General features: G+C 36.6%; 116 protein-coding genes and 1 other annotated feature (1 of these 117 running past the window's edge). Of the genes, 13 read left to right on the forward strand and 103 right to left on the reverse strand.

Going from position 1 to position 115343, the window contains the following annotated elements; all coding sequences use genetic code 11:
* Positions 1-113: 113 nt before the first annotated feature.
* The 11 genes from AMD00_RS07095 to AMD00_RS07145 all read right to left on the reverse strand — a co-directional run bounded on the left by AMD00_RS07095 (position 114) and on the right by AMD00_RS07145 (position 11728).
* Positions 114-1193 carry a toxic anion resistance protein gene (locus AMD00_RS07095; RefSeq protein WP_053416335.1) on the reverse strand — a complete coding sequence of 360 codons (1080 nt, stop codon included), beginning with the start codon at positions 1191-1193 and terminating at the stop codon, positions 114-116.
* Between the two features lie 22 nt (positions 1194-1215).
* Positions 1216-2838 (reverse strand): YceG family protein, encoded by a 1623-nt coding sequence (locus AMD00_RS07100; RefSeq protein WP_053416336.1) that lies wholly within the window; start codon positions 2836-2838, stop codon positions 1216-1218.
* 55 nt (positions 2839-2893) lie between these two features.
* Positions 2894-3706, reverse strand: coding sequence for an HAD family hydrolase (locus AMD00_RS07105; RefSeq protein ID WP_053416337.1), 813 nt, complete (start codon positions 3704-3706; stop codon positions 2894-2896).
* A 10-nt stretch (positions 3707-3716) separates the two neighbouring features.
* Positions 3717-4826, reverse strand: a complete 1110-nt coding sequence (locus AMD00_RS07110; protein ID WP_053416338.1) for a cysteine protease StiP family protein — start codon at positions 4824-4826, stop codon at positions 3717-3719.
* On the reverse strand, positions 4823-6202 hold the full coding sequence (locus AMD00_RS07115) for a phosphoribosyltransferase family protein (RefSeq protein WP_053416339.1): 1380 nt from the start codon (positions 6200-6202) through the stop codon (positions 4823-4825). Before AMD00_RS07115 ends, AMD00_RS07110 begins: the two co-directional genes overlap by 4 nt.
* Positions 6192-7358: an HpcH/HpaI aldolase/citrate lyase family protein gene (locus AMD00_RS07120; RefSeq protein ID WP_053416340.1), complete on the reverse strand. Its 1167-nt coding sequence runs from the start codon at positions 7356-7358 to the stop codon at positions 6192-6194. Before AMD00_RS07120 ends, AMD00_RS07115 begins: the two co-directional genes overlap by 11 nt.
* A 102-nt stretch (positions 7359-7460) precedes the next feature.
* Positions 7461-8213 carry a TerC family protein gene (locus tag AMD00_RS07125; RefSeq protein ID WP_053416341.1) on the reverse strand — a complete coding sequence of 251 codons (753 nt, stop codon included), beginning with the start codon at positions 8211-8213 and terminating at the stop codon, positions 7461-7463.
* A 50-nt stretch (positions 8214-8263) separates the two neighbouring features.
* The gene (locus AMD00_RS07130) at positions 8264-8839 is read right to left on the reverse strand and encodes a TerD family protein (RefSeq protein ID WP_053416342.1); all 576 of its coding nucleotides are present in this window, start codon (positions 8837-8839) and stop codon (positions 8264-8266) included.
* A 38-nt stretch (positions 8840-8877) separates the two neighbouring features.
* Entirely contained in the window at positions 8878-9462 is a 585-nt protein-coding gene (locus AMD00_RS07135) for a TerD family protein (RefSeq protein ID WP_053416343.1), read from the reverse strand.
* 32 nt (positions 9463-9494) lie between these two features.
* The gene (locus AMD00_RS07140) at positions 9495-10106 is read right to left on the reverse strand and encodes a TerD family protein (RefSeq protein ID WP_053416344.1); all 612 of its coding nucleotides are present in this window, start codon (positions 10104-10106) and stop codon (positions 9495-9497) included.
* Positions 10107-10492: 386 nt separating this feature from the next.
* Positions 10493-11728: a transglutaminase domain-containing protein gene (locus AMD00_RS07145; protein ID WP_157059196.1), complete on the reverse strand. Its 1236-nt coding sequence runs from the start codon at positions 11726-11728 to the stop codon at positions 10493-10495.
* 441 nt (positions 11729-12169) lie between these two features.
* Here AMD00_RS07145 and AMD00_RS07150 point away from each other — a divergent pair, with 441 nt between their 5' ends.
* The gene (locus tag AMD00_RS07150; RefSeq protein ID WP_053416346.1) at positions 12170-12952 is read left to right on the forward strand and encodes a TrmB family transcriptional regulator; all 783 of its coding nucleotides are present in this window, start codon (positions 12170-12172) and stop codon (positions 12950-12952) included.
* A gap of 43 nt (positions 12953-12995) precedes the next feature.
* Here the strand turns inward: AMD00_RS07150 and AMD00_RS07155 are convergent, their stop codons facing one another.
* On the reverse strand, positions 12996-13766 hold the full coding sequence (locus AMD00_RS07155; RefSeq protein ID WP_053416347.1) for a sulfite exporter TauE/SafE family protein: 771 nt from the start codon (positions 13764-13766) through the stop codon (positions 12996-12998).
* Positions 13767-13931: 165 nt separating this feature from the next.
* On the opposite strand from AMD00_RS07155, the gene AMD00_RS07160 reads away from it, so the two are divergent.
* Positions 13932-14147 (forward strand): DUF5316 family protein, encoded by a 216-nt coding sequence (locus AMD00_RS07160; protein WP_053416348.1) that lies wholly within the window; start codon positions 13932-13934, stop codon positions 14145-14147.
* Positions 14148-14182: 35 nt separating this feature from the next.
* Here AMD00_RS07160 and AMD00_RS07165 read toward each other — a convergent pair whose 3' ends face one another.
* Positions 14183-15085, reverse strand: coding sequence for a TetR/AcrR family transcriptional regulator (locus tag AMD00_RS07165; protein WP_053416349.1), 903 nt, complete (start codon positions 15083-15085; stop codon positions 14183-14185).
* A gap of 204 nt (positions 15086-15289) precedes the next feature.
* On the opposite strand from AMD00_RS07165, the gene AMD00_RS07170 reads away from it, so the two are divergent.
* Positions 15290-16810 carry a DHA2 family efflux MFS transporter permease subunit gene (locus AMD00_RS07170; RefSeq protein WP_053416350.1) on the forward strand — a complete coding sequence of 507 codons (1521 nt, stop codon included), beginning with the start codon at positions 15290-15292 and terminating at the stop codon, positions 16808-16810.
* A 348-nt stretch (positions 16811-17158) separates the two neighbouring features.
* Here the strand turns inward: AMD00_RS07170 and AMD00_RS07180 are convergent, their stop codons facing one another.
* Positions 17159-17536, reverse strand: coding sequence for a hypothetical protein (locus AMD00_RS07180; protein WP_053416352.1), 378 nt, complete (start codon positions 17534-17536; stop codon positions 17159-17161).
* A 158-nt stretch (positions 17537-17694) separates the two neighbouring features.
* Between AMD00_RS07180 and AMD00_RS07185 the strand changes: the two genes are divergently transcribed.
* Complete coding sequence (locus AMD00_RS07185) at positions 17695-17955, forward strand: excalibur calcium-binding domain-containing protein (protein ID WP_053416353.1); 261 nt, start codon at positions 17695-17697, stop codon at positions 17953-17955.
* 51 nt (positions 17956-18006) lie between these two features.
* On the opposite strand, the gene AMD00_RS07190 is transcribed toward AMD00_RS07185, so the two are convergent.
* From AMD00_RS07190 to AMD00_RS07200, 3 genes are read right to left on the reverse strand one after another with little or no spacing between them, the layout of a single operon-like run.
* A complete protein-coding gene (locus AMD00_RS07190; RefSeq protein ID WP_053416354.1) occupies positions 18007-18447 on the reverse strand; it encodes a Fur family transcriptional regulator in 441 nt (146 codons plus the stop codon).
* A gap of 21 nt (positions 18448-18468) precedes the next feature.
* The gene (locus tag AMD00_RS07195) at positions 18469-19311 is read right to left on the reverse strand and encodes a metal ABC transporter permease (RefSeq protein WP_053416355.1); all 843 of its coding nucleotides are present in this window, start codon (positions 19309-19311) and stop codon (positions 18469-18471) included.
* Positions 19308-20081 carry a metal ABC transporter ATP-binding protein gene (locus AMD00_RS07200; RefSeq protein WP_053416356.1) on the reverse strand — a complete coding sequence of 258 codons (774 nt, stop codon included), beginning with the start codon at positions 20079-20081 and terminating at the stop codon, positions 19308-19310. The genes AMD00_RS07195 and AMD00_RS07200 overlap by 4 nt, the downstream gene beginning before the upstream one ends.
* Positions 20082-20184: 103 nt before the next feature.
* On the opposite strand from AMD00_RS07200, the gene AMD00_RS07205 reads away from it, so the two are divergent.
* Complete coding sequence (locus AMD00_RS07205; protein ID WP_053416357.1) at positions 20185-20424, forward strand: hypothetical protein; 240 nt, start codon at positions 20185-20187, stop codon at positions 20422-20424.
* Positions 20425-20494: 70 nt separating this feature from the next.
* Here AMD00_RS07205 and AMD00_RS07210 read toward each other — a convergent pair whose 3' ends face one another.
* Positions 20495-21385, reverse strand: a complete 891-nt coding sequence (locus AMD00_RS07210) for a deoxyribonuclease IV (RefSeq protein ID WP_053416358.1) — start codon at positions 21383-21385, stop codon at positions 20495-20497.
* Between the two features lie 18 nt (positions 21386-21403).
* Positions 21404-22702: a DEAD/DEAH box helicase gene (locus AMD00_RS07215; RefSeq protein ID WP_053416359.1), complete on the reverse strand. Its 1299-nt coding sequence runs from the start codon at positions 22700-22702 to the stop codon at positions 21404-21406.
* Between the two features lie 176 nt (positions 22703-22878).
* On the opposite strand from AMD00_RS07215, the gene vrrA reads away from it, so the two are divergent.
* Both vrrA and AMD00_RS07225 read left to right on the forward strand, forming a co-directional pair.
* Positions 22879-23556 (forward strand): VrrA/YqfQ family protein, encoded by a 678-nt coding sequence (gene vrrA / locus AMD00_RS07220; RefSeq protein ID WP_053416360.1) that lies wholly within the window; start codon positions 22879-22881, stop codon positions 23554-23556.
* A gap of 77 nt (positions 23557-23633) precedes the next feature.
* Positions 23634-24614, forward strand: a complete 981-nt coding sequence (locus AMD00_RS07225; protein ID WP_053416361.1) for a 4-hydroxy-3-methylbut-2-enyl diphosphate reductase — start codon at positions 23634-23636, stop codon at positions 24612-24614.
* Positions 24615-25237: 623 nt separating this feature from the next.
* On the opposite strand, the gene AMD00_RS07235 is transcribed toward AMD00_RS07225, so the two are convergent.
* The 9 genes from AMD00_RS07235 to AMD00_RS07275 form a co-directional block, all read right to left on the reverse strand.
* Positions 25238-26359, reverse strand: a complete 1122-nt coding sequence (locus AMD00_RS07235) for a Nif3-like dinuclear metal center hexameric protein (protein ID WP_053416363.1) — start codon at positions 26357-26359, stop codon at positions 25238-25240.
* Entirely contained in the window at positions 26356-27054 is a 699-nt protein-coding gene (locus AMD00_RS07240; RefSeq protein WP_053416364.1) for a tRNA (adenine(22)-N(1))-methyltransferase, read from the reverse strand. The genes AMD00_RS07235 and AMD00_RS07240 overlap by 4 nt, the downstream gene beginning before the upstream one ends.
* A gap of 108 nt (positions 27055-27162) precedes the next feature.
* Positions 27163-27522 carry a cytochrome c550 gene (cccA, locus tag AMD00_RS07245; RefSeq protein ID WP_053416365.1) on the reverse strand — a complete coding sequence of 120 codons (360 nt, stop codon included), beginning with the start codon at positions 27520-27522 and terminating at the stop codon, positions 27163-27165.
* A 146-nt stretch (positions 27523-27668) separates the two neighbouring features.
* Positions 27669-28808 carry an acyl-CoA dehydrogenase family protein gene (locus tag AMD00_RS07250; protein WP_038186966.1) on the reverse strand — a complete coding sequence of 380 codons (1140 nt, stop codon included), beginning with the start codon at positions 28806-28808 and terminating at the stop codon, positions 27669-27671.
* A 101-nt stretch (positions 28809-28909) separates the two neighbouring features.
* On the reverse strand, positions 28910-29473 hold the full coding sequence (locus AMD00_RS07255; protein WP_053416366.1) for a hypothetical protein: 564 nt from the start codon (positions 29471-29473) through the stop codon (positions 28910-28912).
* A 91-nt stretch (positions 29474-29564) separates the two neighbouring features.
* On the reverse strand, positions 29565-30698 hold the full coding sequence (rpoD, locus tag AMD00_RS07260; protein ID WP_053416367.1) for an RNA polymerase sigma factor RpoD: 1134 nt from the start codon (positions 30696-30698) through the stop codon (positions 29565-29567).
* Positions 30699-30730: 32 nt separating this feature from the next.
* A complete protein-coding gene (dnaG, locus tag AMD00_RS07265; protein WP_053416368.1) occupies positions 30731-32548 on the reverse strand; it encodes a DNA primase in 1818 nt (605 codons plus the stop codon).
* Positions 32549-32774: 226 nt separating this feature from the next.
* A complete protein-coding gene (locus AMD00_RS07270; protein WP_053416369.1) occupies positions 32775-33590 on the reverse strand; it encodes a pyruvate, water dikinase regulatory protein in 816 nt (271 codons plus the stop codon).
* 13 nt (positions 33591-33603) lie between these two features.
* Positions 33604-34242, reverse strand: a complete 639-nt coding sequence (locus AMD00_RS07275) for a helix-turn-helix transcriptional regulator (RefSeq protein ID WP_053416370.1) — start codon at positions 34240-34242, stop codon at positions 33604-33606.
* Between the two features lie 325 nt (positions 34243-34567).
* Between AMD00_RS07275 and AMD00_RS07280 the strand changes: the two genes are divergently transcribed.
* On the forward strand, positions 34568-35950 hold the full coding sequence (locus tag AMD00_RS07280) for a glycine--tRNA ligase (protein WP_053416371.1): 1383 nt from the start codon (positions 34568-34570) through the stop codon (positions 35948-35950).
* A 313-nt stretch (positions 35951-36263) separates the two neighbouring features.
* Here AMD00_RS07280 and AMD00_RS07285 read toward each other — a convergent pair whose 3' ends face one another.
* From AMD00_RS07285 to AMD00_RS07315, 7 genes are read right to left on the reverse strand one after another with little or no spacing between them, the layout of a single operon-like run.
* Entirely contained in the window at positions 36264-37568 is a 1305-nt protein-coding gene (locus tag AMD00_RS07285; protein ID WP_053416372.1) for an MFS transporter, read from the reverse strand.
* Positions 37569-37585: 17 nt separating this feature from the next.
* Positions 37586-38770, reverse strand: a complete 1185-nt coding sequence (locus AMD00_RS07290; RefSeq protein ID WP_407701112.1) for an acetyl-CoA C-acetyltransferase — start codon at positions 38768-38770, stop codon at positions 37586-37588.
* A 27-nt stretch (positions 38771-38797) separates the two neighbouring features.
* A complete protein-coding gene (locus tag AMD00_RS07295) occupies positions 38798-39541 on the reverse strand; it encodes a 3-hydroxybutyrate dehydrogenase (protein ID WP_245639456.1) in 744 nt (247 codons plus the stop codon).
* Positions 39541-40503 carry a 3-hydroxyacyl-CoA dehydrogenase family protein gene (locus tag AMD00_RS07300; RefSeq protein WP_053416375.1) on the reverse strand — a complete coding sequence of 321 codons (963 nt, stop codon included), beginning with the start codon at positions 40501-40503 and terminating at the stop codon, positions 39541-39543. Before AMD00_RS07300 ends, AMD00_RS07295 begins: the two co-directional genes overlap by 1 nt.
* 17 nt (positions 40504-40520) lie before the next feature.
* Positions 40521-41828, reverse strand: a complete 1308-nt coding sequence (locus tag AMD00_RS07305; RefSeq protein WP_053416376.1) for a GntP family permease — start codon at positions 41826-41828, stop codon at positions 40521-40523.
* An 11-nt stretch (positions 41829-41839) separates the two neighbouring features.
* Complete coding sequence (locus tag AMD00_RS07310) at positions 41840-42487, reverse strand: CoA-transferase (protein ID WP_053416377.1); 648 nt, start codon at positions 42485-42487, stop codon at positions 41840-41842.
* On the reverse strand, positions 42474-43160 hold the full coding sequence (locus AMD00_RS07315) for a CoA transferase subunit A (protein ID WP_053416378.1): 687 nt from the start codon (positions 43158-43160) through the stop codon (positions 42474-42476). Before AMD00_RS07315 ends, AMD00_RS07310 begins: the two co-directional genes overlap by 14 nt.
* Before the next feature lie 122 nt (positions 43161-43282).
* On the opposite strand from AMD00_RS07315, the gene AMD00_RS07320 reads away from it, so the two are divergent.
* Positions 43283-43924, forward strand: a complete 642-nt coding sequence (locus tag AMD00_RS07320; protein ID WP_053416379.1) for a TetR/AcrR family transcriptional regulator — start codon at positions 43283-43285, stop codon at positions 43922-43924.
* Positions 43925-44068: 144 nt separating this feature from the next.
* Here the strand turns inward: AMD00_RS07320 and recO are convergent, their stop codons facing one another.
* The 39 genes from recO to gpr form a co-directional block, all read right to left on the reverse strand.
* Positions 44069-44887, reverse strand: coding sequence for a DNA repair protein RecO (gene recO / locus AMD00_RS07325; protein WP_053416380.1), 819 nt, complete (start codon positions 44885-44887; stop codon positions 44069-44071).
* A 19-nt stretch (positions 44888-44906) separates the two neighbouring features.
* Positions 44907-45818 carry a GTPase Era gene (era, locus tag AMD00_RS07330; protein ID WP_053416381.1) on the reverse strand — a complete coding sequence of 304 codons (912 nt, stop codon included), beginning with the start codon at positions 45816-45818 and terminating at the stop codon, positions 44907-44909.
* The gene (locus tag AMD00_RS07335; RefSeq protein ID WP_053416382.1) at positions 45805-46212 is read right to left on the reverse strand and encodes a cytidine deaminase; all 408 of its coding nucleotides are present in this window, start codon (positions 46210-46212) and stop codon (positions 45805-45807) included. Before AMD00_RS07335 ends, era begins: the two co-directional genes overlap by 14 nt.
* Before the next feature lie 19 nt (positions 46213-46231).
* Positions 46232-46585: a diacylglycerol kinase family protein gene (locus tag AMD00_RS07340; protein ID WP_053416383.1), complete on the reverse strand. Its 354-nt coding sequence runs from the start codon at positions 46583-46585 to the stop codon at positions 46232-46234.
* The gene (gene ybeY, locus AMD00_RS07345) at positions 46572-47060 is read right to left on the reverse strand and encodes an rRNA maturation RNase YbeY (RefSeq protein ID WP_053416384.1); all 489 of its coding nucleotides are present in this window, start codon (positions 47058-47060) and stop codon (positions 46572-46574) included. Before ybeY ends, AMD00_RS07340 begins: the two co-directional genes overlap by 14 nt.
* Positions 47061-47077: 17 nt before the next feature.
* Positions 47078-49207 carry an HD family phosphohydrolase gene (locus tag AMD00_RS07350; RefSeq protein WP_053416385.1) on the reverse strand — a complete coding sequence of 710 codons (2130 nt, stop codon included), beginning with the start codon at positions 49205-49207 and terminating at the stop codon, positions 47078-47080.
* 191 nt (positions 49208-49398) lie between these two features.
* Positions 49399-50355 (reverse strand): PhoH family protein, encoded by a 957-nt coding sequence (locus AMD00_RS07355; RefSeq protein WP_038187073.1) that lies wholly within the window; start codon positions 50353-50355, stop codon positions 49399-49401.
* 2 nt (positions 50356-50357) lie between these two features.
* On the reverse strand, positions 50358-51482 hold the full coding sequence (locus AMD00_RS07360) for a sporulation protein YqfD (RefSeq protein WP_053416386.1): 1125 nt from the start codon (positions 51480-51482) through the stop codon (positions 50358-50360).
* A gap of 1 nt (position 51483) precedes the next feature.
* Positions 51484-51726, reverse strand: a complete 243-nt coding sequence (locus AMD00_RS07365; protein ID WP_053416387.1) for a hypothetical protein — start codon at positions 51724-51726, stop codon at positions 51484-51486.
* 50 nt (positions 51727-51776) lie between these two features.
* Positions 51777-52256 carry a hypothetical protein gene (locus AMD00_RS07370; protein WP_053416388.1) on the reverse strand — a complete coding sequence of 160 codons (480 nt, stop codon included), beginning with the start codon at positions 52254-52256 and terminating at the stop codon, positions 51777-51779.
* Between the two features lie 34 nt (positions 52257-52290).
* On the reverse strand, positions 52291-53295 hold the full coding sequence (gene floA / locus AMD00_RS07375) for a flotillin-like protein FloA (RefSeq protein ID WP_053416389.1): 1005 nt from the start codon (positions 53293-53295) through the stop codon (positions 52291-52293).
* A gap of 20 nt (positions 53296-53315) precedes the next feature.
* Positions 53316-54629 (reverse strand): NfeD family protein, encoded by a 1314-nt coding sequence (locus AMD00_RS07380; protein ID WP_053416390.1) that lies wholly within the window; start codon positions 54627-54629, stop codon positions 53316-53318.
* 119 nt (positions 54630-54748) lie between these two features.
* Complete coding sequence (locus AMD00_RS07385; RefSeq protein WP_053416391.1) at positions 54749-56740, reverse strand: ABC1 kinase family protein; 1992 nt, start codon at positions 56738-56740, stop codon at positions 54749-54751.
* 130 nt (positions 56741-56870) lie between these two features.
* Positions 56871-58928, reverse strand: coding sequence for a bifunctional rhamnulose-1-phosphate aldolase/short-chain dehydrogenase (locus AMD00_RS07390; RefSeq protein WP_053416392.1), 2058 nt, complete (start codon positions 58926-58928; stop codon positions 56871-56873).
* Positions 58897-60579: a ribulokinase gene (locus tag AMD00_RS07395; protein ID WP_053416393.1), complete on the reverse strand. Its 1683-nt coding sequence runs from the start codon at positions 60577-60579 to the stop codon at positions 58897-58899. Before AMD00_RS07395 ends, AMD00_RS07390 begins: the two co-directional genes overlap by 32 nt.
* A gap of 14 nt (positions 60580-60593) precedes the next feature.
* A complete protein-coding gene (locus AMD00_RS07400; RefSeq protein WP_053416394.1) occupies positions 60594-62378 on the reverse strand; it encodes an L-fucose isomerase in 1785 nt (594 codons plus the stop codon).
* Between the two features lie 12 nt (positions 62379-62390).
* Positions 62391-63824: a rhamnulokinase gene (locus AMD00_RS07405; RefSeq protein WP_053416395.1), complete on the reverse strand. Its 1434-nt coding sequence runs from the start codon at positions 63822-63824 to the stop codon at positions 62391-62393.
* A gap of 12 nt (positions 63825-63836) precedes the next feature.
* Positions 63837-64481 carry a class II aldolase/adducin family protein gene (locus AMD00_RS07410; RefSeq protein ID WP_053416396.1) on the reverse strand — a complete coding sequence of 215 codons (645 nt, stop codon included), beginning with the start codon at positions 64479-64481 and terminating at the stop codon, positions 63837-63839.
* On the reverse strand, positions 64478-65452 hold the full coding sequence (locus AMD00_RS07415) for a Gfo/Idh/MocA family protein (protein ID WP_053416397.1): 975 nt from the start codon (positions 65450-65452) through the stop codon (positions 64478-64480). The genes AMD00_RS07410 and AMD00_RS07415 overlap by 4 nt, the downstream gene beginning before the upstream one ends.
* 92 nt (positions 65453-65544) lie before the next feature.
* On the reverse strand, positions 65545-66528 hold the full coding sequence (locus tag AMD00_RS07420; protein WP_053416398.1) for an ABC transporter substrate-binding protein: 984 nt from the start codon (positions 66526-66528) through the stop codon (positions 65545-65547).
* A 55-nt stretch (positions 66529-66583) separates the two neighbouring features.
* Complete coding sequence (locus AMD00_RS07425) at positions 66584-67582, reverse strand: ABC transporter permease (protein WP_053416399.1); 999 nt, start codon at positions 67580-67582, stop codon at positions 66584-66586.
* 11 nt (positions 67583-67593) lie between these two features.
* Positions 67594-69093, reverse strand: a complete 1500-nt coding sequence (locus tag AMD00_RS07430) for a sugar ABC transporter ATP-binding protein (protein ID WP_053416400.1) — start codon at positions 69091-69093, stop codon at positions 67594-67596.
* A 109-nt stretch (positions 69094-69202) separates the two neighbouring features.
* On the reverse strand, positions 69203-69964 hold the full coding sequence (locus AMD00_RS07435) for a DeoR/GlpR family DNA-binding transcription regulator (protein WP_053416401.1): 762 nt from the start codon (positions 69962-69964) through the stop codon (positions 69203-69205).
* 11 nt (positions 69965-69975) lie between these two features.
* Positions 69976-70404, reverse strand: coding sequence for an RbsD/FucU family protein (locus AMD00_RS07440; protein WP_053416402.1), 429 nt, complete (start codon positions 70402-70404; stop codon positions 69976-69978).
* A 443-nt stretch (positions 70405-70847) separates the two neighbouring features.
* Positions 70848-71021, reverse strand: a complete 174-nt coding sequence (rpsU, locus tag AMD00_RS07445; protein ID WP_004227078.1) for a 30S ribosomal protein S21 — start codon at positions 71019-71021, stop codon at positions 70848-70850.
* A 121-nt stretch (positions 71022-71142) separates the two neighbouring features.
* Complete coding sequence (gene deoC, locus AMD00_RS07450) at positions 71143-71811, reverse strand: deoxyribose-phosphate aldolase (RefSeq protein ID WP_038187143.1); 669 nt, start codon at positions 71809-71811, stop codon at positions 71143-71145.
* Positions 71812-72080: 269 nt separating this feature from the next.
* On the reverse strand, positions 72081-72884 hold the full coding sequence (locus AMD00_RS07455) for an SDR family NAD(P)-dependent oxidoreductase (RefSeq protein WP_053416403.1): 804 nt from the start codon (positions 72882-72884) through the stop codon (positions 72081-72083).
* Positions 72885-73177: 293 nt separating this feature from the next.
* Positions 73178-74515 (reverse strand): tRNA (N(6)-L-threonylcarbamoyladenosine(37)-C(2))-methylthiotransferase MtaB, encoded by a 1338-nt coding sequence (mtaB, locus tag AMD00_RS07460; protein ID WP_053416404.1) that lies wholly within the window; start codon positions 74513-74515, stop codon positions 73178-73180.
* Positions 74516-74530: 15 nt separating this feature from the next.
* The gene (locus AMD00_RS07465) at positions 74531-75268 is read right to left on the reverse strand and encodes a 16S rRNA (uracil(1498)-N(3))-methyltransferase (RefSeq protein WP_053416405.1); all 738 of its coding nucleotides are present in this window, start codon (positions 75266-75268) and stop codon (positions 74531-74533) included.
* 12 nt (positions 75269-75280) lie between these two features.
* Positions 75281-76225, reverse strand: a complete 945-nt coding sequence (prmA, locus tag AMD00_RS07470) for a 50S ribosomal protein L11 methyltransferase (RefSeq protein ID WP_053416406.1) — start codon at positions 76223-76225, stop codon at positions 75281-75283.
* A gap of 15 nt (positions 76226-76240) precedes the next feature.
* Positions 76241-77368 (reverse strand): molecular chaperone DnaJ, encoded by a 1128-nt coding sequence (dnaJ, locus tag AMD00_RS07475; RefSeq protein ID WP_053416407.1) that lies wholly within the window; start codon positions 77366-77368, stop codon positions 76241-76243.
* Positions 77369-77543: 175 nt separating this feature from the next.
* A complete protein-coding gene (gene dnaK / locus AMD00_RS07480; RefSeq protein ID WP_053416408.1) occupies positions 77544-79376 on the reverse strand; it encodes a molecular chaperone DnaK in 1833 nt (610 codons plus the stop codon).
* A 54-nt stretch (positions 79377-79430) separates the two neighbouring features.
* Positions 79431-80021 carry a nucleotide exchange factor GrpE gene (gene grpE, locus AMD00_RS07485; RefSeq protein WP_053416409.1) on the reverse strand — a complete coding sequence of 197 codons (591 nt, stop codon included), beginning with the start codon at positions 80019-80021 and terminating at the stop codon, positions 79431-79433.
* Between the two features lie 26 nt (positions 80022-80047).
* A complete protein-coding gene (hrcA, locus tag AMD00_RS07490; protein WP_053416410.1) occupies positions 80048-81073 on the reverse strand; it encodes a heat-inducible transcriptional repressor HrcA in 1026 nt (341 codons plus the stop codon).
* Between the two features lie 95 nt (positions 81074-81168).
* Positions 81169-82305, reverse strand: coding sequence for a radical SAM family heme chaperone HemW (hemW, locus tag AMD00_RS07495; protein WP_053416411.1), 1137 nt, complete (start codon positions 82303-82305; stop codon positions 81169-81171).
* A gap of 165 nt (positions 82306-82470) precedes the next feature.
* Complete coding sequence (locus tag AMD00_RS23185; protein WP_157059197.1) at positions 82471-82614, reverse strand: hypothetical protein; 144 nt, start codon at positions 82612-82614, stop codon at positions 82471-82473.
* 350 nt (positions 82615-82964) lie between these two features.
* Positions 82965-84800, reverse strand: a complete 1836-nt coding sequence (lepA, locus tag AMD00_RS07500; protein ID WP_053416412.1) for a translation elongation factor 4 — start codon at positions 84798-84800, stop codon at positions 82965-82967.
* A 62-nt stretch (positions 84801-84862) separates the two neighbouring features.
* Positions 84863-85687, reverse strand: a complete 825-nt coding sequence (spoIIP, locus tag AMD00_RS07505; protein ID WP_053416413.1) for a stage II sporulation protein P — start codon at positions 85685-85687, stop codon at positions 84863-84865.
* A 55-nt stretch (positions 85688-85742) separates the two neighbouring features.
* Positions 85743-86759: a GPR endopeptidase gene (gene gpr / locus AMD00_RS07510; protein WP_053416414.1), complete on the reverse strand. Its 1017-nt coding sequence runs from the start codon at positions 86757-86759 to the stop codon at positions 85743-85745.
* A 164-nt stretch (positions 86760-86923) separates the two neighbouring features.
* Here gpr and rpsT point away from each other — a divergent pair, with 164 nt between their 5' ends.
* Positions 86924-87172, forward strand: coding sequence for a 30S ribosomal protein S20 (rpsT, locus tag AMD00_RS07515; protein WP_038187177.1), 249 nt, complete (start codon positions 86924-86926; stop codon positions 87170-87172).
* Between the two features lie 794 nt (positions 87173-87966).
* Here rpsT and holA read toward each other — a convergent pair.
* Positions 87967-88977 (reverse strand): DNA polymerase III subunit delta, encoded by a 1011-nt coding sequence (gene holA / locus AMD00_RS07525; RefSeq protein WP_053416416.1) that lies wholly within the window; start codon positions 88975-88977, stop codon positions 87967-87969.
* Positions 88978-89140: 163 nt separating this feature from the next.
* Here holA and AMD00_RS22835 point away from each other — a divergent pair, with 163 nt between their 5' ends.
* Complete coding sequence (locus AMD00_RS22835) at positions 89141-89275, forward strand: YqzM family protein (protein ID WP_038187184.1); 135 nt, start codon at positions 89141-89143, stop codon at positions 89273-89275.
* Positions 89276-89296: 21 nt separating this feature from the next.
* On the opposite strand, the gene AMD00_RS07530 is transcribed toward AMD00_RS22835, so the two are convergent.
* The 12 genes from AMD00_RS07530 to AMD00_RS07585 all read right to left on the reverse strand — a co-directional run bounded on the left by AMD00_RS07530 (position 89297) and on the right by AMD00_RS07585 (position 98877).
* Positions 89297-91585: a DNA internalization-related competence protein ComEC/Rec2 gene (locus AMD00_RS07530; protein ID WP_245639457.1), complete on the reverse strand. Its 2289-nt coding sequence runs from the start codon at positions 91583-91585 to the stop codon at positions 89297-89299.
* 11 nt (positions 91586-91596) lie between these two features.
* Positions 91597-92178, reverse strand: coding sequence for a ComE operon protein 2 (locus AMD00_RS07535; protein WP_038187191.1), 582 nt, complete (start codon positions 92176-92178; stop codon positions 91597-91599).
* Positions 92179-92249: 71 nt separating this feature from the next.
* Positions 92250-92984, reverse strand: coding sequence for a helix-hairpin-helix domain-containing protein (locus AMD00_RS07540; RefSeq protein WP_245639458.1), 735 nt, complete (start codon positions 92982-92984; stop codon positions 92250-92252).
* 31 nt (positions 92985-93015) lie between these two features.
* Positions 93016-93753, reverse strand: coding sequence for a class I SAM-dependent DNA methyltransferase (locus AMD00_RS07545; RefSeq protein ID WP_053416418.1), 738 nt, complete (start codon positions 93751-93753; stop codon positions 93016-93018).
* A complete protein-coding gene (gene rsfS, locus AMD00_RS07550) occupies positions 93750-94094 on the reverse strand; it encodes a ribosome silencing factor (protein ID WP_053416419.1) in 345 nt (114 codons plus the stop codon). The genes AMD00_RS07545 and rsfS overlap by 4 nt, the downstream gene beginning before the upstream one ends.
* On the reverse strand, positions 94091-94669 hold the full coding sequence (gene yqeK / locus AMD00_RS07555; RefSeq protein ID WP_053416420.1) for a bis(5'-nucleosyl)-tetraphosphatase (symmetrical) YqeK: 579 nt from the start codon (positions 94667-94669) through the stop codon (positions 94091-94093). Before yqeK ends, rsfS begins: the two co-directional genes overlap by 4 nt.
* A complete protein-coding gene (locus tag AMD00_RS07560; protein WP_053416421.1) occupies positions 94656-95228 on the reverse strand; it encodes a nicotinate-nucleotide adenylyltransferase in 573 nt (190 codons plus the stop codon). The genes yqeK and AMD00_RS07560 overlap by 14 nt, the downstream gene beginning before the upstream one ends.
* A 12-nt stretch (positions 95229-95240) precedes the next feature.
* The gene (yhbY, locus tag AMD00_RS07565; protein ID WP_053416422.1) at positions 95241-95540 is read right to left on the reverse strand and encodes a ribosome assembly RNA-binding protein YhbY; all 300 of its coding nucleotides are present in this window, start codon (positions 95538-95540) and stop codon (positions 95241-95243) included.
* The gene (gene aroE / locus AMD00_RS07570; protein ID WP_053416423.1) at positions 95527-96372 is read right to left on the reverse strand and encodes a shikimate dehydrogenase; all 846 of its coding nucleotides are present in this window, start codon (positions 96370-96372) and stop codon (positions 95527-95529) included. Before aroE ends, yhbY begins: the two co-directional genes overlap by 14 nt.
* Positions 96373-96384: 12 nt before the next feature.
* Positions 96385-97488: a ribosome biogenesis GTPase YqeH gene (gene yqeH, locus AMD00_RS07575; protein WP_053416424.1), complete on the reverse strand. Its 1104-nt coding sequence runs from the start codon at positions 97486-97488 to the stop codon at positions 96385-96387.
* Positions 97489-97492: 4 nt separating this feature from the next.
* Positions 97493-98008 carry a YqeG family HAD IIIA-type phosphatase gene (locus tag AMD00_RS07580; RefSeq protein WP_053416425.1) on the reverse strand — a complete coding sequence of 172 codons (516 nt, stop codon included), beginning with the start codon at positions 98006-98008 and terminating at the stop codon, positions 97493-97495.
* Positions 98009-98094: 86 nt separating this feature from the next.
* Positions 98095-98877 (reverse strand): phosphatidylserine decarboxylase, encoded by a 783-nt coding sequence (locus AMD00_RS07585; RefSeq protein WP_053416811.1) that lies wholly within the window; start codon positions 98875-98877, stop codon positions 98095-98097.
* Between the two features lie 91 nt (positions 98878-98968).
* On the opposite strand from AMD00_RS07585, the gene pssA reads away from it, so the two are divergent.
* Complete coding sequence (pssA, locus tag AMD00_RS07590; RefSeq protein ID WP_193740525.1) at positions 98969-99508, forward strand: CDP-diacylglycerol--serine O-phosphatidyltransferase; 540 nt, start codon at positions 98969-98971, stop codon at positions 99506-99508.
* Between the two features lie 102 nt (positions 99509-99610).
* Positions 99611-100315, forward strand: coding sequence for an RNA polymerase sporulation sigma factor SigK (gene sigK / locus AMD00_RS07595; RefSeq protein ID WP_053416426.1), 705 nt, complete (start codon positions 99611-99613; stop codon positions 100313-100315).
* A 239-nt stretch (positions 100316-100554) separates the two neighbouring features.
* On the opposite strand, the gene mtnN is transcribed toward sigK, so the two are convergent.
* From mtnN to mnmA, 16 genes are all read right to left on the reverse strand, one after another.
* Positions 100555-101247, reverse strand: a complete 693-nt coding sequence (mtnN, locus tag AMD00_RS07600) for a 5'-methylthioadenosine/S-adenosylhomocysteine nucleosidase (RefSeq protein ID WP_053416427.1) — start codon at positions 101245-101247, stop codon at positions 100555-100557.
* Between the two features lie 104 nt (positions 101248-101351).
* Complete coding sequence (locus tag AMD00_RS07605) at positions 101352-102137, reverse strand: YrrS family protein (protein WP_053416428.1); 786 nt, start codon at positions 102135-102137, stop codon at positions 101352-101354.
* A gap of 108 nt (positions 102138-102245) precedes the next feature.
* Positions 102246-102722 carry a transcription elongation factor GreA gene (greA, locus tag AMD00_RS07610; RefSeq protein ID WP_053416429.1) on the reverse strand — a complete coding sequence of 159 codons (477 nt, stop codon included), beginning with the start codon at positions 102720-102722 and terminating at the stop codon, positions 102246-102248.
* Positions 102723-102832: 110 nt separating this feature from the next.
* Positions 102833-103471, reverse strand: a complete 639-nt coding sequence (gene udk, locus AMD00_RS07615) for a uridine kinase (RefSeq protein ID WP_053416430.1) — start codon at positions 103469-103471, stop codon at positions 102833-102835.
* Entirely contained in the window at positions 103471-104745 is a 1275-nt protein-coding gene (locus AMD00_RS07620) for a peptidase U32 family protein (RefSeq protein WP_053416431.1), read from the reverse strand. Before AMD00_RS07620 ends, udk begins: the two co-directional genes overlap by 1 nt.
* Positions 104746-104762: 17 nt before the next feature.
* A complete protein-coding gene (locus tag AMD00_RS07625) occupies positions 104763-105692 on the reverse strand; it encodes a peptidase U32 family protein (RefSeq protein ID WP_053416432.1) in 930 nt (309 codons plus the stop codon).
* Between the two features lie 6 nt (positions 105693-105698).
* Complete coding sequence (locus AMD00_RS07630) at positions 105699-106331, reverse strand: O-methyltransferase (protein WP_053416433.1); 633 nt, start codon at positions 106329-106331, stop codon at positions 105699-105701.
* A gap of 89 nt (positions 106332-106420) precedes the next feature.
* Positions 106421-107539, reverse strand: a complete 1119-nt coding sequence (mltG, locus tag AMD00_RS07635; protein ID WP_211258622.1) for an endolytic transglycosylase MltG — start codon at positions 107537-107539, stop codon at positions 106421-106423.
* Positions 107540-107627: 88 nt separating this feature from the next.
* Positions 107628-107921 carry a DUF1292 domain-containing protein gene (locus tag AMD00_RS07640; RefSeq protein WP_038187247.1) on the reverse strand — a complete coding sequence of 98 codons (294 nt, stop codon included), beginning with the start codon at positions 107919-107921 and terminating at the stop codon, positions 107628-107630.
* 28 nt (positions 107922-107949) lie between these two features.
* A complete protein-coding gene (locus AMD00_RS07645; protein WP_038187264.1) occupies positions 107950-108246 on the reverse strand; it encodes a DUF1292 domain-containing protein in 297 nt (98 codons plus the stop codon).
* A 12-nt stretch (positions 108247-108258) separates the two neighbouring features.
* Positions 108259-108678 (reverse strand): Holliday junction resolvase RuvX, encoded by a 420-nt coding sequence (gene ruvX / locus AMD00_RS07650; protein WP_053416434.1) that lies wholly within the window; start codon positions 108676-108678, stop codon positions 108259-108261.
* A 2-nt stretch (positions 108679-108680) separates the two neighbouring features.
* Positions 108681-108947, reverse strand: coding sequence for an IreB family regulatory phosphoprotein (locus AMD00_RS07655; protein WP_038187270.1), 267 nt, complete (start codon positions 108945-108947; stop codon positions 108681-108683).
* A 79-nt stretch (positions 108948-109026) separates the two neighbouring features.
* Positions 109027-111654: an alanine--tRNA ligase gene (gene alaS, locus AMD00_RS07660; RefSeq protein ID WP_053416435.1), complete on the reverse strand. Its 2628-nt coding sequence runs from the start codon at positions 111652-111654 to the stop codon at positions 109027-109029.
* A 44-nt stretch (positions 111655-111698) separates the two neighbouring features.
* Positions 111699-111913, reverse strand: a binding site (T-box leader).
* Positions 111914-112004: 91 nt separating this feature from the next.
* Positions 112005-114476 (reverse strand): SF1B family DNA helicase RecD2, encoded by a 2472-nt coding sequence (recD2, locus tag AMD00_RS07665; RefSeq protein ID WP_053416436.1) that lies wholly within the window; start codon positions 114474-114476, stop codon positions 112005-112007.
* Positions 114477-114492: 16 nt separating this feature from the next.
* Positions 114493-115152 carry a tetratricopeptide repeat protein gene (locus AMD00_RS07670; RefSeq protein ID WP_053416437.1) on the reverse strand — a complete coding sequence of 220 codons (660 nt, stop codon included), beginning with the start codon at positions 115150-115152 and terminating at the stop codon, positions 114493-114495.
* A 14-nt stretch (positions 115153-115166) separates the two neighbouring features.
* On the reverse strand, positions 115167-115343 hold the end of the coding sequence (mnmA, locus tag AMD00_RS07675; protein WP_053416438.1) for a tRNA 2-thiouridine(34) synthase MnmA. The gene runs 945 nt beyond the window's last position; 177 of the gene's 1122 nt are visible here — the last part of the coding sequence; the start codon falls outside the window, past its right edge; the stop codon is at positions 115167-115169.

The raw sequence follows: 115343 nt of genomic DNA on the forward strand, positions 1-115343 counted from the left end.
TTGTTCAACTCGTACTTTTGCCATAAAAAAACCCCCGTAAAAGTTAGAATGGTGTCTAACTTTTACGGGGCAGTTCATTCTCTTCGGAAATGCTTTTTGTCATTTTTTCACTTTTATCCGTTAGATAGAACGCGCTTAGCATCTTCACGAATAGCTTCTAGACGTTTTTTATCTTCTACACGTTGAACTGCTTGTTCTTGTTTAACTGCTTTATATTCGTCAATACCTGTAACAATGGTATCCCACATGTTCTCAATCGTTTCCATTTTGATGCTTGAGCTACCAGAACGGCGAGCGATATCCACGCTTTGTTGCATGATGTCACTTGTTACATCTTGTAGCATTTGGTTTGCACGATCTTCAAATGCATTTAAAGAGTCTGCATGTAACTTTTGACGGCGTGCATTGACTGCATTAATAATCCCCATTTTGAAAACTGGAATTGTTGTTACAAAAGCACTGTTAATCTTAGCAATTAGGTCATTATTCCCACGTTGCATTGTTTTGATTTGTGGTGCTGCGATAACCGCTACCATACGCGCTTTTTCAAGGTCATCTACTTTACGCTCTAATAATTCCTGTACTGTTCTTAAGTTTTCAAGCTCAATACGTGCCATTTGGTTCCCACCACTTACACGTGCTTCACACTCAGGAATTAACGAAGTTTTTACTTCGTCTAGCTTCATTTCTGCTGCAACAATATACTTCTCTAACTCGAAGTAATATTCTATATCCTCTTGATATAGCCCTTCCAAATCACGGTTATTACTTTTCAATTCCTCTTCAATAATCATAAACTGTGCATGGATTTTTTCAATTTCTTTACCAAGCGTATTGTATTTACTGAAAAGAGCTTCTACTTTTTGCTTAGCACGTTTGAAAATTTTATCTAACATGCCTGGTTCTTTTGTTAACTCATTTTTGTCGAACTTATTCATTAACTTTTCTAATTGGTTCAACAATTCACTTGATTGATCTAGTTTTGATACAGTCATTGTATCTAGAATTCGGTCAGAGAAACGTGACAGTTTGATTGCTGGTTCTTTACCTAATGATAATAAATCGATTTGATTTCTAATATCTATCATCTTCACGATTTTTTGGACTTCAGGTTCTTGACGTAATTGCAATTTCATTTCATTTGCTGTTTGTTCGTTTAATCCATCTTTTTCAATGGCAACTAAATCAGACATTTGGACACTCCCTGCTCATAAGCTATAAAAACTTATGGATGAATTTTTTTATTATTGAATTTGGTTTTGCTTTTGGCTCTTGATATGGTTGGTCAAAAACCATATGTTCGAGTAAATGAACGTCAAATATATCTTTTTCCATGTACAATTCCATATCTAATTTACCTGTCGGATTATATAAAATGATATCTACACCAAATCGGTTTAAAAAGACAAGTAATGCTGCATCTTCTCGCGATAGTTCCCCGTCCATTTGAGAATGATATAAAACGAGTCGAGGAATTTCTTGCGCATAGTCAAAGTTCTGCAGTAAACGTAACAGTTCAATTGGAATCATTGTTGCTGCTTTAAACATAAAGAGTTGAAGATCTATCTCCTTCTCATGTGCAAGTGGCAGAAGTGAAGGATTTTCACAGCAATCTTTAATCGTATGTGCAATTGCTTTCTGAATGGATTCCTGTAATTGACCATATTGCCACCAATCACTTGTCATCATTTTAGAAGGTGATAATTCATTATTCTCCAAACAATGATTGTAATGGAATTGGAAATTTGCCTTACTAGTTTTCATATATGGAAATGTTTTAACAAATTGGCTATTCGAACCTTGTATAAGCTTGTGCATATTCTCCCAATATTCTTCACGATCCGCTGAAATACCAGCAATTTTCGCAAATATAACCGGAATATATATTTGCTCTCCGACAACTTTGAATTCTGGTCTTACCATCGCTTTTTCATTGCCATAAATGAAAATATCATCATATGTCGTACGCAATGTAATAGAGCGTGGTAAATGTTCTTTGAACTGCCATGGTTTATAAACACCAGATTGTTGATCATGCATCAACTTATCAAAATGTTTACTTGAGCGATAACCAACAGTTGCTTGTCGTTCGCGTAATTTATCAGGAAAAGGTTGCAATGTTGTCGTTGTTGCATAACGATAGACAACTGACAATTGCTCCTCAGGATCTATTGCAGAAAACTCATCTGTCCCAGTAGGAGAAAAAACTAACACATCGCATCCAAGCTCCATTAATAATAATAAAAAGTAGCGCTGGCTAATGGTCGACTCTCCGTACCAAACTACTTTAGGAAATTCATCTCCGATATCTAATGTCTGTGACCATTTTGCCCAATGGTTTTTAAGCCATTTGATCATATCGATTAAAAATCGTCTAAACTCATTTGATAGTAACCCTGCTGCTTGCTGTTCTTTAAATAATTCGATGATTTTAATCATGGTCAACTGTAAATGCTTATTTATAAAAGCATTTGGATGTTGTGGGATTAGTTGATGCCCATACATCATCGCTACTAAACGATTAATAGACAAACCTTTAGGCGTCTCCTGATGTGCCTTTAAGATTGCTTGCACAGCTTGGAAGTCCTTTGGATCGATGTATTTATCTAATTCTTCGCTCAATACATGAACCGAGTCATTTTTCGCCATATCAAATAGCGCATTAAAATAATCATCTTCTTCTACAGGAACACCCAATACACGTACAGCAATTCGACTAAAACGGAATTTGGAATCATCCAATTCATAAAGCGCTCTATCTTTACTAGACGCCAAAAACTGCGCTTGCCAATCTGTTGTATCCTTATGTAATATAGGCTCAATTTGCATATTACGCATACAAACTCCTCCTTCCTTAAAGAGTGTGTTTGAACTTATAGCATTTCATTTTCTCTTATAGTGTAACACGATTCACATGCTCTAGAACATCTTGTAATAGCTCTTTCGTGAAGGCTGTACCATTTTCTTTTGAGTAGTGAGTTTGCATTAGTTTTTTCGGCTCTTTATCCTTCATATCACCGTGAAGTGGTGTGTAAGAGCGGTCTGCCATTGCTAGCATATTATAGTCCAATATAGAGTCGCCAGCTGCAAAATGATAGTCAAAGCTATATTTATTCTTGATATACGAAACTGCTGCTTCTTTCGTTAGTACATTAGGAAGCATATAGAGCTTTTTCTTTTGTAACAGTAAATGCCATCCAAGTTCATGTAATTCCTCTTTTAATTGTTGCAAAGCATCCGCTTGGATATTTTCTAGATGAACGTGATTGACATAAAATAAATCATCAATATATAAAGATCGCTCCATCCAATCAGCATACTTTATATCTTTCATAATTCGTAGCATTTGTTCATCTGGCACCGAAGAGTCTTCAATGGATTGCCTTAATTGCTTTGCCCATACGAGATCCGGTTTACCATTCTCTAATATAATACCCCCATTACTTGTAACCGCAACAAGCGGGTGTAATTCTTGCATGGCATGAATCCGTTCATATTGATGTCTTGCACGCGTAGTAACTGGAACAAATAAGGTCTTTTCTCTTACTTCTTTTAGTAATTCCATCGTTTCGTCACACATCCAACTAGTCTCTACATCATCTTTACGTTCTACTGCAGTTTTCGTACTGGTAGTAGGGTAAAGAGACATCATGTGATTTGAATAAATGATTGTACGATCTAAATCAGATGTAAATAGTATCTTCATATTAACTCCTCTATACTCTTTTAATGAGTCCACAACAAGAATAGGACATATTAGGGTATTCTTCAATTGGAATGTTTTTGTCTTTTGCTAATAATAATACATGTTCTAAATCATCAATACATTTGGGGTTAATCAAAATTTTCCATGGTACACGACGCAGTAATACTCTAGTTGTTTCTCCGATTCCAGGCTTTATGAGATTGGCATCAGGTATTTCCATTTCTTTTTGAATAGTTTCAACAGCTTTCATCCCAAGCCATGTAGGTGTTGTATCTTCCAACAGACGCTCTACCAGAATACTTTGTACTTCATCAGCTATATGCTGAAAATATGCCGATATTTTATCAATATATAAATTGGATACATCGTCGCTTCTAAACTCTTCATAGAATTTCGCCCCATGAAAATCCCCTTTTGCTAAAAGATTTTCATTTAAAATAGTACGACTAACCAGCCCTGAAACTGTAGAGTTTAAACAAGCAGATGGAATCAAAAAGTCCTCTCTTGTCCCGTATAATGAAGAACAATGACCTGGATCTGCTAGAACCGCTAAGTCGCTATCAATTTGAGTTCCATGCTTTTCATTATAAATCACACATGATTGATCTAGCTCTTTTGTGATTGCCCCTTTGCCTGTCCAACCATCGATAAACTGAATATTAGCATCAGGGTGCTTTTCTAAAATATAGCTGATCGCTGTCTCATCGAAACCTTTCCCACGAATAATTGAAATCGAATAGTGCGGGATATTCTCATTATAATGTTCTTGCAAGTAACGCTTAATTAATACACCAATAGGGGTACCCGCTCTTGCTAAACTAACAAGCACTAAATTTCCAAGGCTTTTTTGCATTTTTATTTGCTCAGCTACAACACCTACTGCAATAGCAATACGCTTTGCATATTCTTCTAACGTTTGATGAAATAAGTTTAAATACTCTTTAGAAGGCTGATATTCAATCGGTAACATTTCTGAATAGTGTGTCCCTGATTGAATTAGTCGTTCACGCTCCTCATTACTCATTTCAAGTGATTCCGTACTTAAATCACGCAATAAAAAGACACAGTCATCCGATTGATAGCTGCCCATTGGATCTGGTATATATTTTGCGTTAGTCATTCAGTTTCCTCCCCATAGCTCATCACGAGGATAAATATTCGCTCTATATTCACGGTTTCCAGTTGTTCTATTAGCTCAGTTAATGCAGCTTTGTTTGCTATTCTTTCTACTACAAGGAAAAGTTCAGTGTATGGATAGGTATCTAAATTATATAAGAAATTCACAACTCCATTATTTTCTGGACTATCAAATGACCATTTTTGCGAAATAGTATACCCCTCATCTAAAGAAGGATAAATTGGACTACGTGTCGATGATTGGAAATATACATCTGACCCCATAAGTGAAGCTACTCGCATCGGGATATACATAAATTCTCCGGTTCCTACTACAAGAGCTGGACCTGTTGTACGTAACGTATTAAGCTGTTCTGCTATTTGCTGTAATTGCCCATCAAGCTCATGATGCAGTTCAGCTGTTAAGCTAAATCGACCTGTACCTTGTAAATAAGGCGCATTATTCACTCTTTGTCGCTCGTCTGTAGATGTATATGGAAGTATATTATTTGATTTGGTATCTAGTACTTGAATACGCGCTTTGTTTTGTTTTGCATTTTCTAGCTTCTGTTCCACTAATTCCGGTGCCCCGTGTAGCTCAAAGTGACCTTGCACAATGGATATAAACTGTATAGTGATGCCCCACTCTTTTTCTAACTGATTAAAAATGTCCTGTTTTTCCTGTGGACGCCAATCTAAAATAGCCATAACCGTGTAATACTTAATATGCGGAAAACGTTCATTTAACGTCTTAATAATATTAATCACTGTATTACCAGTCGTCATTTCATCATCGACTAAAACAATTCGTTGTGCTTGCTCAAAAACCGCTTCATTTGTTGAATAAACACGATGACTTGTTGCATGTGAGTGCTCTTCTTCAAAACAGATAATCGGCTCAAGCTCATTAATCAATTCTCGTGTCGTATGAATATAAGTGGCATTTGAATTAAAGTTACGGAAAACGGCATGTCCTAATGCTGTTGCAGTTTCAGCAAAACCGATAAAAAGTGTCTGATGTGGTAAGTTTACCGGCAGTTTTGTTACCTGCTCAAACGTTTCTTGTACATCTACTTCACGACGTAAAGCACGAGCTACTAGATTTTCTAAATCATGCATTTCACCATAAGTCTTTTCCATATAACGCATACTTAGTAATGTACCTACTAATAACGGCATTTGAGATTCCACTGCCAAATGCTTCCCAAGTACTTTACTGACAAAAAGAAAACCTCTCTTTTTATTAATACGCGTTGCCATTTGAAATAAATCCTCTATGTTAAAATGATATGGATTGTTATCTAATGTTACAGTAATTTCATATTCACCTAAAATCGGTAGTCGTTGTTCATATTGATTTTTTATCAATTTATTCACCATCCATACTTAATAAAAATGTTGCAAAATCAGCCGATTCATTTAATACACCAAAGAACTTTGCTCTCATAAGAATTTCTTCTGCCCAAAAACTATGTGGTTTCATCTCATTCATCTTATTAGCATATTGACTCTTCAGGACTCCTTTAGAGCCGTCATTATGCTTCTTGATACTAAGTGCATCCATATATTCTTCATGTGTCACAGCATAAAGCGCATGGACATATCGAATATGTGATGGATGGATAATCGTCTTTCCTACTATTCCATTTTGTTTATCTAACAATACCTCTTTTACCAAACCATCTATATATTTATCTAAAATTGCCTGACGCTCACTAACAGCACCGTTTTTGATAAATGGGGTTTGCCTTAAGGTTGGTTTTAGGACCCTCTCGTGACTAAAGTATTCCCATACAGGTCCAGAAATTACATAGGCATCTGGTTGTCTCTTAAACACATTGATTATGTCAGCCATACAATCTTGGATTATTGAAACATCATAAATCGTCGAATCTGCACTTCGACGAATACCATATATACCACAGAAATCTGTTGCACCTATACGTACGTTTAATACGAGCTCACGATACTGATCTAATAACTGTTTAATCGCTAGCAATTTCTCTATTCGTTGTTCCTTGTAAATAATATCTGGTGTTTCTAGTATCGGCATACCGTAAATTTTCAGATTATATTGCTGCTTTGCTTTAGCTAATAAAGAAAAAAATTCTTGTCCTACTTCAACAGAAAACTTCGGGAAAACATATCCTGTTAAAACCACTTGTTTATGTCCCATTTCTTGCATCAAGCGACGCAATTGCTGAGGATCTCTTACTCTAATAAAAACAAGAGGGATATTCTCTAATGTAGAACTCTCATGTACATACTTTTCATAAAGCCTATCCAAAGCCATCACAACTAATTTTTCTGCTTCTTCAACATCATGATCACCAACAGCATCCTCTAAATCTATTACAAGAGAGGTTAAATCATTGTATTTACGATTTTGAATTACCTCGTCTAACTTCGGTAATGTGCCTGGCATATATAAGGTTGCACCTAATGAATAAGCTAACTCTTGTGGATTGTCCCATTTCGTAAAATGTTCGGGTGTTCTATAGAAAATTGTATCTAACATATTTTCAAAATGTCTCATATTGTTCTCTCCAACGATTTAAAATGGCCTTACAAATTAATAGAAAAAGGCATTCTATGAGTCAAAAATTAGTCGACTAATAGAACGCCTTCATGCTTAGTGTTACATATTTTCAAGCTTTTTCTTATTTCTGAAATGTACAATGAAAGTACCTAAGAATGCAATAATTAAGATAAGGAAGAAAGTTGTATTCTCCATGTGGAAACCGAAAACACCTGCAAACATTTTAATCGCAATAATTGCGATTAATATAAAGGCTGTCGTCTCCATCTCTGGAACTTTTTCGATTAATGTAAGGAATACACCAGCAATTGTTCTCATCATTATTATTCCAAGAATACCGCCTAGTAATAGGACCCATACTTGGTCAGAAATCGCAAAAGCAGCTAAAATCGAGTCAACAGAGAATGCAATATCCATTAACTCTACTGAAATGACCGTTGCCCAGAATAATCCAAACACACGCACAGTCCAGCTTTCCTTTTTAAACTCTTTTGTTTCATCATCTTCTCCGCCTTTATTTTTGAAGTGAGAATAGACGATCCATCCTAAATACAAGGCACCTAGAACTTTAACAATTGAGAATTTAACAAGGTAAACACCAATTCCTATAAATAAAAATCGGAAAATGTAAGCACCGAACATTCCATAAAGAAGTGCTTTTTTTCTTTGTTCTGGAGGCAAATGCTTTACTAGTACAGCTAATACAAGTGCATTATCTGCGGATAATAAGCCCTCCATTACAACTAGAGAACCGATTAATCCCCATGCTTCAGGGCTTTTTAATACTTCCCCCCACATTTCCCAGTTGAAGAATTGAGCGTATGTACCCAATATTTCGTTGATTATTTCCAAGTGACTTCCTCCGTTAAAAACATATTAAATTGTATGTCGATTAGCAGAACTTATTGTAGTCCATATGCGTTTACTAAAGCTCCTAAGCCACCTTGGTAACCTGAACCTACTGCTGCAAATTTCCAATCATTATTATGACGGTATAATTCACAGAATACGACAGCTGTTTCAATGCTGAAGTCTTCACCTAAATCATATCGCAGTACTTCACTTTGCGAATCTTCATTTAATAAACGAACATACGCATTTAATACTTGTCCAAAGTTTTGACGACGAGTGTCGGCTTCATGAATTGTAACAGTTACTACGATTTTATCGATTTGAGGTGAGATTTTACTTAAATCCACTAGAATTTTCTCATCATCACCATCACCTGCACCCGTACGATTATCTCCTGTATGTGTAACAGATTGATCTGCACTAACTAGGTTGTTATAAAAAATAAAATCTTGTTCGTTACGGCATTTACCAGATGCATCTAATAAAAACACAGATGCATCAAGATCAAAGTCTTGTCCGCCATCAAACTGCTTTACATCCCAACCTAATCCGATTCCTATATTTTTTAAACTAGGATCATTTTTTGTTAAATCGATTCGTTGTCCTTTACTTAGCTGAATAGCCATACACTAGACACCCTTTCTAAGTTAAAATTAATAGAAGTTTAGTTCACATCTAAGCCGTAATCATTACAAAGTGCTGCTAATCCGCCTTGGTATCCTGCACCAATCGCATTGAATTTCCATTCTGCACCGTGACGATAAATTTCACCAACAACAACCGCTGTTTCTATACTGAAATCTTCACCTAAGTCATAACGTACGATTTCTTCTTTTGTATCGGCATTCACTACACGAATAAATGCATTTGATACCATACCAAAGTTTTGACGACGAGCTTCAGCATCGTGAATTGTAACTGTAAACGCAACTCTTTCGATAGATGCTGGAATTTGGTTTAATGATACTTTTGACGTTTCATCATCGCCATCTCCAGCACCTGTTAAGTTATCGCCAGAATGCTCAACAGCACCGCCTGCACCTTTTGTATTGTTATAGAAGACAAAATCTTCTGGAGCAGTCACTTTGCCGTTAGCACCTAATAAAAATACTGAAGAATCTAAATCAAAATCTCCGCCGCCATCATACTTGTTTGTATCCCATCCTAATCCAACGATTAGATTAGATAAACCTGGGTTTGTTTTTGTTAAATCTACTTTTTGTCCTTTTTGTAACGAAATTGAAGCCATTTGAAATTCCTCCTAAGTTTTAATGTTTTATATTATTGAAATCGATTACAAACTTCGCCTAATTTAGCATCTGTTGTACCATCACCAATGGCACCAAATTTCCACTCACCGTTATGTCGGTAAATTTCACCTGTAACTAATGTTGTTAAATTAGCATAGTTCTCAGATAAATTATAACGAATCAATTCATTTCCAGTATTAGGTTCAAATACACGAATATATGCATTTTGAATCATACCAAAATGTTGTTTACGTTTTATACAATCATAAATATTTACAACAAACACAAGTTTATCGTAATCTGCTGGCACAGCTTTTAAATCGATTGTAATGACTTCATCATCTCCGTCTCCATCACCTGTTAAATTATCTCCAGAGTGTTGAACAGATCCACATTTACTTTTTAATTTGCCAAAATAAACGACATCTTGACCATCTTTTAAATGACCGTCTTTTAACATTAATACTGAGGCGTCACAGTCAACATTACTACCGCTACCTCCGCCACCAAATAGTCCACCTAATAGACCGCCACTTTTGCCTTTACTAACTGGGTCCCAGCCTAAACCTACCATTACGCGATTTAAATCCGCTTTACCCTTTGTTAAGTCGACTCTTTGACCTTTTTGTAAATTAATGCCCATAGTCATTCACTCCCTATTTTTAAAAAAATCCTCACATATTTCAGCCATAATTTGAAAAAAAATCATCATAAATTTTAAACTCCTTATATTTGTAATTATATAACAAATATCGAGAATGTTAGTAATAATTTCTTTGAATCAAATTAAATTGTATCCCCAGTAATAGATTTACTATTGGGCTATTGCCTCTATCACAAATTCACCTTGTTATGTAAAGAATTGCTCCGTATATCATTTAACTTATACGGCTTAATACTATATACGGTTATAACTTTAAATGGTTTCATTTTATTTTTCAAATCATAGATAAATAAAAAGGAAGATTTCTTAATCTGATGTCGATTAAGAAATCTTCCTTTTTTTATTATTTCAATCATTATTTCGTATTATTCGTGCAATTTCCCAGGAAATAGTTGAAAGAAAAATTGTTCAATATAAGAAAATAGATTGCCGGAATCCTTTTTCTGATCTTCTTCTACAATTTCCTCCAAATTAAGAATTTGCTCTTTCCCACCAGTTGTATAATAGAGCATTTGATCAAGTACTTTTAAATCACTCGATTCATGTTCATTAATCTTCGTTTGCTTCGAACCATCCATATGAATTCTTGTTAAATAACCCATTTTATCTTTATTACTAAAATATAGCCAATCTTCAGCTTTCACTAAGTATTTTGCATTTGTATTTGTTAATTTTTTTTCGTTTTCTGTCTTTGTATCTCTTTTATAAATACCTCTGCTACCATCTACCTTTGTATAGTAAACCTTGTCTCCAGACTTCACAAAATCTTCGGTATCTCTTATAAAATTATATGTTGTATCAGAAGCCTTTTGATAATCCTTAGTTACCCATCTGTGATCTTCCGCCAATGCTGAATCAGATAACAAGAAATATTTGCTACTTACTTTACCTGCACGATCTGGTGTAGGGTCATTAAAAGTAGAATCAACATGATACCACTTACCATCTACTTTCACTAAATTCCATGAATGCGCAACTTGATCGACATAACCTACAACATATCTTACATCGATTCCTGCTGCTTGATATAATTTATAAGCCGCTAATGTATAGCCTTGGCAAACCGCTTTTCCTTCTTTGAAAACAGCATAAGCTGAGTGAGCGCTTGCTTTAGTATCCGATCCGTATTTTGTATTTAACACGATATAATTATTAATCGCTTTTACTTTGTCAAAATCACTCATCTTTTCAGATATCTCTTCATTTATAAAACGTTTTACTTGTGCATCTACATACTGCTCTTGATTCTTCGACGTATGATAAGAAAACGTATAGTTTATAATAGCTGAACTTGAATTATATTGATAATGAATATTACTCTCTTTAAAACTACCTGAGAGATAATCATCAGCAGCTAAAAGTTGTTCCACGACTCCATTTATTTGATCCATTTTTGGAGTAATATTGCCCTTGTAAGATATGATTAACTTCCCGTCATAATTGTGCATAGCCCTAGATACGGCTGTTTTAAGACCTTTAACAGAGGAAACAGTGACTGCGTCTTTTGCAGCTGATACTTCCAAAACCCTATCACTACTACTTGTTAAGGCCAATATCAATATTAAACTGAAAATCGATAGGTACCAATTTACCTTTCTCAAGTCATCATCACATCCTCTACTTCATAAGTCTACAGTCAATAAACGTGATCTTCAATTTTTTTATCGGATAAATTAAAAGAAGGACAATACAGAAAGTCCTCATTCCCTATTATATTTTAACCATGTCGAAGTATTCCGGAAAAAAACTCTAAACAGGCTATTTTAATTTTGAATTAAATTGACCTGCATCATTATAATTTTACATTAACAAATCGTTATTAGGATTTACTCTTTTTACCATGATTCTAGAATGAAAGGGTACTCTGTATTTATACTACTGTTTTACTTAGATGATATTTATAGAAATAGCACTATATAATTGGTTACGAAATTTAACTTTATTCCCTCCATAGTAATACCCCCTAATCAAGCTAGGGCAAGCAAGTCTACGGACTATTTGATATGATAGTAACAGAATGACGAATGTACTGAGGTGGTCTTGTGCAAGACATAATACAAAAAATGCAATCGCTTGGCTTTAACCAATATGAAGCCAAAGCATATTTGGCATTAGTGCGACTTGGCTCTGCCAGTGCTTATCAAGTAAGTAAGGATTCAGGCATACCACGTGCACGCATATATGAAATTTTAAACGGACTTTCAAAACAAGGGCTTGTCTTGAAAGAAGAAATTAATGAAGCTGCTCAATATTCTCCGCTCCCTGTTGATGTCTTTTTAGAATCGATGCAATCGAATTGGCGCACTAATTTTGAATCTATTAGCGAGTCATTAAAAGAACTTGAAAAAACAGAACTGACACCAGATAATCGTGTAGCAACATTAAAAGGTGCCGATCATATACTTTCCTTCTGTCGTACTTTACTGAAAAAAGCAGAGCAAAAAGCGGTTATTTCATTTTGGGGAGATATGTATGAGGAGCTACTAGCTGATTTACAAGCAACGTCAGAGAAATGTGGACTTAAAGGCATTGTCTTTGAAATTGAACAACCCTTACAAGGTTTAGATCATCACCGTATAACGTCTTATACGGAGAATATCGGTCATCAAAAATGGTTTATCTTGTCTATTGATGGTAAAGAAATGATTTACGGTCCTTCAATTTCAGAAAGGGAAACTGCCTTTTATACCGACGACCCCGTCCATATTTATTTGTTAGAAAACTATATATGGCATGATATTCTCGTCAATCGTCTAGTAAAAAAACAAAACGATGAAGTAGAGAAATGGATTGCAACTGAGAGAGAACAATTTTTTTCAATGTAATCAGAAAATGACCTTCGCATATTATTTTGCGAAGGTCATTTTTTTATAAAATATGTAAGTAATCTAATACGTTTTTAAGGATTAAAATTACCGTAACAAAAATGAATAATACACGTACATAACTTGCACCTTTTTTAATAGCAAATTTCGAGCCAACAATTGCCCCAACAATCATCGCAAGCCCCATCGGAATGCCGTAAGAAAAATTAACTGCTCCTAGAAATAAGAACATAATAAGTGCCGCAATATTACTAGCAAAATTCAAAAACTTCGCACTTCCCGCAGCTTGTAAAAAATCAAAACCAATCATTAAAAATGCAAAGATGAAAAATGAGCCAGTTCCGGGTCCTAAAAAGCCATCGTAAAAACCGATTATTGTCATTATAGCGATAAATATTAGTGCCTTCTTTTTATCTAATTTCACATAAGTCGACTTATGACCCCAGTTTTTTTTGAAGATGGTATATGTTGCTACAGCAATTAAGAGTATTAACACAAGTGGCTTCAGTACTTCTGGAGATATAAAATGTACAAACCATGCACCTAACATCGATCCAAAGAATACAAGAGGAAAGTATTTACCAACTATCTTAAAATCAATTTTTCCAGAACGAAAAAATGAAATAGTACTAGTAAGGGATCCCATAGACCCTGCTAGCTTATTCGTTGCAATCGCTGCAGATGGTGATAATCCAGTAAACATTAATGCAGGAATAGAAATCAAACCGCCCCCACCAACAACCGAATCTATAAATGCTGCTAAAAAACCAAATGCAATTAACAATAAAAGTGTATACAAGTCCAAATCCATCATGTAAAACATCTCCCTAACTTTCTACTACAAGATAAAAACTAAGTTACTACTTTAATAGTAACTATACTTCTCTACATTGTAAATAGAGAATAAACTATAATTCTAAAATATTTAAACAACTCTTCAATAAGTTTCGTATACTAAGTTATGGAGAGGAATGATTTAATGTTTAACATCTTTTTCACTATTGGAATTATAGCAATTCTCATTGCTGGTCTAGTAATAGGTGCATGGCAAACAGGAGAACGGAACCGACGAACCGTTCAAAATATTACACCAGAAGATCGTACTCTTAGGATGAAAATAAGTACATATAGTTTAGCAGTTGGCGTAATTTGCTTCATAATCGTTTCGGTACTTTGGTATTTTGACATTAAATAAGGTAGTAAGAGCATCTGCTTTTACTACCTTATTTTTTATTCAATTACTTTGTAATCCATTTTAATTAATATTCTATAAAATTTAATAAAATGAGGTGTTGAATTAATTTCAGTGCAATTATTTAATGTAGATAACGCACTTTCAATTAGGAATGCCCGCGGCTCCTCTTTATTCATCAACTCTTCTTGTATAAAATATAAAAGTTTTAAATACGTTTCTCGTCTAGATTCATCGTTAATGAATATTTTTTCAATTTCTTTCCTTAACCCGAGTGTTGTGAAAGACAATTCATTATCGAAAGAATCCTCATTATTTCCTTCTGGAAATAGATTATTTACATGCTCTGGAGTGAATAAACGAATTCCTTCTCTACTTATATCTTCTAAGATATTCATCATACGGTCCATGCCATACTTAGCAATTTCCTTATCTGAAATTCTCTCACCTAACATTTTACTTGTCTGACGGAAGTTTTGAATAATCCCCACATAAATAATGGCACAGTCAAATGAGTACGCCTGTTTTTCCACTGGAAGTATGTTTAGGAAACGTCCATGTACCCATTTTAAGAACATAAATTTAAAATCCTTAATAAACTTAATTAATTCCGGATCATTCGAAACAATTACACCATCTAAAAGTTGTTGTAATTTATTTTGTCGATTGGCCCCCATCATTAAAACTACTTGTTCTACAAATACATCAACATCAGATATATCTTCACCAATCAGTAATTTATCCATCTTCTCTTTTATTTCAGCTATGACTAATTTAAATACAGCTTTAAAAAGATCCGCTTTCGAAGGGAAATAATTATAAAAGGATCCTTTTGAAATACCACTGTGATCTAATATTTCTTGTATCGAAGTATCACGATAACCCTTTTCTATAAATAATTCATGTGTTTTTTCTATAACATGTTTTTTTCGTTTATTCATATAAATACTCCTTTAAAATCAACCTTTTATTCCTCATAACTATATCTTACCACAATGAACCTTAGGTACACTTTTGGACCGTCGGTATATTTTTATCTTGATTAATAATAGCAATGGATGTATTATAAATATCTACAAACCGTTAGTTCAATTTTATACTAACGGTACAAAACGTTTTAACGTATAAAAGGAGATGTTTTCGAGATGCAAGAAACACAAACAAAACCTTCGTATGGTCTGTTAATTATTTTAATGACAGGTGCATTCGTAGCTTTACTGAGTAACACATTATTAAATATTGCCTTGCCTTCGATCATGAAAGATTTTGACGTAAGTGCAGCAACTGTTCAATGGTTATCAACAGGGTACATGTTAGTGAACGGAATTATGGTTCCTACTACTGCCTTTTTAATAAAAAAATATACTGCTAGAAGATTATTTTTAATAGCAATAGCATTATTCTCAATTGGTACTCTAATTGGTGGGTTCGCTCCTGTATTCCCTGTTTTATTAACAGCAAGAATGATTCAAGCTTCAGGTGCAGCAATTATGATGCCACTTTTAATGAATGTCATGTTTACAACATTCCCTCCTGAAAAACGTGGTACAGCAATGGGGATGTTCGGGTTAGTAATGATCTTTGCACCTGCAATCGGTCCTACTTTATCTGGGTGGATTATTCAACATTATGAATGGCCAACACTATTCTTCTTCATCGCTCCTATTTCAATTTTAGTATTTATTTTAGCATTCTTCAAATTGCATGATACAAAAGAGAAAGTAACTGCGACATTAGACTTTTTATCTCTTGTTTTCTCTACATTAGGATTTGGTGGTATTTTATACGGCTTCAGTTCAGCTGGTAATAATGGATGGGATGATTCATTCGTAATAATCTCACTTGCAATTGGGGTCATTTCACTTATTTGCTTTATTTATCGCCAATTCAAATTAAGCGAACCTATGCTTGATTTAAGAGTTTATAAATATCCTATGTTCGCTCTTTCATCTCTCATTTCTTTCACACTAAATATGGCTATGTTTTCAGCTATGTTATTAATGCCTATCTATTTACAAAATATTCGTGGGATTTCTCCATTGGATTCAGGTTTACTAATGTTACCGGGAGCAATTGTGATGGGGATTATGTCTCCTATTACGGGTAGATTATTCGATAAATTCGGAGCAAAAATATTAGCAATCGTTGGTTTAACTATTACAGTTGTTACTACTTACTTCTTTAGTCAGCTGACTGCTACAACAGAATACTCACATTTAGTTCTTTTATATACAGTGCGTATGTTTGGTATTTCAATGGTAATGATGCCAGTAATGACAAATGGTTTAAATCAGTTACCCGCAAAATTTACGCCTCATGGTACGGCTATGAATAGTACATTACAACAAGTTTCTGGCGCAGTAGGTGGTTCTCTACTAGTAACAATTATGTCCAACCGCTCGGTTACTCATGGCAAAGAACTATTGGATGTAGCAATCAGTAAATTATCTGCTCCTCCAACAAATGAAGTATTAGCACAAATGAAACAACAAATTATGGCACAAGCAACCATTGAAGGTATTAATGATGCATTTTTAGTATCTGCAGGTGTTGCAATAATAGCTGTCATTCTAGCTTTCTTTATTAAAAGAACGAGTTCAATTGAAAAGGTTGAGAAAGTCCCTGCTAAAGAACCTAAAAAGAATGAACCAGTTGGTCAAATTTAATATCTTCTTTTAAGTAGGAAGTTAGAGGAGAGGAGTACATTGTCTGATTGGCAAAGTAATATCAATACGTTTACAAATATTTTTATTTTCCTATTTTTGATCCAATATATATTCAGCTTTTTTAAGCAAAAACATATACTTACTAATAGGAAAATCCTTGCAAACTGTACCATACTTTCACTTTTAGTCATTTTTTCGTTACCTCTTTTAGATGTAGTAGAAATAGAACTCGATTTTATAATAGATTTTCCATTCAGAAATCCATGATAGAAAGAATCAAAAGCCCTCTACCTTTACTAACATTAATTAGTAGAAGGTAAAGGGCTTTATTTATATTGCCAATCAAGTTTATTCTTCTTTTTTCGGCTTCCAAAGTAATACTCGATCTTCTCTTTTAGCTCCTTGCAAATAGACTGCTTTTACATTCGCTAAATTTGAATCCTTTATTTCAAAGTCGAAATCACTCGATTTACCACCTAACTGCACGGTTTTCATTTTCAAATAAAATTTATCTTCAATAATATCAAAAGTATAACCCGCATACTTTTTGTTGCTATTTGTAAAGTCTCCTTTTATATGCAAAGTTTGTCCATCAATGACTTCCACTTCGTCAATTTGAATAGCTGATGTATCTGTTATTTTAGCAATGAGTGTATATATACCAAAGCTAAAAATAGCAAAAACTAAAACAGACGCAACTAATCCAAAGAAAGTACTTTTTTTCATCTTCAATCACCCGTTCATTCTGTCATACATTCCACTATAATACATTTCTACCCGACTCTCTATTTTCAAGTCTTATTTTTTTATAATTTTTTCTATGGAAATATATGATAAGGTAAGTAATGTTCTATTTACAACATTTACACTATGGAGGAAATGTAATGAAAAAAATTATTCTTGCAACATTCGCATCAACACTACTACTTGGATTATCTGTTCCCCCATTAGAAACAGACGCTGCTGCTAAAAAATTTAAAAACTGTACTGAACTTAACAAAGCGTACAAGGGTGGCATCGCCAAAAATAGCAAAGTGAAAAATAAAGGCGGTAAAACTAAATATAAACCTACAGTATCCGCTAAACTTTATGCGGCCAATAAATCTAAAGACCGCGATAAGGATGGCATTGCATGTGAAAGATAAGTCCTCTTCATAACAAAACAAGCATCTTCCCTTTGTGAAAGATGCTTGTTTTTATTTACTTATACTTTGTGATTGCTCGCAATTTTTACAGTCTGGACATTTGCCGTAGATTTCAAATTTGTGATCATCAATTTCATATGATGGTAATTGTTCTTGCAGGAGGTCCATTGGGCAGAGATGAATTTCTTTGATGTTACCACACGCCATACAAATGAAATGGTGATGATGATGTTCCGTTTCACATTGCATGCGGAAGTGACGCTCGCTGGAAAGTTCAGTTTCTTCAAGAATTCCTAATTGGACGAATGTAGCAAGATTACGATAGATTGTGTCGTAACTCATACCTGGATAATCTTTTTTCATAACAAGCAGTAGGTCACGTGCGGTTAAATATTTTTCAGTTGCCGCGAACATATCTAAGATTTGCTCTCGTTTGTCCGTTTTTTTATAGCCATTCTCTTTTAAAATTTCCCAAGCTCTAGAAATATTCATACCCAAACTCCTCCTTGTAAATTAAGCGCGTACGCTCATTGCAATCTTCTTACCTACAATAACGACTAATAAAATCAAAATTGAGATTACAACGATTGTTCCACCAGGCGCTAGGTCTAAGTAAAAAGCTGAAACAAGACCTGCTATAACAGCCGTTTCACCGAAAATAATCGCATATAATATCGCTTGTTTAAAGCCTTTCGCAATGCGAATACTTGCAGCCACTGGTAAAGTCATTAATGATGAAACTAGTAAAATCCCAACAATTCTCATACTAGCAGCAATAACTAGAGCTGTCACAATCATAAATAATAAGTGAATCCATTTTGCAGGCAAACCACTCGCTTTTGCATATTCATCATCAAATGATAAAACGAATAATTCTTTATAAAATAAATAAATAAACGCTATTACTAACAATGCAATTACTACGACAATAAATAAATCTTGTCTGCTAACAGCTGATACCGAACCAAATAAATAACTAAATAAATCGGTACTAAAACCTTTCGCAAGGGAGATAAAAATCGCACTAATCCCTATCCCACCAGACATAATAATTGGTATTGCTAATTCCTCATAATGCTTATATAAGCGACGTAATCGTTCAATAAGTACTGAGCCACTGACAGATGCCACAATCCCTAAATAAAGCGGATTAAGTAATGCTAGCCCTGTAAAAGTTTGACTTAAATATAGGCTACCTGCTATCCCTGCAAGCGTTACATGGCTAAGTGCATCCGCAATTAACGATAATCTTCTAACAACGATGAAAACGCCAAGTAACGGAGCAATGATTCCTATAATAATGCCAGATAAGAATGCATTTTGTAAAAATTCATAATGTAGTATAGATGAAATCATTGCGTCTTCTCCTCTTTGGTATGATGAATTTTACGGACTGCGTGACCATACCAAGCATTCAATTGATCGTCTGATAAAGAATCATAATCGTTCTTGAAGCCATGAAAATGGATTGTTTGATTTAAACAAGCAACATGACTTATGCGATTCGAAACAGTATCGACATCATGTGTTACTAAAATCATCGTCATTTTATGGTGCTCATTTAAATTTGCGAGCATATCATAAAAGGACTGCACATTTTCGTGGTCAATCCCGACTGTCGGCTCATCTAAGATTAATAACTTCGGCTCTGCGACAAGCGCTCTCGCTATAAAGACACGCTGCTGTTGCCCGCCTGACAACTCACCGATATTCCTATTCGCAAAGCCATCCATGCCGACATCTCGTAATGCTTGCATCACTTTTTCATTTTGATCAGCTAAGTGGCGTTTAAAAAGTCCAATTTTCTTTGTTAAGCCACTTGCAACAACTTCCTTAACTGTTGCTGGGAAACCAGAGTTAAATGAGTTTGATTTTTGAGAAACATAACCAATCAACTCTCGTTTTTTAAATGTGTTTGCCGGCTGTCCAAATAATTCAATTTGACCGGAAGTTGGTTTCATCAATCCTAAGATCAGTTTTAACATTGTTGATTTCCCCGAGCCATTTGGTCCGAGTAATGCGAGAAAATCGCCTTGCTCCACTTTTAAAGAAATATTTGATAACACCTGCGTATAGTCATATTGGAATGAAACATTTTTAAGTTCGATTAAAGGCACTTGCGCCATATTCTTCGCTTCTTTCTAATTCAGAATCATTACGATTTACAAAGAATTAGTATAAGTGAAAGATTGAACTTTGTAAAGAACGAATACTTGAAAGGGTGAAAGTATGGATTATATGTCATTAATACAGGAATTCCAAGGCAAATCTGATGAGGAGCTCGCCCTCTATGCAAAAAATTACAAGATTCCATTATCGAAAAAAGAAATTCAAAAGTTGCGCCCACTATTATCGTCCTTTTCCATTCAATGGGTGCTAATGGGGATACCTGATCAAGTTATGCGGGATATTGAAAAAGCCATTGGCAAACAAAAAACAGCAGATTTACTAAAACAGTTTGGTCGCTAAAATTTTGACAACATGAAACTGCACAAAAAAGACTTCTCACCTTTTTGGCGAGAAGTCTTCATCATATAAATTATTCCCCTCTTAATGCATCGATTTTTTCGGGCATAAAAGTTTGGTTACGGAACATTTCAATTTCATATTTGTATGGTGCTTTTTTATTTTTTGCATCTGTACCAACAAATGGTGTTTCTAAAATTTTCGGTACATCTTGGAATGCTTCATGATGGACAATGCGATTTAAGGCGTCAAAGCCAATATGACCAAAGCCAATATTTTCGTGACGGTCCTTTGCTGCCCCGCAAACGTTTTTACTATCATTGATATGGAGTACTTTGATACGATCGATACCAATTGTTTTATCAAAGTTTTCTAGAACTCCATCAAAATCATTAATAATATCATAGCCTGCATCATGCGTGTGACATGTGTCAAAGCATACAGATAGACGTTCGTTGTTTTTTACACCATCGAAAATCTGAGCAAGCTCTTCAAAAGTGCGACCACATTCAGAGCCTTTACCAGCCATCGTTTCAAGAGCGATTTGTACTGGATAATCTTGTGATAGTACTTCATTAAGTCCTTCAATGATTCTTGCTATACCAATTTCAGTACCTGCACCAACATGTGCACCTGGGTGTAAAACAATTTGTTTTGCACCGATAGCAGCTGTTCTTTCAATTTCTTTTTGTAAGAAGTCGACTCCCAGTGCAAATACTTCAGGTTTTGTTGTATTGGCAATATTGATAATATAAGGTGCATGGACAACAATATTCGAAAGCCCATGTTCCTGCATATGCAATAATCCTGCATCAATATTCAATTCTTCAATTGGTTTTCTACGTGTGTTTTGAGGAGCACCAGTATAGATCATGAAAGTGGATGCCCCGTAGGAAGCTGCTTCTTCACTAGAAGCTAGCAGCATTTTTTTGCCGCTCATAGATACGTGTGAGCCAATAAGCATGGTCTGTGGTCCTCCTTACTATTTCTGACGGTTTTTCAAACGACGTTCACGTTTTTTAACTTTATCCATTTCCCATTTCATATTACGTTTATAGCCAGGTTTAACCTTCTTAGGTTTACGGACAAGAGCTTTTGCTTTTTTGTCAATTTCGTTTTCTTTTTTCTCACGGTTTTGACGTGCATGACGTTCTTTCATGTCAATTAGTTCACCGTTTTTAATGTCTTTTGGTTGGAATGGAATACCCATTTTCTCAACGCGTGCGATTGCATCTTCTTCTGATGGTTCGAAAATTGTGATAGCCGTTCCTTTGTTACCAGCACGAGCTGTACGACCTACACGGTGAATGAAGAATTCTAAATCCGAAGGTAATTCGTAGTTAATAACATGGCTGACTCCTGGAATATCAATTCCACGTGCAGCAAGGTCTGTTGCAACGATGTATTGGAATTCCAAGTCACGTACTTGTTTCATCACTTTTTTACGATCACGTGGTGATAAGTCTCCGTGAATACGTCCAGCTTTGACTCCATTATTTGCTAAGAAATCAGCAACATAGTTCGCTTGTGAACGTGTGTTAGTGAATATAATAGCTAAATAAGGGTTGATTGTTTTCATCACTTCAAGTAAACGGCTGTTTTTTGATTTACTACGAGTTGATACTAAATAGAAATCTAAATTTTCCGCTACAGGTTTTTTATCATCCATTTTAATATGGACTGGTGATGACATATATTTTTTCAAGAATGGTTGTAATTTCTCAGGCACTGTTGCTGAGAATACGAACATTTCAAGAGTTTCAGGCATTTGAGAAGCGAATTTATCGATATCCTCGATGAAGCCCATGTCGAATGCAAGGTCTGCTTCATCTACCACAAGCATTGGTGCCGTATATACTAACAAAGCTTTTTCATCAACTAAATCACGGATTCGTCCTGGTGTACCGACAACAATTTGCGGTTGTGTTTTTAGTTTATCGATTGAGCGTTGTTTGTCTGTACCCCCGATGAACAATTTGGCTTGGATCGATGTTTCTTCGATTAGTTTTTGCAACTCTGCATAAATTTGCGTTGCAAGCTCACGAGTAGGTGCAGCAATTACCGCTTGCACTTCCTCTTTATCTGCACGGATTCGCTCTACGATTGGAATAAGGAAACTATGTGTTTTCCCTGTGCCTGTATGCGCTTGACCGATAGCACTCTTTCCTTTTAACACCAAAGGAATTATTTCCTTCTGGATAGGCGTTGGTTCTGTGAAACCTAATTTCTTAATTGCATCTTGCAAAAAAGGTTGAAAATTGTAATCTGTATATTTGGACATAATTGTCCCTCCTAACTTACTTACCTTATTGTAACATGATTCGTACATTTAGTAGACCATTTGCATATGATATCTATTAATAGTACGTACGTCAATTCAAGGTGACCATTATTTTTTTAAAATTATGGTGGTTCTTGACAATAATGTGCAAATTTCAAGGAGAAAGGAGATCATTAATGCGCTATTCATCATTTTATCCATTTGCGCAAGGTTTATCGCAATCTGGGGGCGTAGCCCAGGGCGCTGCTAACATGTTTGGTGGGGGTGCTGCTGCAGCTGGGCCTGGAGCTGCTGGCATGTTCGGTAGGGCTGCGGCTTCTGCTGGTCCTGGGGCTGCTGGCATGTTCGGTAGAGCTGCTGCGGGTGCGGCTGGGCCTGGAGCTGCTGGCATGTTCGGTAGAGCTGCTGCGGGTGCGGCTGGGCCCGGAGCTGCTGGCATGTTCGGTAGAGCTGCTGCGGGTGCGGCTGGGCCAGGGGCTGCCGGTGTTGCAAACGCAGCTGGAGCTGTCGGCGGTTTGGCGAAAATGGATCAATATTTGGCAACTGCTGATAAATTTATGAACACAGCACAACAATTCACTCCTATTTTTAAGCAAATGTCGCCTATGTTCCAAAACTTACCTGCACTTTATAGATTATACAAAGGTTTTAAATCAATTCCCTCAACTGATGTAGCTGGTGTCGGGGCTGCGGCCACGGCAGCTGCGGCTAGTACAGGAGGGGCTACCACTAGCCGGTCTTCAAATAGTGACTTAGATCTTGATAGCGATACTACACTAGAACCAAGAACATCCATACCTAGAACGCCTAGACCTTCCACACCTCGTATATTCCAACCACCATTTATACAGTAAATCGTAACCGATTCTTTGTATAAAGGTGGGCTGTCCGTTATAATGGTATTTAACGAGCAATGAAGGGAGTTCGGATTATGCAAGTAACTAAAATCACGCCACGAGGATATTGCTATGGTGTTGTAGATGCCATGGTCATCGCGCGCAACGCTGCATTAGACAAAACATTACCTAGACCTATCTATATTCTCGGAATGATTGTTCATAATAAACATGTAACGGACGCATTTGAACAAGATGGAATTATTACTCTTGATGGTGAAAACCGTAAGGACATTTTAGAAAAAGTTGATAAAGGAACAGTCATTTTCACAGCTCACGGCGTATCGCCTGAAATTCGTGAAATTGCACGCCAAAAAGGCTTAGTGTCAATTGATGCTACATGCCCTGACGTAACTGTAACCCATGACTTAATAGCCGAAAAATCACAAGAAGGCTATGACATTATTTATATTGGAAAAAAAGGACATCCAGAGCCAGAAGGTGCCATTGGTGTTGCTCCTGATCATGTTCATTTAGTGCAATCTATTGAAGATATCGAGCAATTACAATTAAATCGCGAAAAATTACTTGTAACAAACCAAACGACAATGAGTCAATGGGATGTTGCGCATTTAATGAAGCGTTTGGAAGAAAAATTTCCAAATATCGAAGTGCACAAAGAAATTTGTCTAGCAACTCAAGTTCGCCAAGAAGCTGTTGCTAAGCAAGCTGGTGCAACAGATTTATTAATTGTAGTTGGAGATCCAAAAAGTAATAACTCTAACCGTCTAACTCAAGTTTCTGAAGAAATTGCACATACAAGATCTTATCGTATCGCTGATCTTTCTGAATTGAAATTAGAGTGGTTAGAAGGTGTTAAAACTGTAGGTGTTACAGCTGGTGCCTCTACACCAACACCAATCGTTAAGGAAGTAATCAATTTCTTAGACCAATACGACCCTGCAGATCCAGAGACTCATAATATGGAACGCTCTGTCACACTTAATAAAATCTTACCTAAAATTAAAACGCCAAAGCCGGTTGTGAAAATCGAACCATATCCGACTTCGAAATAATTATGAATTGTCCCTGATGTTGAAAAATTGCATCAGGGGCTTTTTTTATTTGGTGGGTCGTGGGGATTTATGCGGATTTTGGCGCTACTCACGGGCTTTAGCGCTACTCACTCGGCTTTTGGCACTACTCACGGGCTTTAGCGCTACTCACTTCGACTTTGGCGCTACTCACTTGGCTTTTGGTGCTACTCGCATGGACTTTGGCGCTACTCACTCGGCTTTAGCGCTGCTCACTTCGGCTTTGGCGCTACTCACTTGACTTTTGGTGCTACTCGCATGGACTTTGGCGCTACTCACTCGGCTTTAGCGCTGCTCACTTCGGCTTTGGCGCTACTCACTCAGCTTTTGGCACTACTCACGGGCTTTAGCGCTACTCACTCGGCTTTTGGCACTACTCACGGGCTTTAGCGCTGCTCGCGACGGCTTTAGCGCTACTCACTTCGGCTTTGGCGCTACTCGCACAGACTTTACCACTACTCACTTCAGATTTGGCTTTACTCGAGTCCTTTTTGGCGTTTCCCAAGCAATTTCTTTTTCTACACTCTCCTCTAAATATCACGTAATAAAAAAACTCCTGCCAAATCTATCTTGGGCAGGAGTTACTATTCATTTTTAACTTTAAATCAAACGAATTGGAATGGTTCTGTTGAGATTTTAGATGGTATAAATTCACAGTTTAATTTTTGTAGTTGGCATAGGTTTTGCATTTTATTGGCTACGCCTACCTTCATAACGCTTTCGACATGATGGCCGGGGTCTACAATTTGAAGCCCTATTGCTTCTGCATCTTGTGCAACGTGGAAATACATGTCACCCGTTACATAAACATCTGCTCCAGCACGTTTAGCTGCATGGATGTATTTATTACCATCTCCACCAAGTACGGCTATTTTCGAAACAGTTGATGAAAGATCTCCTACTACTCGAACAGCAGGAACTTGTAAAGATACTTTCACATGCTCAGCAAATTGTTTAAGTGTCATAGATGATGGTAGTTTACCTATACGACCAAGTCCCATTTCTTTTGCTGTTGTATCTAGTGGAATGACATCATAGGCTGGTTCTTCATAAGGATGGCTATTTAGCATCGCGCGAAGTACTTTGCTTTTGATAGACTTGGGAACAACGACTTCGATTTTCACTTCTTGTTCGACGTGTAGTTCTCCTACTTCACCCGTGTAAGGTGTTGCCCCTGCAAGTGCTCGGAAACGTCCTTCTCCTTGCAACGTGTAGCTACATGAGTCGTAGTTTCCAATTTGTCCTGCTCCAGCTTTAGCAAGTGTTTCGCGAAGTTGATCTGCATGTTCGACTGGCACGAAGACTGCTAACTTAAACATTTCTTCACTATATGTTGGTACTAGTACCTCATAATTTTGTAAGCCTAGCGCTTCAGCAAGTAAATCGTTTACACCGCCTTCTGCAACATCCAAATTTGTGTGGGCTGCATAAACTGCAATATCATTTTTGATTAATTTTTCGAAAAGCTGTCCTTGTGGTGTGTCAGTTCGTAGAGTTGAGAGCTTTCGGAAAATAGGTGGGTGATGGGCGATGATCAGTTCACATCCAGCTGCTATAGCTTCATCTACAACTACATCGTTGACATCTAGTGTTACTAATACTTTTGTAACAGGTTTGTTTAGGTTACCGACGTGAAGACCGATTGGATCATTGTCCATTGCAGCTAATTTTTTTGGAGACCAACTTTCGAACAGCTGAATGATTTCTTGACCATTGGTTTTTTTCATCGCTTCAGTACCTCCCCAACTTCTTCAATTAGATGTGCTAATTCAGCTGATTTTGCCAAGATTTCAGGTGTTTGCTCAGCTTTTTGTAAGGCTTCGCGAACGTGTCCCCATTGTTCAACTTCTCTTGTCCATTTAGTATGGAAGACGTCAGAGTGTTGTTGTTTTAATACTGGACCTAATAGTTTTTCAAGTTCGCTTAAATTCATTTCTCCTCGTTCTAATACAAGGATTTCATAAATTTTCTCGTCCTCTAATAGGATTACCTCATCGATAATTTTCCAACAATTTTGTAATGCCCATTCACGGATGACTTTTGCGTGTATATTTGGCTGTAGAATTAGGCGCTCTACCCCTTCTAATGCCAAGGGATGCTTTTCTAAAATGGACGTGATTAATGGTCCACCCATACCTGCAATTGTAATGGCCGTAACGCCGTCACCTGGTTCGATAGCTGCAAGGCCGTCTGCAAGTCTTACAGTAATTTTATTTGTTAGTTTTTCTTTTTGGACTTCGTGGCATGCTGAATCATAAGGCCCCTTTACTACTTCTCCAGCAATAGCGCTCTTTGCGATATTGTTATGTACGAGATAGCAAGGTAAATAAGCATGATCACTACCAATATCTGCGACAATAGCGTCTTGTGGAACGAATTTCGCAACTGTTTCTAGTCGTTTTGATAGTTTTTGTGCATTCATGGCAGAAGCCTCCTTTCATGTTGTATTGTAACGAAAATATGCATTTTTGCATAGAAAAACCCCTATCCTCTAAGGAGAATAAGGGCTCTTGCATATATAGTGATTTAATTATTTCAAATCAGCGATATATTTAGCCATAGCATCAAGGTTATCTGCTGGTACTAAACCACCAGGCATACCTGATCCTTTACCGTTTTGAAGAATATCTTTAGCCTCATCAGCTGATAAACCAGTACCATGTAAGTTTGGTCCAAAAGCGCCTTCTAGGTTTTCACCGTGGCAAGAAATACACTTGCTAGCTGCGAATGCTTCAGGATCAAATTCACCTGCTGCTTCTTCAGTTTTAGGTTCTTCGCCGCCTTTTGCGATTTCTTCTTTTTTGTCTGCTCCATCAAGAGACATGAAGAAAATCAAACCGATACCAAAAGCCATAATTAGGATATACGGAATAATCGGATTCTTTTTCATCAATTAACACTCCTCATAAGTTCAGTTTTATTTCTAAATAAATAGAATCAGTCAACACTTAATATTGTACTTCATTCTATTGAAAACGAAAAGACTTATTGGGGAGTTTTTCGGCGGAATGTGACAAATTTGCCACATTCGTCACATTAACATCCAATTTGACGAGCAATTACCATTCTTTGTACTTCAGAGGTTCCTTCTCCAATTTCTAGCAATTTTGCATCTCTCATATAGCGCTCCACTTCATATTCTTTCATGTAGCCGTAGCCGCCGTGAATTTGAATAGCTTGGTCAGCTATTTCCATAGCTATTTCTGAAGCATATAATTTTGCCATTGCTGCCTCTTTTGTAAAAGGTTTACCTTCGTCTTTTAACCAAGATGCTTTGTATACCATATTTCTTGCCAATTCTATTTTCATTGCCATATCTGCTAGTTTAAATTGTGTTACTTGGAAAGATGATAATGTTTGACCGAATTGCTTGCGTTCTTTTGAGTAACTGAGCGCTCGCTCGAAAGCAGCTTGTGCAATACCGACCGCCATAGCTGCAATACCGATTCGTCCACCATCTAGTGTGACAAGAAATTGACGGAAGCCATTTCCTTTTTTACCAAGTAAATTTTCTTGTGGCACACGTACATTTTCAAGAATTAGTTCGGTTGTATTGGATGCATTTAAGCCCATTTTTTCGTAACGATCTAAAACGGTAAAACCTTCTGCATCGGTCGGAACAATAATAGCACTAATTTCTTTTTTACCATCTTTTATATCTGTTATAGCTGTTAATGCTAGATGTTTTGCATAGCTAGCATTTGTAATATACACTTTGCTACCATTAATCACAAAATCTTGCCCATCTTCTTTTGCTTGTGTTTCGGTACCTCCAGCATCAGATCCAGCGTTCGGTTCTGTTAATCCGAAAGCCCCGAATGATTCGCCAGTACAAATAGGTGTTAAATATTTTTCCTTTTGTTCTTTTGTACCAAATAAATGCAGTGGAGCTCCCCCGAGTGAAATATGAGCGGAATATGTAATGCCTGTAGAAGCACATGCTCGGCTCAACTCTTCAGTCACAATAGCAAAACTAGTTGTGTCTGCTCCTGCTCCTCCGTACTCTTCTTCAAACGGCAAGCCCATCATCCCCATGTCGGCAAGCTGTTTGAAAATCTCCTTTGGAAAAGCTTTCGTGCGATCGCGTTCAATTGCTCCTGGTGCTACAACTTCATCAGCAAACTCCTTCATTGTTTTTCGAATCATTTGCTGTTCTGATGTAAGATCAAAATTCATACAATCACTCCCCTTTGTGAATACGCTTACACATTAGATTATACAGAAACAAATTGTATATTCATAGAATAAAACGCATTTAACGAGAAAATATGAAAATTTTAGAAGAAAAGTATGTATGTAAAAATAATTAATAATCCACCCGCTCCTGAAATCATAAAGTAGATGAGTTTCATCCATATACCTGAAACTAACCATAAGACGCAATTCGCTATAATTGCAATATGCATCGCTAGTGGATTATCGGGTAAATAGATTTCCATAACTCTAACAGAAATTCCGAGTAATAGGAGGGCAGCCGCAGTATATGCAAGAGTGGTTAAAATATCTTTTTGTGTCGCGAACTTAAAAACATAAAATAGTAAACCAACGATTGCAATAGATACGATAATAATAGGAAAAACGACAAATTTCACGCTTATTAGAAATAACAATACGAGTAGGGAGATTGTACTTACACCTAATAAGGTCATTATCCATTGTTTCTTTGAGCGCTCTTTTGAAAGAATAGCATTTTTTGAACTAATTTCGAGTTCAGTTGTAGCTAGCTCCTCCCCTTCTGCATATAAGGTGGATAAAAAATCACAATAATGTTCTGGTAATAAGTTATTTTCTTTCCAAAATAAGATTTCATTTAGGATTGTTTCTTTTCGTTGATTCTTCATCTAGTAGTCCCCCAACTAAAAAACCAATTTCATCCATAATTTTACCTTATTTATATAAAAAAGGCACCCCTGTAAAGGAGTGCCTTAAGGACTATTCTAAGAAATCTTTTAAACGTTTGCTTCGAGATGGATGGCGCAATTTTCTTAGTGCCTTCGCTTCGATTTGACGAATACGTTCACGTGTAACGCCAAATACTTTCCCTACTTCTTCAAGTGTACGCGTACGTCCATCATCTAAACCAAAACGTAAACGTAACACATTTTCTTCACGATCAGTTAATGTATCAAGTACATCTTCTAATTGTTCTTTTAGTAATTCATACGCTGCATGATCAGATGGTGATTGTGCTTCTGAGTCTTCAATAAAGTCTCCTAAGTGTGAATCATCTTCTTCACCAATTGGCGTTTCAAGAGAAACTGGTTCTTGTGCGATTTTCAAGATTTCACGAACTTTTTCGGGAGTTAAATCCATCTCTTCTCCGATTTCTTCAGGAGATGGTTCACGACCTAAGTCTTGTAAAAGTTGACGTTGTACACGAATTAATTTGTTAATTGTTTCAACCATGTGTACTGGAATACGAATTGTTCTCGCTTGGTCAGCAATTGCACGTGTAATGGCTTGGCGAATCCACCAAGTTGCATAAGTACTAAATTTGAATCCTTTGCGATAGTCAAATTTTTCAACTGCTTTAATAAGCCCCATATTACCTTCTTGTATTAAATCAAGGAATAGCATACCACGACCAACATAGCGTTTCGCAATACTTACTACAAGTCGTAAGTTGGCTTCAGCTAATCTCTTACGTGCTTCGTCATCACCTTGCTCAATACGTTCAGCAAGTGCGATCTCTTCTTTAGCACTTAATAAATCTACACGGCCAATTTCTTTTAGGTACATTCTTACAGGGTCATTAATTTTAACACCTGGAGGTACGCTTAAATCATTTAAGTCAAACGTCTCTTCAGCTGCATTGCCTTTTAATAGACGATCAAGATTTTCCTCATCACCGTCTTTACCACCAAGTTCAATACCTTTTGATTCTAATTGCTCGATAAATTCTTCTACTTGGTCTGCTTCCATTTCGTAGGATTGTAGTTTGTCTGCAATCTCAAGGTAAGTTAATTCACCATTCTTTTTACCTGAATCTACTAAATGTTTTTTTGCTTCTTCTAGAGTATGTTCATGTTCAACTACTGGTTTAATATTTTTAGACTTGTCTGCCATAGGTGTTTCCTCCTTCAACAACCGAATCCGCATCACATTGCCGATAACGATTTTCTTAAATCAATTACTTCTTGTGAAAGCTTTAATGCACTTCCGAAATCATGCATTTTCTCCGCTTCTTTTAATGCGTGATTCTTATCTTGAATTTGCTGCTCAATTTTATACTTTTGAACTTGTTTCAAGCAATCCGAGATCTCTTCTTCGAGATGCTCTGGATCACGATCCGCTAAAGCTGCTTCCATTGCAATTTTTCGTAATTCACTATCTTCCAGAACTTCAGCAAATCGCTGATAATCTGCTTTCTGATGGTTTTCATAGAAACCTATGAGATGTACATAGACCGCTAAATAGTCATCTCTAACAAATGGTTCTTGCTCCGCTAATCGTACACGATCAACAACGTCAATGTTATGTAACATATGTGCTAGAAGTAATCTTTCAGCACGATCTATCGCTGTGATTTTCTTTTTAGGGAGCTTCATTTGCGGCGCAGGGGACTGTTGTTGCTGCTCTTGCCTTTTTGAGTTTTGGGCAAGCTGTCCTTCCTTTTGGCGCAGTTGCATATTTAGCGTGTCTTCTGAAATATTCGTTTCTGTTGATATTTGCTTTACATATAATTCTTTCTCAATTGGTGAGATTCCTCCAACTAAATAGTTCAAGGCTTCATCTACATACTGCAATATATCATTATTAAATTGGAAGTTTTTATTTCTGCGTGCATACATTAACATAAATGCTATATAACTGAGTGGTTCTTCAATAATCTTAGATTTAAAAGATTCTTCTCCAAACTGCTTTATATAGTCATCCGGATCTAGCCCTGTTGGGAGTACTGCCACATCTACTTTCATCTTTTCTGCGTGTAACATTTCCGCAGCTCGCTTTGCAGCCTCCCAGCCGGCTTTATCTCCGTCATAACAAACAATGATACGTTCAGCTAGACGTTTTATCTTGTTCAAATGTTGCATCGTAAGTGCTGTTCCCATTGTAGCAACAGAATTATGAACATTTGCCTTTTTACCTGATAGAACATCCATAAAGCCTTCAAATAATACAATCTTTCTCTCTTTACGAATAACCGGTCGAGCTTGATCCAAATTATAAAGGACTTGCCCTTTATGGAAAATTGGTGATTCTGGACTATTCAAATACTTGGCGTCTTCTCCAGTATTATCAATTATCCTTCCTGAGAAAGCGATTATTCTCCCACCTTCATCTTTGATCGGAAACATTATTCTTTCCCGGAAGCGGTCAAACCATCCTGAGCCATCTTCCTTTTGAATAATGAGTCCACATTGTTCCATTTCTGCTAACTCGAAACCCTTTCGTTTTAACAGTTGAGTCAATGAATCCCAATGAGGTAAGGACCAGCCAATGCCATAAGATTCGATAAGTTCCTTCGTAAATCCTCTTTGTTGCAAATATATAAGAGCTTTTTCCCCTTCCTCCGTATTAAGGAGGAGATGCTGATAATACTCAGCAGCAAAAGCATGAGCTTCTTTCATCCGCCCTTCTTCTTTAGAAATAGGGTGCGTTTGTTCCTCAGAAGTTGATACCTCTACATGAACGCCCACACGATCACCTAGCTTAGCGACCGCCTCTTGAAATGGAATATGATCGATATCCATCAAGAATGTAATAGCGTTCCCTCCAGCTCCGCAACCAAAGCAATGGAATATTTGTTTATCTGTAGATACAGAAAATGAAGGTGTCGATTCACCATGAAACGGACATAAACCAAACCAGTTTCTGCCACGCTTCGTCAATTGCACATAATCATTGATGACATCAACTATATCTGCCTGAGAACGAATTTGTTCAATAATCTCTTCAGGTATTCTTTGAGCCATTCCATCACCATCTTTACTTGCTAATAACTGAATTCGAGATAATCATATAAAAGTCCTGCATATTTCGACATAAAAATTTATATTTTATTATGGAAAGGTAAAAATGCTTATATACATTTTTACCACAATTTTTTATTATAAAACATTTTGTCTGAAAAATCTATCACTTTTTTTGTAAAACACACAAAAAAACCTCCCCAAGAACGGGGCGGTTAGCATACTTATATCATTGTTTCGATAATTGAATGCGATGCAGAATATCATTTGCAGTTTCTTCTACTGCACGGTTCGTCACATCAATGACATGACAACCAATTCGATCGACAACTTTTCGGAAATGTACGATTTCTTCATTGATTCGATCAAGTTTAGCGTAATTCGCACCGTCGTTTAACCCAAGTGCAATCAAACGCTCTTTTCTTATATTATTCAACTTTTCAGGTGAAATTACAAGCCCAAAGCATTTTTGAGAATCCACTAAAAATAATTCTTCTGGTGGTTCAACTTCGGGAACAAGTGGTACGTTTGCAACTTTAAAACGCTTATGCGCTAAATACTGCGATAATGGTGTTTTTGAAGTACGCGAAACTCCTACTAACACGATGTCTGCTAGTAATAAGCCTCTAGGGTCTCGACCATCATCATATTTAACTGCAAATTCAATTGCTTCAATCTTTTTAAAATAATCATCATCTAATTTTCTTACTAACCCAGGCTCTTCTACAGGCTCTATTTTCAAAGTTTCTTCCAATTTCCCCATTAGTGGTCCCATCAAATCAATTGCTGGAACAATCATATTGTCACTTAAGTGTTGTATATAAGAGCGCATCTCTTCTTTTACAAGTGTATAGACGATGATGGCTCCTTGTTCAGTAGCTAAATGAACGATTTCATTTAACTGTTCCAAACTTTCCACATGAGGGAATCGCTTCAAAAATGTATCTTGCATACCTGGTCTGAATTGACTGATTGCAGCTTTCGTGACAAGTTCTCCTGTCTCGCCAACTGAATCAGAAACGATAAATACTGCTAATTTATTCATTGAATGCATCACCTCACAAATCATGGTTATCCGCAAGCGATAAAAATGCTCGCGTAATATTTGTTTTTGTTAGCCGACCTATGACTTCGTAGCCATCAGGATGTTCAAGGACGACAGGTAGCGCATCAATTTGTCTTTCAATAAGCTTTTGAGCAGCTTGAATCAATCCATCTGATTTCATACAAAATGCAATATTAGGCATTCTAGTCATTATTATATGCACTGGGATATGATTTAAGTCCTGATTTCCAATACTTGTGCGAAGCAAATCTTTCCTTGATAGGACACCTGTTAAGTAAGCGTTTTTGTCTACAACAAAAAGTGTTCCAACGTCTTCTAGAAACATCTGACAGATGGCATCATATACTGAAATATTCTCAGATACTACAACCGGAATTGATTGAAAATCTTTCACTTTCATATTCATCATGCTATCTATAACAGCTTGACCTGTCTTTTTACCAGAATAAAAATAACCAACACGTGGTCTAGCATCTAAATAACCTGCCATTGTAAGTATGGCTAGATCTGGTCTTAGTGTTGCTCTAGTCAGTGAAAGACGCTCAGCAATTTGTTCTCCCGTTATAGGACCGTTACCTTTAACAATTTCTAAGATCTCTTCCTGACGTTTGTTGAGTTCTATTGGACTCACCGCCTCAAAAAGTGTTATACTCAATACTTGATAAGTATATACTATTTCACTGTATATTGCTAAGAAAAGAAACGCATGTTACAATGTGTTCAAATCATATAGGCGATGAACGGAAAATAAGTATCATTTCAAAACATAGCGAGTAGGGAAAGTGAAAGCCTACAGGAAATGAGAAACGGCAGCCGGGAGCTAATTTATTTAAAGAGGACTAAGTTTATTCTTAATCAATCGGGGTGGAACCGCGGGTCATTACGCACTCGTCCCCGGGCATTGTGCCCGGAGACGGGTGCTTTCTTATTTTCAATTACTTTTTGGAGGGATTTTCATGGCAAAATCAATGGAAAATATCGTCAGCTTAGCAAAACATCGTGGATTCGTATTCCCAGGATCTGAAATCTACGGAGGATTAGCAAACACTTGGGATTACGGTCCACTTGGTGTAGAACTAAAAAACAACGTAAAAAAAGCATGGTGGAAAAAATTCGTTCAAGAATCACAATATAATGTTGGTCTTGACGCAGCTATTCTAATGAATCCAAAAACTTGGGTAGCATCTGGTCACGTTGGTAACTTCAATGACCCAATGGTGGACTGTAAAAAATGTAAATCTCGCCACCGAGCAGATAAGTTAATCGAAGATGCAGCGTTAGCACAAGGCCAAGAAATTATCGTAGATGGTTTACCATTAGATAAAATGGCTGAAGTTATGAGTGAATATGACGTGAAATGCCCAGATTGCGGCGAGCAAGATTTCACAGAAATCCGCCAATTCAACTTAATGTTCAAAACTTTCCAAGGCGTAACTGAATCTTCAACAAACGAAATTTTCTTACGTCCTGAAACAGCACAAGGTATTTTCGTGAACTTCAAAAACGTTCAACGTTCAATGCGTAAACGTACACCATTTGGTATTGCACAAGTTGGTAAGTCTTTCCGTAACGAAATTACTCCAGGGAACTTCACTTTCCGTACACGTGAATTCGAACAAATGGAACTTGAGTTCTTCTGTAAACCGGGAACTGAATTAGAATGGCATGCTTACTGGAAAGAATTCTGTAAAAACTGGTTATTAAACTTAAGTATGTCTGAAAGCAGCATGCGCCTACGTGATCACGCAGACGATGAACTTTCTCACTATTCAAATGCTACAACAGATATCGAATTCCAATTTCCATTTGGTTGGGGAGAACTTTGGGGCGTAGCATCTCGTACAGATTTCGATTTAAAACGTCATATGGAACATTCAGGTGAAGATTTCACTTATATCGATCCAGTGACAAACGAACGCTATGTACCATATTGCATCGAACCATCATTAGGAGCAGACCGTGTAACACTAGCATTCTTATGTGATGCATATGACGAGGAAGAATTAGAAAACGACGACAAACGTACTGTTCTTCGTTTCCACCCTGCTTTAGCACCTTTCAAAGCAGCTGTATTACCACTTTCAAAAAAATTAGCAGAGCAAGCTAATGATGTTTGGGCAGATCTTCGTAAAGAATTCCCAGTGGATTATGACGAATCTCAATCAATCGGTAAACGCTACCGTCGTCAAGATGAAATTGGTACACCATTCTGTATCACTTACGACTTTGACTCTGAAGAAGATGGCCAAGTAACAGTGCGTCACCGTGACTCAATGGAACAAGTTCGTATACCGATTGCAGATGTTAAAGCTTACATCGCTAAACATTTAGAGTTCTAGCAGCTAAGCTAGACTTTACTTAATAGACAGTAACATTATCAAACCAAAAAGAGTCGTGATGGGATATACTATCACGACTCTTTTTCTATCTCTTATAAATGTTACTCGTCAGCAATTTCACATTGGATAATAATATTAAAAGTAAACCAAATATACTTCTGTAATTTGTCGTTGTAATATTGTTTCTTCCATTAAGATAACCAAATTGATTACTCGAAAATGGTGCTGAGTTTAATAAAAATAACAGAAAAGAAATAATTCAAAATCAATCTACTGACTATTGATTAATTTCAGTAGTCATTTTCTAATTCCCTTACTCTATTTCTAATGCTCCCATTTTAACAACTGAATTATCTCTTACTTGTTTTAAAGTAAGCAAAGTTAATAAGCCTGTAAAGAGTAAGGCTGCAATGAGTAGCATTCCTGAAGTTAACGTTAAAGATCCTAGAATCATTGGGCCAACGAAGCCACCTAAAGCCGCAAATGAGTTTACAAGTGCAATACCAACAGGCGCTGTTGATTCAGTGAAAAAGAATGTCATATAAGCAAAGAAACAACCAGTAAATCCATAAAGTCCAGCAGATGTAATAGTAAGCATTGCAACCATTGATAGAGGTGTTGTTACAAAACCGCATCCTATGAATCCTAAAATTGCAATTATTAAACATACAATAAGATGTGATTTATAAGTATCAGTCCGATCCGTATTCCACCCTGTAAAAATAATTGCCGGAATCCCTACTAATGAAGGAATCATTGCAAGCCAACCGATTTGCATATTAGTTGTATCTACAACCGATAAGTTTTTAATTATTGTCGGAATCCAGAAAGACAAACCATAGATGCCTGTATAACCAGCAAAATAAAAAAATGCTAATTTCCAAACTTTAGAGTCCTTAAGCATCTCTTTCTTAGATACTTTGTTGACCTTCTCACTTGCTCTTCGCTCTTCTTTCAACTCACCCTCAAGCCAATCCTTCTCCTCAGTAGTTAACCACTTCGCCTCTTTAGGTCGATTTACTAAATAAAAGACAACTACCACACCTAATATAATTGCTGGAATTCCCTCAAGAATAAACATCCAACGCCAACCTTGGAGATTAAACCAAACAACATTATCAATAATCCAAGCCGAAAGCGGCGCTCCTATTAAACCACCAATCGGTAATGCTAATAATAAGACAGCTGTTGCTTTACCGCGTTCTCTAGAGCGGAACCAATAAGTCAGGTATAAAATAATGCCTGGGAAGAATCCAGCTTCTGCTACCCCCAATAAGAATCTTAAAATATATAAATGGGTCGCACTCTGAGCAAAACCAGTTAATATTACTAAAATCCCCCAGGAAATCATAATTCGAGCAATCCAAACTTTCGCACCAACTTTATGCATAATCATATTACTTGGAACTTCAAAGAAGAAATAACCTATAAAAAAGATGCCTGACAACAATCCGAATACTTCAGCACTTAAAGCTAAGTCAGCATTCATTTCTAAAGCTGCAAAGCCTAAGTTAACTCTATCTAAATAAGCAATTGTGTATAAAATCAATACGAAAGGCAAAATTCGAGTCATCGTTTTTCTAAGAGTAGACTTTTCTATACGTGAAATATCATTCATAAATTAACCCCCCATAATTAATAGTTTGGATTTTCCAAAATAATTGCAATACCTTGCCCACCACCAATACATAAACTCGCAACACCATATCGAACATTTCTTTTATTCATTTCAACTGCTAACGAATAACTAATGCGAGCTCCACTAGCTCCTACTGGATGGCCTAGTGCTACAGCACCACCATTGACGTTTACCTTTTCTTCATCGATTTCAAGTTCTTTAACGACAGCTAAAGACTGCGCTGCAAATGCTTCATTTAATTCAAATAAGTCAATATGACTAACTTCTAACTTTGCTTTTTGTAAAGCTTTTCGAATTGCTGGTACTGGCCCAATTCCCATGTATTTAGGATCTACACCAGCTATCCCCCAGGAAACAATTTTCGCTAATGGTTGCAATTTATTCTTTTCTAAGTAATCACTTGATACAACTAAAACAGAAGCAGCACCATCGTTAATACCACTGGCATTTCCTGCTGTAACTGTTCCATTTTCTTTAAAGGCCGGACTAAGTTCCCCTAATCTTTCAGCAGAAATGTCGGTACGAATATGCTCATCTTGATTAATAATAATTTCTTTACCTTTTTTTCCTTTTAGCACTACTGGAACAATTTCTTCTGCAAAGCGGCCACTTTCTCGAGCGATAGCTGCCTTTTTGTGTGAATTCATAGAGAAAGCATCTTGTTCTTCTCTAGTAATTTCATACTTATCCGCAAGATTTTCAGCTGTCATTCCCATGCCACAACCTGCATATTGATCATATAATGTCTCCCAAAGCATGTCGTCAATTTTAGGTGCTTTATTAGGAGAACCAAAACGAGTGCCCCGTAATACATGAGGTGCTAAACTCATATTTTCAGTCCCCCCTGCAATAGCTACATCGGTTTCACCTAAAATAATATTTTGCGCAGCAGAAACTATTGCCTGTAGACCAGAGCCACATAGACGATTAACTGTCAATGCTGTTGAATACTCCGTCATCCCGCTCTTTAACCCAATATGTCTTGCTAAATATGCGGAATTACTCGTTGTATGAATAATATTTCCAAAAATAATTTCGTCTATAGATTCTACCTCTACTCCACTACGTTTTATCGTTTCTTTAACTGTTGCTACCGCTAAGTCTATATCACTAGTGTTTTTAAATGAGCCTCCAAATGTTCCAAATGCTGTTCTAGAACCGTTTAAAATATATGCTTCCATTTTCATCACTCCCCATATGATTTAAATTTACATACCACCAGAAATATTTAAGTTTTCCCCTGTAATACCTGAAGCTGCATCAGATGATAAGAAGTAAACACCATTGGCAATTTCATCTGCGCTAATAAAACGTTTCATCGCTTGTTTTGGATAGATAATTTCAGCTAATGCTTCAGCTTCAGTCATCCCTTTTCCTTCTAAATCTTGTATTTGTTTTACTAGTAATGGTGTTTTTACTGGTCCAGGTAAAACAGCATTGGCTGTAATACCAAATTCAGCACCTTCTAATGCAGTTACTCTTGTCAGACCAATCACACCATGTTTTGCTGCAACATAAGCTACTTTTTCAGGTGTAGCCATTTCTCCATGTACAGAGGAAATATTCACAATACGCCCATACTGTTGCTCTTTCATATAAGGCATAGCATGCTTAGTCATAAGAAAAGACCCAGTAAGCATGACGTTAATTAATAAATTCCACTGTTCTGTTGGGAAGTCTTCAATTTTTTCACGATATTGTAATCCTGCATTATTTACCAGAACATCTATATTCCCTCTAGTAGCGACTTGCTTTAAAGCTTCATGAACTGAATCTTCATTTGTCACATCAAGTACTATCGCTTTCACTTGATCACTGTATTGATTTTGTAATTCTAGTACTCTATCTAAATGGAGATCTGCTGCAAATACAAAATCTCCTTGGTCAACAAATTTTTTCACCATCGCTTGTCCAAGTCCACCTGCCGCTCCAGTAATAATAATATTTCTCATTATTTTACCTCCAATGATTTAATACCCAAACGAGGGTTTGTATTTAATAAATGGCGTACTAAAGATTCATCGCGCTCTACTACATAGCTATCGAAACCTTTTCCAGGATACTCAAAGAAACCCTTTCCTGACTTCACACCAATATTCCCAGCTTGTACACGATCTTTAATGACACAAAAATCTCTTACAGAAGATTCGACTTTCGGTTGTAATTGATCTAACACTATATTCCAAATATCTAGTCCACCAAAATCGATAATTTTTAATAACCCACTTGATGAAAAACGGAAACCTGGACCAGCAAATAAGGCTGTCTCTAAATCCTCTTTACTAACTACTCCATCTTCTAATAATGCTAAAGCTTCTCTTGCTAATGCGACTTGAATACGGTTTGCCACTAAACCTGCAACTTCTCGTTTAACTTCAATCGTCACTTTATTTTGACTTTCTAAAAATGTTTTCACATCTGTATATACTTTTTCTTCTGTTTCATTATTTTTTAACATCTCTACAAGTGGCACTATATGAGCAGGATTGAAGAAATGTGTTAACAACACTTTGCTTCTATGTTTTTCAACATGCACGACAATATCTGATAATCGTAGACTTGATGTATTAGATGCTAATATTGTGTTTTCTGAGCAAATATTATCTAGTTCTTTAAAAATAGCTTGTTTTACTTCCAAATTCTCACTAGCCGTTTCGATGATCAATTGACAATCTTTTAAATCCATTAAGCTAGTAGTTAGTTGAACATTTTTATATACTTCTTCATTTGTCAATGCAATGTCGAAACCTTGTCTGCGAAAAATATCCAAATACTTGTCAAATTTATTTATAGTAACTTGCAATATCTCTTCAGACAAATCATTTAAAATAACTTTCGTACCATTGATAGCAAATTGAAAAGCAATACCAAATCCCATCGTTCCTGCACCTATTATCCCTACTGTTTTAATCATATGAAACACACTCCTTTTTAATAGAATAAGATTGCTACTAACAAAGCAGGTATACTTGCCAAAAGTGGCGCAATGACCGAAGTTGCAAATACATGCTTATATGCATCTTTATGGGTTAATTTAGAAACAATTAAAATTGTAATAACTGCACCATTATGTGGTAATGAATCTAAACCACCAGACGCTATCGCTGCAATTCGGTGTATTGCATCAGGGTTAACGCCCATATCCAGATAAACCTTTGATAGCGCTTCCATTGCAATCGCTAAACCACCTGAAGATGAACCTGTTATACCTGCTAATGCTGTAGTAGCTATAAATAATGAAATCAATGGACTACCCGGAATATTAGTCATGACATCTGTGAAAAAGGCAAAGCCTGTTGTCGCAGCTATAACTGCACCATAACCGACATCTGCACTCGTGTTAATAATCGGTAGTACAGCTGATGTTGCCCCCAGATTTAGAGTATCTCGTTTCACTTCGATGAATTTCCAAAATAGAACAACAGAAGTTACTACAGCGATCATTAATGTATATACAATTTCAAGCTTTATAATATTTAATAAGAACAACAGAAGAATTGGAGGTAAAACACTTAGAATAATACTTGGTAATTTTTTATCGACATATATATCTACAATTTGTTCTTCACTATGATCAGGGTTTTTCATATTCAAATATGTTTCTTGTCGTTTCTCAGATCTTTTCAAAACAAATTTCATGTACCATAGGTTAATGGCAATAACAAATACAGTTGCTACTAAACCTATAGCGGCCCCAGATGTAACTGTAGTACCTAAATATTTTGTAGGAATGATATTTTGAATAGACGGTGTTCCTGGCAACATTGTCATTGTAAAAGTGCCAATTCCAGTAAAGAATGCTGGTATAAATAGATGCCAAGGAATCTCAAGTTCTTTAAACAAAGGTTTAGCGATTGGTAATACAGCAAAAATGACAACAAATAAGCTAATTCCACCGTATGTTAAAAAAGCACAGATTAGCATAATTGAAACCAAAACTTTCATTTTGCTATTTTTACCTAAAATACGAAGTAAAGCCTCAGCAATTTTTCGTGCTGCTCCACTATCATCCATTAACTTGCCAAACATAGCGGCGAACAAGAAAATAAGGTAATAGTTCTTCACATAATTAACAAAACCACCCATATATTCAGTTTGGTAGGTTTCCAAAATAGGCATTTGATTGCAGACCATCACAAACAGACTTACCACTGGAGCTATAATAATGATGCTAAAGCCTCGAAGTGCTAAAATAATTAATAATATCAGTGAAACAATAATAGTGATTAAACTCCACATGCAAACACCTCCTATTTAGCTATCTCGACTTCATATAATAATGGTAATCCAACCTTTTCAATTAACGCCTCAATAGTTAAGTCTCCGTATAAATCAACAACTTTTACACCTTCCGAAGTAAACATAAATGTTGCATACTCTGAAACAAACAAATCTACCTTTCTTTCACCGCTAGATTCATAAGTAAGTTGATCTACTAATTTTGAAGAGCCGTCTTTTGCAAATAAAGTTGATGCAACTATTACCTTCTTAGCACCTGCAACCAAATCCATAGCTCCTCCAACACCCAAGATTGGTTGGTTTGGAACTGCCCAGTTAGCAATTTCACCACTTTTATCTATTTGTAATATTCCTAATATTGCGACATTTAAATGCCCACCTCTAATCATTCCAAATGAATCTGCACTATCAAAAAATGAGGCGCCTTTCGTAATAGATACTGGTGTCTTACCGGCATCTATTAGATCAATATCTACGGAATTCTCTTCAGGCGGGGGGCCCATTCCAATAAGCCCATTTTCTGATTGTAGATATACTTTCTTTCCTTCTAAAAATGATGAGACTAAAGTCGGAATACCTACTCCGAGGTTTACTACATCACCTTCTTCAAGCTCTTGAGCTATACGTTTTGCAATAATTTCTCGTTTATTTAACTTCAACGTACTCACTCCCTTCTTTTATGTAAGTACTTTGAACAATATAATCAACATAGATATGTGGTGTAACGATATGCTCAGGGTCTAACTCACCAACATCTACAATTTCATCTACCTCTGCAATGACAAAATCGGCTGCAGTTGCCATCACTGGATTAAAATTACGTGCAGTTGTATGATATACCAAATTTCCAAGTTTATCGGCTTTAGCTGCTTTTATAAGAGCTACGTCCCCTCTAATGCCTTTTTCAAATACATAACGTTGTCCATCAATTTCACGGATTTCTTTATCTTTTGTTAGTGCTGTACCAACTGCAGTTTTTGTATAAAAACCACCAATACCTGCACCACCACAACGAATTGCCTCTGCTAAGGTTCCCTGCGGCAAAAGTTCTATTTCTAGTTCCCCTTTAGACCAAGCCACCACAGCTTCTTTATTTATGGTAAAGAAGGAGCCAATCGCTTTTTTAATTTTTCCTTCCATAAAAACCTTATGAAGTCCCATGCCATTATCCCCAAGATTATTACTAACTATTTCTAAGTTCTCAATGTCGGTATGCAATACTTGATCTAATACACTTAATGGTGTTCCAGAAATACCAAATCCACCTACAAGAATTCTCATATCACTCTTCAAAACATGACGTATCTCCTCTAATGAAACTATTATCCCCATCATTTACCCTCCTTTTATAGTAATACTTACATCTAGTTCAATTTATTGGAATAAAATACTAGACTGTGGTCTAATATTAATACATAGAATTTTTATAGTCAATCGCGAATAGGAGAGAAAATATGAATAAAAGAGAGAATAAACAACTTAGAGGAGTAATAACAAGAGAAAAAATTTTAACAAAAGCATTAGAATTATTTAAAAAAAGAGGGTACAATAAAGTAACTGTTGATGAAATTATTCTAGCAAGCGAAACTTCAAAAGGTTCTTTTTATCAACATTTCCCATCTAAAGCTTCTATTTTTTTATATCAATTTTCAAAAGCGGATGAATATTATACTGAAATATCAAAAAATATTCCAAATGATCTTTCAGAATTAACAAAAATTGAGTATTTTTCTCTTGAGGTATTAGACTTTTTAGATAAAGACATGGGGAAAGAATTAATGAGAGTTATATACAGTTCAGCGATTGAATCAAATGAACATACTTTCTTCATTAATGCAAATCGACCGTTATTTAAAATAATAAGAACATATATTGAAAAAGCATTCTCCAATAATGAAATTAAAAATGGTTATTCTCTAGACGAAGTATATACTACTTTAATTCAAGGAATTATGGGTATTATCTATCATTGGGGTATAAATAATAATATCACTTCTTTAAAACAAGTCGGGCAACCATTACTTTCTGCTATAATAATAGGCTTCAAAACACCTTCTAATATAATTACTTCTACAGAAGAAAAACCTTCTTACTAATAAGCCTCTCGATTGAGTCGATTTTTCTTTTCAAAGTAAGACTTTAGCTTAGTTATCATATTACTAGTATGAATATTTTCATCTCGTAATAAAACAGGGAATAAAATTATTATTATTCAAGTAAAGCAAAAACCCACAAACTGACTAATTTTCGTCAGCTTGTGGGTTTTCTGTTTCTTCGGATGCTTCTTTTTTAGATTCGAAATTAGCTCCGAATAATTGAGGTGCTCTTTCAAGTTGCTCAATAAATGATTTTGACTTTAAGCGCATGCCTGTTTGTTCTTCATAAATCGTTGTACTAATTTTCTTTATAAACTTTTTTGTTTCTTTTTTCAGTGTCAGTTTCCCTATTTTTTCAATAGGTACACTATAAAACATTCGTATAAGTTTTAACTGGGTTGGAGTTAGGCGTATGATATACGGATCTTGGTGGAAGCATCGATGACATAGGAAGCCACCTTGCGTAAATGAAAAAGCGAATTCTCCATCAACTGCACTACAACTTGCACATTCATGCAATATTGGCTGCACACCTGTAAAAGGTAGCATTTTCCATTCCACAAACAATGCAATAGCTTCAGGGTCGTAACCTTCTTCAATGGCACGTAATGCTTGCACTAACACTTCAAAAGCATAAGGCTCCACTTTTTCCGATTCAATTAAACGATCGACAAGTTCAACTGCATAACTTGCATAAGCGGTCGCTACAATATCTTCACGAATATGACGCATCGATTCTAGAGGTTCACCTTGTTGCACAGTGCCCATACCACGTCCTTGTTGAATTAAAAAGGAACCATATGTGAATGGTTGCGTTACCGAGGCTAAACGACTAGATGGTTTTTTCGCACCGCGAGCCATTGCCGTAACCTTTCCAGCTTCTCGCGTCATAAACGTGACAATTTTATTGGTCTCGCCATATGGTTGTGTTTTTAAGACAATGCCTTCCCATTTATTCAGCAATTGTCTTCACATCCCTAACTTAATATTCGTCTTCTCTGAAACCAAAGTCACGTAATTGAGAAGATTTGTTACGCCAGTCTTTTTGTACTTTAACCCAAAGTTCTAAGTACACTTTACTGCCTAAAAGCATCTCAATGTCTTTACGTGCGCGGATTCCAACTTCTTTCAATAGGGCACCTCGTTTACCTATGACAATCCCTTTTTGTGAATCACGTTCTACAATAATTGTAGCCATTACACGAATCATATCTTTGTCTTCATCTTTTGCAATCTTATCCACTTGTACTGCGATTGAATGTGGAATCTCTTCACGTGTTAAGTGCAACACTTTTTCACGTACTAATTCAGAAATAATGAAGCGCTCAGGGTGGTCTGTTACTTGGTCAGCTGGGTAATATTGAGGTCCTTCAGGTAAATAATTTTCGATTGTTTCAAGTAAACGATCAACATTATTACCATCAAGAGCAGAAATTGGAATAATCTCAGCAAAATCATATTCAGCTTTATAATCTTCGATTGTGTGCAATAAGTTATCAGGGTGCACTTGATCAATTTTATTGATTACTAAGAAGACAGGTGTCTCATTGCCTTCAAGCATTTCTAAAATGAACTGATCTCCCTTGCCTAACTTTTGAGTTGCGTTGACCATGAACATAATGACATCAACTTCTCGTAAAGTGTTTTTAGACACTTTTAACATGAATTCTCCCAATTTATGTTTTGGTTTATGAATTCCTGGTGTATCGATGAAAACCATTTGGCTAGCATCTTGTGTTAAAACACCTTGTACTTTGTTTCGTGTTGTTTGTGGTTTATCACTCATAATGGCGATTTTCTGACCGATAACACGATTTAGAAACGTTGATTTCCCTACGTTTGGTCTACCAATAATTGAAATAAAGCCTGATTTGAATTGATTATTTTCCTGCATTCCTTAAATCCTCCGGTGTAAAGGCACCTGGTAAAAGTTCACGAACTGTTGTCTCTTGAACATCGCCTTTTAAATTTGTTAAGTAAACTGGCATATCTGGTGCGCAAAATTCAGCAATTACTTGGCGACATGCTCCACATGGTGCACATGGGCCATCTGTATCCGCAACAACAGCTAGCGCAGTAAATTCTTTTTCGCCTTCTGAAACAGCCTTGAAAATGGCAGTACGTTCTGCACAGTTCGTCATACTGTAACTTGCATTTTCAATATTGCATCCACGGTAAACTTTACCGTCTTTTGTTAATAGAGATGCACCGACTTTAAATTTTGAATAAGGGACATGGGCATTTTCGCGTCCTATTTTTGACTCTTCCATTAATTGATGTTTGTCCATTAGAATCACCTCATGTAAATTAATTCATCCACTTAGGCAAAAAGATGAGTATTCCGATTATAGCACTTGCACAAGCAAATACAAGTACGGCACCTGCAGCCAGATCTTTTGACTGTTTAGCAAGTGGGTGGATCTCTGATGTAGTGAGATCCACTACTCTCTCAATTGCCGTATTAATCATTTCAAGGGTTAGCATTATAGCAATGACAATAATAATTACTAGCCACTCCGTTTGCGACAATCCAGTGAGCAAACCAGCAATTATAGCTATAATTGCCGCTAACAAATGGAAACGGAAGTTCTGTTCTCTAAATGCATACACTATCCCTTGAAACGCATATTGAAATGATTTCAAAAATTTACTGACGTTCATTAGCATCACGGCTTAGACCGTAAGATTCAAGAATTTTATCTTGTTTGCCAAACATTACTTTTTCATCTTCAGGCACCATATGGTCATAACCTAGTAAATGTAAAAAACCATGTACAGCTAAAAAGCCTAATTCTCGTTCAAATGAATGTCCGTATTCATCTGCTTGTTCTTTTGTACGATCGATTGAAATTATAATATCGCCTAAAATACGTGGCATACCTTCAGCAATAATCTTCACTTCGCCTTCTCCCATTTCTTCTAGGGCAAAGGAAATGACATCTGTTGGTGCATCTTTTTGGCGATATTGACGGTTAATTTCATGAATCGCTTCATTCGTTACAAACGTCACAGATAATTCTGTTCCATCTTCAATATTTTCAACTGTCGCAGCGTGTTGTAGTAATTTTTCTACTAGCTCGATATCAGAATCCTTTACTTTTGATGTTTCATCTAAAAAATCAATGTTTAAACTCATATAGTTGCCTCCTAGGCTTATTTTGGCTTCGGATATTCGATACGTGAATGGAAGATACCATTTAGCGTTTCACAAAAAACTGCTTCAATCTTTTTTAATTCCCGGACGGAAAGATCGCATTCATCAAATTGTCCATCCTGTAATTTGTCTTGTGCAATGGCATGAACCAGCTTTTGAATTTTCTCAGCAGTTGGTTCTTTCATTGAACGAACAGCAGCCTCTACACTGTCCGCTACACTTATTATAGCAACTTCTTTCGTTTGTGGCTTCGGTCCAGGGTAACGATAATTAGATTCAATTACGGCTGGATTTTTTTCCTTCTCTTTATAATAAAAGAATTTCAAAAGACTTGTCCCATGATGTTGTCTTGCAATGTCTATAATTTCTTTGGGCATTTTATGAGCTTCTAGCATCTTAGCCCCATCTTCAGCATGCGCGATAATAATATCTCTACTCGTTTCTGCTGGCAAGCTATCATGAGGATTGATCGCTCCCATTTGATTTTCAACAAAGAATCCCGGCCGTTTTGTCTTTCCAATATCATGATAATAGCAACCTACTCTTGCAAGCAAGCCATCCGCTCCAATAGCTTCACAGGCAGCATCAGCTAGGTTTGCTACCATTACACTGTGATGATAAGTACCAGGTGTTTCTACTAAAATCTTCTTTAATAAAGGATGATTTGGACTTGATAATTCTATTAATCTAAAGGATGAAAGAATTCCAAAAGCCGATTCGATAAACGGTAATAACCCTAATGTAAGTGCACCTGACAATAATGCTGAAACGATGGAAGCGACTAAATAATACGCTAGTTCCGTCATACCATATGTAGATTGTGTTAATAGTAAATAAAACCCTATGAAAGTCGCATTTACTAAGGCAATACCCATACTTGTTTGTAAAATACGTGAACGTTTTTCAATTCCTTTACTGAAAAACAAGCTACTTAATCCACCAAAGATAATATATAAAGATACTTCCATTTGAATGACAGTAGCGTAACCCTCTTGGAAAATAACACCTGCTGCTACCCCAGTCATAATTGTTATAATAATTGCGATACGCTCATTAACTAGTAATCTAATAAGCATTGGTGCCATCGCAACAGGGTAAAGAAACCCTATCATCACTTCAAACTCATTTTTAATGAGACTCAGTAATTCCATCACGATAATGGAAAGTAAATATATTATTACTGTAATGATTAAATCACGGACTTTGATCATTTTATCCGCTTTCCAATTACTGAAAATTGCATAGAAGAATGCCATTTGTAAAGTGATGAGTAAGAATAAGCCCATTATAGGTTTAGTGGAAGTATGATCAGCAAGCATCCCTGTTAATTCTAATTCTCGGTACACATCACGATCGATTACTTGTCCTTCTTGTACAATAATTTGCCCTTGTAAAATGCGTGTTGGATCCACATTAGCCTTAGCTTGTTCAATTTGTTCTTTTGTTAAATCTGGATTTTCAGTTTCCGTTTCTGTAATAGAGAAACGTCCAATTGATATAAGTGTTGCACGAATATCTTCTGGAAATTCAGGTTTTTCTCGAATTTCTTTATCAATTTTCGCCTTGACCTCTGCTACATGATCAGTTCGAATAGGTTCAGACAACTGCTTTTTCACAAGTTCCGTTAACTCATCACGCGTTAGTCGTAAAGAGTCATTATCTTGTTCTAGTAATGCTGTCAATTCTTGATCAGTAAATCTAAGTCCTTGACCATCTGTTTTTAATGCGTTTAATTTTTCTCGTAGTTCTGCTACACGATCTTGCATAACAGCTTCTTTTTCTTTTTTAGTTTTTCCTTCTTCAATAGACGTTTTCACTTCTAAAACATAGTCAAAAATGGACTTAATCATTGATGCACGATTTTTAGCAATCTCTTCAGAATAATGAAAGACAGGCTTTACACTGCTAGCAGCTTGCTCTCTATCTTCCTCAGTTTTTACTGTGTCCTCTACTGTCTTCATCGAACGTATCGTATCCGGCGATAATTGAAATAGTTTTAAGTCGAAATGTTCGCCCCTCACATTCCCAAGCATCAGTGAAAATTGCAAAATGCCCGTGACAGTTAATATGACGGCAAGTAATACCGGAAAACGAAAGTACTGTATTAGCTTTTTTAAAAAAGCATCCATACAGACACCTCCTATCTATAGACTATCATATCAACAATTGACATTTTTTTCACAATAAATATAACGGATTTCGATATAAATAATATTAAGTATATAAATAATTAATAAAATCAACACAAAATCGACACGAAAACATTTATATAAAAATAAAACGCAACACCCATATAATGAGTATTGCGTCATCTAATACACTATTGCTCTTCTTCATAAGCTTGTATGATTTTTGCTACAAGTGGATGACGAACTACATCCGCTTGTTCAAGAATTTGAAAATGGATATCCTTCACATTTTGTAAAGTTTGTTCAGCATTTGTTAACCCTGATATTGCACCTTTCGGTAAGTCAATTTGAGTTTTATCGCCTGTAATAACCATTTTCGAACCAAAACCAAGACGTGTTAAAAACATCTTCATTTGTGCTTTAGTTGTATTTTGAGCCTCGTCTAATATAACAAAGGCATCATCTAACGTACGTCCACGCATATAGGCAAGTGGCGCAATTTCAATCGTGCCTCGATCAATTAGTCGTGTCGTTTGTTCAGCGCCCAAAATATCATGCAGTGCATCATATAAAGGCCGTAAATACGGGTCGACCTTTTCCTTTAAATCTCCTGGTAAGAAACCTAAACTTTCTCCAGCTTCTACTGCAGGACGTGTTAAAATAATTCGTTTCACATTGCCGTTTTTTAGTGCTTGTGTTGCCATTACTACAGCTAAATACGTTTTCCCAGTTCCTGCAGGCCCAATACAAAAAGTTAAATCGCGGTGTCTAATAGCTTGAATATATTCGCGTTGACCTATCGTTTTGGCCCGAATCATTTTACCTTTTGTATTTCGGGCTATTACTTCATCATAGAGTTCTGCAAAATACTCAATTGTACCGTTTTTAGCCATTTCAACGGCTGTAGCAACATCGCGTTGATTGATATTGATTCCCTTACGAATAACTTTTAATAATTGTTCTAATAATTTCGTTGCATCGTCTTTTTGGCTTTCATTACCGACAATATGAATTGTTTCGCCACGCGTAATGATTTGCACATTAAAAGCCGTTTCAATCAATTTCATATTTACATCTGATATACCTAAAAGCATTACCGCTTCGTTAGGATCTTGCACGTTTAATTGGGTTGGTTGTTGTTCTAGCATGCTCAATCTCCTTGATAAATCGCTTGTTTAACTGCAATGTTTTCATTTACCAAAAACAATACTTTCCCTTTTACTGTATCATTATCAATAGCAACCTGCAAAAGTTTTTCCCTCTTCATAACTGTTTTAGGTGGCAATTCATTGACATATTTTTGATGGAGTAGTGGTAACAGTACCTTTTCAACCGATTGCTCATCTAAAATAAGCTCTCTTGTTATACCTTGCTGTGTGACAGATAAGTCAACATACTTGGCTAACCATTTAGGTAGTTTTACTGTTTGCCAGTCACCGTCCTTTTTTTTCTTATCCTTTTTCCACTTCAACTCATAATGTCGTTCTCCTGGTACCTCATATTCAACCTTTTTTGGTAGCGAAAACGACGCCTCAATCCAGTAGTCCGCAAATACCTCTCCTTCAGCCCCGTAGACGATTTCTTTCTCACCTTGTTTCAATATACCGGTGACGAGCAAATCACCCGTATAAACGGCCTTATTTTCCTCTACAACGCGTTCACCTTTCGTTAAATTAAAATGCGTTATAACACCACTCTTTTTAGCTATTAAGTGGCTCGGTTGTTCTTTTTTTTCAATTTCAGTATCTAGCTTAGGCGAAGGGATTGGTGAAAAGGTGAGATGACTTCCTTGCTGATTAATATGCACCCAAGATAATTCTCGCTGATCTTGTAAAATTTGCTGTCTAATCACTGTTTCATCAGGTAACTTACGCTTTAAAAATGGCGGTGATATTTGCAATATATATAAACTCTTTTGCAGCTCTTCCTCCTGCTCTGGAGTGGATGCATCGATATCGACAGACCAAATAAATTGTGAAGCGCATAGTGGGACGAGAAATAGCAATAATAAACCTATATGCACAATCCACTCATTACGTAAAATAACTTCCTCGTCTAGCCAGTCTATTGTAATTCTCATATGATGTTTACGTCTGAGTTTACGAATCATCGGTAAATGTTTACGAGTTGTTTGGAATGTTACATAATTTTTTGTCGTTTTCACTTTCTTAAGAGGAATGTTCGCCTTTGCTAATGCCCTTAAAAATCCAGGTAGGCGATCATTTAGCGCCACTTCTAACTCCAGTTTACGATTATTCCATCCATGCCTTTGCAAGTTAACTCTCCTGCCATTTTTCTATTGTCATTTTTTCTAATTGATTCAATTTCAAAGCTACCAGCTCGTCCTTTAGCACTTGGATTTGCAGCTCTTTCGCTTCGATTTGAATGATAAACTCTTCGTGCAAAAATTCCACTTGTCTTTCAGAAATCTTTTGAATTGTAATTTTCCCTCTTAACTGGATCGTTTGGAAGTTTTCAATTTCGATAAGAGGCAATAGCTGAAATAGCCGTTTCGACATACAAAAACCCCCTTCTCTATAGCATATGCAAAGAGAGCGGGGGTCATGAATTAGCGTTTCGATTTTGGTGGCCCTAATATTTCAGCCATTATAATTGATTGAGCTAATTGATTTTTTGTTTGTGGAAAATTAAACGTTTTATTATCAGTTTGTTTCACTTTTTTCTGAATTTCTGCTCCGCGAGACATGGCAGGACGGGTCGATCTTGAGCTTTCAAAACTACGTGTTCCCTCTGACAGACTGCTTTGTTCCAGAATAGGTGCAACTTTTTTTTCGATAATTTCTTTCGCTTTTTCAACTTCTGCTTTCGGTTGTTCACCAAATTTGCTTTCAAGATCACGGAAAACTTCTTTCGCGTAATCTTCTAAACTACGCGTTTGACCTGTTCTTTGTGACATTGGTTTACGGTGTTCTGAATTTTGCGGTTTTTGAACAGGCGCCTTATTTGGTGCTTGCTTATCCTCTGACTTTTTGCCCTTTAAAAAAGCACTTATGATAGCGGATACTATGACCAGGATGATTGCTTCCAATGGAAGTGCCTCCCTCCTAAAGGTTGACGATTACTTATTGATTGTCATTGGTGTTATCATGTGAGTCTTGATTAATTTTACTAATTGAATCACGCATGCTAGTATCAGCCTGCACGTTTTTGTAGTTCATATAATCCATAATACCAATATTACCGGTACGAAGTGCTTCTGCCATAGCTAAAGGAACTTCAGCTTCTGCTTCTACTACTTTCGCTTTCATTTCTTGCACTTTTGCAACCATTTCTTGTTCGTTGGCTACAGCCATTGCACGACGTTCTTCAGCTTTTGCTTGTGCAATATTTTTGTCAGCTTGCGCTTGCTCAATTTGAAGTTCTGCACCAATATTTTTGCCGACATCAACGTCCGCAATATCAATCGATAGAATTTCAAACGCCGTACCAGAGTCTAACCCTTTTGATAATACTGTTTGAGAAATTGAATCTGGATTTTCTAATACTGTTGAATGATTTTTAGAGCTACCGATTGTACTAACAATACCTTCACCTACACGGGCAACGATTGTTTCTTCACCGGCACCACCAACTAGACGTTCAATATTAGCACGAACTGTAATACGCGCTTTCGCTTTAACTTCAATACCATTCATTGCTACACCCGCGATAAATGGTGTTTCAATTACTTTCGGATTAACCGACATTTGAACAGCTTCTAACACGTCACGACCCGCAAGATCGATTGCTGCACAGCGTTCAAAAGTTAACTCGATATTCGCACGATGAGCTGCGATTAACGCATTGACAACACGGTCTACGTTACCACCTGCAAGATAATGACTTTCTAATTGATTAATCGTTACTGGTAATCCTGCTTTATGTGCTTTAATTAATGGATTGACGATACGTGATGGAATAACTCGACGTAAACGCATACCAATTAATGTGAAAATACTAACTCTAACCCCAGCTGCTAATGCAGAAATCCACAATGCCACAGGGACAAATGTAAATAGAACTGCTAATGCTATAAATACGACTACAATAGCAATAATAGCTGTAATTGCACTACCTGTTAATGCCATTTAAAACATCCTCCTTTAGTTTAGAGTACCTCTCTTACAACGATACGAGGCCCTTCAACTTTAATAATTATAACCGTTTTTCTTGCATCAATGTAACCGCCTTCAGAGACGACATCGATTCTTTCACCATCTAGCATAATCGCGCCAGCAGGTCTTAGAGGTGTTGAAGTTATAGCCTCTTTTCCAAGAAGCTCTAGACGATTCTTATTTGATACATAACCACTCTCTGTATCTGTAGCGTCTTTTAACACCATTTTGTTGAGCAAAGTCATTTTTTTACCGAAAAATTTCATTATAATCACCATTCCTATTACTGCTACTAACAGAGCCGTAAGAATTGAATAAGCCATGTAGGTCACATTAGCACCAGCTAATAATAGACTTAAAACAATTGCGCCAAATCCAATAATACCACTAATACCACCAGGCAAGAAAAACTCAGCCACTACTAGTATAATCCCCACAATCACTAATATGATGGATTCATATCCTGCAAATCCAGCAACTAGATGACCAAAGAAAAATAGAATGATGGCTATTATACTCATAGTTCCCGCTACACCAAAGCCAGGTGAATATAACTCTATTACTAATCCTAAACTAGCGATTGATAAAAGTATAGGGACAATAATGGGATTAGTAATAAACCGTGCGATTTGCTCTGCAAAGGATTCATTTACATTCACAATTTCCGCACCATCTAAATCTGTCTTCTCAAGAAGTTCTTGAAACGATGAAACAGTCCCTTCAGAATATCCAACTTTTAACGCTTCATTAGCAGTTAGTGTTAGTAAATTCCCTTCTGCCGCTCTAAATTCCGGTAAGGAATAGGATAAATCCGCCATTGCTAGTGCATATTTAGGATTGCGATTTGAGGTTTCTGCCGCTGCTTGCATTTGCGCTAGCCACGCACTGTTGGCTTTTTGACCGGCCATATTACCATCAGAATCAATAACTGCTGCAGCCCCTATTGTACCATTAGGCACCATATAAATTTCATCGGCATGCAATGCTATAAATGCGCCTGCTGAATGGGCATCTTTATTTATAAATGCAATTGTTCTAACTGGTGTTTCATCCATGAGCTTTGCAATATCGCCCGCTGCATTGACAAAACCACCTGGCGTATGAATATCTAAAACAATTGCCTTGGCACCACTTTCTTCAGCTTCTTTAAAAGCTCTTTGTAAGAAAGCATATAAGCCTTTCTCAACTTCTTTTTCCACTGGCACATGATACACTTCTGTTTTGGCGAAAACAGAAGCTAGTGGTAAAAGTAGCATGAATGACATGAGCATCAAAAATAACAAGCTAACCTTTTTAGATTGCTGCAACTTCACCCCACCTTTCTACTATGAAGTATGCCTAATTAATCTACGGTTGAACTACTAAAAGGTTTCAAATTTTTTTAATTTAATATCCATCTTCAAATTGAAGGTGGATAACTTAATTCTTATGATGCGCGCTTTGAATTTCTAATTGCTTGAACAGACAATCTAACAAGTAACACTGCACTTAAAAATAAACCTAAAAAAGACACTGTATTTAAATAAACTGCATACGCAGTATTTATAAATTGTGAAATGGCTAAAAGAGCAACTGAAATAATCCCAAACGTAATGCCGACCATTAATAAGATAAAAAGTGAAAACCATTGCGAGATAAACAAAGTGTTCTCCTTACCAGAGAACATATCTAACTTGACCTTCATTTCACCTTTTTCTAATCTTGTTGTAATATGGTCAATTTTTTTAGGCATCTGTTTGAGCATTGGCAACATCATAATCAGCTCTTGTTGTAAATGGCTTTTTATCTCTGTAGGACTTGAAAGCGTCACAAAGGATCTTTTATTCTTTGCTGTAAAACGCTTTGCTTCTGAGAATAAATCAAAAGTAGGATCTACACCATTAAGTGTACCTTCTAAAGTGATTAACGCTCGTAATGCTACACCTACCATTGGATAAAGCTTCAACTCATAATGCTGAATAATGGTAAATAGCGTTTGTACAAGTTCCTCAGTTGATACTTTATCTAAATATTGTAATTGAATGAGTAGCTGGCTTAATGCATGTAATAATCCCTCTTCATCCATTTCGTTCTTATCAACAAGTAAATTCTTCAAACCTTCTAACACAATTTCTGGATCATTCCGCTCTATACCAATAAATAGCGTCCTTAATCCCTTTTGTTGCATCGGTCCTAGTCTACCGACCGCTCCAAAATCTAAAAACGCTGCCTTACTATTATTCATGACAAATATATTTCCTGGATGAGGATCTGCATGAAATACTCCTGCTACAAGCAGCTGCTCTAAAAAGCTATCGTAAATTGAACTAAGTAATTCATGCATTTTATCATTTGTTTCTTCAAAATTTTGTTCATAGTTATATATACTTACACCATGTATGTACTCCAAGACGAGTAAATACTCGTTGCTATATTCTTTATAAACATGTGGAATTTTAACTTTGTTTTTGCTTTTAGAGAGTGCATTCGAAACTTGTTCCATATTGCGAACTTCCATTTCGAAATTAATCTCTTCAAGTAAGCTATTAGCAAAGCCAGTCGCCAGCTGATGAAAACCCAAATTCTCAGCCCAAGTTGACTCTTCAACTAGCCAATTTGAAAAGTGCAATAAAATATCTAAGTCTTTTTGCATAACCGAAGTAATATTAGGTCTTAATAATTTTACGACAACCTCTTTGCCATTCTCTCTCAAGACAGCCTTATGTACTTGCCCTATGGAACCTGAAGCAATAGGCTGCATATTAAAACTCCGAAATACTTCAGACATCGGCTTTGTTAAATCTTGTTCCAGCCTCTTTTCTACTTGTTCAGCTGTCATTGGTTTAACGTTTTGCTGTAACGTAGATAACTCTTCTATAAATACAGCAGGAAAAATATCTTTGCGTGCTGATAACACCTGACCGAATTTAATAAAAATACCACCGCATTCTTCTAGCATATTACGCAGTGCTATAGCTAAATAACGATCATTTTCGTACGTACGCTTATACTTAAGCGCCTTACCAATACCATGTTTAAAAGCTATTTGAAATACTTCAACGAGCCTCTTTTGTCTATGAAATTTGCTACGAAATCTTGTGACGATATTTTTTTGCCCTGTTAATCTTTCACCCTTCGCTCCTAGTTGAATAGGGTCAAAAAGTTCTAAGATTAAATAAAATAACATTGCGATTAATAACATGCTGCCAATCCACACCAGTGTACTGACATTTGTTACTGCCTGCATCATGTCTTCATTTTTATACTCGGTATGACGTAAATACGAATACCAATAAACAAACGTTGTAAAAGTTAAACTAAATACTGCTGATAAAATCCGCTTCATAAAATTCAATTTCGTACCGATCAAACGACCACTGACAAAATAGATAATTAAACCAACTATTAAGAGTTGTAATGCAGTCCAAATATAATGCATAACTTCACCTACATATCTTGTATGATGTCTATAATTAAATCACAAATCGCCTCACGATTGCTTGTAAAGCATATTAAAAAAATTTAAAAGCTAGCACATTCTTTTTATGAATGAACTAGCTTTTATTTTATTATCTAGTGAATGCTGCAGCTACTCCCCCATCAACAGTAACCATACATCCTGTTGTTTTTGCCGCTTTCTTCGATGCGAAAAAGGCAATTGCTTCAGCAATATCGATTGGATATATATTTTCTTTTAATACTGTGCGATCTTTATAATGATTTTCTAGCTCATCTGGATGAATGTTGTACGCCGCTGCACGTTCCTCACGCCACTTCGATCCCCAAATTGCAGATCCTTGCAGAACAGCATCTGGTAATACTGAATTAGCACGAATACCAAAGTCCCCACCCTCTGCCGCTATACAGCGAGCTAAATGCACTTCTAACGCTTTTACTGAACTATACGCTGAAACGTTTTTTCCAGCATAGACTGAGTTTTTAGAGCCAATAAAAATCATACTGCCCCCTAGTAACTGTTTTTTCATTATTGTAAACGCCTCTCGGGAGACTAAGAAATATCCCGTTCCTAGTACATTCATATTAAGGTTCCATTCTTGTAAAGTTGTTTCCTCTAATGGACTAGAAGTTGCTAATCCAGCATTATTCACAAGAATGTCTACGCCTCCATACTTCAAAACAGTTTGTTCGAAAGCTTCTTTGATTTGCGCTTCGTCCGTAACATCCATCACTACCGAAAACGCACGTCCTTCCCCGTATTTCTGATTCAATTCGGCGGCCACTTTCTCAGCGCCTTCTTTATTTAAATCAGCAATTACGATATGTGCGCCTTGAGAGGCAAGTAATCGGCATGTAGCACTACCAATACCCCCTGCTCCTCCTGTAATTAAGGCCACATGTCTTGAAAACTCGGCTTCCGATGGTGCTAAACTCAGTTTATAAAGTTCTAATGGCCAATACTCAACTGCAAATGACTCTTCATCTGATAGCGAAGTAAATCCACCAATAGCATCTGCCCCTTTCATCACTGAAATGGCACGATGATACAGAGCCTGGCTTAACTCGGCAGCTTGTATATCTTTCCCTGTTGTAATCATCCCAAGCCCACGAATCAAAATAACTCTTGGAGAAGGATTAAACATTTTATCATCATCATTTGCAAAGCGGTTAAAATATGCCTCATATTCAGATTGATAAGCCGTAATTTTTTCTTGAATTACCTTCTCTAAAGTATCTTCATTACCATTCCATTCAATAAATAACGGTACACGCTTCGTATGTACTAAATGGTCTGGGCAAGCTGCTCCTACACTAGATAAAGTTTCAATTTTCCGACTATTAATAAAAGTAAGGACCTCTTCAGATTGATCGATGCTTGTAATCACTTTTTCATATTTTGAAGCTACTCCACGTACACCAGGTAAAACCTTGCTTAATAATCGCTGTCTAGTTTCCGCTTCTATAGGCAATATAAGCTGCCCTCCAAATGGCTCCTGTGTGGCAGCAATTGAATCGATATAAGCTTCTGCTTTATTAATCACATCAATTGTTCTTGTATAGCTTTCTTCCGCGGTATTTCCCCATACAACTAAACCATGCTTTTCCATTAAAACAAGTTCGGCATTTGGGTTGTTTTGCACGCCTTCAGCAATTATTTTAGACAACAAAAATCCTGGTCTTAAATAAGGAACCCAAACAAAGCTATCTCCAAATATTTTTTTGGCTATCTCTTTACCATTCGGAGCACAGCATATGCTAATGATTGCATCTGGATGTGTATGGTCAATGTGCTTATATGGTAAAAAGGCATGTAAGAGTGTTTCAATAGAAGGTCTTGGCTGCTTTTTAGACAGCATACAATGCTCTAAGTACGCGACCATTTCTTCATCTGTCATTGCATCACGTTCTATTAGTTGTTGCATATCCGAAAGTTTTAAAGCTGTGAAGTTATGGTCACCCATAGTCGCTAGGTCAGACCCACTCCCTTTTACCCACATGACTTCTACTTCCTCGCCTTTAAAATCTTTTGCCGTTGTTTTAAAGGAAGTATTTCCTCCACCCCAGTTACATACTCGTCGATCGCTTCCTAATAAATTGGAGCGGTATGTTAATTCCTCAACCTTATTGACAGCAGGTCTATTTAATTGATTCCATAAATTTTGCACCATTATTCATTTCCCTCCCAGTCTTTAATTTGTGTAAAGTTAAAAGATCCCCATTGCTGCTAAAATAATGGCTAAGGTTTCTATATATGCCATATAGTTTGTTGTAGATCTCTTCATTTTTTTTATTCGGTGAATATTGTATATAATCTTTAAAACCTATCTTTTGAATTGCACTATTTAGAGCATATTTTTCATCAGCTTTGTCACGGGCTGCTGCTGCACCTAAAATGGCCGCTCCTAGAGCAGGTATTTGGTGATGATCAACAACTAAGATTTCCTTTTGTAAGACATCTGCATATATTTGCATAAGAAATGGATTCTTTTTTGGAATCCCACCAGTTACGACTATTTGATGAATATCTATATTTTTTTCTTCAAATAAATCGACAATCACTTTTGTACCAAAAGCTGTTGCTTCAAGTAAGGTACGGTATTTCTCATGAGCTTCTGTTTGTAATGTTTCACCCACGAATACACCCGAAAAATTTGAATTAACATACGGAGTACGATTTCCATTATGCCAATCAAGTGCTACCATCCCTGTTGCGCCTGCCTCGAGGGCTTCAGCCTTTGCGTTTAACAGTTGAAAAAGAGTTAGATTTCGCTCTTTCGATTCCTGAGTATAATATGCTGGTACTTGGTGTTTTATAAAACTCGCAAAAATATCACCAACTGCTACTTGCCCTGCCTCATATGCATATAAACCAGGAAGAATACCATCTTCCACAACTCCTGAGATACCTGGTATAGAAATCTCTTGTTCACTTAATAGTAGATGGCAACTTGATGTCCCCATTACTATTTGGAGTATTCCAGGTTTATAGATGCCAGCACCAGGGACTGCCGCATGCGCATCTATAATACTTGCGCCAACAGTTGTATGTTCTGAAAGACCAAGTAAATTAGCAAAATAAGGTGTTAACGTTCCTGCAGGGCTACCTACCGGGATAACTTCTCCTCTTAGTTGAAGTGTATAGACGTCTGCTAAGCTCGGATGTATAGATTGAAGTATCTCTTTATCTAAATGCCCATCTTTTTTTTGCCAAAGTCCTTTATAACCTGCAGAACATGTACTTCTAGATACGTTCCCCGTTAATAGTGAAACAATCCAATCTCCAGCTTCTAAAAAATAATCCATCTTCTCAAAAAGTGAAGGCGTATCATTTAAAATTTCCAACAACTTTGGCATTAACCACTCAGAAGAAATGACGCCTCCATATTTTTCAAGATACGGATGGTCTGCCAACTTCTCAGTTATAAACTGTGCCTCTTTCTCCGCACTATGACTCTTCCACAACTTAGCATAAGCATGTGGTTGATCAGCATACAACTCCTTGCTACATAATGGAGATAATTGCTGATCCACTGGTAAACAAGTACAGCTCGTAAAAGCGACGCCCATTCCTTTAATATAGTTAGGATCCACTTTCGTTTCTTCCAATAAACTCCGAACAGTAGTTGTTAATACTTCTACATAGTCATTCGGATTTTGTAACACCATATTCGCTTTAAGGAGTTTGCCATTTAATGATTTTGTCAAAACCCCATGTGGGTAAGACATTTCAGCTACTTTAATAATGGCTCCATTTTCAATATCCACTAAGACGGCTCTACCAGATTCCGAACCAAAATCTATGCCAATTACATAGTTCATCTTTAGCTCCTCCTTTATTTATAAAGAGGTCCAAAATTTTGACATGCTCTAAAATCTGCTTGTTCACTTTCTTGCGTACCAAACATATTCCAAGCACTCGGTCTAAACAATTTATCATTAGCTACATTGTGCATGTTGACTGGAATTCGCAGCATTGATGCTAATGTGATAAACTCGGCACCTACATGGCCGTATGTTAAAACACAATGGTTTGCTCCCCAATTGTTCATCACTGAATACACATCTGTGAACACACCTTCACCCGTAATATTTGGTACAAACCAAGTCGTTGGCCAAGTAGGATCTGTACGAAGATCCAGCGTATCATGCATATCTTCTTCGAGTTCGACAGTATGACCTTCCGCTAGTTGCAACACCGGTCCAAGTCCTTTGACATAATTTAATCGTGCAATCGTTACAGGCATTTCACCCTTTGTTGTAAAATCAGTCGAGTAACCACCACCTCGGAAATATTCTGTAGAAGCTGGTCTCCACTTTGTGTTTTGTAAGCATTGTTCGATTTCTTCATCTGTTACTTCCCAAAAAGGTTTAATCGCCGGCTTGCCATCAATTTGTTGATGTCCAGTTCCATCGAGTGCCGCTGAACCTGAGTTAATCAGATGTATAAAACCATTAGCTGCTTTTCCAACAGGCTCTTTACCTGTCACACGTTTAACTGCAGAAGGACTCCAATACGTCCGAACATCTGCAAATACTTGTGCCGTATTCGTCAATAAATGACCCAAAGCCATCGTAACTCCGTTCAAACTATCATTTTCTGTTGCAAGAAGATAAGGCGCTCGCTTACCATTCCAATCAAATGACGAGTTTAATATCGTTTCCATAAAATCACCGTTAGGGAAATAATCGGTCCATTGACGTTGCCCTTGGAAACCTGCTATTAATGCATTTCTACCTAAAGCTTCTTCTTCCCAACCTTTTGCAGCAATTTTGTCATTACCTACCATTAAATCTTTTGTGATTAATGTCATTTTTATCGACGTTTCTAAATCCTTTGCTAGCTGTTCATCTGTGCGCTTAAACTCTTCTTTATTATTATCTTGACCGAAAATGAATTTTTCCTTAACCCATTTATAAGCTCTATCATATTCTTCTTCGTCAAAAATATTTAAATCCAGTCTTCTTACAAACTCACTCATATCAATGTATTCATTGCGCATACCTAAATACTCTTGGAAGAAATCATCCTTTACAATACTTCCCGCAATACCCATAGACACAGAACCCATTGCTAAATAAGATTTTCCTTTTAATGTTGCAACTACAATTGCTGCCTTTGTAAATTTCAATAATTTTTGTTGTACATCTTGAGGAATCTCTAAATCTCCTGCATCTTGTACGTCTTCACCGTATATGCCATACGCAGGTAGCCCTTTTTGATTGTATGCTGCTAGTACTGCAGCTAAATACACTGCTCCAGGTCTTTCAGTTCCATTAAAACCCCATACAGCTTTTGGAAGATGCGGATCCATATCCATTGTTTCACTGCCATAACACCAACATGGCGTGACAGTAATCGATATACCGACACCTTCTTTTTTAAACTTTTCTGCTGCTCTCGCTGCCTCTGCTACGCCTCCAATACAACTATCAGCGATAACGCATTCTACTGGTTTCCCATTATAGTAAGATAAATTTTCACTTAGAAACTTTGCTACAGCTTTAGCCATACCCATTGTTGTTTCCTCAAGTGATTCCCTTACCCCTCTTCTTCGCCCATCAATTGCTGGTCGAATACCAATCTTAGGTAAATCACCAATATATCTGTTATTCATCATTTCAACTACCTCCTAAATGAAAGTTTTATATTGTTCTAGTATTTCCTGCCAGCGTGCTTGGTCCTGTGGTATAAATTCATCCGGATGAAATGAGCGTGAAACAAGAACTCTTCCTTCTTCTATCGAATTTAATTCACCTAAGGCACGTAACTGTGATAAACCATTACCAATTGAACTCGCTTCAATGGGCCCAGCAAATACAACCTTTCCTGTTGCATTGGCAATCAATTGACAGAGCATCTTGTTTTGAGCCCCACCTCCGCCAATATAGATTTCCGTAGTAGATTGTGATGCTAATTGTTCTATTTTTTTAATCACTTTTGCATAACTAATTGCTACACTTTCAGTAAAGCAACGTACATATTCTCCAATTGTACTTGGCGACACTTGAGACGTTTTCGCACAATATGTTTCGATTGCTAAAGTCATCGATTTAGGATTAAAGAAAAGAGGATCTTCTGGATCTATTATTGTTTTAAAAGCTGCCGCTTCCAAAAAACCTTGCCGCTCAATGTCATAGGTAACATTCATTCCAGAAGCCACCCATTCCTCACGCAACTTTTGCAAAATCCAAAAACCCATTGCATTCTTTTGAAAACGAATCACCCCTTCACTCGTACCCTCGTTTGTAAAGCCAGCTTCAAAGGCATCCCTACTTACTATCGGTTTGTCGATTTCTTTGCCGACTAAACACCAAGTACCAAGACTCATGAATAATGCATTTTGTCGATTTATTGGCAAGGCTGATAATGCACAAGCTGTATCATGACCGGGTACTAAAGCCATTTGAATTGAAGGGAAATCTAATACATCTCCTATTATTTGATGCGGCATTTCAATAGATGCTAAAGGTAGCTGTTGTTGAAAAATCAGTTGCATAAGTCCTTCATCCCATTGCTTGCTATCATGATTCACTAACTGTGAAGTTGAAGATATAGAGTACTCGTTTAATGCAACATTCGATAATCCGTATATCAATAAATTAGGCATCATCAAGATAGACTTACAAAGCTCCCTATAGGTAGGGAATTTTTCGTAAATAGCCATAAGTTGAAATAGGGTATTAATAGAGGATATTTCATTTCCCGTTCTTTTAAATAACTCAAAAGGATCTATTAGTTGTTTCAACTTCTGAAGCTGTGGCTCAGAATGTGTATCTCTATATGAAAAGGGCAACGATAACAGTGCGTACTCTTTATTTAGTAACCCTATATCGACACCCCATGTATCAATTCCAAGTGAGGAAGCTGGAAAATCAACCTTTTGCAAACCTGCCTTTAATTCCTTTATAAGTGCAGGATAATCCCAATAATAATGACTTTGAACTAATTGTGGCTTATTGTTAAATCTATGAATCTCCTTAATAGAAATCGTATTTCCATCAAATTTTTCAGCTATTAACCTGCCGCTTGAAGCGCCTAAATCATATGCAAGTACAGTTGTCACAATTAATCACCTCTACTCTCGAAGTAATTTCGAACGATATTTCTCTGAAGAAAGATTTCTTAAAGCTAAACATTCTTCATCTGTTAAAATTCTTGGACCGCCAAAAATAGTACTAATAGTAAATACTTTGGCCGTTTCCTCAGTTAATTGCATGAAAAAATACGCTTCCTTCATCGTTTTCCCTACAGTTAACACGCCATGATTTCTCATAATCATCACATCATGATCCATAACAAGTTCAGATACTTTCTCTGCCAATTCATGAGTAGTTGGAATGATATAATCGATATAACCAACCTTCTTCACCATAGCAGGGAAATCTGGAAAGAGTGGTGGAATGTTTCTTCCTGCAGAGGATACGCCTACTGAGTAAGTTGGATGCGCATGGAGAACTGCTTGGATTTCATGATTCTCTCTAAAGCATGTTAGATGCATTAAAACCTCTGATGAAGGGCGTAAATCCCCTTCTATTTCACCAGACTCGATATGAACTTTAACCCACTCTTCATCAGCAATTTCCTTTAAATCATAACCACTTGGAGAAATATACATATACTCCCCATCTCTCATACTTAAATTGCCTCCAGCACCAACTACCAAACCACTTTGCACCAATTCATTTGCATACTTTTGTAAGTCTTGAATTACATTAGTCATCCAATCACGCCCTCCTTTTTTAATGTTGTTTGGAATTCTTCTAGAATCGCTACTTGTTCTAGCATGGTATCGAAAGGATAGGGCTGAAACTCCCTATGCTCAATACTTTGATGGAAATGCTCAATTTGATTTTTATAGGCATTACCCTCAATATGTTGCGAGCTTAGTTGCCCATTTTGAACCAATTGAATAACTCCAAAATCCTGATTTAAATCTGTACGAAATGCAAAGGGTAATCTGAGACTACCCGCTGTCCCAATAAGATCGACTGATTGTGAAAACTCACCTAAAAAACTACAATCGATTAGTCCAAGAATGCCATCTTCATATTGCACTTGAATTGTTAAATGGACATCCACATTGCTCTTCCGCCCTTGCTGTACATGGTATGTAACTATCTTTTTACCAAGTAAAAATTGTTGAACATTTATACAATAACAGCCGATATCATACAATGCGCCGCCACCAAGATTGGGATTTACACGAATATCATCTGTCCAATTTTCTAATGTAAAATGAAATTGACTTCGAATAGTTAATACTTCGCCTATTGCGCCTTCTTCTAATAATTTTTTTGTTTCTAGAATTTGTGGATGAAAACGATACATAAAAGCTTCCATTACTTTTACTTTTTTCTCGATACTTTTTTGTTGAATTGTTCGAAGTTCTTCCAGCGACAATACAATTGGCTTTTCGCATAATACATGCTTTCCATGCTCAATCGCTTTGACAATCCATTCGAAATGCAAACTATTTGGTAATGCAATATAAACTGCATCAATTTCGTCCATCTCAAGGAGTTGCTCGTAATCATTTAGCGTATAAGGAATCTGAAATGTTTTTTGGATTCCTGTTAAATCTTGACTACGGCTTGCGATTGCAAGTATATCTCCACCTGCTTCTTCTATTGCTGGCATAACAAAGTTTTTAGCAATATTCGCTGCACTTAAAATGCCCCATCTAATCGTCAATTGTATGCCCCCTTTAGAAAAGGGCTGTTTTTAGCCCTTTTTAACTTTTAACTAATTGATAAAAATTAGATTCTTAAGAGAAAACTAATACATTATTCATAAATCGCTGCTTTGATTTCATCCGTATCAATATTGTCTTTGTCGTACCAATAGAAACCAGTATCAATTGTTTTTTCAACACTTTCGCCTTTAATTGCAGCTACTGCAGCTTTTACAGTTTCGTAACCGATACCAACTGGATTTTGAGTTACAGCACCAGCCATCAGCCCACTCTTAATTGCATCAATTTGTTGTTTACCTGAGTCAAAACCAACAACAACGATTTTACCTACTTTATTCATTTCTTGAACTGCATTTACTACCCCAATTGCTGATCCTTCATTTGAACCAAAGATACCTTTTAAATTTGGATGAGCTTGCATAATTGCTTTAGCTAAGTCAGTTGATTTTAATGGATCACCTTCACCATACTGGATATCAACTATTTTAATATTCGGATATTTCGATTCAATTTGATTCTTAAAACCATCTCTTCGGCCTTTACCAGTTAAAGAGGTTTGATCATGTACAACTAAAGCAATTTCTCCTTTTTCCCCAATAAATTCAGCCATCTTATCCGCAGCTAATGCTGCTGCAGCTGTATTGTCTGTAGATGCCGTTGCAACAGGAATTTCACTTTCCACGCCTGAGTCAAAAGCAACAATCGGAATTTTTTTCTCCTTAGCTTCATCCAATAATGGTATAGATGCTTTAGAATCCAATGCTGCAAACCCTATAGCTGCTGGCTTTTTATCTAAAACTGCACGTAACATTTCAATTTGTTTATCAACTTGCGCTTCAGTTTCGGGACCTTCAAATGTAATCTTTACATCAAACTCATCTGCTGCCTTTTCAGCACCTTGTTTTACCGCTTGCCAAAATTGATGTTGGAATCCTTTGGATACAATCGCTACATATGGTTTATCAGAACTTACTGGTTCTTTTTCACCTTCACTTGAGCCTTCTTTGTCATTACATGCTCCCAGTAACATCGATACTGCTAATAATCCGCCAAGAAAAATCGATCTCTTTTTCATTTTTTTGCCCCCTTTGTTTAATATATATCAAGTCTAGAACGACCTCATATCACAATCAGCCTTTCCCTCTTCTTAAAATATCCATGTATACCGCTAAGATAATAACAAAACCAACAACTACTGTTTGCCATTCTTGCGGAATTGAAAGTACACGTAATCCGTTAGTCAGAACACTCATAATTAGAGCACCGATAATCGTACCGATAATCGTACCTTTACCTCCACTAAGTGAAGTACCGCCAATCACTACAGCAGCAATTGCCTCTAATTCATAACCTTGACCTAATGCAGGCTGAGCTGAGTTTAAACGTGATGCCATCAGCACACCAGCAATACCTGTAAAAGCACCAGCCAGTGTATAAATCGTCATTTTCCAGTAATCTACATTTACTCCTGAGAGCTTTGTTGCATCTTCATTACTACCGATGGCTAAATTAAATCGACCAAGAATCGTTTTAGACAAGATAATGGCTGCTATAATACCGAGTACAAAGAATATTATTACAGCATTTGGAATTGAGATACCTGGAATAATTGATCCTAATGCAATTTTTGTAAACATCGGTTTATCTGTGAAATAGATAGGGGCAGCCTTTGAGATGACTAATGCTAACCCTTTTGCAATCATCATCATTGCCAATGTGGCAACAAAGGGAGGGATTTTTAATTTCGTGATGGCAAGCCCACAAAGCAACCCACAAAGTGCACCAGTTAAAATACCCCCTACAACACCGACTATGATTGGCAGATCCGAATTGACAATGATTATACCTGTAATCACAGATGACAAGGTCATGACAGTTCCGACAGATAAATCAATTCCTCCTGTAATAATGACAAAAGTTGCACCAAGTGCTAATATCCCTATAACTGCCGTAGATAATAAAATACCCACAATATTACTCCATTGCATGAAACTGGATGATGCAAACGAGAAAAAAATAACCAATACTACTAAACTGCTAAAAGCTAGAACTTGTTGTAAAGTATTGGATGGAATTCCCTTATTCTTTTTCTTTGTCACTGTTATTTGATCTATTGTATCCGCTTTCATATTATCCCTCCTTAACCTTCACGGTATGCTGTTGCTAACTCCATGATTTTCTCTTGGTTCGCTTCCTCTGAATTTAAAATCCCCGTAATTCGACCTTCCGACATTACGACAATACGATGACTCATTCTCAATACTTCTGGTAACTCAGAAGAAATCATAATAATAGATTTTCCTTTTTCCGCAAGCTCATCTAGTAATTTATAAATCTCACCCTTGGCCCCAACATCAATACCTCTTGTTGGTTCATCAAAAATTAAAATATCACAATCACGTAGTAGCCATTTTGCAATTACAACTTTTTGCTGATTCCCCCCAGATAAAAACTTTATCTGTTGATTTATTGAAGGCGTTTTCACTTTTAAGCGCTCGACATACTCCTCTGATATCTTTGCAATGTTTTGATCATTAACAAAGCCAAGTGTCTGATAATCATTTATCGAAGACATTACAATATTGGTCTTAACATCCATATCGACAACGAGACCTAAATGCTTCCGATCTTCAGATAAATAACCAATACCTTGTTTAACAGCGCGGCTAGGTGATGTTATTTGCACTTTTTTACCTTGTAAAATAATTTCCCCAGACCTTATTTTATCAACTCCAAAAATAGCATTCGCCACTTCTGTTCTGCCCGCACCCATTAATCCTGCAAAACCAAGAATTTCTCCTTTTTTGAGTTCAAAGGAAATATCCTTTAAATTTGTATTCGTACTTACATTCTTTAATTCTAGAACAGTCTCTCTATTACTATCTGAAACGGTTGGTTTTGATTCAATATAAAGCTCTCTTCCTACCATCAATTGAATCACTTTACTCATTTCAGTTTCCTTCGTATTAAGCGTCGCGATATACTCTCCATCTCGCATAATCGTAATTCGATCTGAGATTCGTTTTAATTCATCCATCCTATGTGATATATAAATAATCCCAACACCATTGGCTTTTAAATTAGCAATGATATCAAATAGTACATCTATTTCCGCATCTGTTAATGCAGTAGTGGGCTCATCCATAATTAAAATTTTTGAATCGAATGACAGCGCTTTTGCTATTTCGACCATTTGCTGCTTTGCAACTGTTAAGTCCTTCACTTTCGTTTTTCCATTTAAATCTAAGGAGAGCCGTTTAAATAATTCCCTCGTTTTATTATGTAATTCTTGATCTTTTATAAAGAAGTTTAACAACCCCCTTGGTTCTCGACCGATAAAGATATTTTCAGCGATAGATAAATCTTTCATTAAATTTAGTTCTTGATGAATAATTGAAATCCCTAATTCCTGTGCATGTTTTGTAGATGTAACATTAATCTTCTGACCTTCTAAAAAAACTTCACCATCATCTTTTTCATATATCCCGGTTAAAATCTTCATCAGCGTTGACTTTCCAGCACCATTTTCTCCGACTAAAGCCAAAACTTCACCATGATGTAAATCAAGTGATACATTCGAAAGAGCTTTAACTCCTGGAAAGCTCTTTGAAATATTCTGCATATCCAACAGCTTACTCATTCATTCACCCCTTTTGTTTTGTGTTTGTATTTGTTTTTCTTTGTTTATGTTGATTATAAGAGACAGTTTACTCAAAATCAACAAGAATAATGAATATTCAGAAAATATTTTATCCAATAATTATTTTTGTGCGTTCATCTACAATTGATTGCAAATAGTCTACATCTGCTCTTTGATCTACAATTAGGCAATCCAGTACTGATTTATCTTCGATATAAGCAAATGATTTTTGATTTATTTTAGAAAAATCGAGTAATAAAATAACTTGCTCGGACATTTTAATCATCTCTCGTTTCACATTTGCCTGTTGCTCATTCGAATCACTAATGCCCCAGTCCTTATGAAAACCTTTGCATGAGAAAAACACTTTATCTACATAGAAATGTTCAATCGAACGGACAGCTGTTGGCCCTACTAATGATAAGGACGTCTTCGATAAAGTACCACCTGTCATAATGACTTGAATTTTGGATCTGTTTGCTAATTCACTTGCAACTAATAAAGAGTTTGTAAGTACCGTAAGTTCCATATTCGGAAGCAGCTTTGCTAAATATAGAGTTGTTGTACTTGCATCTAAAAAAATAATATCCTGATCATCAATATAAGATACTGCTACTTTGGCAACATCCATTTTCTCGTTTCTATTCAATACTTGACGATCATTAAAGGGAATTTCATCATCATCAGAATCATCCATGGCAACCGCACCACCATGTGTCCGCTGAAGTTTGTTTTTCGCTTCAAGCTTCTCTAAATCTCGGCGAATCGTTTCCTCTGTCACAGCAAATAGCTTACTTAATTCATTTACTCTTACGTTTTTCTTATCGTTAATAATTTGAACAATTTTTTTATGTCTTTCAGGCACTAACATATTCAACACTCCTATTCTTCAACAATGACACCTTTTTTTAATATGATATTGGCATATAATGCTTTTTCGCTTGTAGTCACAATTGCATATGCCTTTTTCGCACGTTCATAAAATGATTCCCTTGATAGATATTCTGCTTTAAAGACATTTTCACTTTTTGTGACGAGTTCTTCGTATTCCTTCCAAATTTGTGGACGCTCAACTTCTTTACCATGCATCATCAAACAAATCGGATTTTCAACATATGTGTCCAATGGCATTAAGAACAATATCCCTTCCAATATAGATGCTAAGTCATTACCATCTAAACGCACTATTTTTTCATTATGTGAGGCTGCGGGAAAATTTCCATCCGCTATAACAATCTCATCACTATGCCCCATTTCCATTAAAACTTTTAAAAGTTCAGGTGAAATACAGGGTTTTATATGTTTTAACATGTGGTTTCTCCTTTGTTTATATTTTATTTTTTTGTTTCATTTGATAATACCAAATATTTTAAACAATTCAAACAAAAAATACAAAAATATGAAATTAACAAAAAAGAGTCTTAAATGTAGTTACAACACATTCAAGACCCTTTAATATATTTACTTAATGTTATTTACATATTCCTAAAATAATAATTTGAATCTCAATGCTAGATATCTATTTGGCATGCATATCTCATTTGGTTTCTTTAATAGCAGATTTCGCTAAACTAGCAATCAAAGTGTACAGCTATTTTCACGATAATGTAAACTAATTAGCAGGATTAAACTGTAAAAAAAATACACAAAAATAAACCGAGAAATCACAAGGATTTCTCGGTTTAGGTCATTTGCAATTTAAATCAATCATGATGTTGCGTGTTTTGAACGTAGGGATTGTCTAGGAAATTAAATTACCACTTACGTTTACGTGCAGCTTCTGATTTCTTTTTGCGTTTTACGCTAGGTTTTTCATAGAATTCGCGTTTTCTAACCTCTTGAATTGTACCACTTTTAGAAACAGTACGTTTGAAGCGGCGAAGAGCATCTTCAAGCGATTCGTTTTTTCTAACGACAGTTTTTGACATCTCTCTTTCCCTCCCTCCGAACACACATCAAATACGAACATTAGCATAATCAAATATGTTAATGCTGTGTACTAAAAAATTATACCTTATTGATACAAATTGGTCAATACTCATGCTCGAATTAATATTCAGAATCTGATTTTAATCCGTTCATAATTTTTACACCAGAGCTCGCACCGATTCTAGTAGCCCCAGCTTCAACCATAGCTTCTAGATCTTCCAGACTGCGAACACCACCTGAAGCTTTTACACCCATTTCTGGTCCAACAGTTTTGCGCATTAATGCTATATCAGCTGCAGTTGCTCCACCAGTTGAAAATCCAGTAGAAGTTTTCACAAAATCAGCGCCTGCTTCTTTAGATAGTTGGCAAGCAACTACTTTTTCTTCGTCTGTTAGCAAGCAAGTTTCGATGATAACTTTTACTAAAGTACCGTTAGCTGCATCAACAACAGCTTGAATATCAGATTTAACAACATCAAGTTGACCTGATTTAAGGGCACCTATATTAATTACCATATCGATTTCACTAGCACCATTTGCAATAGCATCTTTTGTTTCAAATGCTTTTGTAGCGCTTGTTTGAGCTCCTAATGGGAAACCGATAACAGTACAAACAACTGATTTAGCGCCTTCAAGATGTTTTGCTGCATCTGCTACCCATGTTGGATTGACACAAACCGAAGCAAAGTCATATTTTTTAGCTTCTTGACAAAGTGTTGCAATTTGTTCTTTAGTCGCTTCAGGCTTTAATAGTGTATGGTCAATTAATAACGCGTAGTCTTTAGTCATGAATGAAAACTCCTTTTATTTAATAGATGTACGTACCTCTTTATTTTACCACGGTTTATAGTTTTCTTTCCACTGTTATGTGTAACATTGGCCAACTGCTATAAATCAATTGATTTTGTTACAAAAAAGCCATGCCATTATATTAAATGGCATGACTTTTTTAATCATTATATATTATCTCCACAAACACAGTTTTATACTATATCGTTTAAAAATTAGTAAAAGTACAGAAAGTAACCTTACTTATTTTAACATCCCCAATGTTAAAATTATTTTTGTGAAGCTGCCCAAGCATTTTGATCTTCGATTGTTGGGTTTGCAATATAATGCCCACCTTCAATTTGAAGTGTTTGACCAGTCATGAATTTAGATTCATCAGAAGCTAAGTATACTACTGCATAACCGATATCGTCTGCTTCGCCGTGATATGGTAGTGCATGATATTTTGTATAGATATCTAATAAATCATCTGGCATATTATTTTTTGCAGCTGGAGTTAAAATAAGACCTGGTGCAATTGAGTTACAACGAATTTTATCTTTACCATACTGAGTTGCAATATATTTAGTCATGTTGACAACGCCCGCTTTAGTAGCGCCATAAGCTGTACGGATCTGGTCACTAGCAAATGCAGCCATTGAAGCTGTGTTGATAATAGAACCACCACCTGCTTTTTGCATATGAGGAATAGCGTAACGGCTACCAAGTAATACTGATTTTAAGTTCACGTTAACTAAACGATCCCATTCATCAAGGTCAATATTAACAACATCTAAATCTTTATGAATATTTGTTAAACCAACATTATTAAATAGTACTGTAATTGTACCGTATTGCTCAACAGTGAAATCCACTGCTTCTTCTACTGATTTAGCATTACCTGCATCAAGGAATACTGCAGATGCTTCATATCCTTCTTTTACTAAAGCAGCTGCGTGCTCTTTTGCACCTTCTATATTAAAGTCAGCAATAACTACTTTTGCGCCTTCTTTAGCCAATAATGTTGCTGCTGATAAACCAATTCCTGATGCTCCACCTGTGATAAGAGCTACTTTACCTTCTACACGTTTCATGAAAAATTCCTCCTGTAATAAGCGAAAATTTAAGTATGTACTAACAAAAGCCTATCATACTCTTAATTTATCGTTATATTATAACCTAACATTATGTATTTTAACATTATAATATTCATAATTAAAACAATATGCGTTTATTATTTTTTGTTTTTACTAGTAAAACTTTACTACTTTTCGAAAGGTTACTAAACGATAGACTCATATTTAGGTACTAATATCAAAAGTAAAACCCCTAAAGCGAAATTACATTCCGCTTTAGGGGTTTATGAATTTGTAATCATTTATCTAGTTTAGTTTGCTTGTACTTCTTCTAATACACGTACAAATTGACCTTCAGAAGACGGGTAACCAGCTTTTGTTACTTTCACTTTTACTAATTTACCAATCATGTCTTCATTACCTTCAAAGATAACTTTTAAATAGTTGTCTGAATAACCAGCATAAAGACCTGCATCTTTTCCTTCTTTGATACGTTCTTCAGGAATGATTTCTAATACTTCATTTTCAAATTGAGAAGCATATTCTTTGGCTAGTTGATCGTTTAGTGTTAATAAGCGGTGTACACGTTCGTTTTTCACTTCTTCGTCTACCTGATCTTCCATACGGGCTGCTGGTGTTCCAGTACGTTTAGAGTATGGGAAAACATGCAGTTCAGCGAATTTGTGATGATTGATGAAGTTATATGTTTCCATAAATTCTTCTTCTGTCTCACCTGGAAAACCGACTATTACGTCTGAAGTAACTGCTAAATGTGGTAATACTTCACGTAAACGGTCTAATCGCTCACCGAAGAATTCCATCGTATATTTGCGTCGCATGCGTTTAAGAACAGTGTCAGAACCCGATTGAATTGGAATATGTAAATGATTTACGACGATATTAGAATCTCGTAAAACTTCTATCACTTCATCGGTTAATTGACTTGCTTCGATCGAGCTAATACGCAAACGTTTTAAGCCTTTTACATTCTGTTCTAAGTCACGTAATAGTTGCGCCAGATTATAATCTTTTAGATCTTGTCCGTAACCACCTGTGTGGATACCTGTTAAAACGATTTCTAAATAACCAGCATCTACAAGTTGTTGCGCTTGATGTACTACTTCTTGTGGATCACGAGAACGCATTAGACCACGTGCCCATGGGATTATACAGAATGTACAGAAGTTATTACAACCCTCTTGGATTTTCAATGACGCACGAGTGCGATCAGTGAAATAAGGAACGTCTAGCTCTTCATATACTCGGTTTTTCATAATGTTACGTACAGCATTGATAGGCTGACGTTCATTTTTGTATTGTTCAATATAGCCAATCATTTTCGTACGGTCTTGCGTCCCAACTACAATATCTACACCGGGAATAGCCATAATTTCTGCTGGAGAAGTTTGAGCATAACATCCTGTTACGCAAATAACGGCATCAGGGTTTTGTCTTATTGCACGACGTATAACTTGGCGACTTTTCTTATCTCCTGTATTCGTAACTGTACAAGTATTAATTACATAGACATCTGCCTGATGGTCAAATTCTTTGCGTTCATAACCTTCATCTTTAAACAGTTGCCAAATTGCCTCTGTTTCATAGTGATTCACTTTACATCCTAATGTATGAAAAGCCACTGAAGACAAGGCTCGTCACCTCTTTCATTCAAATTCATAAGAAATTGCGGAAAGAACATACAGTGGTGCCGTTTCCGCACGTAAAATTCTTGGTCCTAGTGAAATACATTGACATCCTAATCCTTGTAAAGCGGTAGCCTCTTTTCGAGAAATACCGCCTTCTGGACCAAATATGACAAGGATTGACTTATAATCATACACTTTTTTTAATTGATCAGCAAACCGAGTTCGTTCTAGTTGCTTTGCATCCTCTTCATCTGCTAAAAAGACTGCATCAAATTCCGGTACTTTTTTTAGTAATTGTGAGAAGCTCACTGGCTCTTCAATTGTCGGGATATGCGTACGATGCGATTGCTCTGCTGCTTCCTTCGCAATTTTCTGTAAGCGCTCTTGCTTCTTTTTACCTTTTTTCCCATCCCATTTGACGATTGATCGTTCCGCTTCAAAAGGAAGTAATGCATACATACCCAACTCAGTTGACTTTTGAACAATTAAATCGAGTTTATCACCCTTTGGTAAGCCACAAGCGATCGTCACTTTAATAGGTAGCTCAGGTGAAGGCATTACATTGTCTGTTTTTTCTACATGAACGCCATCTTCAGTAAAGTCCAAAATACGACTGATTGTCGCTTCACCATTATGAACTACAATGATTTCATCACCTACACGCATACGCATTACTTTTGTAATATGATGCGCATCTTCACCACTAATTATGGCCAATTGATTATCAGAGGATTCATTAATAAAATATCGTTGCATAGTAACACTCCATCAATTTACTGATTTTCGTGAAATAATTGCTACCCAATCTTCCATCATCATTACTTCTTCAATAATAAAGCCTGCTTTTACAAGAGATGCTTTCACATCGTCCTTCTTCGGTTCAATTATTCCTGAAGTAATAAATAGGCCGCCTGGTTTAACAATTGTATAGGCATCATCTGTGAAAGTCATAATTACTTCAGCTAAGATATTCGCAACTACCACGTCTGCAGGTTCTTTTACAGTATCTAAAAGATTTCCTTGCATAACATCAATAGAATCTTCAACCTTATTTAGCTGAACATTTTCAATTGCAGAGCGTACCGCTACTTCATCTAAATCAAGTGCATGAACATGCTTTGCTCCAAGTAATGCTGCTCCGATGGCTAAAACACCAGATCCAGTACCAACATCTACTACTAAATCCGTATCTTTTATTGTTTTTTCTAATGCTTGTAAACATAATACAGTTGTAGGATGAGTTCCAGTACCGAAAGCCATACCAGGATCAAGTTCAATGATTAGCTCATCACTATTTACAGGTTCATAATCTTCCCAAGTTGGTACAATTGTGAAACGGTTAGAAATTTTTACAGGATGATAATACTTTTTCCATGCAGTTGCCCAATCTTCCTCATTCACTTCATTGATTGTCACTTCGTTGTGACCAATATTAATGTCATAGTTTACCAGATTATTGATGGCAACTTTAATTTCTTCAACAGTTTCACCTAAAAAGCTTGTTTCAGCTAAATAAGCTTTTACAATGACACCATCCTTAGGAAAATCTTTTGGATTTAAAGCGTAAATTTCACCAAATTGATCTGCACGTTCTTTACCATAATCCTCTGAATCCTCTATCACGACACCACTTGCTCCAGCTTCGTGTAGAATATTCGAAATTGCTTCAACCGCTTCACTCGTTGTATGGATGGATAGCTCCGACCATTTCACTTGTAGCCAACTCCCTTATTCACCTTTAAATTTGTTTTTTATTTTATCAAACAAAGTGCTACCTTGCTCTTCTGGGATATCACCAGAAATACTAGCAAATTCGCGCAATAATTGTTTTTGTTTTTCAGTTAATTTCTTCGGCGTTACTACGCTTACGATTACATGTTGATCGCCAGTACCATAACCATGAACGTTTTTAACACCTTTTCCTTTTAAGCGGAATCTGTCACCAGATTGAGTACCTGTAGGAATCTTCATCTTCACTTTACCATGAACTGTTGGTACTTCAATATCATCACCAAGTGCCGCTTGAGCGAATGTAATTGGTAATTCTAAATAAATATCATCACCGTCACGTTCAAATTTATCATGTGCACGAACATGGAATACGATGTAAAGGTCACCTGCTGGCCCACCGTTAGTACCCGCTTCACCTTGACCACTTACGCGCAATTGTTGACCATCATCAACACCTGCTGGAATCGTAACTTTGATTTTTTTACGTTTTTTAACTGTACCTGCACCGTGACATGTTGAACATTTATCTTTGATAATTTGACCAGAACCTTTACAGTAACCACAAGTACGGCGGTTTACCATTTGACCAAATGGTGTTGAAACTGTCTCATTTATCTGGCCTTGGCCATTACAGTGTGAACATGTATCTTTTGATGTACCTGGTTTTGCACCAGATCCATGACAAGTTTCACAAGTTTCATCACGAGGGATTTCGATTTCAGTTTCTTTACCGAATACCGCTTCTTCAAAACTAATTGTCATGCGATATTGTAGATCATCACCTTTTGTTGGTGCATTCGGATCACGACGACGGCTTCCGCCACCACCGCCAAAGAATGAACTGAAAATGTCTTCGAAACCGAAGCCATCTCCGCCGCCGAAACCACTTCCACCAAATCCTTGGTTTGGATCTTGATGTCCGAACTGGTCATAGCGCGCTTTTTTCTGGTCATCACTTAATACTTCATATGCTTCAGCAATTTCTTTGAATTTCTCTTCTGCCCCAGCCTCTTTATTCAAGTCAGGGTGATATTGTTTAGATAATTTACGATAAGCTTTTTTAATTTCGTCTTTTGACGCTGATTTTTGAAGACCTAAGACTTCATAATAATCACGTTTATTCATTTTTCACACTCCGCTCCGTTTGCATAAAATATATTGTAACATGGAAAGAACAAATGACAAAAAACATTGAAAAAAGCCAAAGCCCGAGGCGGTCTTTGGCTTCTTTCAAAACAACAATGCATACGTTAATATACACTGTTCAAGCGCCATTAAAGATGCGCTCTATTTTTTAGCATTATTTGTTATCGTCAACTTCAGTGAAGTCTGCATCAACTACACCGTCATCTTTTTTATCAGCTGTTGGGCCTTGTTCGCCTTGTGCTGCTTGTTGTTGTTGAGCTGCTTGCTCATATACTTTCATCACAAGTGGTTGAAGAATACCTTCTAATTTTTCTTTAGAAGTTTTGATGCCTTCGATTTCGCCAAGTTCAATTGCTTTTGTTAGCTCTTCTTTAGCATCTTCTACTGATTTTTTCTCATCTTCAGTAATTTGTTCACCAAGGTCAGAGATTGTTTTATCTACTTGGAAAACAAGTTGATCTGCTTCGTTGCGAAGTTCAGCTTCTTCTTTACGTTTTTTATCTTCTTCAGCATGTAATTCAGCTTCTTTTACCATACGTTCGATATCTTCATCAGATAATGAGCTATCAGATTGGATAGTAATCGTTTGTTCTTTTTGAGTCCCTAGGTCTTTAGCTTTAACGTTTACGATACCGTTTTTATCAATATCGAATGTTACTTCGATTTGAGGAATGCCACGTGGTGCAGCAGGGATATCTGAAAGTTGGAAACGACCTAAAGTTTTGTTATCAGCAGCCATTGGACGTTCACCTTGTAATACGTGAATATCTACAGCAGGTTGGTTATCTGCAGCTGTTGAGAAAGTTTGTGATTTTGAAGTTGGGATTGTTGTATTACGATCGATTAATTTAGTGAACACGCCACCCATTGTTTCGATACCAAGTGATAATGGAGTTACGTCAAGAAGTACAACGTCTTTTACATCACCAGTTAATACCCCACCTTGTACTGCAGCACCCATAGCTACTACTTCATCAGGGTTTACACCTTTATGCGGTTCTTTACCTGTTTCTTTTTTCACTGCTTCTTGTACTGCAGGAATACGAGTTGATCCACCAACAAGGATTACTTGATCGATTTCTGAAGCAGATAATCCAGCGTCTTTTAATGCTTGACGAGTTGGGATCATTGTACGTTCAACTAAGTCAGCAGTAATTTCATTGAATTTTGCACGAGATAGAGAAACTTCTAAGTGTAATGGACCAGCTTCACCAGCAGTGATGAATGGTAGTGAAATTTGAGTTGTAGTAACTCCTGATAATTCTTTTTTCGCTTTTTCAGCAGCGTCTTTTAAACGTTGTAACGCCATTTTATCTTTAGCTAAATCAATACCGTTTTCTTTTTTGAATTCAGCAACTAAGAAATCGATGATTTTTTGGTCAAAGTCATCTCCACCAAGAGCGTTATCACCAGCTGTTGCTTTTACTTCAAATACTCCATCACCTAGTTCAAGGATTGATACGTCGAATGTACCACCACCAAGGTCAAATACTAAAACAGTTTGATCTACATCTGTTTTTTCTAAGCCGTAAGCAAGTGCTGCTGCTGTTGGTTCGTTGATAATACGTTCAACTTCAAGACCAGCAATTTTACCAGCGTCTTTTGTAGCTTGACGTTGTGCATCGTTGAAGTAAGCAGGAACTGTAATTACAGCTTGTGTTACTTTTTCACCTAAGTAGTCTTCAGCGAAGTCTTTTAAATGTTGTAAGATCATTGCTGATACTTGTTGAGGAGTATATTCTGTACCTTCTACATTTACTTTGTAGTCAGTACCCATATGACGTTTAATAGACATGATTGTGTTTGGGTTTGTAATTGATTGGCGTTTTGCAACTTCACCAACTTGGCGTTCGCCGTTTTTGAATGCTACAACTGAAGGTGTAGTACGTGCGCCTTCTTTGTTAGCGATAACGATTGGTTCGCCACCTTCTAATACTGATACACATGAGTTTGTAGTACCTAAGTCAATACCGATAATTTTGCTCATTTCATAGTCCTCCTAGATTTGATTCATTTTTCATTTTTTCGTCTCAATATTTCTTTATTCATTAACTTTAACCATTGCTGGTCGTAATATTCGATCTTTCAACTTATACCCCTTTTGTAGTTCTTGTAAAACGATTCCTTGTTCTTTAGAATCATCTTGTTCTTGCATAACTGCGTGGTGAATGTTTGGATCAAACGCTTCGCCTTCAGATGCTACAGGTTCTAAGCCTTCTTTTGTTGTTGCTTCTATTAGTGAACGGTATACCATTTCAATCCCTTTTTTCATGGATTCGGCATCTTCCGTTGTTGCCTCAACTTGTAAAGCTCGTTCGAAATTGTCTAATACCGGAAGTAAATCCGTTAACAAATTTTGCGCACGATACTTTTCTTGCGCTATGCGCTCAGTTTGTGTACGACGTTTTAAATTGTCATAGTCAGCACGTAATCGCAGGAAACGACTTTCTGATTCATCAAGCTTTTGCTCTAGAGCTGTGATTTCTGCTTGATGTTGCTCCTCAACCGTTAGTTCAGTTGTAGCTTCTACAGCTTCAGCGTCTACTACGTTTTCTTCTTGCTCATTTAGTTGTTCTTCTACAACTGTGTTCTCTTCTACTGCTTGCTCTTTAAATTCATTTGCTTTAGACACTTTTCATCCTCCTATAATGTCGCTCTCTACCTCGGTTTTTGTGTCAGCTGGCGAGTTAAATCGCCACTCATAAAGTCGAGTAATGCAACGACACGTCGATAATCCATCCTTGTAGGCCCGATAATTGCTATTGAACCACTTTGTCCCTCACCTACCGAGTAAGATGCTGTGATTACACTGCATTCTTCCATCGCCAAATGATTATTTTCAGAACCAATACGGATTTGAATCCCTGATTGGTTCATCGGGAAAATGGATTGGATTTGAGTAGTTTTTTCCATTAGTTCCATAAGCATTCGTACTTTGTTTATGTCATGAAACTCAGGTTGGTTGAACATATTCGTTTTGCCACCATAGAAAATTTTACCTTCTGATTGATGTGCTGTCACGTCTATTAATGACGAAAGTAATCCGTCATACGTACCAAGATGTTGTTTTATAACCGCTGCTGTTTCAAGTTCGAGCTTCATTTGTAGTTGCTCTAACGGAACGCCAATCAGTCGTTCATTTAAAATATTGACGACCTTCTCAATATCCGACGGGGAAAAATCCGACGGTAATGAGAAAATGCGATTTTCCACATGTCCATTATCAGTAACGATAATAGCGACTGCAGAATCAGCTGTTAAAGGTACAATTGAAAATCGTTTCACTTTATGCAACTGCACATCTGGTCCTAATAATATAGATGTGTAAGACGTCAATTCAGATAATATCGTAGCTGACTTGCGAATGACTTGTTCAGTTTCCATAATCCGATCTTGGAAAACAGATTGGATTTTGTGAATCTCGTTTGTTGTAATTATTTGAGGTTTTAGCAAGTGATCCACATAAAATCTGTAACCTTTTTCAGACGGTACTCGCCCCGATGAAGTATGCGTTTTTTCTAGGAAACCTAGTTCTTCTAAATCCGCCATTTCATTACGAATGGTTGCTGGACTAAAAGTAATGCCTTCCTTCTTCGAGATTTGTCGAGAGCCAACTGGTTGAGCTGACATAATGAAGTCATCTACGATTACTTGCAATACTTGTAACTGCCGATTTGTTAGCATGATCATCACCTCTGTTAGCACTCACTTAAGAAGAGTGCTAATACTATATTTAACTTATCAAATCTATTATTTTATGTCAACGGAAACGCATGTGTTTATAGTAAAAATTCTTCAAAAACTTCATTTCCTACAAAACGTCCTTTTTTCGTTAACTTTACAGCTTCTTCATCATTTGAAATAAGACCTGCTGAAACAAGCATTTGTAGTTTTTCACTATATACACTTTCAATCGTACAGCCAAACTTCTCTTTAAAGTGCGATTTTGAAATTCCTGCTGTTTTACGTAAACCTAAAAAAAGTTCTTCCTCTATTTTTTCACTTTGTGTTACTTCATGCGTTTTTAGTATGGGTCTTTCACCAGCTTCTAATGTACTGATATATTTTTTTAATGGTGCATGATTTGAGTAACGAGTGCCATTGACATATCCATGAGCTCCTGCACCAAAACCTGCGTATTCATCATTGTCCCAATAAATACGATTATGAATAGAAGAATGCCCTTCTTTGGCGAAATTACTTATTTCGTATTGATGCCAGCCGTGTGTTTCCATTTGTTGCATCAATTCTTCATACATATCTGCCTCTTGATCTTCACCTGGCAAACTCAATTTCCCTTTGTTCATCAAGTTATAGAAAATCGTTTTAGATTCTACAATAAGTGAATAGGCTGAGTAATGCGGAAGATTTAAGTCAAAAGCAATTTTTAGTGTTTCTTTCCATTCATCCATCGTTTGACCAGGTAGTCCGTACATTAAATCAATACTGATGTTCTTGAAACCAACTTTTTTCGCTTCCTCGATTGTTTCAAAAACGTCATCATTGGAATGAGTACGCCCTAGTTTTTTTAATAATTCTGGTTGAAACGCTTGTACACCAAGACTTAAACGATTTACACCACCGTTAAAAAGTACTTCCAATTTTTCTTTCGTTAATTCATCAGGATTTGCTTCTGATGTAAATTCTTTTACATGTTCCATTGGGATGTATGTTTTGATCAATGTTAGAAGACGTGAAAGTTGTGTTGGTGATAATGATGTTGGTGTTCCTCCGCCTAAAAATATTGTTTCAATATGACTGAAAGCTTCTTTGTTTTCAGTCCATAATTTCATTTCTATACCTAATGCTTCTATATATTCATCGACAGGCTGGTTTTTGAAAAATACTTTATTAAAATCGCAATAATTGCAAATTTGATGGCAAAATGGAATGTGTATATAAACGCCTCTGGCCAATCTGATTCCTTCTTTCTTGTCGAAAATTGACTATTTTTTGTGACTTCACTCTTTAAACACGTAGCTTCATTCTATAGTATTTAAGCTGAAACGCAAAACAATGAATAACATCACTTTTAAGCATAAAAAAAAGTTACAGCGATAATAATACCCACTGTAACTTCTCTACACTGCTTTTTTATATTCAATAAGCTCTTGCTGTATATTTGGTCCCACTCGTTTAAGTTCATTCAACTTCTCTTGCATATGAGCCACTTGAGTCTCAAAAGCCAAAAGTTCAGCTTCTAACGTTTCCATTAAGCGATCCAAACGGTCGTTTCCATCACGATGTTCGATTTGAACTCACTCCTTACATTTATTAATCCCTAATTCCACTATATTTATAGTGTTTACTAAGCTTATCAAAACTTTTGTATTTTGGATACCTCAAATCTCACTTTTTAGCGAATAATGTCGAAAATTGATCAGATTATATTTAATTTATCCCCTCATTATTTATTTACCCTTTTATATTTTCATTAAACCTATAAAACGTTCTTAAAGAAAAAATATCTTAGGTTCTGTTTTAAATAAAAAAAGCGGTGGCAATATGGTGGATTAAAACCTCCATACTACACAACCACTTAGTTATGTTTATTTATCATACTGATAAATGAATATTATTTTTTAGGCGTGTCATCGTCCATTTTAAGTACAGCCATGAATGCTTCTTGGGGTACTTCAACTGAACCTACTTGCTTCATGCGTTTTTTACCTTCTTTTTGTTTATCTAAAAGTTTACGTTTACGAGAGATATCCCCACCGTAACATTTAGCTAGAACGTTTTTACGCATCGCTTTAATAGTAGATCTCGCCACAATTTTTTGACCAATTGCAGCTTGAATCGGTACTTCAAATTGTTGACGTGGAATAAGATTTTTTAGTTTTTCAACGATTACTTTACCACGTTCATATGCAAAATCATTGTGTACAATAAAGCTTAGTGCATCGACTTGTTCACCATTTAAAAGGATATCCATTTTCATCAATTTAGATGGCTGATAACCTATTAATTCGTAATCAAATGAAGCATAGCCTTTCGTACTTGATTTTAATTGGTCAAAGAAATCATAAACGATTTCAGAAAGTGGAATCTCATAGTAAATACTTACACGAGTAGAATCGATATAATCCATTGTCATGAAATTACCACGTTTGCGTTGGCAAATTTCCATAACAGCTCCAACATAATCGTTAGGTACCATAATTGTTGCTTTTACATAAGGTTCTTCAATACGGTCGATTTTTTGTGGATCTGGCATCATTGACGGATTGTCCACTTGAACTTCAGAACCGTCTGTCATCTGCACATGGTAGATTACGCTAGGTGCAGTAGTGATCAGATCGATTTTAAATTCACGTTCAATACGCTCTTGAATGATTTCCATATGAAGTAAACCTAAGAAACCGCATCGGAATCCGAAGCCTAATGCTTGTGAAGTTTCAGGCTCATATTGTAATGCCGAGTCGTTTAGCTCTAGCTTTTCTAATGCATCTCTAAGATCATTGTACTTAGCCGTATCGATTGGGTATAAACCACAATAAACCATAGGATTTAACTTACGGTAACCAGCTAATGGTTCTACTGCAGGGTTGTTTGCTAAAGTAATTGTATCCCCTACGCGTGTATCCCCTACGTTTTTGATAGATGCTGTTAAGAAACCTACATCACCGACAGTTAACTCTTTGCATAGTGTTGGCTTAGGTGTTGATACACCCACTTCAACAACTTCAAATTCTTTTCCAGTTGCCATCATACGAATCTTATCGCCTGCTTTAACTGTTCCTTCTACAACTCGGATGTAAGTAATTACCCCACGATATGAATCATATAAAGAATCGAAAATTAAAGCTTTAAAAGGAGCATCTGGATCACCTGTAGGCGCTGGTACTTTTTCAACAATTTGTTCTAAAATATCTTCTATTCCGATACCTGCTTTAGCAGAAGCAAGTACTGCTTCAGATGCATCTAAACCGATGACATCTTCTACTTCTTGACGTACGCGCTCTGGATCTGCTGAAGGCAAATCGATTTTATTAATAACAGGAAGAATTTCAAGGTCATTGTCTAACGCTAAATATACGTTCGCAAGTGTCTGTGCTTCAATACCTTGAGCTGCATCGACAACTAAAATAGCACCTTCACAAGCTGCAAGACTACGAGATACTTCGTATGTGAAATCGACGTGTCCAGGGGTATCGATTAAATGGAATGTATAAATCTCTCCATCTCTAGCTTGATAATGTAATTGAACTGCATTTAATTTGATGGTAATGCCACGTTCTCTTTCTAAATCCATAGAATCTAGAAGCTGATTTTTCATTTCACGGGAAGTTAAACTTTTTGTAGTTTCCAATATACGGTCTGCTAATGTTGATTTCCCGTGGTCAATATGAGCAATAATGGAGAAATTTCTAATATTTTCTTGTCGTTTCAAACGTTCTTCTCTGTTCATGCGTGTCCACTCCTATATAAACTATTTTGAATTATAGCAGTGAACAGCTATTTTATGCAATATTATGATGAAGTTTGATTTGAAAATGCTTCCGAAATTGCTCTTGCTAAAATTGCAATTGTACGGTTTAATTCATCTTCTGTATTATCTACTCCACCTAATTCAACTACTAGCAGTTTTTTCGATAGATCTTGGTTATATATTCCATTTACGCCCGAACCTTCTTTTTTTATTACACCTCTAGAGATATTAGGAACTAGTTGATTTAAATGCGCAGATAGCTGTTCCGCGTAAGCTTCGTTAAATTTGTATTGTTTATTTTCAGCACCAAGAACAATAGCAATACGTGCATATTTTTCACCGTCTAAAGTTGCTGTTGTGGCTTTTTTATTTGCTGAATCACGATGAATATCTAGCACCAAATCATATTCTTTTTTTTCTAATTGTTTTTTCACATATGGTCTTACAGCATCATATGCTTTATACAGTGGTATATTTTTCTTCTGCATTTCTGACATGGTATCAACTTCTAAAATATCAGTTGAGAGATCATTTTGCTTAAAATGGGCTTCGATGATTGAACCTAGTTGTAAAACATTAGTTGCATCATGATAGGCTGTTATTTTCTGTTTATGGCTTTTCAAAATAGGATAGTAAGCTTCATGGGAATGCGTGAAATATATTAGTGTTTTAAATGAAGCGTCCTTATTATTTATCAAAGCATTTTTTTCAGTGGCAGTATTGGCGGCATAGACTATTTTCGTATCTTGTTTTGATGATTGTGTTGTAGCCTCTTGCTGTGGCCAGATTGGTAACTTTACAGTGATAATTGGCAGCATAAAGAAAAAGAATAGAAGACCAATCCACATTTGCATTTTCCGTCGCATATAACATCCCCCTCCTCCTATCAATGTATGGAGGAGGAGAGCTAATTAGAACTTTCTAGGTACTTTCAATCCATTCCGTTAATGTATCAGAAATCAGGTATGCATAGTTGTGTACCCACTCATCTATGTTTTTCGGTGTTACGAATAATCGGTCGTGCCCTACGAGAGACTCTTCAAATAGTTGTAGACGTTCTTCTTTCGGCCAAGTCGACCATTCGCCAAAAATTGGTTTGATTACTTCTAAATCTACCTTAGACGTGTCTGATGGTCTCCATGGTGTTACGGATAAAGCTGAGGATGGACTATTTTTTTCCTGTATTTTGGCTGCAATAGATTGGAAAAGTGTATCGACAGCATCTGCGATAAGTACTGGTCCATCGACAACTGTAGGTAAGCCAATTGCAGTCACTGGACAACCAATTGTTTCTTTTGAAATTTCTTTACGCATATTACCTACACCAGATCCAGGATGAATTCCCGTATCTGTCATTTGAATGGTTTTACAAAGTCGGTTACTTGCTCTTGTAGCAAGTGCGTCTACTACTATAACTAGTGCTGGTTTTATTTGCTCTGCCAATGCTTTTATAAAAGAGCTCGTTTCATAGCCAGTCTGCCCTGTTACTCCAGGTGCATAAATAATACAACGCTCTTGAATCGATGTGGCACTATTTTGTAGCTCATCAATAGCTAGCGGCCCTACAGCATCTGGTGTAATCGTCTTATTCCCTAAACCAATGATAAGTACTTTGCCTTCCTTATTATCCTTAATAAAAGGATGTAGTGTTGTTAATTCCTCTGCTAAAACTTCACCTAGTTGCTTGAAGCCTTCCTCATCATCTGGCGTTAATGTTGGAATGGTAAAAGTAAAATATGTTCCTTGTTTCTTTCCTATTTCATCTGCGCCACTCGAATCGACATCTACACGTGTAATTTTAACGCGCCCACGCTCTTCCTCTAATACCTTAATACCTGTGGATTCACGTAATGTTTCCCGCTCTTCTGCGGTCTTATGATTAATAAATTCTTCCGTCTCATCTACTAAATCTGTACGATACCATTTATTGTTTTCCAAACTAATCACCTCACTTTTTATTTTGCTCTAACTGTCAAGTAAATATTCTTTGCATTTGATGCTTGATTTTTATACTGTGATTTGCTAAAATGATGACTGTTGTATAGACACTTGAAACAGTTGAGAATTTACTCATCTCGATCCTTTTTAGGAGGTGAAAGTTAATGCCAAATATTAAATCTGCTATCAAACGCGTAAAAACTAACGCAAAAGTTAATGCACAAAATTCGCAAGTGAAATCTGCTATGCGTACTGCTGTGAAAAAAGCTGAAACTGCTTTAGTTGCTAAAGAAGATAACGCAAAAGAACTTTTAAGCGTAGCTGTTAAATCATTAGATAAAGCAGCATCTAAAGGCTTAATCCACAAAAACGCAGCTTCTCGTCAAAAAGCTCGTTTAATGAAAAAAGCTTAATCCATAATGGATTCAAAGGGACTAGAGATATTTCTCTAGTCTTTTTTTGTGTTTAAAATTTAAATATTTTATAAGAATTACATTAAAGCAAATTGCTGTTATCGAAATACCCACAACTAACAACTTCGTAGCAAACTCCAATTAACCATTTACCACAAATCTTTCAATAAAAGGAAATATTGTTATAATAAACACTATACTGTACCTACCAAGTCATTACCTAAAGGCACTTAGTACGGTTTTAGAGACTTATTTGGAAAGAAGGTATTATGCATGGATATAACTTTTTTATTCATTAGTCTTTACTTAACTCCAATTTTAAGCATTATTTTTTGTCTAAATCTCGTGGCAATCCTAAAAAAAATAAAGAGAGATGAAAAAACTGCTAAAAATACATTTTGGCTTACAACATCATTTCTTTTGATTGTATGGAGTATTGCAGTATCAGCTATATTAGGGGCATATTAGACATACTTGAAGAAATACGCTTTTATCAACGGTCCATTTTTTATACTTAACAGATAAGACCAATGATTTCCGCTGCGGTGGACGCTTTCCGCGAGCGGGCGCCAAGTCGCTTCGTCGCTACGCTCCTGCAGGGTCTTGACTGTCCCGCTTTTCCCGCAGGAGTCGCCACCTTGTAAAAAATACCTTGATTAAAAATAATCCAGATATAAAAAGAAGATATTTTAAATAAAAAAACATATAAAATAACAAAAGACATTCAGAATATGACTATTCTAAATGCCTTTTGTCGACAAATTGAAGCACTCTCAAATGTGAATGCTTTTCTGTTATATTGGTCTCATCATAAATAATTCTAAATAGCGTTCTCTCCGACCGCTCATTGTTTTTAACTGATAATCAACTTCGCTTAATCCAAATAATGCTTTTAGTAAACTATCCTCTGAAATTTTTCGACGCTCTTCAACTATTCGTTTAACTCGATAAGGATTGACCTTTAGTTGTTTCGCAATTTGTTGCGAATGATATCCCTTTTTTAGTAAATAATAAACATTCGACATTAAACGAATCTGGGATGCAAGTAAAGCTACTAGAGCAATTGGTTCTTGTTTTTGACGAATAAGATCATGGTAAATCGTTAAAGCACTAGAAACATCTCTGTGTAAATAAGCATTGAGCATCTTAAAAGCATCTTGCTCAAGCGTTTTCGCAACCATTTCCTCGACTAGAGCTTGCGTAATTGTATTTTCATTACCTAAATATAAGCTCAATTTTTCTATCTCTGACTGTAAATGAAGCATGTCCATACCTACTAGCTCGATTAATTTACTAATAGCATCTTGGTCGATTGTTTTTTGTTTCTGACTTACTTCATTTTGCACCCAAACCATTAAATCATTTTCTTTCGGTGTTTCAGCAAGCATGTAAACAGCTCTATCTTTCATTAACTTTGTTACTTTTTTACGCTCATCTAGTTTTTCATAAGGTGCAATGAAAATTGTAATCGATGTATCTGACGGATGATCTAGCCATTTTTCTAAGCGTTTTAAATCATGGTCAATTTTCTCTTTACCCTTTTCTGTTGCTTTTAAGAACGATGCATTTTTTGCAATGATTAGTTTTTGGCTTGAGAAGAATGGGATCGTATCAGATTCATCTATCACATAATCAACTGGTTGTTCATCCAAATCAATAGTGATTGTTTCAATATCTCCATCTTCATCAAGTTTCGTTTTAATACGCCTGATTGTTTCATCTATAAAATAAGACTCTACGCCTGCAAGTAAATAGACTGGCTGTAAATCTCCCTTTTTTATACTTTTCCATAATGTTGAAAACATAGTCTCACCTCTAATTGACATTGCTTATAGTATACCGTAATTTTCTCATTTTGTGAGTTTGAACAAATTGTGTCATTCTAGAGCAGGCATCTATTTTTACCTTTTCAATATAGCTTTTTTAATAGGCATACCGTATAATTAATGAGAATTAGGAGGGGTAGCAATGAATCCATTTGAAGAAAACGTTCAATCAAAGCGTAACGACGCAATCGACTCAGGAGTAGGTTTTGGCGTATCATTCGTATTTTTCGCACTTATTTTCATCATTGCGACTGTCATCGATTACGCAGCTCTATAAGATACAGTTAAAAAGACATTATCAATTTGATGATGTCTTTTTCTGTTTGTACAGATCTATTGTTTTAAAAACTATAAATCCATTCTTGGTAACCGTTACCTCAATTGTCCCCACTTCTGCTGTATTTAAAGTTGGTAACTTCATCTCTTCAAACCTTGCAACAACATCCTTATTCGGATGACCGTAGCGATTATTTAACCCACTAGAAAATATCGATAAACGGGGCTGTACTAAATTTAAGAATGGTTCAGTTGAAGACGTCTTGCTGCCATGATGCCCCACTTTCAAAATGTCCATATCTGAAATAGATTCTGTATAATTATCTACCAAGGTCATTTCCCCTGATTGTTCTAAATCACCTGTGAACAAAGCTTGAAAACTTGAATGTTGTAACAGTAAAACAAGAGAATCGTCATTGCCTTCATAAATCAAATCATTTGGAGATAAATAAGTTAATGTAGTGTCTCCTTGCACCCAACTTCTCCCTGCCATTTGCTCACGAATTGGAATACGCTCCTTTTGTGCAAAGTCTACAACATCTTTCATAACTGATTTTTGCCAAGAATTTGGGGATACATGAATCTCCTTTACTCGAATTTCTTCCATAACTTCTTCAGCACCTTCAGCATGGTCTGCATCAGCATGTGTTAATATAAGCGTATCTACAGCCCGTATACCACTTCCTTTTAAATAAGGAACAACAATCCCTCTCCCAACCTCATAAGGCTTTCTAGACTCCTTCCATGCCTCCTGATCAAACCTCAGTACTCCCCCTGTGTCTATGACATAAATTTTCTTACGAAACGGTAATTCAATTATGGTACAGTCTCCTTGTCCAACGCTTAAAAATATAATTTTTAAATCTCTATGCCAAGAAGGACTTTCATGAATTAAAAATGCAGGAAATAAAAGTGTTAAAGTAATAAGAAACCAATGTTTCCTCTGTTCTACCTGTATTAATACTGTGACGACACTAACAAATGCTAAAAGTAGGAGCCAGAAAGAGGGTCTTCCAGGAGCCCACATTTGATATGGGATAGCCTGTAACCACATAATAACCTCGGACAATAACTCGCGAGCAGGTTCATAAATGACAAAACAAAGCCGAGCTAAAGGATTTGCCATATATGTTAGCAGTAATAATAATAAATTTACTGGCAGCACAACAAATGAAAATAACGGGACAAAAAAGATATTTGTAATGAATGACGACAAGCTGATTTCAAAGAAATGATATAAAAGCAATGGATAGACGAGTAGCTGGCAAACAAAGGTAATCGCAAATGATTTTTGCCACGTATTTCTAGCTAAAGAAAATATATGACCCGAAAATAATAACGAGAGAGTCGCTAAATAAGATAACTGAAAGCCAATTTGAAATACTACACTTGGTTGCAATAGTACAAACCCAATAAAACTCAATGCTAAAGCATCATCAGTTGCTAAATGATTCGAGACAATTCTACTTATCATTACAAGCTCTACGACCGACACCGCCCGCCAAACAGAAGGCGCACCACCTGCTAAGCAAGCATAAATAGGTAACGCTATAATAAGAACCCACGTCGCATGTTCTCTGCGAATACGCAATCTCAGTAATAATTCATACACAAGCATCGAAACGAGCCCAACGTGCAAACCTGAGATAGCAAATAGATGTGTTATACCAAGTTTCTGATACGCCCGCTCAACATCCATATCGACATTTTCACGTTCACCAATTAAAAGCGACTGTGCTTCAGCTACTAAACTTTCTGGAAATGTATTTTCTATATGTTTTTTCACTTTAAACCTTTGCTCTGCGAAAAATGTAGAGAGTGAATTTTCTTTTTTCACAAATCGAAAACTCTTAACTTCAAAAATACCTTGCGCACTATTGCTTTCAATATATTTTGCCATAGAAAAAGCGTAACGATGTGCAGGCATCGAAGGGTCAACTAATTCTCCTGAAACTTGAAAAACTGTACCACTTAATGATTGCTCTTCAAATTTCTTCTTTTGCCGTTCTGATTGGAGAGTGAAAATAATATATACTTTTTGACCATTTGGTAATATTGCAAAGCCTCTTAGCTTTTGTCCATTCACCTTATATTGATCGGTCCAAGTAATATTTATTTCATTTGGAATAGGGGTAAGTCTTGCAGATAAAATATGTGAGAAATAACTATAAGAGGAGAGAGTAACAACAATGATACATAGTATTATGGCTATCTTTTCTTTTTTTAGATATAGACAAATACTATAGGGGATTAGTATAAATAGTAACTTTACCGATTCATGAGCAGCAATAGTTGCTAATAGAATCGGCAAAGCAAAATAGATTATTTTATGTCGGATATTTGTAAGCCAAATAGTTCTTTCACCTTCTCTTCAAAAGGTGCCAATTCCTCATTTGAAGCACCACTGTCACGTAACTTATTTAATAGTTCGACGTACAGTGCCATTTTTTCATTGCTTAAGAAGTCAATCTTACGATCATCAAAAGGAACATGTACCACATTAACGCCAGCTTGCTTAAACAATTCAATAGCATACTCGTTGTTTTTGTAATCCGTTGCGTAATATAAATTATGAATTCCTGATTGAATAATAGATTTTGTACAAGGGAGACAAGGGAAATGCGTCACATATAAATCTGCTCCATTTGTTGATGTGCCATATTTTGCACATTGCAATAATGCGTTTGTCTCTGCATGCACTGTACGAACACAATGGTTATCTACAACATAACATCCTTTGTCGATACAATGATCATCTCCAGAAATCGAACCGTTATAGCCCCCTGCAATAATACGTTTATCACGCACAATTGTCGCACCAACAGCTAACCTTGTACATGTACTTCTTAATGCTAATAAATGGCTTTGTGCCATGAAAAATTGATCCCAAGTAATACGCTCCATATGAATGCCTCCTGAATAAATCGTTCTACTATAAATTTAGCCATAACCAACTAGAACCGTCAATGGACCATCTATTGAACAGTAATAAAGTCGCGTAAATTTTCGAACGTTTTATCGCCAATTCCTGTGACATTTTTTAGATCTTCTATCGTTTTAAAAGGACCGCTTTCATCACGATAACTTAAAATCGCTTTTGCCTTTGAAGGGCCGACTCCGTTTAAAGTCATAAGTGCTGCTTCATCAGCCGTATTTAAATTGACCTTATCTGACTGACTACCAGTTTGACTTACACTACCTGATTGAGTAGATGGAATTGATGTCGATTGTTGAACACTAGCAATCGCTTGTACTTCCGAAGGCTCCTCACCTATTTTGGGTACATAAATAACCATTTCATCTTGCAACCTCTGGGCATGGTTGATACTTACTGAATCGGCATTTTTTGAATAGCCTCCAGCAAGTAAAATTGCATCAATCACCCTACTATCTGCAGATAATGAGTAGACACCAGGGTTTTTGACAGCACCTTTGACATCCACAATAATAGATGTATCTGCAATAATGTTTTGTGACTCTTGTTGCTCTGTATTTGATGGTTCTTCCGTTTTTGTTTTTTCTGGGATTGTTTCGAAAATGTCGGTTTGGGGAGTGTCCGACTGGTTTTGGGAGAAGTAGAAATAAAAAAAACACGACAAAATTAAGATCCCTGGGAGGAGATACTTTTTGCCATACTGCTTCAAAAAAGTAGGAATTAGTCCGCACCATCCTTTCTTTTCAGAAGGCATAACATACGAAGCTAATTCCATATTATAGTATTTTTTTGTAATTGAAAAGAGTTTATTTCACAGCATGGAAGAATATTCGTTCAGATTCTGCATCTGGAGCTTCTTCCGAATAATCTGCTGTAATTGACACATCGGAAAATCCAGCGTCACTAAGCCATTTAACATATTGCTCAACAGGGAATGTACGTTGGTAATGGTACTCTTCAAATCGTTCGAAAAGTTGCTCATTTGCTTGTACATAAAACGTCATATCATGGTGTACTGAATGCTGGGCTTCCCCTGCCTCTGTATCCCAAATATAAGTTATTTCTCCGTCATCATACGTAAATGGACCGTCTAAGAAAATAGCATCCATTTTGAATAATGAATGAACATCAAAAAATAAATGACCACCATCACAAAGTGCCGCATAAATGCGTTCAAATGTAGCCACTACAGCCTCTTCATCCTCTAAATAGTTTAGAGAATCAATCGGAATTGTGACAACATTTAAATCAGAAAAGCCATCTAGCTCATCCATTGATTGACAAAACAGTGGTATAGCAAGTTGTTCTTTCATAAAGCGTTCACTTGCAATCGCTAGCATTTCTTCCGATAAATCAACACCACTAACAGTATATCCTTGTCGTGCAAATTTTGCAGCCATTATGCCAGTACCACAACCAACATCCAATAATTTAGGTGCTGTTGTACTCGGCGCATGTTTCACTACCCAATCTACATACTGATCGTAAGGGATATCTGTCATTAATGTATCGTATACTTCGGCAAAACGCTGGTAACTACTCATAGCTCATCAACATTGACGAATGGAGCATCTCCCCATAAGCGTTCCAAGTTATAAAAAGTACGTTCATCGCGGTGGAATACGTGTGCCACAACATCACCCATATCTACTAATATCCAGCGAGCTGCGTCAAAACCTTCTAAACGTTTTACTTCATAGCCTTCTTTTTGTGCTACATCTACCATTTCACGTGCAATTGCTTGCACTTGACGGTCAGAATTGGCATGACAAACGATAAAATGATCTGCTAATGGTGAAATTCCTTGCATATTCATTACGACGATATCCTCCGCACGTTTGTCGTCTGCCGCTTTATATGCAAGTTGTAGTAAAGTTTTAGTCATTCTTTCACTTGTCCTCTCTTTAACATCAAATCGTTATAACATTTGAATGAATCCGGATATACCGGCTGATTTTTATTTATTAAAAACATGATGGAATGACGTATACACGCAATCATCACTTCGTTTAAATCGTCACCTTTTGCAGCAGCACGTAAGTCTTCTACACCAGGATATCGACGATTTGGTTCTATCATATCTGCAATATAGACAATCTTCTCTAAATCGCTCATTCCTTTACGTCCTGTTGTATGGTAGGAGATGGCGTTTAAAATGTCTTGATCTTCTATATTAAATTCTTTTTTCGCAACATAAGCTCCCATTGGTGCATGCCAAAGTTCATGATGGTATTTTAATAGAGTGGGATCCATCTCTTTATCGATAATTTTCGATTTCATCCAATCTCGATCAGCATACTTGCATGAATCATGAAGAATTGCTGCCGTTTCAGCTTTTTTCGGATCGTTCCCAAAGCGTTCTGCCAATGTAATTGCCGTTTCAGTAACACCAATTGTATGGATATAACGTTTTTCGGGCATACGGTCTTTCATCGCTAATAATAATTCATCGCGCTCCATATAACCCTTCCTCTCGTATATACTGTTCAACTTCTGTTGGTACTAAAAAAGTAATTGTGCGATTTGTCTTCACACGCTCACGAATTATAGTTGATGATAACTCAATAAGTGGCGCATCTATTATTTGCACAGGGTATGTTGTTTCTGCTTTCGAATGAGGACGTTTAACACCAACGAACTTCACAAGCTTAAGTAGTTCATCAATTTTATACCAGTGATCAAGCATATCTATCATATCGCCACCGATTATAAAATAAAATTCACAGTCAGGTTCACTTGCAGTTAGCTTCCTCATTGTTTCATACGTATATGAAATGCCACCACTCTCTATCTCAAAAGGCTCAAGTTTAAAGTGCTCATATGAAGCAATAGCAAGCTCCGTCATTTTCAGACGGTCTTCAGCCGTGGCATCGTTAGTCGTTTGCTTATGAGGTGGTATAGCATTAGGCATGAATCTTACTTCATCTAGCCCAAGTGCATCATATACTTCATTTGCCATTATTAAATGTCCATTATGAGGTGGATTAAACGTACCACCTAATAAACCAATTCGTCGCATAAAACCAAATCCTTATTTAGATTTTGGTAATTCAATACGTTTGTTATCACGAGATTCTTTATATAATACAACTGTTAATCCAATTAATTGCACAAGTTCTGCACGAGCACCTTTAGCTAATGCTTCTGCTACTTCATGCTTATCTTCTTCACAGTTATCTAAAATACGAACTTTCATTAATTCGCGTACTTCAATTGCTTCTTTAATATGTTTAATTAATGCGTCATTCACTCCGCCTTTACCTACTTGGAAAATTGGATTTAAATGATGTGCTTCCGCACGTAAAAAACGTTTTTGTTTACCTGTTAACATTATTTCCTCCTAATTGCTCCGTTAACGACTCTTTCATAGAAGTCGTATTCGGAAACTGTCCTAACCAATGATTAAATGCTAAAGCACCTTGATGAACGAACATTCCTAATCCTGTCACCACGGTTGCCCCGCGTTGTTCTGCCGCCTGTAAAAAAGGCGTCATTAAAGGATTATACACAATATCCGCCACAATTGCTTTAGTTGAGAGCTGATCTAGTTCAAATGGCAGTTGTAATGAACCATTTTTCAGACCAGCTGGTGTTGTTTGAATTAAAATATCATAATCACCTAAAGTTGCTTCTGCTTCCTTTAGTGTAATTGCATTTGCACTACTACCTAACTCCTGACAGATTTGTTCTGCATTCGCTACGGTGCGGTTGGCAATCGTAATCGTTTGATAACCAGTGTGTTGCAGCGCAAAGGCAATACCTCTCGCTGCACCACCAGCTCCAATTAAGAGCACCCGGCCATCACGGTGCGTGTCGCCAATTGCTTCTTCCAGTGAACGTACAAAACCTAGACCATCTGTATTATAGCCTTTTAATTTGCCATCCGCTTGTCGAACAACCGTATTCACAGCACCCATTTTTTTCGCCATTGTATCAAGCTCATCTAGAAATGGGATAATGGCAGTTTTATGCGGAATTGTCACATTCCACCCACTAGCTCCAAGCATTTCCAAAGACTTTATAGCGTCTTCTAATTGCTCAGGTAACACATGGATTGGTAAATAAGCTGCATCTAAATTTTCTTCTGAGAACCATTGATTGTGCATTGCTGGAGACATCGAATGCTCGATAGGATCCCCAATAACTGCAAACCATTTTTTCATATCAAAATCCTCCTAAATAAGAGATGGACGAATTTGAACTTCCACACCTTTAGGAGCATATGCTGCAATGACAACATTAGCATTTTGAACGGTTATCCAACCTAAACCAGAAAAGACGATATCTGTTTTCGCTTCTTTAATAGAGAATTCAAAACGCACTAACTCTGGCAATTGATCGATATACTTTTCAGAAGGTGGAGCTAATAACTCACCTCTATGGGTTTCATATAAGTCATCTGCTTTTTCTAATTTTGTACGATGAATCTGTAAATCATTTGCAATATGAACAGTGAATGCAGCACGAGCACCTTGTATGAAATCAAAACGTGCTAATGCACCAACAAATAATGTCTGGCCTTCATTTAATTGGAATACTTTTGGTTTTATTTCTTTTTTTGGCATAATATATTTAAGTTCAGACGGATCTAAATAATGTGCCATTTGATGATGATTAATAATTCCTGGAGTATCAAAGATTGCTTTACCATCCTCTAAAGGAATTTCAATCATATCTAAAGTTGTTCCAGGGAAATAAGATGTCGTAATCACTTCTTTTTCACCTGTTGCTTGCTTAATAATACGGTTTATAAAAGTTGATTTACCAACATTCGTACAACCAACTACATATACGTCTTGTCCACGACGATATTCATCGATAGCAGCCATTGCTTCTTGCATGCCCATTCCTTTATGTGCACTCACAAGCATAACGTCAATTGGTTTTAATCCTAATTTCTTCGCCTCTTGCTTTAGCCAGTTAACAACTTTTTGTTTTTTCACTGACTTTGGTAGTAAATCGGCTTTGTTGGCAATTAATAATACAGGGTTATTACCTACAAAACGGTGTAAGCCCGGTAACCAGCTTCCATTGAAATCAAAAATATCAACAATTTTAACGATTAAGCCATTTTGTTGGCCTAAACCGTTTAAAATACGTAAGAAATCATCATCCGTTAATGCTACCGGTTGTAATTCATTATAATTTTTCAAACGGAAGCATCGTTGACAGATGATACTTTCCTTTTCAAGAGATGAAGCCGGTGCATAACCTGGCGCTTTTGAATCGTCTGTTTGAATAATTGTTCCACAGCCGATACAATTTGGCATTTCATTCATTTATTTATTCCTCCCAAGTTTTGACACCATGTTTTTTCAAATAATTAAAGACACGTCTTTCGACCATGCGATTAAAGCGTGTGACAAAGCCATCAGAAAGTGCAACTGGCTTCACAAGAATAGTGTGTATGCGAAGACGATTTCCACCAAGGACATCAGTCAGCATTTGATCGCCTACCATGACAACTTCATGGTGCTGCATACTCAGTCTTATTAAAGCTTGCTTAAACGCATTACCCATAGGCTTACGAGCATTAAAGATATATGGTAGCTCTAACGGATCTGCAAATGCTTTTACACGAAGCTCTTTGTTATTTGAAACGATCATTACTTGAATACCTGCTTCACGAATTGTTTTCAACCATTCGATTAGCTTTTCTGTCGCATCTGGACGATCCCATTCGACAAGTGTATTATCCAAATCTGTAATAATTCCGCGAACACCAAGTTGCTTTAGTTTGTCAGGTGTAATTTCGTAAATAGATGTGACAAATTCTTTTGGCATTAAAAAGTTATACAAATCATGTTCCCCTTATCTATCATAGTCAACGTTATTTAGTGTTTACTCACTAAACTAGACGTATTCTCTTTAATTCACTTTATCGATTATAACATATGTGCGAACGCTTCTCCCACACGAATCCGTCCATCTTTCACAACATTTTCAAGGAATGCAGCACGATTCTTTTCAAAAATCATGACAACTGTCGAACCGAAAGTGAAATAACCAACTTCCTCGCCCTTTTCCCAAATGTCTGACGTATTCGTCAATTGAATAGAATTTACGAACATTGCACCAACTTTTATCACTTCACAATGCGAGCCGTTATTCGTTTTTAGCTCTGTAACACTACGATAATTGCCAGAAATCGGCTTATCACCATATGTAAGACCAGTGCCATTAACTGGATATGACTTCGCACCAAGTATATATTGGCGAACAACTTTCCCATCAATCGGACTATGAATACGGTGATAATCTCTAGGACTTAAGTAAAAGACAATATATTGGCCATTTTCAAATGTTTTCGCATGCTCTTCCTTACCTAAAAGATCAACTAAATCATAGGTTTTCCCTTTAACAAAAAACGATGTATTATTTTCAATCGTTCCAAACGATTCAATTTTTGCATCAACAGGACTTACATACATTTCTGGATTTTGATCAATTGGTCTTGCTTCTGACACAAGTTTACGTGTGAAGAAATCATGTAAACTCGTAAAAGATTGCATGTTTTTTGAAACCTCGCCCGTTTCAATATCGTATATATCAATATAGGACGGTATTATCTTCTTACTTATAGCCGATGTGGTAAAGCGTTTTAATAGCACCGAAGACCATTTACCATTCGTTAGTTCAATTGCTTTTTGATAAAGTTTTTCTTTCATCATGCATTGTCCTCCATTTCGAAAAAGATTTACGGAAACTTATAAAAGAAGTATAATGTTCTAATACTGAATAACAAAGGAGTGTTGTCCATTGTTTTTACTTCACATGGTGGATACCACAGTTAAAAAAATGAAATCACATTTAGCAAACTTAATCACTATTGGAAATCTATCTTTTGGTGGTGCGTCAATTATGGCTACCATCAATGAATCATACGAATACAGTGTGTTATTTATTTTTATAGCTGCCCTGCTAGATCGCTACGATGGAAAAGTAGCACGAAAATATAACCAGGAATCGGCATTAGGTAAACAACTTGATTCGATGAGTGATATTATATCATTCGGCGTTGCCCCTGCGTTATTAATGTACGAAGTGGTAGTGAGCCAATTTGGCACAGTCGGAATGGTAGTGACTGTCATGTATATGGCTTGCGGCGCATTTAGACTAGCCCGTTTCAACATTACAGAATCGAATGGCTTTTTCACTGGCCTGCCTATTACAGCAGCAGGTGCTATCTTAACTGCCTCATTCTTTTTTATATCTATACTTTCAACGGTATTCTACATGTTTTTGTTCCCGATTTTATCTATTTTAATGATAAGTACTTTTTCTTTGAAAAAAGTTTAAAGAAATGTCTAAAGCGTCCAATTAAATTGGGCGCTTTTTTACGTACTTAGACAACCACATGCTGTCATATATTGGTGAACGATGACAGAAAGGATGTCTGAAATGAGTACTTTATTAACCGCCATCATCCAATTTTGGATGGAAATACCTACACTTGTCGGCTACTTGAAAGGTCAGGCGTTCCCTCAACCATTTTCAAAGGAAGAAGAGGCCCTTTGTTTGGAGCGCTATTTAGCAGGCGATGAACAAGCGAAACTTGAACTTGTCGAAAGAAACATGCGTCTTGTCGCCCATGTCGTGAAAAAATTTCATCCGAAACACGAGCAACTTGATGATTACATTTCAATCGGTACCATTGGTTTAATGAAAGCTGTTAGTAGCTTTACACCGGATAAGAAAACACGCTTAGCTACTTATGCCGCACGCTGTATTGAAAATGAAATACTGATGTTCTTAAGAGCTCAGAAAAAAGTACAAAAAGATGTTTCTTTATATGAACCAATAGGTACTGATAAAGACGGTAACGCATTAGAAATAACAGACTTACTACAAAGTGATGAACGACCAACTGATGTACAGATTGAACAACAAGAGGAGGAACAGCATTTATATAGACATCTCGATAAATTGGATGAACGGGAACTTGAAATCATTCAAAATCGCTATGGATTAGGTACCTTTGAACCTTTGACTCAAAAAGAAATTGCAAAAAAACTAAGTATTTCTAGAAGTTACGTTTCTCGTATTGAAAAACGTGCATTGATTAAACTCTATCAATATTTTAAACATGAAAAAAACTCCCTCTGAGAGGCTTCTCAGAGAGAGCTTACAAGTTATTTTAGTTAGTCAGTTGTTTCAGCTGTAATAATTAAACTAGCAATCGCCGTAATCGCCATTGCTCCTGCCATTAAAAATACCATGCCAAATCCCCCTAACATCCCTAGATTAATGTGTAGCATCCCTACAACTATTTTACCATTAGGATGTTCTTTAGATTTGATGATATATGAACAACTTCTGTCAAATAGTAGGCGTAATTGTGAACATTAAAGCTTTTCAATAACGCGTAATACGATTTCAGTTGAATGTTTTGCAGCCACTGGTAAAAATTCCTCAAAACTAATATTCGATTCTTTACCTGCAATATCAGATAAAGCTCGTATAACAACGAATGGTGTACCGAATTGATGACACACTTGCGCTACTGCTGCCGCTTCCATTTCAGCTGCCTTCATTTGAGGGAAATGGCTTTTAACAAGCGCTACACGTTCAGGATCGTTCATAAATGAATCGCCTGTTGAAATAAGCCCTGTTGCAAATTGATGCTCTCCAAGCTCTGCTACGGCTTCCTCAGCAACTTTGCGCAGTTTCTCATCTGATTTAAAAGCAGCAGGCATTTGTGGTACTTGACCCATTTCATAACCGAAGATAGTAGCATCTACATCATGATGTCGTACTTCATCAGAGATAACAACAGCTCCAACTTCTAAGTTCTCATCAAAGCCACCTGCTGAACCTGTGTTAATTACCACATCAGGTTTGAATTGATGCAATAGAATTGTCGTAGACATCCCTGCATTGACTTTACCAATTCCACTTTTAAGTAAAATAACCTCATGCCCTTTATATGTACCTGTTGTATATTCACTGTTTGCGATTGTTGTTGAAGTTGTATTTTCAAGTGTTGCACGTAGAAGTTCTACTTCTTCTTCCATTGCACCAATAACTGCGATTTTCATAATTCTCCGCCTTTCTTTTTTCGACACTTCTCTAAACATAAAACAAAAGGCGTCCATCCGTCAAGAGTGAGGATGACGCCTTTTCAATTTCTTAAAAGAGATTATTAATTTCCATTTGGTAAAGTATTAAGTACTTCCATTTTCGTTGGTTTCCAGCCTTTATTCTTTACCCATTTCATATAAACACGGTACTTATCTTTTTTATCTTTTGATGAAACAGTCCCTATTGCTGTATCAGGACTTCCACCATTTTTAAGATACCAAACAATCATTTCATCTTCATTTAAACCGGTTGTGGAAGCAAGCGTAGCTACCTTCTCTTTCCAGTCTGTTGAATTAGAATCGTAACTAGAATTATGTTGTGCACCTGATTCCTTTTGAGCTGTGGCAGTTGGTTTCCAGTTAGAGTCTTTGATGACTTCTTTGACAATTGGATCATCCGAATCTTCTTTTTTCGCTGTTGAGCTATTTGTTTTATCCTCTGATGAATTTGAGTTGTTATCTGTAGAAGTGTTACTATCTGTTTGTGTTTGATCTACTGAGTTATTACTCTCTGTATCTTCTTCAGTACTAGTAGAATCATCTACATTATTATCTTCTACATTATTATTCTCTTCATCATTGTCTTCCGTTTGTTCTTCCGGCTCGTCTGACTCGTCTTCCTCTTCTTCTACAGGTTGTTTAATAACAGGTTTTTCTTGCTGTATATTATCCGTCTCTTTTGCAGTGTCTTTGTCATCCGATTTGTCACCTAGTATAATCATAGTCGCTACTACAAGTATAAGTAGTACAACGACACCAATAAGTCCATTTAATACTTTATCCATTTTTTTCTTTTTATCTTGTGGTCGATTAGGTTGTGGGTTGTATCGACGTTTCGTCTCAGCCATTTTGATTCCCCCTATGTAAAATCTCTCCTATATCGTAACACGAATTGTTTCATTGTCCCAAACAAAAAAAGCTTATCCATTTAGAATAAGCCTTTTTGCATAATTATTTTATTTGATTGTAATGATACGTACGTCCATGTCTCCACCAGGAGTAGTAACTTTTAACTCTTCTCCGACTTTACGGCCAAGAAGACCTTTAGCGATTGGTGAGTCATTTGAGATAAGACCTTCGATTGGGTCTGCTTCCGCAGAACCTACGATAGTGTATGTTTCTTCATCGCCATCTGGAAGCTCTAAAAATGTAACCGTTTTACCAATTGCTACAAAATCATTACTCTGTTGGTCTTCTGTGATGATAACAGCATTACGAATCATTGCTTCAAGAATCGTAATACGACCTTCAACAAATCCTTGCTCATCCTTCGCTGCATCATACTCAGAGTTTTCAGAAAGGTCGCCGAAACTACGAGCTATTTTAATACGCTCTACTACTTCTTTACGTTTCGTTGAGATTAAGTACTCTAATTCATCTTGTAATTTCTGTTTACCCGCAGCTGTCATTGGGTATTGTTTTTCATTTGACAAAGTATTTCACTCCTTAGATAATTCACTACTTAATAAAAATACTATGCCGCTTCTATGAAAAGAATGCGACATAGTTTTTATGAAAATATTGCCAATCCATAAATATCATATTACACAATAGTTTCAGATTCAAGAATTGTTTTAATTTTTGTAACCATTAAATCGATTGCCACTTCATTTTGACCACCCTCAGGGATGATAATATCAGCATATCGCTTCGTTGGTTCGATGAATTGATTGTGCATTGGACGGACAACAGATAAGTATTGGTCAACTACAGAATCGATTGAGCGGCCACGTTCATTAATATCACGAACTATTCGACGAATAATTCGCAAGTCGGAATCAGTATCCACAAATAATTTAATATCCATTAATTCTCGTAGACGTTCATCTTCTAAAACTAAAATTCCTTCTAAAATAATTACATCTTGTGGTTCGATATGAATTGTTTCTTTTGCACGTGTATGTAGTGCATAGTCATACACTGGTTTTTCTATAGCTTGTCTATTTAATAGACGTTTGACATCTTCAATTAATAAATCTGTATCAAAGGCATTAGGATGATCATAGTTTGTAGATAAACGTTGTTCAAACTCTAAATGACTTTGGTCTTTATAATAATAGTCTTGTTCAATAACAACAACAGAGTGTTCTTTAAATACATCATGAATAGCATGTGTAACACTCGTTTTCCCTGAACCCGAACCACCGGCAATCCCAATTACAACAGGACGTTTTTTACTCATTATCGGGTCTCCTTACGCATCATATTATGTGGGAATAATTCTTGTTCACATTTAAAGCGAACAATTTGTAACGGATGACGTGCTGCGTTTAGTGCATTGCCATCCTCATCCCAAACTTCATCTAGTGTTACTCGGAAATTTTCAATTTCAGGACCGAAAAATTCCACTTCATCACCTGGTTTGAAGAAGTTACGTTGTTGCAATGTAACCATTTTTGTTTCTTTATTATAATCAAGCACCATACCGACGAAATCATATTTCGTTTGTTTACCATGCTCTCCAAACATTTGTTGCTCGTAACTTGGCTCTCCTTCAAAGAAAGATGAAGCTGTTTCACGATTAGCACATTTATCTAGTTCCTCTAACCAAGCTTTATCGATTTTGAAGTTATCTGGGTCTGCACAGTATGCATCCATTACTTTACGATATACGCTCACAACTGTTGCTACGTAATGAATGGACTTCATACGACCTTCTACTTTTAATGAATCGATTCCAAGCTCAATAATTTTCGGAATAGATTCGATTAGTTTTAAGTCTTTTGGACTCATAGCAAATGCTTCATCATTTTCAGTAAACAATGGTTTTTCAACGCCATCTTCTACTTCATATAAATCATAATCCCAACGGCATGATTGGCAACAACCACCGCGGTTAGAGTCACGTGCTGTCATATGGTTAGATAACACACAACGGCCACTATAGGCGATACACATTGCACCATGAACGAAAGACTCGATTTCGATATCCACTTTTTCTTTCATTAGCTTGATTTCCTCAGCACTTGTTTCACGAGCTAATACAACTCGGTGTAAACCTTCTTCTTTCCAATACTGTACTGCCTTCCAGTTGGATAGAGATTGCTGTGTACTTAAATGAATTTCAATTTTTGGTGCTACTTCACGACATGTTTCAATAATAAGTGGATCCGCCACGATAATACCCGTAATACCTGCTGATTCTAGGTCACGTAAGTATTCTTCAAGACCGTCCATGTTCTCATTATGCGCAAAGATATTTGTTGTGACATAAATTTTAGCACCATATTTTTTTGCAAATTCAACACCTTCACGCATTTCGTCAATGGAGAAGTTGCCTGCATTTGAACGTAAACCAAATTCGCGTCCGCCGATGAAAACAGCATCTGCACCGTAGTGTACAGCTATTTTTAATTTCTCTAAGCTACCTGCTGGTGCCAATAATTCAGGTTTTCGCACAATGACTCTTTTGCCATCAATGATTTCGCTGATACGATCATTTTGTATGATTGTCAAAGTGAACCTCTCCTTTCTTAATAGACTGTTTCCTTAAAGTAGAATCCAGTATCTAATGGACGAATTGCTGGTTGAATTTCTTCAATTTTTGCTAATAAGTCATTTTTAATATCGAAATAGCTGTCAGCTGATTCCGCATAAGCATCGATTGCCTTACGGTAACATTCTGTCACAGTAACAACATATTCAGGTGATTGCAGTACACCTTCAATTTTAAATGAATCAATTCCTGCTTCAAATAACTCATCTAATTCATCAATAATACACAAATCATTCGGACTGAAAATGTGTGTACCATTTAAATCTTCATAAATTGGATATTTGTTATTACGTTCGTCATCATGTAAGAACATATTACGATTTTCTTTACGATTTTCAACTTCCATTGCTTTATCTTGATATAAGAAATAGTTACCCAGTAATGAACGTTTTGATTGGAACATACAAGTCATACCATGAACTTGTACCTCGATTTCAAATTTTGTGTTTTCTTTAATTTCAATTACTTCATCCATGCTTAACTCTCGAGCTAAAACTGTACGCTTTGCTCCACGTTTACCCCAATAGTCAGCTTGGAACCAGTTTGTTGCAATAGTTTCCGGACTCCAATGTAGCGGAATCGTCACATCTGCTTCACGTCGTGCAATAATCATAGCAGGATCACCGAAAACGATTGCATCTACACCAATTTCCGCTAATTTTCGCATATATGGTGCAAGTGCGTCTACTCTGTCATTATGGAAAATAGCATTCATCGCTACATATACTTTTTTTCCTGCTGCATGAATTTTCTCAGTTGCTGCAGCTACTTGTTCTATTGAAAATTCACCTGCTAAACGTAGACCGAATTGTTGTTCACCTATTAAAAAAGCATCCGCTCCAGCTTGGATGAGTGCTTCAACATGCTCAACAGATTGTGGTGTAACGAGTAATTCAGGTTTCTTCATGAATGGTCACCTCTTTATACATATCAATAAACCGTCCCCTACTGGGAAGAATGTGGATTTGTAATCAGGATGATTAATAATCCAGTCTGCAAAATGATGTAGGTTACGGATCATTGTTCTTTTTCTTCTTGGTACTTCCTTCATATCTAAATTTGATAGGCCATGCATGTACATATTATCGATATATAGTATACCGCCAGAACGAACTAGGGGACTATATTTGTCGAAAAAGCGTTGGTACTGACCTTTTGCCGCATCAATAAAAACAGCATCAAAAGTTGGATGATTACTTTCCACATCCACTTCTAACGCATCCCCTTCAAGTAACTCAATATTCTCTTTAGCAACCGATTGTGCGATAAATTGTTTTGCATGTTGAATGCGTTGGGCATCACGTTCAATCGTCACAACCTGGCATTGTGGTAATGTCTCTGCCATACGAATAGCGGAATAGCCAATGGCCGACCCTATTTCTAATATAGATGATGGCTGTTGTATACGCAGCATTTGAAGCAATATCTCGATTGCAGGTAATTGCATAATTGGTACATGGTTCTCTTCAGCGAAGCGCTCCATTTCCATTAGCAATTCTGATCTTGGTTGGATGAAGGTTTGAATATATGAATCCGAAATGTTCATACTTTCATAGCTCCTTAAGTATCAAAAATACACTTTATATTATCATGAAAATAGAAGAAAAGCGAGTGATGCTTTTCTTCTACAGTTCGTTACTTAATATATTTGTCAACATTCTTTAGATGTTCTTCGTACTTTTCAGCGAAATGATTGATACCATTTTTATCCGCTAAGAAATACAAGTATGGTGTTTCAGCTGGGCTAATTGCCGCATCTAATGATTCTTTACCTGCATTTGCTATCGGTCCAGGTGGTAAACCTTTCACTTTATATGTGTTATAAGGATGATCTACCTCTAAGTCTTTATATAAGACACGGTTCTTATGCTCACCTAATGCATATAAAACTGTCGGGTCTGTTTGTAACGGCATACCCGCTTCAAGTCGGTTATTGAAAACACTTGCGATTGTTTCTCGGTCAGTTTTAGCTGTAGCTTCACGTTCAAGTAATGATGCAAATGTTAAAAATTCATGAACAGACATACCTTTTTCTTTTAACTGTTCACTATATTGCGTTACAACAGTATTTGTTTGAGCAATCATTTGATCTACAATTTCTTCTAAAGAAGGTTCTTCTTCAAAAAATGCATAGGTTGCTGGATATAAATAACCTTCTAGTGCATAACGAATATTTTTATTGCTTACTTTTTTCGTAATCAGTTCTGGGTATTTCGCTTTCATCTTCTTAACGAAAGATTTGCTTGTTACAAGCTTCATAAATTCTTCTGAAGAATACTGCGTCCCCTTAGCGACTCGATTGCCAATTTGATCTAGAGTCAAACCTTCTGGAATAATGAGAGAGAAAGCTGGTTGACGATAGACCTTACCTGTTTTCAAACTTTGAATAATTTCATCGATCGTCATTGATTTTGTTAATTTATATGAGCCAGCTTGGAACTCTGATTCATTTTTAAATTTTGTGTAGTATTTAAAAACTTTAGCATCTTTAATGACGTTCTTTTTCTCAAGCGTGGTAGCGATAGAATCGAGCGTAGAGCCAATTGGCACTTCAACCTTCACTGACTTATTTGAATCAGGATCAACAGGTTTTAATGCACTAGATACATAAAAATACACGCTTGTACCAATTATAGCTGTAACAACAATAACGATTAAAGCAATAATTAAAACAATTTTCCGAACGGTTTTTACTTCCTTTTTGTGTTCTTTCATTTTATCTAACATTGCTTTTTTTTGAGATTCCTGGTCCACTAGCTGTCCTCCTATTACTTATTTAAACTATTATCATAAAGAAAAAGCGGAATGAAAAAACCATTCCGCTTTCATAAAGGCTTACAGATTACTCTTCACCGAATTCAGCGTCAAGCGTGTTCAATACTTCTTCTACCATATCCCACTCTTCATCTGTTTCGATTTCTTCAATCGATTCAAGTTCACCGTCTTCTGATAATATAGTTTTAGCAGCGAAAACTTCTACTTGTTCACCCTCTGCAACGCCCTCTTCATAATAAAGAACGTATGATTGTTCAGTAGCATCTACTGAGAATTCATAAAGCACGGCATATGTGTGTTCGTTGCCTTCTTCATCGATTAAATGAATATGTTTGTGATCGTGTTCTTGTTCATTTGACATGCTTTTCACCTCTTGTTTAAATTAAAAATTATTCAGCGTCGATATCTTCATCAAGCTCATTTACAACTTGCTCGATTAAATCCCATTCAGCTTCTGTTTCGATTGGCGCTAATTCACCGTCTTGACCATCTTCAGAAGGAGTGAATGCTGATGCAAAGATTTCTACTTCGCCTTCTTCATCTTCAGTACCGATTACGTAGTAAAGTACGTAAGATTTACCGAATTCTTCTGAATCAAATGTATGAAGCACTTCACATAATTGTTCGTTGCCCTCTTCATCTACCACTGTGATATTGCGTTGTTCTTGTTCGTTTTCGTTTGTCATAATATATTCACCTCATAATTGTTTTCGGTCTAAAAATCCTTGAAGGATCATAGCCGCAGCCATCTTATCAATGACTTTTTTTCGATCTTTGCGACGGACATCTGCTTCAATTAGCAAGCGCTCCGCAGCCATCGTTGTTAGACGCTCATCCCATAATGTTACCTTTAATGAGAAGGTCTCCTCTAATAGCTCTTTATAGCGTTGAGAAGCTTCTCCTCTAGGGCCAACAGTATTGTTCATATTTTTGGGGAATCCAACAACGAATTCCGTTACTCCATATGATTGGACAAGTTCACGAATTCGGTCAATACCAAATTCTTCGTTTTCTTCGTCGATTTTTACAGTTTCAATTCCTTGAGCAGTCCATCCTAGTGCATCACTAATTGCTACTCCAACTGTTTTAGAACCAACATCTAAACCCATTATTCTCATCATTATGCCTCGTTATTCTTTTTAATGTAGAACTTCACAAGTTCCTCTAGTATTTCGTCACGCTCAAGCTTGCGAATTTTGTTACGAGCCTCTTGATGACGGGGAATATATGCCGGATCACCTGACAGCAGGTAACCAACAATCTGATTAATCGGATTATACCCTTTTTCTTCTAGTGCCGCATGAACATGAAGCATAGTTTGCTTTACTTCTTGTTCCATAGATTCTTCGGGAAAATTAAATTTCATCGTTTGATCGAACGAACTCATGCTCAGCACCTCACTTTAAGTTTTTGAAAGTATAAAAAATCTTCTATTCATAGTAAGTATAACGTATTAGAGCTACCTTTTAAATAGATTTTACATAATCATAAACAGATTCAAGCGCTTCTGCAAGTTTAGAGCCATCTTTTGCTCCAGCCATCGCCATATCTGGGCGACCGCCACCTTTACCACCGCATTGTTCTGCTACTTGTTTAACGATATTTCCAGCGTGATAGTTCCCACCAGCTATGTCTTTTGTAACACCTGCGATAAGCATTACTTTATCGCCTTCAGTTGCACCTAAAACAATAACGCTGTTAGTCATTTTCTCTTTTAGATCATCCATTAATTGACGTAATTGATTGTTGTCTTTTGCTTCTACTTTAGTAGCAAGAACTGTGACTTCACCAATTTCTTTTGCTGCAGATAATATATTAGATGCTTGAGCGTTTGCAATTTTAGAAGATAGCGCAGCATTTTCGCGTTGTTGTTCTTTGTAATCATGTTGTAAACCTTCAACACGTGCAACTAAATCTTTTGGATTAGCTTTAAATAGAGCTGCTGCTTGCTCCAGAATATGTTGCTCTTCTTTTGCTGCAACGAAAGCTGCTTTACCTGTTACAGCTTCAAGACGACGAGTACCTGCTCCAATTCCGCTCTCAGAAACAATTTTAAAGAACCCAATTTGTGAAGTACGGTCTACGTGAATACCACCGCAAAGTTCTAATGAATAGTCGCCCACTTGTACAACACGAACTACATCACCATATTTCTCACCGAATAAAGCCATTGCACCCATTGCTTTTGCTTCATCGATTGCTTTATTTTCAATAATAACAGCGATATCGTCCCAAATTTTTTCGTTCACAATTTGCTCAATTGTTTCTAACTCTTCTTTTGTTACTTGACCGAAGTGAGAGAAGTCAAATCGTAAACGATCTGGCCCTACATAAGAACCTGCTTGGTTTACATGATCTCCTAATATATCTTTTAATGCACGTTGTAATAGATGAGTCGCTGTGTGATTTTTAATCGTTTGATTGCGAGCATCACGATCCACAACTGCATGAACCTCATCTTCAATATGCATTTCTCCAGTTTCTACAATAACAGTATGCAAATTTTGACCATTCGGTGACTTTTGTACATCTTTAATTGACGCAGTGAATGAGTCATTCGAGATTGTACCATGGTCAGCAATTTGACCACCCGACTCTGCATAAAATGGCGTTTCCGAAAGAATAACTAGAACTTCTTCACCTTCAGAAGCTTCTTTCACTTCTTGTCCATTTGCTACGATTGCAACTACTTTTGTATGAGTTGTTAATGTTTCATAACCAACAAATGTACTTTCTTGGTTTAGATTAGCCAATACTTCAGATTGAACATGCATAGAATCGACGTCTTGACGAGCTGCACGAGCACGGTTACGTTGTGCTTCCATCTCTTTTTCAAAACCTTCGTGGTCTACAGTCATATTTACTTCTTCAGCATATTCTTCTGTTAATTCAACAGGGAAACCATAAGTATCATAAAGGCGGAAAGCGTCCTTACCTGGCACGATATTTGAGTTTGCTGCTTTTTGCGTTTCAACTACTTCATTGAAAATAGCTAAACCACCGTCTAGTGTTTCATGGAAACGAACTTCTTCATTTTTAATAACACGTTGGATAAAATCTTGTTTTTCTTTTACTTCTGGATAGAAGTCCACCATAATTTCGCCAACAGTTGGTACTAAATCATACATAAATGGTTTCTCAATACCTAATTGTTTTGCGTAACGTACGGCACGGCGTAATAAACGACGTAATACATAACCACGTCCTTCGTTTGATGGAAGTGCTCCATCACCTATAGCAAATGCTACTGTACGAATATGGTCAGCGATTACTTTGAACGCTTCATCTTTGTTTACATCAACGTGATATTTTACACCAGAAATACGTTCTGTATGCTCGATAATTGGCATAAATAAATCCGTATCAAAGTTTGTTGGTACATTTTGTACAACAGAAGCCATACGTTCTAGACCCATACCAGTATCAATATTTTGTTTTGGCAGCGGCGTGTATGTGCCATCTGGATTATGGTTGAACTCTGAGAAAACAAGATTCCAAATTTCTAAGTAACGCTCATTTTCTCCACCTGGATATAGTTCAGGATCTGATTCATCTGCACCGTATGATTCTCCGCGGTCATAGAAGATTTCTGAGTTTGGACCACTTGGACCTTCACCGATATCCCAGAAGTTTCCTTCAAGACGAATTAAGCGCTCCTCAGGAACCCCGATTTCATCTTTCCAGATTGTATATGCTTCAGTATCTTCAGGGTGAATAGTAATTGAAAGTTTTTCAGGTTCAAAGCCCATCCATTTTGCATCTGTTAAGAACGCCCAAGCGTAGTGAATAGCTTCTTTTTTGAAGTAATCACCGATAGAGAAGTTTCCTAACATTTCGAAGAATGTATGGTGACGAGCTGTTTTACCTACGTTTTCGATATCGTTTGTACGGATAGACTTTTGTGCATTTACGATACGAGGATTGTCAGGAATAACACGACCATCAAAGTATTTTTTTAATGTTGCTACTCCTGAGTTGATCCATAATAATGATGGGTCATTAATAGGCACAAGTGGTGCACTTGGCTCTTGTTTATGTCCTTTTTCTTCAAAGAACTCAATATATTTACGACGAATTTCTGCTGCTGTTTTCATTTATTTATTCCTCCTTTAGACAATAAAAAACCTTCATCCACTATAAAAGGGACGAAGGTTGAAAATTCGCGGTACCACCCTAGTTACAATAGACCGGTCTTGCGTCTATTGTCTCTTCATTAAGCCTTAACGCGGCAAACGACAGGGATTAGCTGTACTCAGGATGAGCTTTCCAAAATGATTTGTGAAGGTTCTTGCAGCCTAGGAACCTCTTTCTGTGCACATTGCATAATGTACTTATATCCTTCGTAGTTTTAAGCGATATATATATTATTAGTTACAAATATTCGAAAATACGATTGTTTTCAAATATCGACTCAATCTTATTTTAAAAAAGGTCTTTGTATCTGTCAAATCTCTTCTTCAAGAAAATCATAAGGACTTATACCTTTCATGCCGATTAAAGGGTGAATATCTAAATAATTATCAGTATTCAAGGACTGTGATTCCAACGATAGTTGCTCTTCCTGTTGTTCGACATTTGTTGAATTAGTCGTTTCTGTCACTTGTGCCGATTCTGGCTCAACAGAATCTTTAACTGCCTCTAGAACTTCTTCTATTTGAAGACGCTGTGCTAAAGTAGTGTTTCTTTGAAGATCATCTGTTCTTAGCATACCATACTTAAACACATCAATTTCACCACAAAGAATGAGGAAGTTTTTTGCCCTCGTAATTCCTGTATACAACAAGTTTTTACGCAACATTTTAGAATAACCACGTACTACTGGCATAATAACTGTTTGGAATTCACTACCTTGTGATTTATGAATTGAACAACAGTAAGCAAGAGTGATCTGATTCAAATCACCGCGTTGATATGTTACTTCAATGCCATCATATGAAGCTACAAGTAAGTCTTGTTTCTCAATTGTCTCATTCGCTTTGATAATACTTATTACTTCCCCCATATCACCGTTAAAGACATTGCTATTCGGTTGATTGACAAGCTGTAAAATTTTATCACCTATACGATACGTCACATCACCAAATGTTATTTCCTTACTCTTTTCAGTTTTCTTCGGATTAACAAGTTCCTGAATCATTTTATTAATAGCATCAATGCCTGCAGGGCCTCTATACATAGGAGCTAATATTTGCACATCATGAATGGAGAATCCTTTCTTAACAGCACTTGATACGACTTGTTTGATGACATCAGCTACTTGGTCGGAGCCAGCTTGGATAAAAGAACGATCGGATGTTTTTGCAAGCATATTCTGCGGCATCTCGCCTTTTTTCATTTGATGGGCAAGTTCAATAATTGATGAGCCATCTGCTTGTCTATATACATCAGTTAACTCAACAGTTGGAATTGCTTTAGAAGCAAGTAAATCTTTTAGCACTTGTCCAGGGCCTACAGGCGGCAATTGATCTTGGTCACCAACAAAAATAACTTGGCAATCGTCATTTAACGATTTCAACAACTGATGAGCGAGCCATGTATCAACCATCGACATTTCGTCGACGATGATGAGCCTCCCTCCAACTTCCTTCTCCGTTTCCTCTTCCTTTTCTTGTCCAGTGAAGCCAAGCAAACGGTGAATAGTCATCGCTGGTAATTCAGTTGATTCACTAAGACGCTTAGCTGCTCTTCCTGTCGGCGCCACTAATACAATCGGAAAAGGCTCGTCTTTTTCAATATAGTCTTTTGGATTTAAAGTTAAGCCGTGAAGCTCTGCATAAACGTCTACAATCCCTCTAACTACAGTCGTTTTCCCTGTACCAGGGCCACCTGTTAAAATCATAACTGCTGAGTTAATAGCCTTCTCAATAGCGTCCACTTGCGTTTCTGCATATGAAACACCAAAACGTTCCTCAGCATCACCGATAAATTTTCGGATTTCAGATGTAGGGAACGCGGATTGTTCAGCATTTTTTTGAACTAACTCTGTAATTTTAGAAGCAATACCAATCTCAGAAAAATACAAAGACGGCATATAGAGGCGTGTTTCTTCACCACAAATTTTACTGTCCTCGCGAAGCTCGATACAGGCTTTTGAAATCGCCTCAAAAGGAATTTCATATGCCTGACTCATTTCAAGTAGGCTTTTCGCTTGTGGCAGAATATCCTTCGCTTCCATATATACATGCCCCTCTGACAGAGCACCTGCATTTAATAGGTGTAACACAGCAGCTTTAATACGATCTGGATGGTCCCCTGTAATATGTAGTTTAGCTCCTAATTCATCGGCACGTTGAAAACCTACACCTTCAACTTCTTCAATAAGTCTGTAAGGATTCTCTGTTAAAAGTTGAATTGTTTCATTTTCATACATTTGGTATATACGCACTGCTAGTTGTGGGCCAAAGCCCCAGTCATTTAATTGGATCATAATACGATCCAATCCTAGATTTTGCTCTAGTACGGAGCGTAATGTCTCTTTTTTATCTTCTGTAAGCCTTGGAATTTCATCAAGTGCATCCGGATTATTAATAATAATTTTAATGGCGTCTTTCCCTAGCTTTTTAACGATTGTCTCAGCCGTTTTATGACCTATCCCTGGGAATAAATCACTCGACAAGTAATGTACGACACCTTGTTCAGTACCAGGAATCTCTTTAACAAAAGTATTAGCTTGAAATTGTATGCCGTATTTAGGATGCTGTTTCAATTGTCCAGTAAAACGATACAACGTTTCTTGAACGACAGATGGAAAAAAGCCTGTCACGATAATTTCTTTTTCTTGATATGTCGTATTCGTTTCTTGGATTTTCAACTTAATGATGGAAAATAAGTTCTGAGGATTATGGAAGATAGAGACGACAGGCCGACCGACTATAAATAGCTGTTCTTCTTGAAACAATGATACATTTTCAGTCAACGCTGTCCCCTCCTTTTTATTGTTGCTTCATAGCAATCATATCGTGGATATAACGCGCTTGTTCAAACTCAGGTTGTAATGTAAATGCTTGTTTTAAATGATACAAAGCATCTTCTGTACGTTCAGTTGACACTGCAAAAAGTACACCTAAGTTATAGTGAGCATCTGCATTATTCCAGTCTTGATCGATCACATATTGTAATTCTTTTTGTGCTACATCAAACATTTCTAATGAGCAAAGTAAAATTCCGTATGCTAGACGAACTTGTACGTCTTCAGGAGCTAACTCTGCTGCTCTTTGTAAATAAGGTAACGCTAATTTTGTTTCACCTGCACGTTCGAAGCTCTTTCCAAGCATATAAAATGCATCTTCACCTTCAATACCTAGGCGAATAGCAATTTCATATAATTTAGCAGCTTCCATAAAACGCTCACTATTGTAATATAGATTAGCTAATCCATAATAAGCTGTCGCAGCTTTTTCATCTAAAGTAATTGCTTTTTGAAAGAAACGCTCTGCTCTTTCAGTTTCATCCATAGAAGCTAGTAGGTTACCAAAGTTAATGTAACCTACTGTATTATTTGGTTCTTCCTCTATTGCTTGTGTAAAAGCCTTGACAGCGTCTTCGTAACGCTTTTCTTGAATAGCCTTTATACCTTGTTCATTAAAATCCACTATTTCCACTCCTATTAACCTACATACGTTAATTTTTTACCGTCTTTAAAGACTTCATCGATTGTTGCGCCACCTAGACACTCGTCACCATCATAAAATACGACAGATTGTCCTGGTGTGATAGCACGTATTGGTTCTTCAAAAGTAACACGTACTTTATCATCACCCAACATTTCAACCTCTACCGGAGT

The sequence above is a fragment of the Viridibacillus arvi genome, assembly GCF_001274945.1.
Lineage (GTDB): Bacteria > Bacillota > Bacilli > Bacillales_A > Planococcaceae > Viridibacillus > Viridibacillus arvi.

What these genes read in the sequence shown, in the direction of transcription:
- AMD00_RS07430 (WP_053416400.1), bottom strand. Translation starts at nt 69,093, where the DNA reads ATGAGTAAGCTGTTGGATATGCAGAATATTTCAAAGAGCTTTCCAGGA.
- ruvX (WP_053416434.1), bottom strand. Translation starts at nt 108,678, where the DNA reads ATGAGAATAATGGGTTTAGATGTTGGTTCTAAAACAGTTGGAGTAGCA.
- AMD00_RS07655 (WP_038187270.1), bottom strand. Translation starts at nt 108,947, where the DNA reads ATGAGTTCGTTCGATCAAACGATGAAATTTAATTTTCCCGAAGAATCT.
- cccA (WP_053416365.1), bottom strand. Translation starts at nt 27,522, where the DNA reads ATGAAAAAGAATCCGATTATTCCGTATATCCTAATTATGGCTTTTGGT.
- AMD00_RS07320 (WP_053416379.1), top strand. Translation starts at nt 43,283, where the DNA reads ATGAATAAAAGAGAGAATAAACAACTTAGAGGAGTAATAACAAGAGAA.
- AMD00_RS07410 (WP_053416396.1), bottom strand. Translation starts at nt 64,481, where the DNA reads ATGACTAATGTAATTCAAGACTTACAAAAGTATGCAAATGAATTGGTG.
- AMD00_RS07585 (WP_053416811.1), bottom strand. Translation starts at nt 98,877, where the DNA reads ATGAAAGAAAAACTTTATCAAAAAGCAATTGAACTAACGAATGGTAAA.
- AMD00_RS07160 (WP_053416348.1), top strand. Translation starts at nt 13,932, where the DNA reads ATGTTTAACATCTTTTTCACTATTGGAATTATAGCAATTCTCATTGCT.
- AMD00_RS07235 (WP_053416363.1), bottom strand. Translation starts at nt 26,359, where the DNA reads ATGAAAAAAACCAATGGTCAAGAAATCATTCAGCTGTTCGAAAGTTGG.
- AMD00_RS07130 (WP_053416342.1), bottom strand. Translation starts at nt 8,839, where the DNA reads ATGGCTATTCAGCTAAGTAAAGGACAACGAATCGATTTAACAAAAAAT.
- AMD00_RS07645 (WP_038187264.1), bottom strand. Translation starts at nt 108,246, where the DNA reads ATGACAAACGAAAACGAACAAGAACAACGCAATATCACAGTGGTAGAT.
- AMD00_RS07640 (WP_038187247.1), bottom strand. Translation starts at nt 107,921, where the DNA reads ATGTCAAATGAACAAGAACACGATCACAAACATATTCATTTAATCGAT.
- AMD00_RS07110 (WP_053416338.1), bottom strand. Translation starts at nt 4,826, where the DNA reads ATGACTAACGCAAAATATATACCAGATCCAATGGGCAGCTATCAATCG.
- yhbY (WP_053416422.1), bottom strand. Translation starts at nt 95,540, where the DNA reads ATGTTAACAGGTAAACAAAAACGTTTTTTACGTGCGGAAGCACATCAT.
- AMD00_RS07180 (WP_053416352.1), bottom strand. Translation starts at nt 17,536, where the DNA reads ATGAAAAAAAGTACTTTCTTTGGATTAGTTGCGTCTGTTTTAGTTTTT.
- AMD00_RS07630 (WP_053416433.1), bottom strand. Translation starts at nt 106,331, where the DNA reads ATGAACATTTCGGATTCATATATTCAAACCTTCATCCAACCAAGATCA.
- AMD00_RS07350 (WP_053416385.1), bottom strand. Translation starts at nt 49,207, where the DNA reads ATGGATGCTTTTTTAAAAAAGCTAATACAGTACTTTCGTTTTCCGGTA.
- AMD00_RS07155 (WP_053416347.1), bottom strand. Translation starts at nt 13,766, where the DNA reads ATGATGGATTTGGACTTGTATACACTTTTATTGTTAATTGCATTTGGT.
- AMD00_RS07465 (WP_053416405.1), bottom strand. Translation starts at nt 75,268, where the DNA reads ATGCAACGATATTTTATTAATGAATCCTCTGATAATCAATTGGCCATA.
- AMD00_RS07315 (WP_053416378.1), bottom strand. Translation starts at nt 43,160, where the DNA reads ATGGGGATAATAGTTTCATTAGAGGAGATACGTCATGTTTTGAAGAGT.
- AMD00_RS07535 (WP_038187191.1), bottom strand. Translation starts at nt 92,178, where the DNA reads ATGGAGCGTATTACTTGGGATCAATTTTTCATGGCACAAAGCCATTTA.
- AMD00_RS07195 (WP_053416355.1), bottom strand. Translation starts at nt 19,311, where the DNA reads ATGATTTCATCTATACTACATTATGAATTTTTACAAAATGCATTCTTA.
- AMD00_RS07355 (WP_038187073.1), bottom strand. Translation starts at nt 50,355, where the DNA reads ATGCTAGAACAACAACCAACCCAATTAAACGTGCAAGATCCTAACGAA.
- AMD00_RS07605 (WP_053416428.1), bottom strand. Translation starts at nt 102,137, where the DNA reads ATGGCTGAGACGAAACGTCGATACAACCCACAACCTAATCGACCACAA.
- spoIIP (WP_053416413.1), bottom strand. Translation starts at nt 85,687, where the DNA reads ATGCGACGGAAAATGCAAATGTGGATTGGTCTTCTATTCTTTTTCTTT.
- era (WP_053416381.1), bottom strand. Translation starts at nt 45,818, where the DNA reads ATGCAGGAAAATAATCAATTCAAATCAGGCTTTATTTCAATTATTGGT.
- AMD00_RS07140 (WP_053416344.1), bottom strand. Translation starts at nt 10,106, where the DNA reads ATGGGCATTAATTTACAAAAAGGTCAAAGAGTCGACTTAACAAAGGGT.
- AMD00_RS07225 (WP_053416361.1), top strand. Translation starts at nt 23,634, where the DNA reads ATGCAAGTAACTAAAATCACGCCACGAGGATATTGCTATGGTGTTGTA.
- AMD00_RS07340 (WP_053416383.1), bottom strand. Translation starts at nt 46,585, where the DNA reads ATGAACGTCAGTAAATTTTTGAAATCATTTCAATATGCGTTTCAAGGG.
- rsfS (WP_053416419.1), bottom strand. Translation starts at nt 94,094, where the DNA reads ATGACTAAAACTTTACTACAACTTGCATATAAAGCGGCAGACGACAAA.
- AMD00_RS07290 (WP_407701112.1), bottom strand. Translation starts at nt 38,770, where the DNA reads ATGGAAGCATATATTTTAAACGGTTCTAGAACAGCATTTGGAACATTT.
- AMD00_RS07420 (WP_053416398.1), bottom strand. Translation starts at nt 66,528, where the DNA reads ATGAAAAAGAGATCGATTTTTCTTGGCGGATTATTAGCAGTATCGATG.
- vrrA (WP_053416360.1), top strand. Translation starts at nt 22,879, where the DNA reads ATGCGCTATTCATCATTTTATCCATTTGCGCAAGGTTTATCGCAATCT.
- AMD00_RS07250 (WP_038186966.1), bottom strand. Translation starts at nt 28,808, where the DNA reads ATGAATTTTGATCTTACATCAGAACAGCAAATGATTCGAAAAACAATG.
- AMD00_RS07215 (WP_053416359.1), bottom strand. Translation starts at nt 22,702, where the DNA reads ATGTCCAAATATACAGATTACAATTTTCAACCTTTTTTGCAAGATGCA.
- AMD00_RS07425 (WP_053416399.1), bottom strand. Translation starts at nt 67,582, where the DNA reads ATGAAAGCGGATACAATAGATCAAATAACAGTGACAAAGAAAAAGAAT.
- rpoD (WP_053416367.1), bottom strand. Translation starts at nt 30,698, where the DNA reads ATGGCAGACAAGTCTAAAAATATTAAACCAGTAGTTGAACATGAACAT.
- AMD00_RS07095 (WP_053416335.1), bottom strand. Translation starts at nt 1,193, where the DNA reads ATGTCTGATTTAGTTGCCATTGAAAAAGATGGATTAAACGAACAAACA.
- holA (WP_053416416.1), bottom strand. Translation starts at nt 88,977, where the DNA reads ATGTTTTCAACATTATGGAAAAGTATAAAAAAGGGAGATTTACAGCCA.
- AMD00_RS07165 (WP_053416349.1), bottom strand. Translation starts at nt 15,085, where the DNA reads ATGAATAAACGAAAAAAACATGTTATAGAAAAAACACATGAATTATTT.
- AMD00_RS07170 (WP_053416350.1), top strand. Translation starts at nt 15,290, where the DNA reads ATGCAAGAAACACAAACAAAACCTTCGTATGGTCTGTTAATTATTTTA.
- AMD00_RS07115 (WP_053416339.1), bottom strand. Translation starts at nt 6,202, where the DNA reads ATGGTGAATAAATTGATAAAAAATCAATATGAACAACGACTACCGATT.
- AMD00_RS07305 (WP_053416376.1), bottom strand. Translation starts at nt 41,828, where the DNA reads ATGTGGAGTTTAATCACTATTATTGTTTCACTGATATTATTAATTATT.
- AMD00_RS07255 (WP_053416366.1), bottom strand. Translation starts at nt 29,473, where the DNA reads ATGAAGAATCAACGAAAAGAAACAATCCTAAATGAAATCTTATTTTGG.
- rpsU (WP_004227078.1), bottom strand. Translation starts at nt 71,021, where the DNA reads ATGTCAAAAACTGTCGTTAGAAAAAACGAATCGCTTGAAGATGCTCTT.
- AMD00_RS07440 (WP_053416402.1), bottom strand. Translation starts at nt 70,404, where the DNA reads ATGTTAAAACATATAAAACCCTGTATTTCACCTGAACTTTTAAAAGTT.
- rpsT (WP_038187177.1), top strand. Translation starts at nt 86,924, where the DNA reads ATGCCAAATATTAAATCTGCTATCAAACGCGTAAAAACTAACGCAAAA.
- AMD00_RS07560 (WP_053416421.1), bottom strand. Translation starts at nt 95,228, where the DNA reads ATGCGACGAATTGGTTTATTAGGTGGTACGTTTAATCCACCTCATAAT.
- AMD00_RS22835 (WP_038187184.1), top strand. Translation starts at nt 89,141, where the DNA reads ATGAATCCATTTGAAGAAAACGTTCAATCAAAGCGTAACGACGCAATC.
- AMD00_RS07395 (WP_053416393.1), bottom strand. Translation starts at nt 60,579, where the DNA reads ATGAACTATGTAATTGGCATAGATTTTGGTTCGGAATCTGGTAGAGCC.
- ybeY (WP_053416384.1), bottom strand. Translation starts at nt 47,060, where the DNA reads ATGAGTTTAAACATTGATTTTTTAGATGAAACATCAAAAGTAAAGGAT.
- mtnN (WP_053416427.1), bottom strand. Translation starts at nt 101,247, where the DNA reads ATGAAAATCGCAGTTATTGGTGCAATGGAAGAAGAAGTAGAACTTCTA.
- alaS (WP_053416435.1), bottom strand. Translation starts at nt 111,654, where the DNA reads ATGAAAACAGCAGCAGAAATTCGTCGTAAATATATTGAGTTCTTTGAA.
- AMD00_RS07400 (WP_053416394.1), bottom strand. Translation starts at nt 62,378, where the DNA reads ATGATGAATAACAGATATATTGGTGATTTACCTAAGATTGGTATTCGA.
- AMD00_RS07285 (WP_053416372.1), bottom strand. Translation starts at nt 37,568, where the DNA reads ATGAATGATATTTCACGTATAGAAAAGTCTACTCTTAGAAAAACGATG.
- AMD00_RS07435 (WP_053416401.1), bottom strand. Translation starts at nt 69,964, where the DNA reads ATGTTAGTGCCTGAAAGACATAAAAAAATTGTTCAAATTATTAACGAT.
- dnaJ (WP_053416407.1), bottom strand. Translation starts at nt 77,368, where the DNA reads ATGAATAAACGTGATTATTATGAAGTCTTAGGTCTTCAAAAATCAGCG.
- aroE (WP_053416423.1), bottom strand. Translation starts at nt 96,372, where the DNA reads ATGAAAAAATGGTTTGCAGTTATTGGGGATCCTATCGAGCATTCGATG.
- yqeK (WP_053416420.1), bottom strand. Translation starts at nt 94,669, where the DNA reads ATGGAGCGCGATGAATTATTATTAGCGATGAAAGACCGTATGCCCGAA.
- AMD00_RS07335 (WP_053416382.1), bottom strand. Translation starts at nt 46,212, where the DNA reads ATGGACAAACATCAATTAATGGAAGAGTCAAAAATAGGACGCGAAAAT.
- dnaG (WP_053416368.1), bottom strand. Translation starts at nt 32,548, where the DNA reads ATGGCTCAAAGAATACCTGAAGAGATTATTGAACAAATTCGTTCTCAG.
- AMD00_RS07545 (WP_053416418.1), bottom strand. Translation starts at nt 93,753, where the DNA reads ATGAGTAGTTACCAGCGTTTTGCCGAAGTATACGATACATTAATGACA.
- AMD00_RS07210 (WP_053416358.1), bottom strand. Translation starts at nt 21,385, where the DNA reads ATGCTTATTGGCTCACACGTATCTATGAGCGGCAAAAAAATGCTGCTA.
- floA (WP_053416389.1), bottom strand. Translation starts at nt 53,295, where the DNA reads ATGGCATTAACAGGTAGTGCAATTACAGCTATTATTGCTATTGTAGTC.
- AMD00_RS07390 (WP_053416392.1), bottom strand. Translation starts at nt 58,928, where the DNA reads ATGGTGCAAAATTTATGGAATCAATTAAATAGACCTGCTGTCAATAAG.
- AMD00_RS07105 (WP_053416337.1), bottom strand. Translation starts at nt 3,706, where the DNA reads ATGAAGATACTATTTACATCTGATTTAGATCGTACAATCATTTATTCA.
- udk (WP_053416430.1), bottom strand. Translation starts at nt 103,471, where the DNA reads ATGAGTAAAAAACGTCCTGTTGTAATTGGGATTGCCGGTGGTTCGGGT.
- AMD00_RS07185 (WP_053416353.1), top strand. Translation starts at nt 17,695, where the DNA reads ATGAAAAAAATTATTCTTGCAACATTCGCATCAACACTACTACTTGGA.
- AMD00_RS07135 (WP_053416343.1), bottom strand. Translation starts at nt 9,462, where the DNA reads ATGGCTTCAATTTCGTTACAAAAAGGACAAAAAGTAGATTTAACAAAA.
- AMD00_RS07625 (WP_053416432.1), bottom strand. Translation starts at nt 105,692, where the DNA reads ATGAAGAAACCTGAATTACTCGTTACACCACAATCTGTTGAGCATGTT.
- AMD00_RS07365 (WP_053416387.1), bottom strand. Translation starts at nt 51,726, where the DNA reads ATGTCGAAACGGCTATTTCAGCTATTGCCTCTTATCGAAATTGAAAAC.
- AMD00_RS07295 (WP_245639456.1), bottom strand. Translation starts at nt 39,541, where the DNA reads ATGAGAAATATTATTATTACTGGAGCGGCAGGTGGACTTGGACAAGCG.
- AMD00_RS07240 (WP_053416364.1), bottom strand. Translation starts at nt 27,054, where the DNA reads ATGAATGCACAAAAACTATCAAAACGACTAGAAACAGTTGCGAAATTC.
- AMD00_RS07200 (WP_053416356.1), bottom strand. Translation starts at nt 20,081, where the DNA reads ATGGCGCAAGTGCCTTTAATCGAACTTAAAAATGTTTCATTCCAATAT.
- AMD00_RS07455 (WP_053416403.1), bottom strand. Translation starts at nt 72,884, where the DNA reads ATGAAACGTGTAGAAGGTAAAGTAGCTCTTATCACAGGTGGAGCATCA.
- sigK (WP_053416426.1), top strand. Translation starts at nt 99,611, where the DNA reads ATGAGTACTTTATTAACCGCCATCATCCAATTTTGGATGGAAATACCT.
- AMD00_RS07190 (WP_053416354.1), bottom strand. Translation starts at nt 18,447, where the DNA reads ATGAATATTTCTAGAGCTTGGGAAATTTTAAAAGAGAATGGCTATAAA.
- AMD00_RS07540 (WP_245639458.1), bottom strand. Translation starts at nt 92,984, where the DNA reads ATGGAATTAGCTTCGTATGTTATGCCTTCTGAAAAGAAAGGATGGTGC.
- yqeH (WP_053416424.1), bottom strand. Translation starts at nt 97,488, where the DNA reads ATGAATGAAATGCCAAATTGTATCGGCTGTGGAACAATTATTCAAACA.
- hrcA (WP_053416410.1), bottom strand. Translation starts at nt 81,073, where the DNA reads ATGCTAACAAATCGGCAGTTACAAGTATTGCAAGTAATCGTAGATGAC.
- dnaK (WP_053416408.1), bottom strand. Translation starts at nt 79,376, where the DNA reads ATGAGCAAAATTATCGGTATTGACTTAGGTACTACAAACTCATGTGTA.
- AMD00_RS07385 (WP_053416391.1), bottom strand. Translation starts at nt 56,740, where the DNA reads ATGCATTATATTTGGACTGCATTACAACTCTTAATAGTTGGTTTAATT.
- AMD00_RS07205 (WP_053416357.1), top strand. Translation starts at nt 20,185, where the DNA reads ATGGATTATATGTCATTAATACAGGAATTCCAAGGCAAATCTGATGAG.
- AMD00_RS07280 (WP_053416371.1), top strand. Translation starts at nt 34,568, where the DNA reads ATGGCAAAATCAATGGAAAATATCGTCAGCTTAGCAAAACATCGTGGA.
- AMD00_RS07100 (WP_053416336.1), bottom strand. Translation starts at nt 2,838, where the DNA reads ATGCGTAATATGCAAATTGAGCCTATATTACATAAGGATACAACAGAT.
- deoC (WP_038187143.1), bottom strand. Translation starts at nt 71,811, where the DNA reads ATGACTAAAGACTACGCGTTATTAATTGACCATACACTATTAAAGCCT.
- AMD00_RS07120 (WP_053416340.1), bottom strand. Translation starts at nt 7,358, where the DNA reads ATGAGACATTTTGAAAATATGTTAGATACAATTTTCTATAGAACACCC.
- AMD00_RS07270 (WP_053416369.1), bottom strand. Translation starts at nt 33,590, where the DNA reads ATGAATAAATTAGCAGTATTTATCGTTTCTGATTCAGTTGGCGAGACA.
- AMD00_RS07300 (WP_053416375.1), bottom strand. Translation starts at nt 40,503, where the DNA reads ATGATTAAAACAGTAGGGATAATAGGTGCAGGAACGATGGGATTTGGT.
- lepA (WP_053416412.1), bottom strand. Translation starts at nt 84,800, where the DNA reads ATGAACAGAGAAGAACGTTTGAAACGACAAGAAAATATTAGAAATTTC.